Origin of the sequence: Gaetbulibacter sp. M235 (assembly GCF_043876835.1) — a bacterium.
GTDB lineage: Bacteria > Bacteroidota > Bacteroidia > Flavobacteriales > Flavobacteriaceae > Yeosuana.
Window position 1 is genome coordinate 1 of sequence record NZ_JBAWJZ010000005.1, and the last position, 115,343, is coordinate 115,343.

The following is a 115,343-nucleotide window of genomic DNA, read 5'->3' on the forward strand; positions in this document are numbered from 1 at the left end:
CCAGTAGCCTCACAAGAAGCATTGGCGCTGACAGTTACGTTAGCAGGACAAGTTATAGTTGGAGGCGTAGTATCGTTAGTTACAGTTACAATTCTAGTTTCAACATTAGTATAGCTATCATCAGAAACCTCAAAAGAAACCAAATAATCACCTGTTATTGTTGGGGTAAAACTAGAAGAAGATATATTTCCGGACTCGGTTGACGTTAATAATGTAGTAGCATCATTAGGATCTAGTATGCTCCACTGATAATTAATGGTTGTTCCAGAAATAGTTCCAGTATATGTACCTTCTAAAGAAACAAGAGAACAAGCTTCAATTGCAGAATTTGATGGTGGAGTTGTGATTTCAGCATTAATTGAACCTCCACTGGCAACTAATTCACCAAAAGAATAAGTGGTTGAACCACCACCAACACAAGTAGCATATTTGTCTGACCCAATAAAGATCTCATCATTATTAGTACAATCACCATTGATTGTGGATGAAGGCTCAATAATTAAGGCTGCATTACTTGGTAAGTTTAGTCTAACTTTTGGTCCATAAAATATAAGAGTTCCAATTTCAGGTGTTGTTGTTGCAATGGTAAGTTGTTGGGTATTTAAAGTTGTAATATGTTGGTTAGAAGTATTATCCCCTAAAATTAAAGTTCCATTAACAGTAACATTTCCCATAGCGGTTGTAGTTAGATTAGAACTTAGATTTAATGTTCCATTTATAACAAGGTCGCCAATAGAATTTATAGTTAAATTAGATGAAACAGAAATTGTATCACTAGCTTGAATAGTTACAGTATATGAACCAGAGAGTTCACCTGGATATGTTAATGGAATTATATCATATAAACCTGTAGCTGTGTTATATAATCTCCAGCTATTAGGATCATCCCAATTGCCATTTCCATTTGATTGATAATCACCAGTTGCTAATACAAAAGCAGCAGTAGATTTAGTAGAAGTTAATTTTAAAAAACTAACAATATCATTAGAACTTTTATCGTTAATAGTTTGTACACTATCGTGTGTTGAAAATAAATCAACAAAAAAAGATATAATTTTATACTGTAGATGTTGAGTAGGTAGGTTACGAGAAGAAATACTACTTGCGTGCAGATTGCAGCTAATCAGCAAAATGCAAAGTATTCTTAGCAATTTAACATTTTTCTTCATAATAAGTTAATATTTAGGGCGTTGCACAACCATAAAGCATCCATCAATGAATTAAATTATTCATAGATAAATGATTTTCAGTCTATTGTGCTATTAACCAATTTCTTGAGGGATTAGCAAAATTAGAACTAACAATAGCCAGATAACAAAAATACTCGTTGAAATACCTTTTTATTCTACAGTATGCTAGTTTCATTTTACTTAAGAATTAATTAATCTTTTTGTTCTGTAAAACAGTTTTTTAAATAAAAAAGAGCTTATATAAATTTGATAATTTTTATCTCAAGTTTTTTTACTTATACGAATATAATACAAAAAAAATAAAAACATCGATAAAAAGTTAAAAAAATCAGATTAAGTGTAAAAATTTTATAGTAAATCTTTTATTTATATATTATTTGTATGAAGATTTTTATATTTTTTTAGTTTACCAATACTTTTTTTGTAATTGTGCTACTTGAAGTTTTTAAATTTATAATATAGGCTCCTGGAATAAGACGGTTGGTTTTAAATTTCTGAATATTAATATTATTAACGTTATTAAATTCATAAACTGATTGTCCTAAAATATTTAATAATTGCACTGATTTTATTAGCTTTAAATTTGGGTTATACAAAATTAAGCTAGAGTCGTTATTGGAGTAAAAAATATTTAAAGTGTTGTTTTCTATCTCATCGGTTCCCAATGAAATTTCGGGAGTTATATCAAATTGAATTTCAAATCTATCAGTAAAAGTTCCGGGTGTTAGATATGCTTCATAATTGCTTTCTTTTAAATTGTGGATAATACCTAATTGATTATCATGAATATATATATTGAGGTTATTAGGGATATTTTCTAAACCATCAATTTTAATTGAAGCCAAACCTTGTTGATAAATTTTTACTCCCAGAGGTAATTTTTGTTCTTGATTAAAACTGTTTACTCCTTGAATAACAAGTTTTTGATTATTTACAACCCAAAACATATCCTCTTTATTATTTTCTATAAGAATGGCGTCATATCCTAAATCAATATCATTTGATGCTTTACTATCAACTCCAACAAGTAATTGTCTGTGATAGTGATAAGGTGAATCAAATCGCAATCTTATTTTTTCTCTGATGTCACCATTGTTGGAACTATTTTCTGCATCTTCCTTTATATTTGATGATTTCATAAAAACAGAAGAATCGCTAGATTCAGTTTTAAACACACGTTGACTGTTTTTAAAGCTAATATTTCCACCAGTATTGGCGGTTACAAAAAAGCCTTGACTTACTGGAATGTATCTCTGTGGTGTTTTAGTGCCTAATTCACCATTGTTATCTAATCTTGAGTCGTTTGAAATTGCTTTGGTGCCACCAATTAATGTATAAGTGCCATAGCCACCTCGATATTCTGCTAAAACATGTGTTGAACTCGCAAAATGCTCCCAGAAATATAAAGAACCATCTATAATGTCACTTGTTGCTCTACCACCAGAACTATTGATATTATCTAAAATGAATTCATTTGCGTCGATTGCCGAGGCATATGGGTTTCCAATTAAATAATCGTTTCCTGCTGATAATGTTAAGCTAATATCTCCATTATTTGGTTTACCGTTAAACACGTAATTTTGTTCTAAAGAAATAACTCCACTCGTGTTTTCTACACCTTTCATTGTAAAACCTTCTCCAGCTAATAAGGTTCCTGTACTTCTTACATGTTGCCAGGAAGGATAACTATTGCTAAGTTGATTAGAATATTTCCAAATCCAATAATCTGCAATGCTAATTGGAGTTACTCCAGGTGCTCCGGGAGCACCGTTATAACCAGATGTTAAAAATGTTATGTTTAAAGGAGATGCTGGAACCGAGCCGTCTTTCAAAACATTAGGAAGTTTATAGCTGTTGTTGTTTGTTGATGTATTACTTATTCCGACAGGAGAAGACCAATAGTTATAGGTGAATAAGTCTTTAGTGCCTTGTTGATCTCTTTCAATTTTTCCTGAACTTGTTACATCTAAAACACTATTAATGCTTTGAATTAATTGTGATTCATTATCTAAATCGATTAATCCATCTAGTTTTAAGTAGAAGCTATTGTACAAACCTTTATTGCCTTCAATAGAAAACTCTTTTCCGGAATCTACAATTAACCCTACCATACCTTGCGTATTATAAGAACCATCTAAATTGATATTGTTTTTTATATGAACAATAGAGGTATCGTCTGAATTGTTTTGTTTGGATGTAATATCCCATTCACTACCATATAACCAAGTAGCTGAATCTGTCCAATTTCCATCTGAAATGGTTTGATAAGGTAGAGGAGCTCTTTGAAAATAAATATCTTTTACGTTATAAATTTTAGCTCCAGCAACATCGATACTTGAGGTTTTTTTGTCATCTAATATGTCGTCTTGGTAACTATCCATTTTGTAGTATTTAATCAAACTGCTGCCTATGGATCCAGAAATATCTATAGGAACAATCTTCCCTCGATTAAAACTGTTGGATTCATCTAACTCTTGATATGCCATTTTTTTTACATCATCAATTGATAAGGCAGAATTGAATACTCTAACTTCATCAATTTCTCCTTTAAAATAATTGTTGTTTGAAGAACTACTTCCTATGAAAAAGTTGGAACTATCCGTAATTCCCCCTGAAGTATCACTAGTCTCTTGAATACCATTAATGTATAAAATAGTTTCCCCAGATTTAGTAGTAACTGTTACATGAGTCCAAATGCCATCTGTTAATATGGTTGTTGATATCAAAGAAACACCCTCGGCAACTGCAGTTACAGTATTATCTGAATTAACTTGTAAATATAAATTGTCTTGGCCGGCTATGATGCGGTCATTGTTGTTTGTATTTGTTCCACCAGATTTTATAAAAACCATAAGAGTTGCTTCTCCTGAACTTATTAAATTTCCGTCTTCAACATAATCATTCCTTCCATCAAAATAAAGACTATAACTAGCATCTAAATTTCTTGGAGAGCCATAAACTGAGTCATCACCATCACGTGATGCCATAACACCATCGCCATCAGCATCTGTAGTATCATCTAAAACACCGTTTGTATGAGGTAATGAAGCATAAATCTCAACAGTATCAATATCATAAATTCCAGTAATATCGTTATATATATCTCTATAATCAGGAATGCCATCATTATCAGAATCTAAAGCATAAAGAGGACCAGTTCCTTGGTTATTATTACCAAAAGAGTCTGCATAATTTGTGTTTCCTTCAAAAAAATCAAAGCAATCTAAAATGCCATCGCCAAAACCTTCTAAAATATCATCACCATCAGAGTCTTTCTCTCTAAAAGTTTCAGAGTCAATGCCATCTCCAACACCGTTTCCTGAAACATCACCATCACCGTTTTGAAATGAACTATCATTACTATTGATTGCACCGTATTCATCAACATCAAAAATGCCGTCATTATCACTATCTAAATCTAAATAATCAGGTATTCCATCAGAATCAGTGTCTATTGGTGTTTGTGATTCAAATAAATCATGCATGCCATTTGCATTGGCATCAACCCAAGAAGAGACATTAGTTAATGTTGCTTTACCTTCACTATAAATTCCTAAACCAGTTTCTATCACGTCTGGAATTCCATCGTTGTCTGAATCTAAATCAAATACATCTGAAATTCCATCATTATCATGATCACACAGAGTTTGCTTAATTTCTATGTCATCGATAGCTAGGTCATTTCCTGTTCCACCTAATTGGTTATTTGTAAAAATAACTTGAAATTCAGTTACGCCTAGATTTAAATCTGCTGTAAATTGATACCAATCTCCAGTTAAATTTCCAGCTGTTGTTGGAGCAATTTCACCTGTTGTGATTGATGTTATAAGATTATTACTCATGTCTCTAAATTCAACAAGTATGTCTGGTCTTAAGCGAGTCTCGATTCCAGGAGCGTCTGATCTGTCTAAATTTAATACCCAAAAACTATAAGTTATTGGAACGTTAGCAAAGGTTCCGATAATATGTGCTGTATAGAAAACTCCAGGGTCAATAGCGGCGTTAAACATAGCCATTCTACCATTTGTGTCTCCTTGTGTATGGTCTTCGCCTGTATACCAATATGCATCTGCCCAATTAGCAACTTCTTCAACTGGTGTTTGGTTTGTTCCATCACCATTTGCTGCTTTGTAATAAACTGTATATTCTCCATCATTTAAATCATTGCCTCCTAATGATGCGCAACTTGCTGTACCATCTTCATAGCAATAGGTTGTTATGGCATCATAGGTAATGTCAATTGTAGTACGTTCACCAGCTCCAAAAGTTTCTTCAAGAAATTTGTAAATTACTTCATTGGTTGAAGAAGAGTTTTTGCAACCAATTTGTTCATCAGAATCTAAAATACCATCATTGTCATCATCGATATCAACATCATCATAAATACTATCACCATCACTATCAAAAAATACTTTTGCACCAGTTGCAGTAATATTAATCTGATAAGAAGATTCGTTTGAATCATCAGAATTTATTGTTAATAAATCTGTTTGGATACCAATAGAAGATGTAGAAAACAAAACAACTATATTGGCTGTTCCTCCAGATGACACAATGGAACCTGGAGAAGGACTACTGTCTATTGTGAATTCAGTTAAACCGGATAATGAAATAGAACCTAATGTTAAGTCTCCAGAACCTGTATTTTCAATCACAAAAGTTTTGGTTATGGTTTGTGACGATATTTGTGCTGTACCAAAATCTGTGTTGTTTGAAAGCATAGGCGTGTTTGTGCCATCACCAACAATTGAGTTGCCTAAACCTTTTACATTTATTTCTGGTGTAGGGGGGTACCCTGTAATTGTAACATTATCAATGTAAACATCGTCAGATGAACTGCTAGCATCACATTGAAATCTAAACTTTGAATTGGCTGTAAAAGAGTTTATTGTAGAATCAAAAGTAACCGTAACATTGGTGTAGTTTGTATCATTATTAAAATCAGTTCCTCTAACAAAGGCTTTAACAGTTGTCCAAACAGACCCACCATCATTTGAAAACCTTACCCAAAAATCTTCTCCAGTACTAAAATTGCTTGTTCTGAAATCAAAAGACATTACAACCGAACCGTAGGTAGTCAAGTCAATACCATCAGTCGTCATGTTCGATGAAGAGGATTTACCTTGTATGTTGGCTGACTGTGTCAAGTTTAAAGGGGATACTAATACTAAAGAACAATCAGTTCCTCCATCATTCCATATACCCCAAGTCAAAAAGAAATTTTCAGAATTTATTACAGTTTGGGAATAAGAAATAAATGAGTAAAGTAGGCACGCAACAATATAACTAGTTTTTAAGATTATAAAAAGTTGCTTCATAAGTAGTTAATTCAGTTTGGGACTAATTAATCTATGAAACGAATATATATAAATTATCTATGAAATGCAAAAAAAATCGATAAAATGCAAAATACTTTTATTGTTAAAATAATTAAGCATTTGATTGTTAAGTATTTAATTGATTTATATTTATTTTCAAATTAGAAAAGTATTGCCTTATGCCTAAAATATAATTATATTAAAATCAGGGAATTAAAAAAAGGGTAAAATTAATTTTGCCCTTTTTTAAATCCATAAATGTTTTGACCTATAAAATCATGCGGAAATTTATCGTCCCCTTTAAAACCAATCTCAACAGTTCCACTATCTTCTGGTATGTAGTTGGTTTTAAAAATATAGTCCCAAAGGCTTAAACTGATACCATAATTTACCCCATATTTTCCTTTTGGTAAGGTATAAGCATGATGATATAAATGCATAACAGGGTTGTTAAAAATGTATTTTAACGGTCCCCAAGTAATTTTAATATTAGAATGATTAAAATGACCAATGGCAATAGTAATGAAATGAATAATATAAGCTTGATTTGGTTCAAAACCACCTATAATCATAACTCCAAATGTTTTTAAAGGTTTATACAAAACATTTTCCATCCAATGATATCTTAAATGAGCAGCAAATCCCATTTCTTTAACGCTATGATGCACTTTGTGGAATTTCCATAAAAAAGAATATTTATGTAATAATACATGAGTAAACCACTGAACGAAATCAAGAATGATGAAAAAAACCAGTAGTTGTAGCCACATAGCCCATTGCGAAATGTCGAAAATTGCAAAACTTTTAGAGGTGATATTCATTTCATTAAAAAGTAAGCCTATAATCTTGTAAAAACCACTGATTACTATTGAAAAAACGAAAAAATTAAAATACATATAGAAAGCATCCAACCAAAAATCTCTTCTTATAATTGATTGCTCTTTTCTCCATGGGAAAGCTATTTCTAAAAGCCAAACAAAAGCCGATATAGCTGTTAAACCCCAAAAATAATTGGTGTACCATGGTACATCAAAAATTATTGATTTCCATGTCCAATCTAATGTTCCATTAAAGGCATTAACAAATGCACTAATATACTTTTCCATGATTATTGTGTTTTAGTTTAGTTTTATAATATTATATTTTAATCTTTTAATTCGTACCAATCTATATTTGTTAAAATGTTTCGTCTTCCTTTATCAACAGGAGGATAGTTAGTTGCCAAATAATTTACGATTATTTCTTGATTTTTCCCTAAATCTGGTAAATTTTGTGTTTCCTGCATCCATTTAATGGTAGCATTCCAACGTTCAACATTCATTCGGTTTTGAAGTATTAATTTTGAAGAATGACAACCAGTACAATTTCTAACAACGGTCATTAAACCTTCTGCATCAACAAAACCTGTGCTTACATGAATACCATTTTCTATTCTGTCTGGATCCAATTCTTCAACTGCAACCTCAACTTCTAGTGTTTTTTTAAAACTAAAAAAAGAAGGATTTACCATATAATAAACAAGTAGCCCACCTGTAATGACAAACAAGCTAAAGAGTAATAGCAAAAACCTATATATCTTTTTAACCTGATTATAAAAATCTAATTCCTCTGACATTATTTAACTTTAATAGCTATTCTATGACAGGCATTATTTAAATATCCTTTTGGATTCCATCCTGGTAGTAGCATAGGTTGTGCTATCCCATTTGTATCTGTTGCTTTAGCCCAAACTTCGTAATACCCAGTATCGGGGAATTTTATTGAGGCTGTAAAATGTTGCCATGCCAATCTGTTTGTTGGTTTTTCAATCACACAGGTATTCCAGGTTGAACCATAATCAATAGAATATTCCATTTTGGCAACTTCCAATTCTCCTGCCCAAGCGTGTCCTCTAATATTTAATACTTTGCCCTTATTAATAATGGCACCAGACTTAGGATAAGTAATTAAAGACTTAACCGGCATAGATTCAATAATACACATATCTTCGTCTTTAACTTTTTCTCCTGGTTCTACAGGTTTACAAGGAACTCGGTAAGCATCACCAGTCATTTTGGTACCGTCATGAACTTTGTTTCTTATGCTGATTCTATTAATCCATTTACCGGAAACAGATGCAGGCCAACCACCAGCCACCAAACGCAACGGATAACCATGAATGAACGGGATATCTTCACCATTCATTTGAAAAGCTATTAAGGTTTCGTCTTGTAGCGCTTTACTCATAGGGCAACCTCTTGAAATTGGTTCATGTTTTGGGTCGCGACTTAAATGAATATCGGTCGCATGATAACCAATGTAAACAGCATCTTTTTTTATTCCAGCATCTTCTAAAACATCTTTCAAACGCACACCTGTCCAAGAGGCACAGTGTACAGCTCCAACAGTCCATTGGTTTCCTTTTGCAGGAGGGTTAAATTCACTTCTACCATTTCCTCCACATTCTATTGTTAATTGATAGGTGTAATGTTTAAATTTTGATTTTAACTCAGAAAGGGTATATGTTTTTTCTTTTACAACAGATTCTCCGTCAATTTTCAACACCCATTTTTTAGCATCAATATTTTCAGGAACTAATCCGTTGTTTCTAATGAACATGCAGGAATTAGGGGTGATTTTATCGTCTAGCAAGTGTGCTTGAGCTTCAATATTCCAAGGCTTATCATTTAAGACAATCATTTCTTTATGTTTATTGAACATTTTAAATGGATCGGGGTCTTGTAATGCCAATGGTATATAGCCTTCCATTATATTAGAACCAAAAACAATTTCTGCTCCAATAAGTGTAGCAAACGAACTTAGCGTAGCTTTTTTAACAAAAGATCTTCTTTTCAAAAGGGTTGAATTATAAGTTGATAAAACAAATTTTACTGAAATTACAATTTGTGAATTTATTATATGTAACTTATGTTACAAACATTATTTAAAGTCTTTATATATTGTTAATCAACTTAAACTAAACGACATGGAAAAAAATTTTGCAACAAAATTTACAGGTTGGTCATTTATAGTGGCAGCTGTATTATTATGGTGTGGTTGGGCTCTTTCTCCACATCACGTTGGTGAATATTTTAAAGCTTCAGACTTTTCTGAAATAGGAAAGGATGTATGGTATTGGATTTGGATGTACCGAGTTCATATTTTTGGGTGGGTAACAATGGCAATTGCAATTTTTGCTTTTGTTTCTATGACTGGAAAAAAACCTTATGGTGTTTTAATAGTTCCAGGAGCAGGTATGATTATAGTTGGAACATTTACTATAGCTATAGCAGCTGCTTATTATTATAATTATGGAGCTTGGGGAGTTGGCCAAACTATGGGTAAATCGCCTGCTGAAATTGAAGAATTTTTAGATGGCACACTTTTTACAAATCAATATGTAACTTGTTTTGTTCGTTTTGGAAGAATTTTCTCGGGGGTAGGATTAATATTATTTGGTGCTGGAATTTTAAAATGGAGAATTCTTGATAAATGGTTAGGATGGTTTACTGTTTTACTTGGTCTTACTGCCATGGGAATTATATTAGCAATCCCAGATAATTTTGAAATTTATAAGCCTGTTTTCCATGTTAAAGTGATTTGGTTGGCTACAATGGGTATTTTTATTTTACTTAAAGGAATTAATCTTTCTAAGAGTGACACTTGATAATATTATTTAAAATTTGATAGACTGGCTAAAAACTCTGCATTTAATAAAATGCAGAGTTTTTTATTTAATTCTTTTTTGAAAGCTACAAAACAAGAAATTTTGAATGGTGTTAAAAGGTGTTTTATGATCCTCTATTACACATGCAATTTAAATACTACGTATAAGTTTTTCTTCAATTACATAGAAGGTATTTATCATATCTATAATCATTATTGATGTAACGAGGTGTAACAATTGTTACACAGTAAACTGATTATGTATTAGCTAAAGTTGACAAAAGTCATGAAAATCGATAGGCTTGAGTTTTAATTTTATTCAAATTTAAATCTTAAGTATTATGAAAAAAACTAAACTTTTTTTTATTGCATTTTTTATAACATTAACCGCATCTTTTTATGGGAGATCAAGTGCGGTTAATCTATCAATAGTTAATCCGCCAGATGAATTTGAAACACTTTTAAATTATTTAGAAAGTAATTCTAGTTTCATGAAAGCTGAAGCATTACCAATTATTGATGCTGAAGAGGTTAAAAACAACCTCAAAAATCCCAAATACCATGTTATAGATATTAGAAGTGACTCTTGGTTTGAATATGGCCACATTAAAGGGGCTAAAAATTTAAAACCAGAAAATTTGCTTTCATATTTTGAAAGTGAAATTGTGCCAGCAGATTTCGATAAAATTGTTGTTGTATGTTATTCCGGGCAATCAGCATCTTACTTTGCAGGCCTTTTAAGAATTGCAGGCTATAATAATGTTTATAGTATGAAATGGGGTATGAGCTCTTGGAGAGAAGATTTTGCTAAAGACTCATGGCTTAAAAATGTAAACAATGATTATGCTTCAAAAGTGGAAACAACCAATAATGCTAAACCAGTTAGTAGCAATCACCCAGTTTTAAATACAGGGAAAAGTGATGCGAAGGATATTTTAAAAGCAAGATTGGTAGAACTTTTTAAAGTTCCATATAAAGAATTTATAATTAAGCCTGCAGATGTTTTTGAAAACACTAATAATTACTTTGTAGTAAACTTCACAGAAAAAGAAAACTACGATTTAGGTCACATAGCAGGAGCAATTAACTACTTGCCAGGCTCATCATTAACTTCTGAAACAGACTTACTAACATTGCCAACAGATAAAAAAATAGTGGTTTATGATGCAACTGGACATAAGTCAGCTTATTTAGTAGCATACTTAAATGTACTAGGTTACAATACAGGCAATTTGGCTTATGGAGCCAATGGTTTTATGAATGGTAATTTAAAAAATCAACATTTGGATGCTTTTTCTAAAAAAGACATAAACATGTACCCTGTTATCGAATAAAAACAAAACTAAACTTCACAATTAAATATTTACATCATGAAAAAAATATCATTTTTATTAATTGGATTATTATTGATTCCTAGTTTATTGTTCATATCATGTGACCGAGGAGATGACCTTGGTTCTGATGTTGTTGCAACTGCTAAGTTCACTCTGTTAAAGGATTATATGGTTCAAAATAATTTAGATATAGACCAAATCCTTACAAATTCAGATGGAGAAAAATTTGTTGTTGGCGCACCGGCCACAGCAGATTTAGTAGATGGCTTCTTGAGTAGTTACTACATAATGGACATAAGAAGTAGTAGTGATTTTGCAACAGCTCATGTAAATGGTGCAAAAAATGTAGCCTTCGCAAACATTTTAACAGATGCAGCAAATGCAACAAAACCTATCCTTGTTATTTGTTATACAGGTCAAACAGCATGTTATGCAACAGCGTTGTTGCGTATGTATGGTTATTCTCATACCCAAGCATTAAAATGGGGAATGTCTGGATGGAACTCAAGTACAGCTGGTCCTTGGAATAATGGAATAGGAAACGTGGCTGAAAATAATTCTAACTGGACAAATTCAGGAGCTCCAGCAAATATTGTTTATAAAGATCCAGAAATATCAAGTCTTTCTTCTGATGGCGCAACAATTCTTAAAGAACGCATTGAAGCAGTTGTAGCTTTAGGTTTTCAAGGCGTTTCCGGTTCTGATGTGTTAACATCTCCTGCAGATTATTTCACCAACAATTACTTTACTGAAACCGATTATTTAAGCTTCGGACATATTTCAAATGCCTATAGAATTAATCCTCTTAACTTATCCGATAACAGTTATTTAGGTATAGATTCTGGAACAAACGCTAAGGTGGTTACTTATTGCTATACCGGACAAACTTCTGCAATAGTTACTGCTTGTTTAAGGGTTTTGGGATATAATGCCTATAGTTTAAAATTTGGAATGAATGGATTGTATAATTCTAATCCTTCATGGACTTCAAATAAATGGAGTACTTCAGTTCCAAAATCTTATCCGCTTTTCGCTAATTAATAGTTTTAAAAAACTCATATGATGAATAGTAAAATATATATACTAATAGCATTTGTTTTTATGTTTTATGTTGATAAAACATTTGCACAAGGCTGTGACGGAGGTGATTTAACAGCATCTGATTCTACAAGTACCATTAATGTAAAAGTGTTTGGATATATTCAACCGCAGTATGATTACAACTTTACTGACGGAAATGAAAATTCCTTTAAGTTCAAAAGAGCCAGAATTGGTGTTAGAGGTAAAGTGCATGAAGACTTTTCATATTATTTTATGTTAGAAACCAGTCCATTTATTGGAAGTTCTGGTGATGCTTATTTAATGGATGCTTTTGTAACTTATGACAAATATAGTTGGGCAAGAGTTTCTGTCGGTTCTTTTAAACAACCATTTAGTTTAGATGTTTCAACACCTTGTAATGCTTTAACAACCATAGATAGATCGATAGTTGCTGATCAATTAGTTGCGCCTCAAAGAGATTTTGGTCTTATGGTTATAGGTGGTAATAATTATACTAAGTTTAACTATGCAGTGGCTTTAATGAATGGTCGTGGTTTAAAAGTGAAAGATGATAACACCAAAAAGGATATAATTGGTAGACTTACATATAGACTTACAAACTATTTAACAGTTGGTGGTAGTTTTAGATATGGTTATCCGGTACCTAATAATAATGATGATTCTAGGACTTCAGTTGGTGGAGAATTTGCTTTACATTTAGATAAATTACAAATTCAAGGAGAATATATTTATGATGAAGGAGCTTATTTTAGTGGAGCTTCTGGAGGTTGTGGATCCATACCTGTTGCTTTAGGAGAAAGAAGAGATGGTGCTTACATTATGGCATATTATAACGTAAATGAAAAATTGCAACCAGTTATTAAATATGAATTTTTTGATCCAGACCTTGATCTTAAAGATGATGGCAGTTATATGGAAAGATTGACTTTTGGTGCAAATTATTTCTTTAATGATAAGGTTAGATTACAAATAAACTATCAAGCAAATATTCAAACAGTTGTAAATGTTGATGATGATGCTTTATTAGCTCAAATTCAAGTTAAATTTTAAATAAAATAATTTTAAAAATAATAAGAGTCCCTGACATTTGTCAGGGACTCTTTGTTTTATATTCATTAAATTTATCGAAATCTTAATCTGTTTTAAAGTGTTTCATCAAGATATCAATTTAAAAGAAATTTTATTAGTTCATTATTCAGAAATATTTGAAGAAGATTTAATAGATGAGATAATTAAGGTAGGGTATTTCAATAAAATTGAAAATGGAAACCTTCTAGTTAATATAGGTGATTATTTAACCCATATTCCATTAATATTAAAAGGGATCGTAAAAATTATAAGGCAAGAGAAAGAAGGCGATGAATTGACTTTATATTATTTGGAACCGGGTGATACCTGTGCTATTTCCTTTGCAAACTGTATAAACAAAAAGAAAAGTATTTTTAGAGGGATTGCAGAATCAGACATTGAAGCAATTTTTATACCAGTTGAAATGGTTGATGAATGGCTAGTTAAGTACAAATCTTGGCGTCACTTTATAATTGATAGCTATCATTTTAGGTTATTAGAAATGGTTGAATCCATAGATTCTTTAGCATTCATGAAAATGAAAACCCGTATCTGGAAATATTTAACTAATAAAGTCAAAATGTCTAACGATATTGATTTAGAAGTCACCCATCAAGATATTGCTACCGATTTAAATTCTTCACGTGTAGTTATTACAAGAATAATAAAAACTTTGCATGATGAAGGCAAAATATTTTCTACCAGAAATAAAGTCAAAGTCTTAGAGTTATTGGAATAATTTTCCTCTGCATTTTATTCAAATGATAAATATCATAATTTACTAATCAGTTATTTCGTTATATTTGTATTGACATAACGAAATTAAAATGATTAGTATTGAAGAAGCTTTGCAAGCTGTTAATTTAAACAGCAAAGAAATTTCAAAAGAAATTAAAGTATCTATTGATAAAGCCGTTAATTCAACCTTATTCAAGGATGTTTATTCATCAATAAATATGCCCCCTTTCAGGCAATCGGCAATGGATGGTTATGCGCTTAATTTACATGACGATTTTACATACTCATTGATTGATGAAGTTAAAGCAGGAGATAATCATCAACCAAAATTAAAAAAGGGTGAAGCTGTTAGAATTTTTACAGGCGCAGCAGTTCCAGACTCTGCAAATGCTGTTATTATGCAGGAAAAAGTAACTGTAAAAGGCAATTATATTACTGTTGAAAGTAAGCTTCCAACAGAGCATAATATTCGTCAAATAGGTGAACAAGTCAAAAAAGGAGAATTAGCATTAAAAAAAAGGACAAAATTAATTCCTGCGGCTATTGGTTATTTAAGTTCATTGGGAATTCATGAAGTTTCGGTTTTCAAAAATCCTTCGATAGCAATTGTCACTACAGGTAACGAACTTGTTGAAGCAGGTGAACCTTTAACACATGGTAAAATATATGAAAGTAATTCCAAAATGCTTCAAAGTGCTTTAATTAATTTGGGTTTTACGGATATTTCGATTCATAAAATTAAAGATGATTACACTGATACTTATTCCAAATTGAATGATGTTATTATAGAGAATGATTTAGTAATCATTAGTGGTGGAATTTCAGTAGGTGATTATGATTTTGTAGGTAAAGCTTTGAATGAATTAAACGTTGAGGAAATTTTTTATAAAGTAAACCAAAAGCCAGGAAAGCCTTTGTTTTTTGGAAAAAAAGATAGCACTCTTTTATTTGCGCTTCCTGGTAATCCAGCAGCTGCTTTAACTTGTTTTTATATGTATGTTTTTGTGGCATTGCAAAAATTAACTGGGATTGAAGGTAAAGGATTGGTTAAGGTATTTGCAAAATCTGTTTCAAATTATGAAAAGATAGGAGATAGATCGTTGCTTTTAAAAGCGAGTTATAAAGATGGAGAAGTGACTATTTTAGAAGGGCAAAGTTCAGCAATGTTGCAAACATTTGCCGTTTCCAATGCTTTGGTTAAAATGTCTGATGGTTTGGATAAGATTCATGTTGATGACGTAATAGAAGTCATGTTGCTTCCAGTTTAAAAATTGTAGTATGAATTGTAAAATTAAAAGTAGAATTTGGATTGAGCTTGACGGCGAAGAGTTTTTAGGCGAAGGGAAAATACAGCTATTAAAAGCCATTGGAGAAACTGGTTCATTATCAAAAGCTGCAAAATCTATTCATATTTCATACAAAAAAGCATGGCATTTAATGGATGCTGTTAATAAAACATCAAAAAAACCAGTTACGATTAATACTATTGGAGGAAAAGGCGGAGGCGGCACAGAATTAACTCCTTATGGTAAATCTTTAATAAGTGCCTTTGATGATATGAACAAAAAATGTTGGGAGTTTTTAGATATTCAACTTGAAAAAATTAAGAGTTTATAAATTATGTTGCAGTTAGATAACATTTATCTGTTTTTAATCATACTACCTATTATATCCTTTCTGTATTCCAGTGTAGGACATGGAGGTGCCAGTGGTTATTTAGCGTTGATGGCATTATTTTCTTTTGCTCCAGAAACCATGAAACCAACAGCGTTATTGCTTAATCTATTTGTGGCTGGTATTTCATTTTACTATTACTATAAAGAAGGATTTTTTAATAAAAAATTATTTATATCATTTGCTATAAGTTCCATTCCATTAGCTTTTTTAGGAGGAACTATTGAAATTGATGCATCTATTTATAAAAAAATATTAGCTGTTTTATTGGTATTTGCAATTTTGAAAATGTTGAATGTTTTTGGAAAAGAAAGTGATTCTATAAAGCAAGTAAAACTTTGGCAAGGTTTAGTAGTTGGAGGAATTATTGGTTTTTTTTCAGGTTTAATAGGTATTGGTGGAGGTATTATATTAACGCCAGTTATTTTATTGCTCCATTGGGGAAAAATGAAAGAAGCAGCAGCTGTATCAGCTTTATTTATTTGGGTTAATTCAGCTTCTGGCTTGATAGGACAATTAAGCACAGGAATTAGTCTAAATATGGATTCTTTTATATTAGTTGCAATTGCTCTTATAGGAGGTGTGTTTGGTGGTTACTTGGGAAGTAAAAAAATAAACAATCAAAACCTACGATATATATTGGCCTTTGTACTTGTGATTGCTTGTGTAAAATTATTTTTCACTTAAAATGATTGATAAAAAAAACATAACAGGAATTATTTTAGCAGGCGGAAAAAGTTCTCGAATGGGAACTGATAAAGGTTTTTTGAAGCTAAATGGAAAATTATTTATTGAGTATATCATTGCTGCCATGAAGCCTTTAGTATCTCAAATAATGATTGTTTCAAATAATCCTGAGTATGATGTTTTTAAGTTAAAACGTGTTGAAGATGAAATAAAAGATTCTGGTCCGTTAGCAGGAATTTATTCTGGATTGCATCATTCAGAAACAGAATATAATTTGGTGTTGAGTTGTGATATTCCGTTAATAAAAACATCGGTTTTAGAAAAATTAATTGAGGCAAATGACGAAGTTTCAGGCATCATACAAATAGTGAGTGATAACAGGCAAATGCCTTTAATTGCATTATATAAAAAGACTTGTGAGGCCACATTCTATAAACTTTTGCAAAATGATGAACGCCGATTGCATGTTGCCATCAATCAATGTAAAGTAAAAAACGTCATTTTAAATTCAGAATTTGAAATTTTTACTGAAAACATTAATACGCCTGAAGAATTAGAAAATATAGTAAATGAAGATAAATATTAAATATTTTGGATTACTCTCTGAGGTGACTAATTGTAACGAAGAAATCATTGATTTTTCGGGAAATCATATCTCAGGGCTTTTGGAAATTCTTTACAGTAAATATCCTGCTTTAAAAAATAAAGATTTCCAAGTGGCTCAAAACCATGAATTAGTACCTTTTGAAACAAAATTAACAAGTAACGAAATCGTTTTATTGCCACCATTTTCTGGCGGATAAAAAATGAATAGATATAACAGACATATAATACTTTCTGAAATTGGTCAGGCTGGTCAAGATAAACTGTCTAAGGCTAAAGTTTTAGTAGTTGGCGCTGGCGGATTGGGTTGTCCCGTTTTGCAATATCTCACAGCGGCAGGTGTTGGTACTATTGGTATTATTGATTTTGATGTGGTTGAAGAATCCAATCTACAACGTCAAGTATTGTTTGGCACATCTTCTTTAGGAGAAAATAAAGCAATTGCTGCAAAAAGCAGATTACAGGATTTAAATAATACCATCACTATAAAATCTTATCCTGAAAAATTAACCTTTCAAAATGCTATTGCGTTATTTAATCAATATGATATTATTATTGATGGTACCGATAATTTTGAAACCCGCTATCTTATAAATGATACTTGTGTTATAACAGGTAAACCATTGGTTTTTGGCGCTATTTATAAGTTTCAAGGGCAAGTATCGGTTTTTAATTATAAAAATGGTCCAACTTATAGATGTGCATTTAGCAACAAACCAAATAAAGATGCAGTTCCAAACTGTTCGGAAATTGGGGTTTTAGGTGTTTTACCTGGCATTATTGGAACATTTCAGGCAAATGAAGTCCTTAAAATAATCTTAGAAATTGGTAATGTCCTTTCTGGTAAATTACTTTGTTATGATGCGCTTTCAAATCAGACTACAACATTAACTGTTAAAAAGAATGATGTTGAAATTGAGAAAGTATTATTGGATAGAGATAATTTTGAAAAGAAGCAATTTGAATCTTACTGTGAAGTTGATAAAGAAGTTTCAATAAAGGATATTTTAAATAAAAAAAATATTCAAATTATTGATGTTAGAGAGTTTCAAGAACAACCTAAAGTTGTAGATATAAGTGTTACAATGATCCCCTTAAATGAGTTAAAGCATAATCTTGATAAGATAAGAAACGATACAGAAAAAGCAATTTTTTGTCAATCTGGAATAAGAAGTAGGCAAGCAGTTTCTGTGCTAGAACAGCACAATATTTTTGATTGTTACAGTATAAAAGAAGGTGCTTCAGAGATTATAGATATATTAAAGAATTACAAAAACAAGTAACAAATGAGTGATAAAAAACCTAAAAGCGTTTTTAAGCAAGGAGCTATTTCTTCAGAATTTATAGGAGAGTCAATTGCTAAACATCAAACAAAAACAAGTATTGGTGCTCATAATATTTTTCTCGGCCAAGTAAGAGCTGATGTTATTGATAACAAAGTTATAAAAGCGATTGAATACACGGCTTATGAAGAAATGGCCAATGCAAAATTCCATGAAATTCGTGAAGCAGCATTTGAAAAATTTGAACTCACTTGTATGCATATTTACCATAGTTTAGGAACTGTAAATGCAGGTGAGATTTGTTTATTTGTTTTTGTGTCATCTCCAAGAAGAAAAGTTGTTTTTAAAGCTTTAGAATTTATTGTAGAGGAAATAAAAGCCAAAGCTCCGGTTTTTGGTAAAGAAATTTTTGAAGACAGTTCACATCAATGGAAAGTTAATAGTTAAGTTATGGTAGATATCACGCATAAAAGCACCACATTAAGAACAGCTGTTGCGCAGGCAATTGTAAAAGTTAGTAAGCAGGAAACTATTACTGCTATTCAAAATGATACGGTTCCAAAAGGAAATGTGTTTGCAATGAGTAAAGCAGCAGGATTATTAGGGGTAAAAAGAACGCCAGATATTTTGCCTGATTGCCATCCATTGCCTATTGAATTTACAAGTGTAGATTATGAAATAAACGGATTAGAAATAACAGTAATTTTTACGGTAAAAACTATTTATAAAACAGGTGTTGAGGTTGAAGCTATGCATGGAGCCAGTGTGGTTGCTTTAAATATGTATGATATGCTGAAGCCTATTGATAAAGGGATAGAAATCCATCAAATTAAACTGTTAAATAAAAAAGGTGGAAAATCAGATTTCAGAGATAAATTCAGAAAAGATTTAACAGCGGTCGTTATTGTGTGTTCTGATACTATTTCAGCAGGACAGAAGGAAGATAGGGCTGGAAAAGAAATCATTAAAAAACTTGAGGAATGCGATGTTAAAATAGCGGATTATATTATTATTCCAGACGAAAAAGATGTCATTCAAGAAAAAGCCAAAACATATCAAGCTCAAGGTGTCGATTTGATTATTTATACAGGTGGCACAGGACTGTCAAGCAGAGATGTTACACCAGAAGCCTTATCCCCAATTTTAGACAGAAGGATTCCCGGTATAGAAGAAGCCATTCGAAATTACGGACAAGACAGAACACCTTTTTCAATGCTATCAAGAAGTATTGCAGGAACCTTAAAGAGCACGTTGATTTTGGGATTACCAGGCTCAACAAACGGAGCCAAAGAATCCATGGATGCTATTTTTCCATCGGTTTTACACATATTTAGAATATTAAAAGGTGCTAGACACGATTAAATGACAAATAAAAAAAACATATTGCAAGATTCACACGGAAGAGATCATACGTATTTAAGAATATCTTTAGTGGAGCGTTGTAATTTGCGCTGTTTCTATTGCATGCCAGCAGAAGGAGTTCAATTAACTCCAAAGAGTCATATCATGACTTATGAGGAAATTTATGAGATAGCAAAAACCTTTGTAAATAATGGTGTTACCAAAATACGGTTAACTGGTGGCGAACCTTTGATAAGAAAGGATATTCCATTTATTTTAGAAAAATTAGCATCATTACCGGTAGAATTATCTATTACTACCAATGCTGTAATCATTCATAAATTTATTGATACCTTAAAGTTATATGGTGTTAATAATATCAATGTTAGTCTGGATTCTCTAGTAAAGGAAAAGTTTAATAAAATTACACTTAGGGATCATTTTGATATTGTTTATAGTAATATTTTACTTTTAGTCAATGAAGGGTTTAATGTAAAGATAAATGCAGTTTTAATGAAAGGTGTTAATGATGACGAAATTATCGATTTTATCAAACTGACTAAAGATTTACCTGTATGCATTCGTTTTATTGAATTTATGCCTTTTGACGGCAATAAATGGGATTTGAGTAAAATGGTTTCTTATAAAGAAGTTATGACTTATGTCAATAGGTCTTTTGCAGAAACAGACATTGAACGTTTGCAGGATGCGCCTAATGACACCTCTAAAAATTATAGAATTAAAAACTATAAAGGCAGTTTTGCAATTATAAGCTCAGTAACTAATCCGTTTTGTGATTCATGCAACAGGCTTCGTTTAACAGCCAATGGACAACTTAAGAACTGTTTGTTTTCTTCAACGGAATCAGATTTGTTAACCACTCTGCGCGAGGGAAAATCAATAGAACCCATTATTCAAAAAGCAGTACAAAGCAAGCTTAAAATTAGGGGTGGTATGGATACTTTAGAAAAACTACAAGAGCCAAAACTCCATACTCAAAATAGAAGTATGATTACTATTGGTGGTTAAATTTGTTTTCAAATAATATCCATTTACCAAATGATTATAATAAGAAACGCAAAACCGGAAGAGTTTGAGAGTATAGGTAAACTAATGGTTAATGTGTATTCGCAATTGGAAGGTTTTCCTAAAGAATCGGAATTTCCAGAATACTATAAAAAATTATTACATGTTGGTGACTTTACCAAAAAAGAGCATACAGAACTTATAGTAGCCATATCAAATGAGAAAAAAGTTGTAGGAGCTGTCGTCTATTTTAGTGATTTAAAACATTATGGTTCTCCAGGAACCATAACCACAATAAAGAATGCTTCTGCTTTTAGATTGTTAGCAGTTGATCCAGAAGAAGGGGGTAAAGGGATAGGAAAATTACTTATTTATGAATGTATAAACAGAGCAAAAAAGCACCATCACAAACAGCTTTTAATTCATTCTACAGAATATATGAAACTTGCTCGGAGTATGTATGAACGTTTAGGGTTTTCAAATTTAAATATTGACATCCAAGAGCAATTGTAGGTTCTAATTTAAGATCACTTAAAGGAAACAAAGCAAATAAAAAACCCCATAGAAGTATGGGGCTCTTTATTTCTTGATTTTTTATATAAAGATTATATGGCAACCTTCCTGGTCTGCGCGGCTATAAAAATCACCTATGGTTAATATTCCATCAATTTCATCAATTAAATCTTTTTCTTTTAAATGAAACATATCCACAGCAAGTTTACAAGCCCAAAGTTTGCATCCAGAATCCGATAGAATTTCCAAAAATTCACCAACATCTGGCATATCCAGTTTTTCCATTTCTTTTTTCATCATTTTTGTAGCCAAAGCTTCCATACCGGGCAATCCACCAATCATGGTAGGCATGTGCATAGCAGGATTACCTACTGTAGCAACATGTAAATGTTCTAATTTTTTCTTTTGAATGGCTTCCAATCCAAAAAAAGTAAAAAATATTTCAGATTCAATACCTTCCATTCGGGCTCCATTGGCCATAACAAATGCAGCATAAACATTTTCTATTGTTGCTTTTGAAAGAATAAAAAGCATTTTTTTTACTTTAGTACTCATAGTTTTATCATTTTACATTAACTTATTTAGCTTAAATACAACTTTTTGGTTTGGGTACCCCTGCTATTTTAGTAGACACTTTTAAGGGACCGCCTGGAAATAATGCATAAAATTCCTTGATATCTATAACACCACTTTTTTTGACACCTCTTATTGATAGTGCGACATCATTTTTTACCTGTTCTTGAAGCCAATAGATTATTTCCCAGTGTCTATCGGTTAATTCAATACCTAGTTCTTTAGCTATTTCAACTGCTATCTCTTCATTCCATTGGGATACATCGGTTAAATATCCCTCTTCTGTTACGTCTAATCTGATTCCTGCTACGTTTAAGTCCATAATTAATTATTTTTAATTTTATTATTATTTATTTGTCTGCTTTAATATCAAATACTTTGCCTTTAAAACTCATGTTTCTTGATACAAAAGGAATTGCAATTCCTTTTAATAACATGTTCCAATAAATCCATCTGAAAGCTAATTTTCCCCAATGATTGAATACACTTTCTTTTAACAGCTTAAGTGGGCCTATTTTAGAGAAAGGAAATGTGCCATGAACAGGTTCCTGTTCATAATTGAAATCGATGAGTAAAGCCTTATTGTCTCCAGTTTCGATAAAACAATTGGCATGACCATCAAATTCTTCTTTTAATTTATAGCCTTTTGTAAATAGAATAATATTATCGGCTAAGGTTTCTGCTTCAAAATGAGCTACAGATCCCGCTTTGGATGCTGGAACATTTGTAGCATCACCAATGACAAAAATATTGTCATGCTCTTTGGATTGTAACGTATGTTTATGGGTAGGGACAAAATTTAAATCGTCACCCAACCCAGACCTTTCAATAACTGCATCTCCCATATTGGTTGGAACAGTTACCAATAAATCAAAAGGAATCTCTTTATCGGCAAAATCTATTATGGTTTTCTTATCGTTATCAACACGTTCTATGGCAAAATCGGTTTCAATATTTATCTGTTTTTCTTCTAACAAATAATTTAGAGCTTTAGTACAAGTTGGTTTCGTGAAAGCTCCAGATAAAGGCGTTACATAAGTGATGTCCACTTTATCCCGTATTCCTTTTTTACGGAAATAGGAATCTGCCAAAAAAGTAAATTCTAAAGGAGCAACAGGGCATTTAATTGGCATTTCGGTTAAATGGACTACCAATTTTCCACCTTTCCATTCACGCAGTTTGTCGCGCAACGCTAAGGCACCCTCATAAGTATAAAAATCAAAAATATCCTTTCTCCAAAGAGGCCCTAATAGGCCTTCAGTCTCTTCAGGAGCAATTTTTGATCCGGTTGCAATTATTAAAATGTCATAAGCTAAGGTTTCATCTTCCAACTCTACTTTATTTCCTTCTGGAAGTATCTTGTCAATTTTTTTTTGAATATAATTAACACCTTTAGGAATAAACTTTTTCCCAGTTTTTTTGACTTGTTTGGTCGTATAAATATCAAACGGAAGGAAAAGAAACCCTGGCTGGTAATAATGGGTTTTATATTGATCAACAATTGTTATTTGCCATTCTTTTTTTGGTAGTTTGGAAACCAAATGGTTTGCCATCATTGTTCCTGATGTGCCAGCTCCTAAAATAACTAAGTTTTTCATTTTCTTTATATTTAAACCTCTGTAAACAAGTAAATTCACAATTCTAATATGTGTTAAAATTATGTGTTATGGCTTATAAAAAATATGATTAATGTCATGTAGTGGCCCTTATGTAACATATGTTACACAACAAGAAGTTTATAAGGAGATATTAAGAGTTTAAAGAACTAGATTTTGTGGGGAGTATTAAAACTACCAATTAGGTAAAATACAAGCTTTTGTTGTCTTTTTTAAGATAGGTTGTAAACCAAATTCCAAAGTTTGTTTCATCACTTTCGAATCTTCTTTATGACATTGAAGACAAGCACCTACTAAAAGCATCCTTTTTTGTTCACTTACATTAAAGGGTCTGAAATCGGTTCGTGTAGAGTTGATAACATTCTTGTCACTTTCTTCTAAAAATGGAATCCAAGCATCTTCAGGTAAATTATCATGACTGTTTAAAGCGTATTCAGGAGTGAAAATCCATTTACCTTTGCCATTTTTTATATCATAAACCAAAGACCCTTTTCCATATCCTAATGTAGCGGAATTTGAGTGACAAGATTTACAATCACGTACTTGTTTGGTTGTGGTGTGAGGCGAATTTGGTGCATATAATCTGTGGAATGAAATATCTGTACCAGTTTTACCAGAAAAACTTCCTTCATCAATAGTTAAAATCATCCCTGGTATAGCAGGTTCAAAAACTTTTTCGCCTTTATGCTCTCTAACGCCCATTGCTGGTTGGGATGATGAAAATTCGGCAACATATTCTTTCCATTGTCCTTTTACATATTTTTTATCCAATAAATCAAAAGCTCTGGTTTCTTTGTCATCATATTGATTGTGGCAACCAATACAACGTGGAGTCCATGATGAATGGCACGCACTGCAGCTTACATTTTCATGCGCATTATCTCTTGCACAAACTTTGGATTGAGGTTTTAAATCGTGAATTTTGCCATTATTTTTTCCAATTAAAAAAGCATTTTCCAACGAGTCTACATAGGTATTGACCAAAGGATGTCCATCTTTTTTTACAGCAATTATTTCCTTATCAGTATGTGAATATTTGCGGTGCAAAAACACTAAAAGGCTTTCATTATCTAATGAATCGTAAGGAATTGTATTGGGGTTTTCTTTAAAATGACAATCGGCACATTGCAAAGAAACAGCATCTTCTTCATGAGTATATGATTTACCATTTCCCATGACTTCATGAGACGAATGACAATCTATGCACAACAAGCCTTTTGCGTGATGCACATCTTCTTCCATATGTTTATAAACACGCTTATCTTCTAATACAGTGTAAAGATTTTTGTCGGCAATATCTTTCTCATCCAATAAAGTTTCTTGTAAGCCTTCGTAATTGGTTGAAATTCTGCTTGAACGACTATGACAACCAAAACAATGGGTATTATTGACAAAAATATTGGTTGAAGGATGAAATTTAGGCAGCACCGTTTTGTTTGAAGCTAAATAATCTTTTAAATCACTTTTAGCTTCGTTAGAATAATTTAAATGACAAGCGTTACAACCGCCGCCTCTGCTTTCTTGCGTAATAGCTCCAAAAGTTGTTTTTTCTGCACCAAGATGGCAATTAGCACATAAATCCCTGATATGTTTTTCTGATGCGGAATTTTTTATATCCTTTATATGAAACTGGTGATTAGGACTATTTGTTTCACCAAATATAAATTTATCAACAGCTATAATTCCACTATTGCTGGTCATTAAAGAGTTATTAATTCTATTTAATTCATTTTGGTGACACTTTCCACAAGTTTCTTTGGCATCTGATAAATTTCCCGGAATTAAAATCATGCCTTTATGAGCTTCATTTTTATCTAAGGAGGTAATATTTCCTAAATGGCAACTGGCACAACCAATAAGTTCTGGATTATGATAACTTGAGTAACCAGTTGTATTTTGATGGCATTGTAAACAAGATTCATTTTCAACTGTTTCAATGCTTGTATATTGGCTCTCATTAAAGAGCATATTGTTTGATAAAACGAACAAAATGGTTATCAGTAAAATAACCAAAATAAGGCCCAAAAAAATGTAATATTTTTTCTTCATTTTTTATACTTATTCAAAGTTACAATAATTTATAGAGTTAATTATTTAAAACTCTTTTCTATCAAATATTTTTAATCCTTATGTAACAATTGTTACATATAAAACACTGATTACATGACTTTTATCATAATATAAAAAGGGATTTAAAAATATCTTTACCCCAGAAAAATATTTATAATTATGACCACTTCAAGACGAAAATTTATTAAAATTTCTGCCTTAGGTTTAGGAGGTTTGGCAACAACTTCCAGTGCATTTAAAATGTTTGGAGTAAACTCATATTTGGATGCTGCTGTTAAAGAGAATGTTGCTGAAAAATTTATAAGATCTGCTACCTATTGCGAAGTATGCTTTTGGAAATGTGCAGCTTGGGCTTACACAGACGAAGAAGGCGATATTAAAAAGATTATAGGAAATGAAGATGACACACACTGTAATGGACGTTTATGTCCAAGAGGAACTGGTGGAGTTGGAATGTACAGTGATGAGGATAGACTAAAAACACCGTTAATTAGAACTACTGTAAACGGTGAAGAAACCTATAGAGAAGCAAGTTGGGAAGAAGCCCTCGATTTAATTGCTTCTAAATTTAAAGATGTTAAGGAAAAATATGGCCCAGAATCATTTGCGTTACTAAAACATGGCTCACCTGGAAGCCACTTAGAACATTTATTTAAAGCCTATGGATCTGATACGATTGCAGAACCTGCTTATGCACAATGTAGAGGTCCAAGGGAAACTGGATTTGGATTAACATTTGGTTCTTGGATTGGTTCACCCGAACCTACAGATATCAGGGACACAAAGTGTTTAGTGCTTATTGGTTCTCATATTGGAGAGAATATGCATAATTCCCAAGTTCAGGAAATGTCTGATGCTATTGATAATGGAGCAACAATTATCACAGTCGATCCAAGATTTTCAACTGCTGCAAGTAAATCAAAACATTGGTTGGCCATTAAACCTGCAACAGATATAGCTTTATTATTATCATGGATGAATGTATTAATTGAAGAAGGTTTATATAATAAAGATTATGTTGAAAAATATACGTCAGGATTTGATCAATTAAAAGCACATGTAAAACAATTTACACCTGAATGGGCTTATGGAATCACAACTATAAAGCCTGAAGAAATTAGAAAAACAGCGCGTGTAATGGCAGCTGCAGCTCCTTCAGTTATTGTGCATCCGGGAAGACATGTTGTTTGGTATGGTGACGATTCACAAAGAGAAAGAGCTATTGCTATATTAAATGGTCTATTAGGGTCATGGGGAAATCGAGGAGGTTTTTACTTTAAAGAAAGTTTAAAACTCCCAAAATATCCCCATCCAGAATATCCGGAACCAAAATGGGGTTGGAAACAAATAGGAGAGAAGTATCCATTTGCTGAAATGGGAATTACTTCTGAATTAATAAAAGCAACTCTTTCTAGTGACGATAATAAATATCCAATTAAAGCGTGGATGGTAGCTGGTACGAACTTAATTAATACGTTGCCACAAAGAGATAAAACCATTGAAGCAATTAACGCTGTAGAATTCTTGGTAGTGATTGATACTATGCCAATGGAAATTACTGGATATGCAGATGTAGTTCTTCCAGAATGTACTTACCTGGAACGTTATGATGATATACGATCTGCAACAAACAGAACACCTTCAATAGCAGTAAGAGTTCCAGCAGTTAAGCCTAAGTATGATTCTAAACCAGCTTGGTGGATAAGTAAACAAATAGGAGACCGTTTAGGTCTAGGTGACTATTTTAATTATAATGATTATGAAGAAGTTATTGAATGGCAACTTAATGAACTTGGGACTTCTTTAGATGAAATGAAAAAGATAGGAGTTAAAAATTTTGAAAGAAAATCAGGGCCATTATTCTTAGAAGAAGGACAAAACCATGTATTTGGAACACCTAGTGGTAAAATAGAGTTTTATTCACATCAATTAGCAGACAAAGGATTTGATGCTATGCCTGTCTATACGCCTCATCCTGAGCCACAACAAGGTTTTTATAGATTAAACTATGGTAGATCGCCAATGCATACCTTTAGTAGAACCATTAATAACCCAAATTTAAGTGACTTAAAAAGTGAAAATACGCTGTGGGTAAACCCAAAAGTAGCTAGAGTTTTAGGTTTGAAAAAGAATCAAGAAGTTTGGCTTAAAAACCAAGACGGTATTGTATCTACTTTTTCAATAAAAGTGAGAGTTACCGAGAGAGTTAGATGGGATTCGGTGTATATGTATCATGGTTTTGGGCATAATAACAAAAAACTATCCAGAGCTTTTGGTAAAGGTATTAGTGATACCGAATTAATATCACAAACAGTAGTAGATCCACTTATGGGTGGAACAGGACTTAGAGGTAATTTTGTTTCCATTTTAACAGAAGACCCACATAAAAATTCAGAGATATGAGATATGCAATGGTAATAGACACATTAAAATGTGTTGGATGCAGTGATTGCGTTGTGGCTTGTCAAACAGAGAATAACGTACCACATGGATATTGTAGAGATTGGATAACCGAAGCTGTGAGCGGCTCGTATCCAAACGTAGAACTGGAATTAAGATCAGAAAGATGCAATCATTGTGATAATGCACCTTGTGTAAGATGTTGCCCAACAGGAGCAAGTCATATTGTTGAAGGTGGTGTTGTATTGGTTACTGCAAATGAATGTATAGGTTGTGGTGCTTGTATAGAATCATGTCCTTATGATGCTCGTTATCAGCATCCAGATGGATATGTAGATAAATGTACATTTTGCCATCACAGACTTGAAAAAGGTCAGCTTCCTGCTTGTGTTTCTGTTTGTCCTACAAAATGTATGTATTTTGGAGATTTAGACAATCCGAACAGTGAAGTTTCACAATTATTAAAAAACAGAAATTATAAAACGTTGGCACCAGAAGCTGGAACTAACCCACACGTTTTTTACTTAATTTAAAGTATTCATATCATGCAAGAAGAATTATTTACTAGCGGAAGAAACATTCCTCATATAGATCCTTCATTACAAATCTGGCATTGGCCAATAGCACTCTATCTGTTTTTAGGTGGACTTGCTGCAGGGATATTGTTTTTTGCTGCCTTATTTTATGTTTTAGGTAAGGAAAAGGAATATCCAGGAGCTGTTAAAATAGCAACAATAGTGCCTCCAATTGCTTTATCAATTGGGTTGTTGGCACTAGTTTACGATTTAACACACCCATTATTCACATGGCAGTTATATACTACTTTTAGAATTGAGTCTCCAATGTCTTGGGGTGCATGGGTTTTATTAATAGTTACTCCATTATCATTTCTTTGGGCGTTCAGTTATTACAGAGAATCATATGCGAAAATAGAGTCTAAATTAAACTTGTTTGGACGGCTTAAATTCTTAAATAAGTTTGAGAAATTCATTCAAACAAACAGAATTTATATTGCTTATGCATTAATTCCTTTATCTGTGATTTTAGGAGTTTATACAGGAATATTATTGTCGGCTTTCAATGCGAGACCATTATGGAACAATGCCATTCTTGGGCCACTGTTTTTAACATCAGGGTTGTCAACAGGTGCAGCAGCTATTATTTTACTTTCAAAAAGCATTAAGGAAAGGCATTTGTTTGGCAAAATAGATTTAGGATTAATCATCATTGAATTAGCATTGATTATTCATATGATTATGGGTTATTATGCAGGTTCACAAGTGCAACTTGAGGCAATGGAATTGATCGTTGGTGGAGAATTTACCTTAATGTTTTTCGGTTTTGTAGTATTGCTAGGTCTGTTGGTTCCAGCAACATTAGAATTAATAGAACTAATAGGGTATAAAGTTCCTGTAATAGTTCCTGCTCTTTTAGTTATTATTGGCGGTTTGATTTTTAGATTTATTATGATAGAAGCCGGCCAATTAACAAGATATCTTTATTAAAATTATTAATCATGAAAAAAGATAAAAAAACAAATAGTCACGTGTATTGGAACCCATATTATGGAGGGTTTTTACTTGGGATTATAATTATTTTCACCTTTTACTTAACAGGAAGAGGATTGGGTGCAAGTGGTGCTATGAAAAGTAGTGTAGTTACCATAGTAGATAAAGTAGCGCCAACTCACGCTGAAAGCAATGCTTATTACAGCAAATTTATTAGTAAAGACGATTCACCAATGAATACTTGGTTGGTTTTTGAAGCTTTAGGAGTTTTAATTGGGGCATTTATTTCCGGTGGATTAAATGGAAGAATTAGATGGAGAGTTCAACATTCCCCAAAAATTTCAAGTAAAAGAAGACTTGTTTTTGCATTATTAGGCGGAATACTATTCGGATTGGGCGCTCAAATTGCAAGAGGATGTACAAGTGGAGCAGCTTTAAGTGGAATGGCGGTACTATCATCAGGTGGTTTTTTAACTATGTTGGCCATTTTCGGTTCAGCTTATGCAACTGCTTACTTTTTTAGAAAAAATTGGATTTAATAAATAAAAATAAATAATTATGGGACCTTTAATTCCTAACGGCATAATTCCTATTGAATGGGATAGTATAATAGCCATTTTCATTGGTATTGTTTTTGGCTTTGTTTTAGAATCTTCTGGATTTTCATCTTCAAGAAAACTTGCAGGAGTATTTTATGGCTATGATTTTGCCGTTTTAAAAGTATTTTTTACCGCAGCTGCAGTATCTGTAATAGGACTTTATTACATGGATTATCTAGGTTATTTGGATATCAGTCAATTATATGTGCATCCTACATACTTGTGGGGAGCAATTATAGGAGGTGTTATTATGGGTGTTGGTTTTGTTTCTGGTGGTTTTTGTCCGGGAACAAGTTTATGTGCAGTAGCGATAGGCAAGTTAGATGCTTGGATCTATGTAGCTGGAATTATGATTGGAGTTTTTCTGTTTTCAGAGCTTTATTCATTCTTTGATCCAATTTATAATGGATATTTCCTTGGAAACATAACCTTGATTGATTCATTTGGATGGAATCCTTACTGGGTAATATTTATTTTTTCTATCATAGCAATAGTTGCATTTGCAGTTTCTGATATGGTTAGAAAAAAAGTTAAAAAAGTGTTTTACTAATAAAACGAAAATACAATGGATAAAAAAAAGATAGCCAAAGTAGCTGCTTTCAGGTATAAAATATTAGCAATAATTTTTTTAGTACTTGCAGGAGGCTTGGTTTTACTGCCAAAATATCAAAAGCAGGAAGGCATAAAATCTGAAGCATTATTAAGTCATGCCAATAGCCCTGAGAGATATATTTCTACAGATCAAATTGCTAATAAAATAATCAATCAAGACCCTTCTTTTATACTGGTTGATGTTAGAGATGAGGATAATTATAATAAATACTCACTTCCAAATGCTGTTAGCATTCCTCTTAAAAAAATATTTGATGAAGAATCTATAGCTTATTTAAATCAAAATCAGTTTGATGTTGTTTTCTTTTCAAATGATAATTTTTATGCTGATCAAGCTTGGATGCTTTGTGATAGATTAGGGTTTAAAAACCTAAGAGTTTTGAATGGAGGTTTAAATAAATGGTTTACTACTATAATTAATCCTACGAAGCCAAATGAAGACATGCCTGCTGAAGAATTTGAATTGTATTCAACTCGAAAAGCAGCTAGTATGTTTTTTGGAGTTGTATATCCAGATCAGGTTAAGGCAGAGGATTCAAATGTAAAAACTGAAGCTCCAAAGCAAGTAATAACTGTTCAAAAGAAAAAGAAAAAAGTAGCTGAAGGAGGTTGCTGATTTTTAAACTTTATTAGAATTTCTATTATGAAAGAATTAGAAAAAGTAAAACGTATATCAATTGCTTCAACACTTTTTATACTAGCTGTATTAATAGGTGTTTTGACTTTTGAAAGACCAAAAAACATGTATGCAATGAACACCAAAACAGCTTTGGAAAAGTTGAATACGAATGATTATGTAGTTTCATTAAAAGACATAACGTTAGAGGCAATATTGATAGATATTAGAAGCCAGTATGAATACGATAAAGGGCATCTTGAAAATGCTATTAATATTTCTGTCCCTGATATTTTAAGTGAAGAAAACCAGGGGCTTTTTATGGAGCTTAAGGATTCAAATAAAACAGTGGTTTTATACGGAAAAAGTCCGCAAGAAGCCAATATTCCTTTTATGCTTTTGTATCAATTAGGTTTTGATAATATTAAATTATTGTCTGTAGATAATAATTATTTGCAAAATAAATTGGTCACAAACCAAAGTGACATTGAAAAGCCAGTGGCAGATATCAAAGCTTTTATTGATGAATCCGTTAAGAATTCAAATGTTTCAAACATTGAAACAGAAAAACCAGAACCTGTTAAAAAGGTAGTTACTGTTCAAAAGAAAAAGAAAAAAGTAGCGGAAGGAGGTTGTTAATCTATTCTATTATTGAATAGTATTTTAGGCTTAAAAATCATTTTTATTTTAATTAAAAATAATTTTAGACATCATAAAGTTGAATAATAAAGAATCAATACTAAAAGAAAAATTCATTAACTATTATTCTGATGTTTTTGAAGAAAAACTTATTAAGGAAATAATAAAGGTAGGTCATTTCGAAACTCTTGCAGCAGGAGATCTTTTGATAGATGTTGGAGATGATTTAACACACATTCCTTTAATTATTGAAGGTACTGTTAAAATTATAAGACATATAAATGAAGACGGTGAATTAGCCTTATATTATTTAAAACCAGGTGAAACATGCGCTATTTCATTTATCAATTGCATAGAAACTAAAAAAAGTGTTTTTGAGGGTATTGTAGAAACAGATTTTGAAGCTGTTTTTATTCCAGTTGATAAAATTGATGAATGGTTGGTTATTTATAAATCTTGGAGACGGTACATAATAGATAGTTATCATTTTAGATTAATGGAAATGCTGGAGTCTATAGATGGTCTGGCTTTTAATAATTTGAATGAGCGTTTATTTAAATATCTAAAAGATATGTCTAAACGATATAATAAAAAAGTTTTACCGGTTACACATCAGGAAATTGCGAATGATATGAATACTTCAAGGGTTGTAATTTCCAGAATAATAAAACAGTTGCAAGAAGAAGGAAAAATAATTTCTACCAGAAATAAAATTAAAGTTTTAGATTTTAAATAGAAGTTTGAATTATTGATTTTAAGGATAGAAAAAGCCTGTCAATTAAATTGACAGGCTTTTTCACTTTGAGGTATTAAAAAAGTTTGTTTGTCTTACTTTTTAAATTTATAGCTAAAACCTAGCATAACCATATCGGTAGTCATATCGTATGAAACATTACTGCCTGGAATTGCTCCATATGGTGGATAAGCTTGAGCAAACGCTGGGTTTAATATTTTTCCAGATGTTTTACCATCGCTAGCTCCATGATGATATACAGCATCTATAGTGAATTTTTCACTAAATTCATAGCTAAATCCAAACTGAAATGCGTCTTTAATGATTGCGGTTGCAGGAATATTAAAGAAAGCAACATCACTATCAATTGGGTTAGAACTGTATGTGTAACCTACGCGTAATGGCAATTTCTTAATTCCTTTGTATTGTAATCCAGCAGATAAAATGCTAATGTTTTTCCAGCCAAAACCAACAACTGATGCTTTTTGAGTCCATCCTGTATTCATAAAACCAGCTGTATTTTCATAATCTACTCTTCTAAAGTCGAAAGCAAAATCAAAATCGCTAGTTGAATATCCTAACCCAAGAGAGAAGATTCCAGGATAATCCATTTGAAACTCATTTTTAGAAGTACCATTATCTAAATAAGTATTATCGAATTTGAATTTTAAGAAGGTTTGAGGCATTTTATAAGAAGCTCCAAGTTTTATACCGTTACCTGAATCATAGAAAACACCAAATTGAGCTCCAAATCCTATAGCTACTGTGCTTTCTGTAGAAGGATATCCGGCTGCTGTTGGGTAAGCTGTTGGGTTTGGAGTTAATTCAAGAGAAGAATAGTTTATTGTTGGTTGAACACCAATTGAAAACTTTTCTGTTAATTGATAAGCCCAAGTTGCTCCAACTTGCAATAACATATAGTCTGATTCAATACGACCAAAACCACCCATACTTTGTGGCATGTTAATTGGATTGGTCATGCTTTCTGGGAAAGTAACACCAAAACCACTGATACCAAAAGCAGAAACACCAAAAGTGTGTTTGCTACCTTCTTTTCCCCATACCATTGCTAAAGCTGGCATGGGTGAAACTCCTCTATCGTCTTTAGTTGTTCCACTGTAAAAATTTCCAGTTGGTTGTCCATATTGATTGAATTCTGGAACAGTAGAGTAAAGCTGAGGTGAAGAGAAAAATGCTCCAATATCAAATTTTAATATTTTTTCGTCAAAAACTGATATTGCTGCAGGATTCCATTGTAAGGCTCCCGAAATATCCAATGGTTGTGCTGTAGAAGCACCACCCATAGACATGTTAACAGCACCTACACCTTGCATAATGTGTCCTGCTTGTGAAAACATCATAGCAGAAAAAGTTAATAAAAAGATTGGTAAAATTAAAGATTTCATAGTTTCATGATTTGTATGACATTTTAAAACAACCTCTTTTTTTAATACTTAAAAGTTATTTTAATATGTTTATTATTAATAATAGTTTATACAAATTTACACTTTGAAATTCTAGATAATCATGACTTTTGTCACCCTTTTTAATAATTAATTCGCCACAGTTATTTTTTGCCTTGCATGTTTTTTTTCTGATTGAATTATAGCAATTGTTGTTTTCCTAAAATTTCGTTTACCTTAATTCTGTAAACTATTGGAATATTTCCTGTATTTAATTTACTTGAAAAGAAATTTATGGATTCTGGGTTTTTGGTTTCTTTCTTTGCGATTAGACTTTTTACGTTTTGAGCAAACTTATGAAGTTGCATTTTAGCTTCACTGCCTTTAAGCTCTTCAAATTCACCAACTATTAAAACAGATTTCCAATTATTTATGGAATTAATTTCTTCTAACTGAAATGCTACAAAAGGGTTTAATCTCATAGCACTAATTTTATGACCTTCATCAGAATAGCTTATTATTATATTTTCTTTTTGATCATAATAATAAGTAATTGGAGTTATGAAGGGAACATTATTAAAAATATATCCTAAGTGGGCTATATAATTGTCATTAAGTACTTGAATACAATCTTTCTTTACCATGTCTTCACTCATATTTATTCAAATTTTAATAAATTAATAAATAGAACAGAATCTTAAAAAGATAAGAAGCTTAGTGAAATTAGGAATAAATTTGTTTTTACAACATGACTTAAGTCATGTTGTGAGTATTATAGATTAGACTTTATTATTGAAACAATATGGTTTTTATCCATAACACCAGATTGTTTCCAAAGCTGATTGCCTTTTTTAAAAAGTATCATGGTTGGTACACCACGTACTTGATATTTAGCTGACAATTCTTGGTTTTTATCAACATCAATTTTGATAATTTTTATTAAGTCACCAAGCTCAGCTTTAACGTCTTTAAGAATTGGAGCTAAAGTTTTACATGGGCCACACCATTCTGCAAAAAAATCTACAAGTATAAGCGTTTCAGAATTAATAATATTATTGAATGATTGTTTCATTTTTTATATTATTTTTTTATAATTACTTGTTTATTAACACAATAAAATTAGTGTTTTTATAATAAAATAAGCTGAGTTAAATTTAACTAAAATAATTGCTATTTTTTAACATTTTTGAGCCATTCTTATGTTTAATGTCTTTATTTTTTTTTCGTACTTTTAAGCTTTAAAATTTTCAAACCAATAAATAAATGTTTCAGAGAGATCAGGATGTTTTTAATTTACTTTTTGAAGCTGTTTCTGAAGGCGTAATAGTTGTTGATGAAACTCAAACTATTGTAGCAACAAATATTTCTGTAGAACAAATGTTTGGTTATGAAAATAAAGAACTAATAGGTAAGCCTCTAAATATTTTAATTCCAAAAAATTATCATTCAGGTCATGTTGGACATTTTAATGGCTTTATAAAGCAAAAAGTTAGCCGTAAAATGGGTAATGGCAGAGGTCTTAATGGCATTAGGAAAGATTCAACTATTTTCCCTTTAGAGATTGGTCTTAATCCCTTTGAAGCCTATGGAGAAACATTTGTTATGGCTTTAGTTATTGATGTTTCTGTAAGAAAAAAGCATGAGCAAGAAATTGTTGATTTAAACATGCAATTAGAGGATAAAGTTTTAAGACGTACACAAGAATTAAGTAATGCCATAAACGAACTTAAAGCGCTTAATAGTAGGTTAGAAGCAGAAAACAAAAAACGTATTGAGGCAGAAAAGAAGACTAAAATTGCCTTAAAAAAAGAAATAGAACTTAACGAATTAAAAACAAAATTTTTATCTTTAGTTTCGCATGAGTTCAAAACACCGTTAAGTGGTATTTTAACATCAACAATGCTGTTAGGTAAGTATAAGCTAACAGAACAACAGGATAATAGAGATAAACATATAAAAACCATTACAGATAGAGTTCATTACTTGAATAATATACTCAATGATTTTTTATCTATTGATAAGCTTGAAACAGGAAAAATAAAATATAATTTTAACGACTTTAAACTTAGTAAAGTTATTAATGAAGTAGTATATAATTGTAATTTGTTATTAAAAGAAGGGCAAAGAATAAAATATCCAGATAATATTGATGATATATCATTATATCAGGACGAAAAAATTGTTGAATTAACATTATCTAATTTGGTTCATAACGCATTAAAATATTCGCCAGAAAACACTATAATAGATATTGATGTAAGACACGATTACGAGAAAACTACCTTTATTGTAAAAGATAAAGGGATTGGTATTCCTGAGAACGATCAGAAAAATATATTTAATCGTTATTTTAGAGCAGAAAACGCGTTGCTTTCACAAGGAACAGGAATAGGGTTGAATATTGTAAAAACACATTTAGAAAATTTAGGTGGTAAAATTAAATTTGTGAGTGAAGAAAATAAAGGAACAACATTTACTGTTACTATACCAAATAAAGCTTTATAATGAAAAAAATATTACTAATAGAAGACGATGTAGTTTTAAGAGAAAACACAGCTGAACTTTTAGAATTATCAGGATATCAGGTAGAAACTGCATCAAATGGAAGAGCTGGAGTTGAGGTTGCAAAAAAATATGTCCCCAACATTATAATTTGTGATATTATGATGCCTGAACTTGATGGCTACGGAGTTTTAGAAAATTTATCAAAAAACGATATCACTAAATATATTCCTTTTATTTTTTTGTCGGCAAAAACAGAAAGACATGATGTTAGGAAAGGTATGGATCTTGGAGCGGATGATTATATAACAAAACCCTTTAATGAAGATGAACTTATTAGTGCCATTGAAAGCAGAATAGCTAAAGCAGCAATTCTTCATGAAGAAAGAGAAGCAGAAGGCTATAAGCCCAATGAAAATGAATTTTATGATGATATAAGAACATTAAATGATTTAAAAAACTTTTTTGATGATAATGGTAAAACCTTTAAATTTTCAAAAGGTGATATTATTTACGAAGAAGGAAATAATTCAAACTATATTTTTTTAATAAGAAAAGGAGTTGTAAAAAATTTTAAGTTTGATCATGATGGAAAGGAACTTACTACAAATCTATTTCAAGAAGATGAATTGTTTGGATACACATCTTTTACACAAAACATTCCATATCAAGAATCAGCTACTGCAATAAAAGACACCGAATTAGTTGGAGTTTCAAAGCAAGAATTAAAAGAAGTTTTAGATAACAACCATAAAATAACACTTGAACTTATTCAATTATTAACAGATAATCTTTCTGGAGCCAGAGACCAATTATTAGAAATGGCATACAGTTCTGTAAATAAGAAAACTGCCATGACCATATTAAAATTTGCCGAAAAGCTAAATAACAAATCTGGTGAAGCCATACGAATTTCAAGAAACGATTTAGCTAGTGTTGCCGGAATAGCAACCGAAACTTTAATTAGAACTTTATCAAGCTTTAAAAAAGACGGTCTTATTGAAATTGAGGCCAGAAACATTAAAATATTAGACTTACAAAAACTGCAACAAGTCAATTAAAACACATTACCATATTTCATAATATGATTTATATCATTTTTTGCGATGATATAGGCTTCTATTTTTGTTTTTGATTAGAAGTAGATTGTAAATAATGAAAAACATATTAATACCAACTGATTTTTCTGAAAACGCGTGGAATGCAATTGAGTATGCCATTAATTTTTTTGAAGACTCATCTTGTAATTTTTATTTATTATATGTAAATCAAATTAATACGTTTGTTGTTGCAGATACTACTTATATACCATCACAAACGGTAATAGAAGAAACATTTATAAAGCCAACTAAAGCCAGATTAAATGAGGTGTTAAATCGTATTGCAAGTATTTCAAATAATGAGAAACACAAGTTTTTTGCATTAACAGATTATAATTATTTTATAGACTCTATACGAAAGCATATTGTAGATAAGAAAATAGATTTGATTGTAATGGGTACTAGAGGTGCATCAGGACTTAAAAAGCTTATTATTGGTAGCAATACAGGCGATGTAATTACCAGAGTTCATTGTTCTACGTTAGTTGTGCCAGAAAACGCAAAATATGTTAAACCAAGTGTAATTGCTTTTCCAACAGATTTTTCTTCGTTTTATTCTACAAATCTATTGTTTCCAATTATAGAAATACTTGATATATATAAAGCATCAATAAATGTGTTACATATAAACAAGAAAAAAGTAAATCTAAATTTAGACCAAGAAATTAATAAAGGGTATTTAGAAGATTATTTTAGTAATTACAATTATAATTTTTATAATCTAACAAACAATCATATTGAATCTGCTATACAAACCTTTGTTGAAAATAATAATGTCAACCTAATAACCATGGTTGCAAAAAACTTGAATTATTTTCAACGCATTTTATTTAATCCAACAGTTACGGAAATTAGCTATCATACAGATATTCCATTTTTGGTTCTGCATGAATAAATAAACCAAAGCTAACATTTGTCATAGTTTATTTTTAAAGAATAGGCTAATTTTAAGCAACTTAATGTTAACAGCAATTTTTTAAAGGACAGGGGACGATTTAGGAAGGATATTGTCAACTGTCCTTTTTTTCTTAACACTATAAAGTCATGAGAAATATCCTAATTCCAACAGACTTTTCAGATAACGCTACAAATGCTATTAACTTTGGATTAAATCTTTTTAAATACGATATCTGTGTTTTTTACTTTTTGCATACTTATCAAGATGAATTGTATTCTGAAGAAAACCAAATAAACAGAGAAAATTTTAAAGAAGTTGAAAAAAGAATAAGTGATAAATCTTTAATGCAATTACAAGATTTAATAGCTAATTTAAAAAAAACATATCCAAACCCAAAGTTTAGTTATCGCATCATATCAGCTAATTCTCTATTAGTTGATGAGATTGATAAAATAGTGGAAGAAGAAGATATTGATATTATTGTAATGGGTACCCAAGGTAAAACAAATAATAAAATGATAACCTTTGGCAGTAACACATTACAAGTGTTAAAATATGTGAGTTGCCCTGTTTTGGCCATACCAGAACATTATACATACAATAAACCTAAACATATATTGTTTCCAACAAATTACTTAATTCCTTACAAAAGAAGAGAGTTAAAACTTTTATGTGAAATGGCTTGTCCGTATCGAGCAAAAATTGATATGTTATATGTTTCAAACAGCAATAAATTATCATTAAGACAAGAGGATAACAAGTTGTTTATAAAAGATACACTGTGTAAAAACGAAACCAACTTTTTAATAATCAACAGTAACAATATAACAGAAACCATAAACACATTTGTAAACCAGAATAAAATTGACATGTTGGTTATGGTAAACACAAGGCATTCTCATTTAGAGAATATATTATTTCAATCTAAACTAGACGAAATTAGTTTGAATTCTAAAATTCCTTTATTGGCCTTTCAAAATATTGAAAGAGAAATTCACTAAACTTTAATACTCATAACAATGAAAAGGATTTTGTTACCTACTGATTTTTCAGATAATTCATGGAGTGCTGCAGTTTATGCTTTAAAACTTTATATCGATGAAGTTTGTATGTTCTATTTTTTACATGCAACACATAAAAAAAGCTTAAAAAGTGAAGCTTTCAAATCCCTTTTGCAATTAAAGGAACAAGCAGAAGAATCAAATGCAAATGCAAATCATAGTTTTGATGTTATTTTAAGTACTCAAAATTTAAAAACAGCGATAAAAAAAGCTGTAAAAAAACATAAAATTGATGTAACTGTTATGGGGACCAAAGTTTCCACAATGGCCAATAAGTTTTTCTTTGTAAGCAACACTTTAAAGATTGTTAAAAGAATAAAAACCAGTCCTTTTTTAATTATTCCAGAAGAATATGATTTTGTAATACCTAAACAAGTGGCATTTCCAACTGACTATAATAGATTTTATAGTTATTTAGAGTTAGATGTTCTGAAAGATTTTGTATCTCTATATAACTCAAAAATAAGGATTGTCCATATTAATGTTGAAGAAAAGCTAAATGACATTCAAGAATATAATATAGAATCCCTAAAAAATTATTTAGAAGATTATGAATACAGTCTTCATTGGATGCCAAAATACACAAACAAGGCAAAAGAAATTAATGCTTTTATCGAAGACTTAAATATTGATATTCTTATCATGATAAAAAACAAACACAGTTTTTTCGAAAAAATAATTAAAGAAGACTTGGTTAAAAAATTAGTTTTAAACTCAAAAGTGCCTTTCTTAATTATACCGAATTGCAACATTAAATAGAGTGAACTATTTTAATATTACACTTAAAAATGGAAACATTTGATATTGATATAATTAAATCGTCTGGAGAAAAAGTTCAGTTTTCTATAGAAAAACTTAAGAAATCTCTTGAACATACCGGAGCCACAAATAATATTGTAACAAAAATACTGGATACTGTAAAAGATGAATTATATCCAGGTATTTCTACAAAGGAAATTTATAATAGAGCTTTTGCATTATTAAAAAAAAATAAAAGCTATTTCGCTTCAAAATATAAACTTAAAAAGGCGATTTATGAATTAGGCCCTACAGGATTTCCTTTTGAACGATTTGTAGGGGCTATATTAAAATATTCTGGTTACAATATAAAAATCGATACCATTGTAGAAGGTCATTGTGTAAAACATGAAGTAGATGTGTTGGCAGAAAAGAATAATGAAGTATTATTAATAGAGTGTAAATTCCATAATGAAGAAGGTATAAATTGTAATGTTAAAGTGCCTTTATATATTAACTCAAGATATCGAGATATAAAATCTGTTTGGGACGCATCGTCAAGAGGAAACATTAAACTTAAAAGTGGTTGGGTAGTAACTAATACTAGATTTACTGAAGATGCTTTGCAATATGGAAATTGCATGGGTTTATATTTATTAAGCTGGGATTATCCTAAAGATAACGGCTTAAAAGACAGAATAGACAGATTAGGATTGTACCCAATAACAGTATCTACATTACTTACCAATAGGGAAAAACAATTTTTATTGAACAGAAATATTGTATTGTGTAGGGAATTAGTAAAAGATAAATTTTATTTAGACCATTTAGGGGTTTCAAAAATTAGAAAGGACAAAATTTTAAATGAAATAGAACATCTCAGTAGAATTTAATATTTATAAATACCATGTTAAATAATGCGACAATTCAATTTTTAGGTGCGGCAGGAAGTGTAACTGGCTCAAAGTTTTTAATTGATGCATTTGGAAATAAAATTCTAATTGATTGTGGCATGTTTCAGGGTATTAAAGAACTGCGTGAACTTAACTGGGTAAACCTTCCTGTAAATGCTTTTGAAATTGATATTGTGTTGCTAACACATGGGCATTTAGATCATGTGGGTTATTTGCCTAGGCTGGTTAAACAAGGTTTTAAAGGAAAAATTATTGGTACGGCTCCAACACTTGCTATCGCAAAAATCATATTAACTGACTCGGCCAAAATACAAGAAGAAGAGGCAGAAAAGGCTAATAAAGAAAAATTCACAAAGCACAATCCGGCGTTACCATTTTATACTTTAAAAGAAGTTGAGAAAACCATAGAATTGTTTCAAGTTGAAATGGAAAATAAATGGATTACTTTTTCAGATTATATTTCATATAGATTTCAATTTAACGGACATATTTTAGGCGCTACATTTATTGAATTGGATATTAATAGTAAAAGATTTGTATTTTCTGGTGATATTGGTAGAGAGAATGATTATTTACTGGAGAGTCCAAAAAAGCCTGAATGGGCAGATTATTTGTTTTTAGAAAGTACTTATGGCGATAAATTGCATTTTAACGAAAATGTAGAAAGTATAATTTCAAACTTAGTTCATGAAACTATTAATAAAAAAGGAAATTTAATTATTCCAAGTTTTGCTGTTGAAAGGTTGCAAGCCATAATTTATCTGCTTTGGAAATTATATAAAAAAAACAAGATCCCCAACATTCCTATTTTTATAGATAGCCCAATGGGGAAAAATGTTTTAGAGGTATTTAAACACTTTTCAAAGTGGCACAAACTTTCAGATTCAGAATATAATGCAATGTGCAATCATGTAAATATTATTGAATCATTTAAAGAAACATGGGAAACCATTGATAATAAAAGTTCCAAAATCATTATTGCAGGAAGCGGAATGGTTACCGGCGGAAGAGTATTAACATATCTTCATCAATTAATAGATGAACCGACAACAACGGTTCTGTTAGTAGGTTATCAGGCTGAAGGCACTCGTGGCAGGCAACTATTAGATGGTGCTAATGAAATTAAGTTTTTTGGAAAATATTATCAAGTAAAAGCTGCTATAAAAAGCCTTGAAAGTTTATCGGCACATGCAGATCAAAAGGAGATTTTGAATTGGTTGGGCAAAATTAAAAACATTCCTGAACAAGTTTTTTTAATTCATGGAGAACCAAAAGCATCAGATGCCTTACGCACAAAAATCAAAGATGTTTATGGCTGGCAAGTAAATATTCCTAAACTTTATGAGATAAAAAAACTCCTACTTTAAGTTGTAAAACTTTCTTAAAAATTGTAATTGCTAACATTTATCATTGTTTAAATGTTAATTTATCACTAACTTAAGAACACTTTAATTTTTAATTATATCTAAAGTTTTAAGTTCATTAAATCTTGTTGTCATGAAAGTAATTGAAACATCACCAAAATACATTGAATGGTTAAATGCAGAATTAATGCATGAAGAATCTACCAGATGGTTATCAGAATTGCGTTTTATAAAAGATGAAGAACATTTTTTTGAAGACTTAATTAAGCTGTTTACTTTACAATTGATTGATTCAAAAAACTTCGAGGGCAGTAAAGAAATAGTATCCCAGATAAAATCTCTCAGAACTAAAAACGCTGAACTTATTAATGCGGTTATAATTCACGAAAAAGAACTTAAAATTATGGTCGATGGTAAAGATCAACCAAAAGAAGAAGCTCTTTATAAAGAAAAACACAGAAGTCTTTTAATATTGGTTAAAAAATATTTTAAAGAGTACAGAAAGCTTAAAAGTCAGGTTTTTAAGACCATAAAAAACGCTATGAAAATTGAAAAACAAAAACGTTTATTAGATTAAATTTTTGTGGAAATAATAACAATTTTGTTTGATTCTAAATCGGTAGTAAAAAACAAATACAAATCGCCACCATCTTTTATAACTAACTTTTTTCTGATGTGTTCCACACTTTCAGGGAAATTTCTTGTAGTTATGTTTGCTTTTTTTAAGCCTAACTTTTTTAAAGCTTTTGGGTTATAGGGCAAAATGGAATCTATTTTAAATTGTCTTCCGGGAAAATCTACAAATCTATTACTTGTATATAAATGGGAATGTTTTTGTAATTTAAATACATTTAACTGATTTGAAATGGAGTGAAATGCACCGGATTTTAAAATAGCTGAATTGGGTTCGTATAAATAGGTGAGTGGTTTGGAATATAACGATTCCAAGTTTTTTTCTTCTTCTAAAGAAAAGTCAAAATGTAATTCTGAATTTTTAGTAATATTTACTGTTTTAACTTCTGGTTCACCAATAAATCCACGTTCTAAAATCCAGAGAAGCTCTTTTACTTCATTGTTTACGGCAACTACATGAATCGTTTTTACAAACTTCAATTCATTAATGCCAATTGAAATATCAAGCAACGGAGACATTTTAATCATGATATTTTTAGTGCATTTAAAAAGATCATTTAAGTTTTCTGGAATGTTTGGAAGGCAATCATTTAAAAAGAATACTTTTCCTTTACTATCATGTCTTCTTGATGGATCTGTATAAATCCAGTCGAAAGATTTATCATTTGTATTTAAAAATTCAATGCCATCAATATTTTTTGTTTCAATATTATTAATGTTTAACTGTTTGTAATTGTAATTAACAAGTTCAGACAGTTTTGAATCTATTTCACAGTGAATAACTTGTTTAAACTGTTTTGAAAAATAGTAGCAATCTACCCCAAATCCACCAGTTAAGTCGATAATGTTCCCACCATTAATTAGTTTGGATTTATAAGAAGCAGTAATTTCAGAAGAAGTCTGTTCTATATTTAATTTATTTGAATAGTATATGTTTTTAGTATGAAACCAGGTTGGTAGTTTATGTTCGCACTTTTTTTTGGCTTCTATTTGCTCAATAATTTCTTTTGTGTCTACAGAAGTGAAAGGTGTTCCTTTTAATAAAATAGAAGTAATATTTTTATCTAAATTATTATTTATAAAATCCTGAATATCAGTATTTAAAATATTTGTATTCAAACTAAAACTATAAATCTTTGGTGAGTTTTTTTACAATCTGGTTTTCAGACAAAAACTCCTTTAAAATAACTTTAATTGCTGTGTATGCAGGAACTGCAACAATAAGACCAACTACACCAAATAAAATGCCTGCAATTAAAATAATTAAAAAGATTTCTAATGGATGGGATTTTACACTTTTAGAAAATATAAAAGGCTGGCTGAAAAAATTATCAATTAATTGTCCAATAATGAAAACCACAAACACCCATAAAGTCTTTGTAAAAACAATATCAACAAAACCTTGATCAAGATTACTTGTCATAGTTAATGTTAGCATTAAAAAACAACCTATTAAAGGGCCAACATAAGGAATAAGGTTAAGTAATGCACACAAAAAGGCAATCACTACAGCATTTTCAACACCTACAATAAGCAAACCTATAGTGTAAATTATAAAGATGATTAAAATTTGAAAAATGAGTCCAACAAAATATCTTGATAGCAAATCTTTAATTTTATTTAATGAGTTTGTTAAGCGTGTTTCTTTAGAGTCAGGAATAAAAATCAACAAGCCATTTTCAAATAGTTTGCTGTCTTTTAAAAAGAAAAAAGAAATAAAGAGCACAGAAAATAAACCTATACTAAAACTACCCAGACCGCTAATAATAGAGTTTAAAAAATCAGGAATAATGGAATAATCTATTTTTGAAAGTAAACTGGAATCTTTAAAAGATTGCTCAATGTTTATGTTGTTTACTTTGAAATATGAAATAACCTGTTGGTACAAATTTTCAATATTGGTTTGTAATTTATCAATGTCCAATAATGATAAATTATGCCCTTGTTTAATGATTAAAGGAATAAAAAGAAGCACTAAACCAACGAATAAACTTATAAGCAGTAGCATGGTAACTATGACTGCGATGGTGTTCTTAAATTTCAATCGTTTTTCAAGAAACAAAACAATTGGTCTACCAATTAACGAAATGACCACTGCAATTGTTAGATAGATGATTACCGACTCAATTTTATAGAAAAAATAGAGTAATAAAGCTATGGCTAGCATAATTCCAAAAGCTCTTAAAATGCCGTTTGCTATATCTTTTGAGTTCATTTAGTAAATATAAGAAAACCTATCACAAAAGTTGCCTGGTGATTTCGTATAAAGCAATATTGGTTGCTTGAACGACATTCATACTGCTATTTTGACCAAACATATCAATATGGATAATATGATTTGAAATATTGAGAATCAATTCAGAAATCCCAAAATTTTCATCACCAATAATAAGCGCGATTGGTTTTTCTTTTGAAAAATTAAATGTGTGAATTGGTTTGCTTTGGGTTGTAATCTCTAAAGCTATAATTTGATAATCTTGATTTTTTAAATATTGAACCACCTCAAAAGCAGAATTGCAAACCTCATGATTAACAACTTTTTCTGTAGCTCTAGATGTTTTAGCCGATTTTCTGCCTAAAGAAATATTCTCTCCGCAAAGAAATAATTTTTCAATGCCGAAGGCATCGGCAATTCTAAACAAACTTCCAATATTGGGTGCATTAGTAACATTTTCAGACACTAAAACAATCGAGAATGTTTGTTTTTTAAAGTTGGTATTGTAATGAGTAAGTTGCAAGGTTTATTAGCCGATTAGTTGTCAAAAACATATTTGATGATATTAGCTCCCATTTTTAAAGCCTTCTCCCTAACTTCAAAAGGATCATTATGTACTTCTTCATCTTCCCAACCATCGCCTAAATCGCATTCATAAGTAAATAATAAAACTAATCTGTCTTCATAAAATATTCCAAAAGCTTGAGCGCGTTTGCCATCATGTTCATGTATTTTTGGTAATCCATTAGGGAATTTATAAACAATACTAAAAATTGGGTGATTTGCAGGAAGTTCTACCAATTCTTTATCTGGAAAAACCTTTTTTAGTTCTTTATCAAGATATGGCTGCATACCGTAATTATCATCAATATGTAAAAATCCTCCAGAAATTAAATAATTTCTAAGATTTTCTGCTTCATCATCCGTGAAAAAAACATTGCCATGACCTGTCATGTGCAGAAACGGAAACTCAAAAATATCATTGCTTCCAACTTCAACAGTTTGTGGTTTAGGATTTATTTTTGTGTTTATATTGGCATTGCAAAATTTAATTAAATTGGGTAACGATGTAGGGTTGGCATACCAATCTCCGCCACCTTTATACTTTAAGAGTGCAATTTCTTGTGCAGATAAAGTAAAAAGTGAAAAGTAAAAAGTTAAAAGGATGATTACCTTTTTCATATTATTCGTTTATAAATGCCACACTATGACAAGCCACAATGGCTGCTGTTTCAGTTCGTAACCTGGTTTCTCCCAAAGTTACTGGAATAAAAGCCTTTAAAATAGCCATTTCAATTTCTTTAACACTAAAATCTCCTTCAGGACCAATTAAAATAGTGATGTCTTCATTTCTTTTAATGACCTTTTTAAGTGACTTTTTATCTGTCTCTTCACAATGAGCTATTAATAACTGCCCTTCAAATTTTTGACTCATAAAGTCTTTAAATGTCACAGCATCATTAAGTTTTGGTAAATAACAACTTAAAGATTGTTTCATGGCAGATTGTATAATTTTATCAAATCTGTCTAATTTAATGACTTTTCGTTCACTATGGTCACAAATAATAGGAGTTATGGTGTCAATGCCAATTTCAGTAGCTTTCTCCAAAAACCATTCATAGCGGTCATTCATTTTTGTTGGAGCTACAGCCAAATGCAAATTGTAAGGATGTTTTTTCTTTAATTCTTTAGAAATGATTGTTGCAATGCAGTTTTTTATATCTGGAATCGTAATTTCTGCAGTAAATAACCAGCCATTCCCATTTGTAATATATAAGATATCACCACTTGTTTTACGTAAAACTTTTACAATATGTTTGCTTTCTTCCTTATCAAAAGAAAATTGTTTGGTATGTTCTGATATGTCTGGGTTATAAAAAAGCTGCATATTATATTTTCAATCTAGCTGATGCTGTAATATCTTGTTTTGAAAAATTACCTTCTAAAAATTTTAAATAACCAACAATTGCAATCATGGCAGCGTTATCGGTTGTAAACTCAAATTTTGGAACATAGGTTGTCCAACCAAATTTGTGTTCGCCATCTTTTAAAGCTTGCCTAATACCAGAATTTGCAGAAACACCACCGCCAATGGCAATGTGTTTTATGCCAGTTTGTTTAGATGCTAATTTTAATTTATCAATTAAAATTTCAATGATTGTGTGTTGAATAGAAGCGCAAATATCATTTAAATTTTCTTCAATAAAACTAGGATTTGCTTTAGTTTCACTTTGAATAAAATATAAAATGGCAGTTTTTAAACCAGAGAAACTAAAATTCAATCCATCAACTTTAGGCTTTGTGAATTTAAACGCTTTTGGGTTTCCTAATTTTGCTAACTTATCAATAACTGGTCCTGCAGGATAACCCAAACCGAGTATTTTTCCACTTTTATCGAAAGCTTCTCCAACAGCATCATCAATGGTTTCTCCAATAACTTTCATATCAAAATAACTAGAAACCTTAACAATTTGTGTATGTCCTCCAGAAATAGTCATACCTAAAAATGGAAATGGAGGTTTATTAAATCCTTCTTCGTCTATAAAATGTGCCAGAATATGTGCTTGCATATGGTTTACATCTATTAAAGGGATATTTAAACCATAAGCTAATGATTTAGCAAACGATGTACCCACTAATAATGAACCCATTAAACCAGGACCTCTTGTAAAAGCAATCGCATGAAGCTGATTCTTGTTAATATTTGCTCTTGAAAGTGCTTGAGAAACCACCGGAACAATATTTTGTTGATGTGCTCTTGAAGCTAATTCAGGCACAACACCACCATATTCTTCATGTATTTTTTGATTAGCAATTACATTGCTTAAAATTTTACCGTTATGTATTACTGCAGCAGCAGTATCGTCACATGATGATTCAATTCCAAGGATATAAATATTTTGTTCAGACATTAATTAGAATTAGGCACAATAATTGTTAATTTTGAGCATAAATAAAAGTCTTTTTTTATTCTTTTATTCGTAAATGCAAAACTACTTAATTATTTTTTTAAAAATTGTGTTAGTAGTTTCCATTTGATAAAAATATAAAATAGACAATTACTATCGAAAAGTAGATTTTTCTTAATTAAATTATAACTTTAACAGGTATCAAAAAGTTTCTAAAAATATTATCAAAGATAGCAGGGATTTTACTGTTGTTATTCATCATTTTGGTGTTGATATTATCTATTCCTTCAATTCAAACGGGTATTGGCAATTATGTCACTAAAAAAATAAATGATGATTTTGGTACACATATTAATATAGATAAAGTTGGTTTGCAGTTTAATGGTGATGTTGAACTTAAGAATATTTATATTGAAGATTTCAAACAAGACACTTTAATTAGCATTACAGAACTAAACACTTCTATTTTAAGTGTTAGAAACTTAATTAAGGGCAAATTGGTTTTTGGTGACATTGATATTTATGGTTTATTGTTTAATGTTAAAACATATAAAGGTGAAACAGATACCAATCTCGATGTTTTTGTGGCCAAGTTTGATGATGATAACCCAAGAAAAGAGAAAAGCAGTTTTTTATTGTCATCCAGTGATGTTTCCATTTATGATGGTGTTTTTAAACTTTCAGACGAAAATAGAGAGAACGTAAAAATTTTAGATTTTGAAGATTTAAATATTAATGCAACCAATTTTTTAATTAATGGAAGTGATGTTGGTGCCAGAATTAATACACTGGCGCTTAAAGATAGTAGAGGTGTTGTTATAAAAAACATGATGACAGATTTTTTATATACACTTCAGGATATGACGTTTGCTAACTTAGAAATTAGAACAACAAATTCTATTTTAAAAGGAGACTTGAAATTTTCGTACAATAGAGAAGATTTTAAAAATTTTGAAGATAAAGTTAAATTAAAGGCAAAGTTTACAGATTCAAACATTCTTCTAAACGAGTTAAACACATTTTATAATGAATTTGGCGAAAATCAGCATGCCAAATTTAGTGTAGATTTATCAGGTACATTAAATAATTTACAAGCCAATAATTTGAATTTAGATACAAGTGCTAATTCAAAAATCATAGGAAGTTTTAATTTTAAAAACCTTTTCAATAAAGAAGAAAACAATTTTTATATGTTCGCTAAGTTTAGCAACTTAACTTCTATCTATAAAGATTTGAAAGCACTTTTGCCTAATGTTTTGGGTGAATCCATACCATCTTCATTTGACCGATTAGGAAAATTTACTTTAATAGGACAAACAGAATTAACACCTTCTACAATTTTAGCCGATTTAAGTATAGAAACAGAACTTGGTTTTGTTGATTCTAATTTGAGTATGACCAGAATTGATAATATTGATAATGCTTCTTATAAGGGTAGGGTTATGTTTAATGACTTTGATTTTGGAGCTTTAGTAAATGACCCCAATTTTGGACATATTAGTTTAGATGTTGATGTAAATGGAACTGGTTTTGTTGCAGAAACCATTGATACACAAGTTAAAGGAGATGTGTTTCAAATTGAATTTAATAAATACAATTATCAAAACATTAAAGTAGCCGGAAATGTGAGAAACCGCATTTTTGATGGAAATTTTAATGTTAATGATAATAATTTAAAACTAAACTTTAATGGCCTTGCAGATTTTTCAGAAAAAATAAAAAAGTATGATTTTGAAGCAAACGTGTTTTATGCAGATTTAAAAAAATTGAACTTTGTTAAAAATGATAGTATCTCAATTTTTCAAAGTAATGTAAAAATGAACATGAATGCAAGCGATTTAGACGACGCTTATGGTCAAGTAGCATTTAAAAATACATCATACAAAAATCAGAATGATACTTATTATTTTAAGGAGTTTGCCATATCATCACGTTTCGAGGATAAAACAAGATTCATTCAAATTAACTCACCAGATATTATTGAAGGAACAATGAGTGGTCAATTTGTTTTTAATGATATTGCAAAATTGTTTCAAAATGCAATTGGAAGTATTTATACAAATTATATACCATTCAAGGTAAAACAAAACCAGTCAATCAATTTTAATTTTAAAATTTATAACAAAATAATTGAAGTGTTTTATCCTGAAATTAAGCTGGGAAAAAACACATTTATAAAAGGGCAAGTAGAAAGTAATGAGAAAGGGTTTCAACTAACTTTTAAATCGCCAGAAATAAAATACTTAGATTATTTTGCAAATAATATTGAGCTGCAAGTTGATAATAACAACCCACTTTTTAACACCTACATTGAGGTTGATAGCATTAAAACCAAATATTATAATATTTCAAAATTCAATCTTATTAATGTAACGGTTAATGATACATTGTTTATGCGTTCTGAATTTAATGGTGGAAATAAAAATAATGACAGTTATAACTTAAGTTTTTATCATACAATTAATGAAGAAAACAAATCGGTAATTGGTTTTAAACAGTCTGATATAACCATTAAAGATAATGTTTGGTTTATAAATGAAAAGAAAGATAATTTTAATAAAATTTCATTTGATAAAAATTTAACTTCATTTAATATTGATAATATTAGAATAAACCATAAAAATGAGGAAATTCAATTATCGGGAATTTTAAAAGATTCTACACAAAAAGATATTCATCTCAAATTTAAAAATGTCGATCTCGCGAAAATAATACCAGATGTTGATAGTTTGTCATTTGCCGGTAATGTAAATGGAAAACTGGATATACTTCAAAAGAATGGTAGTTATTTACCCAATTCCACCATTACTATTGATGATTTTAAAGTTAATGATTTTGAACTTGGTTCTTTCAATGCAAGTGTTGAAGGGAATGATGATTTAACGAATTATTTGGTAGATATTACAATAAAAGACGATGAATCAAAGTCTTTTAGTGCCTATGGAAACATAAATGTAGCTAGTAGGAGTTCAAATATTGATGTCGATCTTACATTCAATAAATTCAATTTAGCGCCTTTAAATCCATTATTGCAAGATGTTTTAAGTAATATAAGAGGAACCGTTACTGGTAAAACAAATGTTTCGGGTAATTTAAAACGTCCAGAAATAAATGGTGAACTAGTAGCCAATAATGCCGGATTTAAAATACCATACCTAAACGTTGATTATGATATTGCAAATAACACAGTTATAGCTTTAAAGAACCAAAGTTTTATTTTTAATAAATTACAATTAACAGACACTAAATTTAAATCCAAAGGACAGCTTAATGGGTCATTAAGCCATGTAAATTTATCCGATTGGAGTTTAAACTTTGATTTGAATACACCAAGATTATTAATTTTAAATACTTCTGAAACCGAAGACGCCTTGTATTATGGTACCGGATTTGTTGGAGGTAATGCTTCTATAAAAGGACCAACAGACCAACTAGTTATAAGTGTTATTGGAGAAACAAAATCAGGTACAGTATTTAAAATTCCGTTAAGTGACACAGAATCTTTTGGAGATAATTCATACATACATTTTTTAAGTCCTGAAGAAAAATTGGCAAGAAAAAATGGGGTTGATTTTAAATTTAATGAAATTAAAGGTTTGGAACTTGATTTTGATTTAGATATTACAGAAGATGCAGAAATAGAAATTATCATAAATAAAGATACAGGACACGGACTTAAAGGTAGAGGAAATGGAGGTATGCTAGTTGAAATAAACACAAATGGAAAATTTAATATTTATGGTGACTTTTCTGTGTTTGAAGGTGTTTATAACTTTGCTTATGGAGGATTAATAGGTAAGAAGTTTACAGTTGTACCAGGAGGTACTCTTGCATGGGATGGTGACCCTCTAAAGGCACGTATAAATATAGAAGCTATATATAAAACACAAGCTAATCCTTCTCCATTACTTGATAACCCAATCAATAGAAGTATTCCAGTTGAATTAAATATTAATTTAACAGGCGAATTAGAGCAACCAGAACCAAGTTTTGAATTTGAATTCCCTAATGTAAATTCAACATTAAAATCTGAATTACAATACAGGTTGGAATCAAATGGAGACAGGCAAAATCAAGCACTTTACCTTTTATCAACAGGAGCTTTTTCTAGAGGTTTAAGCGAGCTTAATTTTTCAGGCACCATTGCTGAACGTTTAAATGGTATTGTAAACAGTATTTTTTCTAGCGATGACAGTAAATTTAATGTAGGTATAAATTATGAAGTTGGTGAGAATAGACCAGATTACAAAACCGATGATCGTTTTGACTTAACCTTGCAAACCCAAATAAGCGATAGAGTATTAATTAATGGCAAGGTTGGTGTTCCAGTTGGAGGCGAGACACAAACAGTTGTTGCTGGTGATGTTCAAATTGAATTTTTGTTAAATGAAGATGGTACACTAAGAGCTAAAGTATTTAACAGAGAAAATAGTATACGTAATTTTGGTGAAGAAATTGGCTATACTCAAGGTGTTGGTATTTCATATAATGTAGATTTTGATACCTTTAAAGAATTACTTCAAAAACTATTCACAAATTCCAAGAAAAGAGGAGAAATCTCTAATAAAGAAACTGATGTCGAAACCAAAGGTTCACTGCCAGATTTTGTTGGCATCAAAAATTCTGAAAAAAAATAAAATTGATAAAAATTACCTGTTTCAAATAATGATTTAATAAAAAATAATGTTTTTTATTAACTAAAACGTTGTAGTTTTGGCGCTTGCGTAAAAAAAACAAAATGCTATTAGTTATCTAATTTTTTGTTTAGTAATTTTACTTTATAATTAAATAAAAATGTCAAAAACAATAAAAAAAATAGGTGTTTTAACATCAGGGGGCGATGCTCCTGGTATGAATGCAGCAATTAGATCTGTTGTTAGAACATGTGCTTATCATAATATAGAATGTGTTGGTGTTTACCGTGGGTATGAGGGTTTGATGGAAGGAGATTTTAAAGAAATGAATGCTAGAAGTGTTAAGGATATCATTAATAGAGGAGGTACTATATTAAAGTCTGCAAGATCTATGGCCTTTAGAACCAAAGAAGGAAGGGTATTAGCCCATAGTCAATTAAAACAAGCCGATATAGATGCGTTAGTTCTAATTGGAGGAGATGGAACTTTTACTGGAGGAATGATTTTTAATCAAGAGTTTGGTTATCCGGTAATTGGAATTCCTGGAACTATAGATAATGATATTTACGGAACTTCACATACATTAGGTTTTGATACAGCTTTAAATACAGTTGTTGATGCCATTGATAAAATTAGAGATACTGCCAGTTCACATAATAGATTATTTTTTATTGAGGTAATGGGAAGAGATGTAGGTCACATTGCTTTAAATGTTGGTGTTGGTGCTGGCGCAGAAGAAATCTTAATACCTGAAGAAGATCTTGGTTTAGATAGATTAGTTGAATCATTAAGAAGAAGCAGACAATCAGGAAAATCATCAAGTATCGTTATAGTTGCAGAAGGTGATAAAATAGGTAAAAGTGTCTTTGAATTGAAAGACTATGTTGACGAAAATATGGAGGGTTATGATGTACGTGTTTCTGTACTTGGGCATATGCAACGAGGAGGTTCACCATCATGTTTCGATCGTGTTTTAGCAAGTAGAATGGGTGTGAAAGCAGTTGAATCGTTAATGGCTGGAAAAACCAATTATATGGTTGGCTTAATCAATAACGAAATGGAGTTAACACCTTTAGAAAGTGCAATTAAAGGAAAATCAAAAATAAATTTAGAATTATTGCGTGTGTCTGAAATCATGGCCACTTAACAAGTTAAAGTAGATAAAAAATGTCAAAATTAAAATTAGGAATTAACGGATTTGGTAGAATTGGAAGAATAGCTTTTAGAGTAGCTGCTTCAAGACCTGATATTGAAATAGTAGGAATTAATGATCTTTTAGATGTAGAACATTTAGCTTACTTATTAAAATACGATTCAGTTCATGGAAAATTTAACGGAACTGTTGAAGTAAAAAATGGAAACTTAGTAGTAAACGGAAATGAAATAAGAATTACAGCTGAGCGTAATCCAGAAGATTTAAAATGGGACGCTGTAGGTGCTGAAGTTGTTTTAGATTGTACAGGTATTTTTACATCTTTAGAAGGTGCACAAAAGCATATTACTGCAGGTGCTAAAAAAGTAGCTATTTCTGCTCCATCTGCAGACGCACCAATGTTTGTTATGGGAGTTAACCATAAAGAAATTACTGCTGCTCATACAATTGTATCTAACGCTTCATGTACCACAAACTGTTTGGCCCCTTTAGCTAAAGTTATAAATGATAACTTCGGAATTGTTGAAGGTTTAATGACAACTGTTCATGCAACAACAGCAACTCAATTAACTGTTGATGGACCATCAAGAAAAGATTGGAGAGGAGGAAGAAGTGCTTTAGCTAACATTATACCTTCTTCAACTGGAGCTGCAAAAGCCGTTGGAAAAGTTATTCCAGAATTAAATGGAAAATTAACAGGGATGTCGTTTAGAGTACCTACTCCAGATGTTTCAGTAGTTGATTTAACTGTTAGAACTGAAAAATCTGCAACTTGGGCTGAAGTAAAAGCTGCATTAAAGAAAGCTTCAGAAACTGAATTAAAAGGTATTTTGGGGTATACTGAAGAAGCTGTAGTTTCTCAGGATTTCGTTTCAGAATCAATGACAAGTGTTTTTGATGCTGATGCAAGTATTGCTTTAAATGATAATTTCTTTAAATTAGTATCTTGGTATGATAACGAATTTGGTTATTCTACTAAATTAGTTGACCTTGCTCAACACATCAGTAAAATATAATTTCAAATAAAATAATTATTAATGACTCCATAAATTTATTGTGAATTAACAGTAGTTTATGGAGTTTTTATTTAAAACTAGCTTATGATTTTAATTGTTGATAGCGGTTCTACCAAGTGTGATTGGATTGCAATAGATAAAAACGGAGACCAATTAATGGAGAAAATGCGTACCAAAGGTCTCAATCCTGAAATTTTAACTGAAAAAAAACTGAAAAAAACAATTAAGAAAAATAGCGATTTAAAGGCTAATAGAAATATTGTTACTCATGTGTTTTTTTACGGTGCTGGTTGTGGAACAGATCGTGGGAAAGAGATTGTGGCAAGTGTATTAAAAGAAGTTTTTGTTAATGCAGTTGTTAAAGTTGAAGAAGATACCATGGCAGCTATTTATGCAACGATTAATCACGATAAAGAAGCTGCTGTAGTTTGTATTATGGGAACTGGTTCAAATTGTAGCTATTATGATGGCAATAAACTTCATCAAAAAGTTCAATCTTTGGGTTATATTTTAATGGATGACGCTTCTGGAAATTATTATGGAAAGCAATTAATCAGGGATTATTATTTTAATCATATGCCAGATAAAATTAAAGTTGCTTTTTCTTCTAAATATAATTTAGAGGCTGATTATATTAAGTATAATATTTATAAACAACCAAATCCAAATGCATATTTAGCAAGTTTTGCTGAATTTATGTTTTTAAATAAAGACTCAGATTATATTAGAGAAGTTATTAAAGATGGAATTAGACTTTTCGTGAAAAATTTTATTATGCAGTATAAGGAAGAAGTTAAAACAGTTCCAGTACATTTTGCTGGTTCAATAGCTTATTTTTCCCAACAAGAAATAAAAGAAGTTAGTGAAGAAATGGGCTTTAAAGTTGGAAATTTTGAAAGAAGACCTATAGAAGGTTTAGTTGCTTTTCACACTAAAAATCTTAAATAAACATTTTTATAATTAAGATAAAAAAAGATGGGCAGCCATCTTTTTTTTTGTTTTAATATGTATAAGGTCTAATATCAACAGCTACTTCATTTTATTTTTCCTGTACTATTGGGTTTGTTGCTGTGAATGATTAATAAGTATCTAAAATTGATAATGACGTTTCATATAATAAATCATTAAATGTCACTTTTATATTATAATGAAAGCATCAATGTTCTACTATTGTTATCTCATTTTTGATAAAAGTATTCTTTAAAATGGAGCTAATAGATTCATCCATAATCGGTTTAAATCCAATTAGTAAGAAAAAATTATTCTGTATAGATTCTGTTTTCTTGTTCAGCTACTCTTATAAAAGTGGTTCGTTTGGTAAGTTCTTTTAAACGTTGAGCACCAACGTAGGTACAAGTGCTACGTAAACCGCCTAAAATATCTTGTAAGGTAGATTCAACATTTCCCCTGTAAGGAACTTCAACAGTTTTGCCTTCGCTAGCTCTATATTCAGCAACGCCACCAACATGTTTTTCCATGGCGGTAGAAGAACTCATGCCATAAAATTTTCTATATGGTTTTCCATTGCGTTCAATGATTTCTCCACCACTTTGATCATGTCCTGCCAGCATCCCTCCAAGCATAACAAAATCTGCTCCAGCACCAAATGCTTTGGCAACATCGCCAGGAGTTGTGCAACCACCGTCGCTAATAATTTGCCCGCCTAAACCATGAGCAGCATCTGCACATTCAATAATTGCAGACAATTGTGGGTAACCTACTCCTGTTTTTACTCTTGTTGTACAAACAGAACCTGGTCCAATGCCTACTTTAACAATATCGGCTCCTGACAGTAATAATTCTTCAACCATTTCTCCAGTTACTACATTTCCAGCAATAATGACTTTATCTGGGTATTGCTCTCTTGTTTTTTTTACAAAATTTGCGAAATGCTCTGAATATCCATTTGCTACATCAATGCAAATAAATTTTAATTGAGGATTATAACTAAAAGTTTCAGCCAATCTTTCAGAATCTTTTTTACCAGTTCCTGTACTTATGGCTATGAAGTCTTCAATTCCTTTTGGTGAATTTATAAAAAATTCATTCCACTCATTAATTGAATAGTGTTTGTGTATAGCAGTGAATAATTTTTTACTAGCTAAAACTTTAGCCATTTCAAAGGTACCAACAGTATCCATATTGGCTGCCATAACAGGAACTCCTTCCCAAGTAAACGGGCTATGTAAAAATTTAAATTCTCTATCTAAATTGACTTGCGATCTACTTTTTAAGGTAGATCGTTTAGGACGAATCATAACATCTTTAAAGCCTAATTTTAAATCATATTCTATGCGCATTTTCTATCAAATTAATGGATTTTCAAATGTATTATTTTTAAAGTTGAATATTAAAATAAAAAGTAATAAATTGATTAATTAAGTAGTTAATTTTTAGTATTATACTCAAGATGAATCAAATAGTTAAACGAATTAATTTTATTAAAATTTATAGTGTCATTTGTTTTGGGAATTACATCAATTATAAATAAGTTTGTTGAAAAGCAATTAAAGATGGCATTTCTTTTTCAGTCAATGAATTCCTTTAAAGTAAGGATAACATTGATTTTTTTTACTTTTATTTTGGCTCTAATGCTACTTTTTATTGGGTATTCTCATGTTCAAAAACGAAATAAATATTTAGACACTTTAGTTACTGATCTTCAGGAAATCAAGTTTGATATTGCTCAAAGCGCACTTAATTTTCAGTTATTATTAGACGAAAAACAAGAATTGTATGATGCTGATTATTTCAAAACATTTAATACAGATATTAACAGTAGTAAAATAAAATTAGAAGCTATTAATAATGATTTCAAAAGTCATTCTATTAATTATGATAGTGAATTTAATGGTATAATAAATGACATTAATTCAATTAATGAAACTTCTGTTAAAAAAAGCAGTGAAAACATTTTAAATGTTACGGTTAAGTTAACTTCTCTAAAAAGCAAAATTCATCAAACAATACAAAACAAATGGAATGCATTTCAGCGAAATGCGCTCATGTTATTTGTTTTAATTGCTGTTCTATTTTTAACGCTTGCTTATTTTTTAGCTTACCGAATGACAAGAGATTTAAACAAGCTAAACAAGAAAGCAAACAATTTAAGCAACTTTAAGCAAGAAACTTTAGTTTCAAATATTGTAGATATAACTGATTTGGATAAAACTTTAGAGGCTCTTAAATCTAAATTGAGAAGGTTAGAAACTGATTTAGATGAAGCTGTTAAATCTTCTGATTATAAATCCGTTTTTCTGGCAAATATGAGTTATGAAATCCGTACACCTTTGAATTCAGTTTTAGGCATGATAAATATGCTAAAGCAAAGCGAGTTGACCACAGAACAACAGATTCAGCTTGAAATTGCAGAATATTCCTCTGAACATGTTTTGCAATTGGTCAACATGATTTTAGATAACTCGAAAGTTGAAGGCGGAAAAGTTGAATTGGAATTATCTGCCATTGATTTGAAATCTGATTTAGCAAAACTTATAAAAGTATTTGAATATGAAGCTTGGGATAGTGGTTTGGAATTTGAATTCAAGTTTTTATCTGATGAAAACCAGAAATTTTTATTGCTTGGAGATATTAAAAGGATTAAGCAGATTTTAACCAACTTATTAAGCAACGCCATCAAATTTACAAACGCAGGTAAGGTATCATTAACTATAGATCAAACAGTTGGGCCAGATGATTATCAAATAGTTACTTTTTATGTTAAAGACACTGGTATTGGAATTTCACCTGAAAAGGCAAAACGCATTATGAGTGATTCACAGAGAAATCATTTGTCGATTGTTGATTATTATGGTGGTACTGGTTTAGGTTTAACGGCCTCTTGCCAGCTATTAAATTTAATGGGTGGAGAACTTAAACTTGAAAGTAAAGAGAATGAAGGTTCCATATTTTATTTTAGTATTCAACTCCAAAAAACACTTAATTTTGAGAGAGAACAAATTGAACCAACACCAATTTTATTAAACAGATTTGACTATAAATTTACAGTTCTTGTAGCCGAAGATAATGTGATGAACCAAAAGGTTATTAAGTTTCTTTTAGAACAACAAGGGGCAGATTGTACGTTTGTGAAAAACGGTTCTGATGCTGTTAAGCTATTTAATATTTTAGATTTTGATATGGTGTTTATGGATATTTTTATGCCAGAAATGGATGGATATGAAGCTACAAAATTAATTAAAGCCAGCCATAAATATAAAGAACATAAAATTCCTATAATTGCAGTTTCTGCTAGTGCTTTTGAAGAAGATATAAAAAATGCTAAAAAAGCAGGGATTGACGATTTTTTAGCCAAACCAATCGAAACAGAAAAGCTAAAAGAACTATTAGTCAAATATGCTCCAAATAGTATTGAAAGTTAAGATATTTACAATTACTTAATAGCAATCATACTTATTTCAACATGAACATTTTTGGGTAGTTTTGCCACTTGAACAGTTTCTCTGGCTGGTGCATTTTCTTCATCAAGATAGCTGCCGTAGACTTCATTTATTTGTCCAAAATCATTCATATCAGAAATGAAAATCGTGGTTTTAACAACATCATCAAAGGTCATATCAGCCGCTTTTAAAACAGCTTTCAAATTTTCCATGACTTGTTTTGTTTCAGTTTTTATATCATTTAAAACCAACTCGCCACTTTCAGGATTTATTGCTATTTGACCAGATGTATATAACGTGTTTCCTTTTAAAATCGCTTGATTGTAAGGGCCAATAGGAGCAGGAGCATTTGGTGTAATGATAATTTTTTTCATTGTAATTTTTAGATTTTAAAGCTGAATATCTGGTTGGTTTCTCTTATCGTATTTAAGGTCTTTCAAGATATTTGATTTTATGCCAATAAAAAAGTACCAAGAGGCTCTTGAACTAAATGGAACCCAACTAAAATTCATTCGCCAACTTAATAAATCCCTTTCAAAACGTAATTGCGTATAAGTAAAACCTTGGTTTTTTAAATCGTAACCAGAAGAAGCACCCACAGACCATTTTGGTGACAAATCAATATCACCGGAAAACATTAGTGAATGGGAAGATATTTCATTTTGTCTTCTTGAATTATTATAATTTACAGCATATGCAACACGAGCACTCCATGGAATTTTAAAATTGTAAAATTGACTAACTTTTTCTTCATCTCCACCTTTTTTCTCATCATCATCAAATCGGCCAGTTGTCTGTCCATCTGGAAGGCCAAACAAATCATCGTCACGACCACCGCTATTTAAGTTTTCTTGTATGCCTGATTTATTTTTGTCTTTATCATCTTTTTTACTTGAAAACGAGTAATTTAAAGTTAGGTTTGCACTTGTCAATCTAAAAAGGCTTCCGCCATTATCAATATTAAATTTATCAATCTTGTTATTGTTGTTATCAAGCGCATAAGGATCTAGAGTTGCACCAAAATTGATACTCATTTTATTTTTAAAAAGTTGTGTGCCACCACTTACTCTTACGGGACTCCACTGCAAAGAATCACCTGCAAAATTATATGAAGTAGAGAAATTTAAGTTGTTAAGCAGAATAATCTTTTTAGGTTCTGTAGCTGTAGTGTCTCTATCTTTAACTTTGGCTTCAAAATTATTGGATAATGAAATACCCATAGAGCTTGAAAAATTTTTATTGGGAGAACCAAAAATACCTTGCTCAAAACGAGAATAATCTACTTCGCTTGTTGTTAAACCATCTGCACTAATAACTTCATAAGAATCATAATATTTATCAAAAGCAGGGTTTATGTTGTAGCTTATCGATGGTCTCATAACATGCCTAATAGCTTGGATTTTGGGGTCTTTTCCTTCCTTTCGAAAATCAAACATTCCATAAATAGTGGTTCCTAAACTTGTGCTGAAGTTATAAGTTCTAAACGTGTCAAAACCATTAATTGTTTCCGTAACGGCAGTTCTTTGAATCTGGTCGTAAGACTTTTTAATTGTTTTAAAAGTCCAGACTTCGTTGTAATTAGTACTAGCGCTTAGACTAAAATATTTAAAGACTTTAAAATTAGTGCTTAAAGGGATGGAATGTTGAAATCCAGCTTTAGCATCTCTAAACATTTCTTTTTTAAAGAATAAAGAGTCTGTTGTTTGAATTCTATTTTCTCCTCTAATGTTATATTGCAGGTTTATATTTTCAATGATACCTTTTTTAGAACCTGTTTTTGGAGCGAACGGAAAAATACGTCCTACACTACCTTGAAACGTAGGTAATGTCATATTAATTTGTTCTGTATTAGTGTTTTGAGAATGCGTAGCGGTTAAACTTATATTAACTTGAGGTTCTCCTTGAAACGTTTTTGAGTAAGATACAGATGATGAAAGTGTATTGTTTAAGAAGCTTCCTGTATTAACCTGATTTAATGATGTTTTATAATAGGTACTACTACCTAAGTTAACAGAAGCTGAGAAACGAGAATTTGGACTAGACTTTCCGTCCTTACTATGCGACCAACGCAAGTTGTAAACAGTAGATTTTGAATAATCTGGGAAACCTCGTTCGCTATTTATTAAATTTTCATAACGAAATCCAAAATTCCCTCTAAACTTATAACGTAGCGCATAATTGCTTTCTGCTCTAAAACCATAACTACCATTAGTATAATAATCGCCTAAAACGGCTAAATCTACATAATCGCTAATTGCAAAATAATAACCTCCATTTTGTAAAAAATATCCTCGACTATTTTGTTCTCCAAAGGTTGGAAATAAAATCCCAGAGGTTTGCTTTTCAGATTGAGGAAAAAAACCAAATGGTAAACCTAAAGGAGTTGGTACATCATAAATAAATAAATTAGCTAAACCAGTTACAATTTTTTTACCCGGTACAACTTTCGCTTTTCTAAGCAAGATATAATATTCTGGGTCGTCTAAATCTTGTGCTGTAGTATACTTGCCTCGAGCAATAAAATAAACAGAATCATTTTCTTTTTTGGTAATTTCGGCTATTACGGTTCCTCCTGATTGCTCGGTTTTTGAATTATAAATAAGCGCTTTTTGTGTTTTTGTATTAAATAAAATAGAGTCTGGCTCTACTACATTTGACCCTTGTGTAAAAACAGGAGCTTGAGAGTATTCACCAATAGAGTCTTTTATTCCTTTGGCATACACTTCATTTTTACTATAATCAATAATAATATTACCAGCTTTTATATTCATGTCGCCGTATGTTATTTCGGCTTGATTATATAAATATAGCTTTTGTTGTTTTTGATTGAATGATGTGTAATCTGTAGCTTTATAATCAACAATATGTTCTAAAAGCTCTTTCTTTTTAGGTTTTAATGTGTCTTTATAAGTAGTGTCTTGTTTTTTTTCTGAAACTTCAGTTTTTGGTAAATCCTTTCTGTCAAGAATGATACTGTCTTTAACAGTTGGCTGTATTGAATTTGTTTTTTTGGGAATATCTTGAGCAAAGCTAAACATGTTTATAAACACTGTAAAACTTAATGCAAAAAGTAGTTTAAAGTTGTTTGTATGCAATGCTTTTAAATGTATTTTTGTAAAAGTATGGCTCGGTTTTTGAAAAGCCAAAATTACATATATTTTTTTTGTGATTATTTCTTTATCAAATAAAAAATTAAAATAAAATAAACCTAGGTTTTAAGTCGTTAAAATACATATGAAAACGCACAAACTATTACTTTTCGTATCTTTTATATTAGTATTAACATTTTCATCTTTTGTTTCTGGAGATGATGGTAAATCACATCAGTTTGTTGTTGTTCTTGATGCAGGCCATGGTGGAAATGATCCAGGAAACGTTGGAAATGGCTATAAAGAGAAAGATATTGCTTTAAAAATTGTTCTGGAAGTTGGTAAACAACTTGAAAAGAACCCTAATATAAAGGTTATATATACCAGAGATAAAGACGTTTTTATTGATTTATTTGTAAGAGGGCAAATTGCAAATAAGGCCAATGCCGATTTATTTGTATCGGTACATTGTAATTCTCATAATTCTGATGCGCATGGTACAGAAACCTTTGTTTTGGGAACCCACAGAAACCAAACAAATTTTGAAGTTGCCAAAAAAGAGAACTCTGTAATTTTTCTAGAAAATGATTATGAGAGTAAATATGGAGGTTTTAACCCAAATTCTCCCGAATCTGTCATTGGTTTAACCTTAGCTCAGGAAGAATATCTGGACCAAAGTATTCAGCTTGCAAGTTATATTCAAAATAAGTTTACAAACAAATTAAACCGTAAAAACAGAGGTGTTAAACAAGCAGGATTTATAGTATTGCATCAAACGGTAATGCCAAGTGTATTGGTTGAAATAGGCTTCTTAACATATAAAGAAGAAGGCAGATATTTAAATTCAGATAATGGACAAAAAGAAATATCAACAGCTATTACAAATGCCATTTTTGAATATAAGCATAATATTGATGGAAATGTTGGTGAGTACAATTATCAGGAAAATCCAAGTTCAAATCAAATTGCAGAAAGTAGCAAAGAAGAATTAAAACCAGTTGATTCAGATATTATTTTTAAAGTTCAAATAGCTGCTGGTTCAAGAAAAATTGAACCAAAACCATATAATTTCAAAAAACTTGAAGATATTTCGTTTGATTTTGAAAGTAACCTGTACAAGTATTATACGGGCTCAACTCCAAGTTATAATGAAGCGAAATTATTAGAGGAAAAGGCAAAATCAAAAGGCTATAAATCTAGTTTTATTGTTGCTTTTAAAGATGGAAATAGAATTCCTTTGGCAGATGCTTTAAAAACAAGTACTAATTAAGCACTTTCTTTTTAAATTTATTTTAAATTTGTTTTCACTAAAAAAAAACAAAGCTTTGAAGATATCTAAAGAAGTTAAAACTGCCGTTCTTGTATTATTGGGAATCATCCTTTTTATTTTTGGTTATAATTATTTGAAAGGGATAAATTTGTTTGAACCAGATAATATATACTACACAGAGTTCGATTATAATGCATTAAACAGTTCTTCAGTAGTTACTGTTAAAGGTAATACCGTTGGGAAAGTCCAAGATATTATTTATGATTATAAAACAGGAAAAACAAGAATTGCATTTTCTGTAAGTGAACAGTTAAAATTCTCTAAAAACAGTACTATTCGTTTATATGAAACAGGTTTAATGGGTGGTAATGCTATTTCCATTGTTTTGGCTTATGATGATGACATTGCAAAACCAGGTGATGTTTTAAAATCTGAAGTAGAAGTAGGTCTTATTAGAAGTCTTTCAAAAAACTTTTCTGGGTTAAGTGAAAATTTAGATTCAACTTTAAAATCAACTGATTCGCTTTTAGGTAATATTAATAAAATTGTAATTGATGAATCAGATGCAGGTTTAAAAAAGACCATTAAAGAGCTTAATGCTACATTAACTGCTTATAAAAATTTGGCATATTCTATTAATGGAGTGGTTTCAGAAAATGATAAAAACATTACTACAATTCTTGAGAATTTTAAAACCACAAGTACCGAGTTATCACAAATAACAGCACAATTAAAAGAAGCAAATCTGGGTAATACAGTAGAATCTTTAAACACAACATTAACAAATGTAAATACGCTTCTTTCTAGTTTAAATAATGGTGAAGGTTCTATGGGTAAATTACTTAAAGATGAAGCATTATATAAAAATCTTGAAGGAGCTTCAAAAGAAATTGAAGAGTTGTTAAGAGATATTAAGTTGCATCCAAAACGTTATTTTAGAGTTTTGTCAAAAAAGGAAATTCCTTATTCAGAAGTTGAAACCAAATAAAAAACAATGAATTATTTACCAAATGTTCTTTTTGCAATAGCACTTATTGTTGGCATTGGTTATTTTACATTGAATGTAAAAAAGCTAATCCGAAATATTAAATTAGGTAATGATGTTGATGTAAGCGATAATAAATCCCAACGTTGGAAGAACATGGTTATGATTGCTTTAGGACAAAGTAAAATGGTGCGTCGTCCTGTAGCAGGTTTTTTGCATATTATAGTTTATGTTGGATTTGTAATTATCAACATAGAAGTTTTAGAGATTATTATTGACGGACTGCTCGGTACGCACAGAATTTTTTCTTCTATTGGTTCTTTATACGGAATACTAATCGGTTCTTTTGAAATTTTGGCAGTTCTGGTTTTTGTTTCAGTCATTGTTTTTTGGATTAGAAGAAACGTTATAAGACTAAATCGATTCTGGAAAAGTGAAATGACCAGTTGGCCAAAAAACGATGCCAACAACATTTTATATTTTGAAATGGTTTTAATGACGTTGTTTTTGGTCATGAATGCTACCGATGTTCATTTTCAAGCCATGAATTCAGGAAACATAATCAGTCATTCAATGGCGCCTTTATTTAATGGCTTTTCTGAATCTGGATTACATACTATAGAAAGAACAGCATGGTGGTTTCATATTATTGGCATTTTAGTGTTCTTAAATTATCTATATTTTTCAAAACATTTGCATATTCTTTTAGCTTTTCCAAACACGTTTTATGCTAGTTTAAAGCCTAAAGGACAATTTAATAATCTTGAAGCTGTAACCAAAGAAGTGAAGATGATGATGGATCCAAATATTGACCCATTTGCAGCACCAGCTGAAGGCGCAGAAATGCCAGCAAAATTTGGTGCCAGCGATGTGCAGGACTTAAACTGGGTTCAGTTATTAAATGCTTACACGTGTACAGAATGCGGACGATGTACAAGTGAATGTCCTGCAAATCTAACAGGTAAAAAATTATCGCCTCGAAAGATTATGATGGATACCAGAGACCGTTTAGAAGAAGTAGGAAAAAATATTGACACAAATAAAGGAACCTTTGTTGAAGATGGCAAACAGTTGTTGGACAACTATATTACAAGAGAAGAAATTTGGGCTTGCACCTCATGTAATGCCTGTGTTGAAGCTTGTCCTGTAAGTATAAATCCACTGTCAATCATTTTAGATATGCGACGTTTTCTTGTAATGGAACAATCAGCCGCACCGGTAGAATTAAATAATATGATGACCAACATAGAGAATAACGGTGCACCATGGCCATACAATCAAATGGATAGATTAAACTGGAAAAACGAATAAAATAACAATGGCGTTACCACAAGGGTCGGGCTTTTCGCTATATCTTTTGCCTTGGCAAAAGGATGCCGCTACAATCCCTAACGCATATAAAAACAATGTAAACCTAAAGAAATGAGCGAATTACTTAATGTGCCAACCATGGCCGACTTTATGGCTCAAGGCAAACAACCCGAAGTATTGTTTTGGGTTGGTTGTGCAGGAAGTTTTGACGATAGAGCAAAAAAAATAACCAAAGCTTTTGTAAAACTTTTAAATAAAGCTCAAGTAGAATTTGCTGTTTTAGGAACAGAAGAAAGCTGTACTGGTGATCCGGCTAAAAGAGCTGGAAACGAATTTTTATTTCAAATGCAGGCTGTTACTAATATAGAAGTGATGAATGCATATGAAATCAAAAAAATTGTAACAGCATGCCCACATTGCTTTAATACATTAAAAAATGAGTATCCTCAACTTGGTGGAAATTATGAGGTTATGCATCATACAGAATTTTTAAAGAGTTTATTAAGCGAAGGAAGATTAACTGTTGAAGGTGGAAAATTTAAAGGTAAGCGCATCACATTTCACGATCCTTGCTATTTAGGAAGAGCTAATAATGTTTACGAAGCACCTAGAGATTTAATTTCAAAGTTAGAATCAGAGCTTATTGAAATGAAAAATTGTAAAAAAACAGGTTTATGTTGTGGAGCTGGTGGTGCACAAATGTTTAAAGATGCCGAAAAGGGAGATAAAGAAATTAATGTTGAACGCACAGAACAAGCTTTAGAAATTCAACCAGAAATCATTGCTACAGGTTGTCCTTTTTGTAATACTATGATGACCGATGGTATTAAAGCCAAAGAAAAAGAAGGTCAAGTTACAGTATTGGATATTGCCGAACTTATTGCTAATGCTCAAGATTTATAATTATTGTTTTATATGAATACGAATCACGCTATTTTATTATTCTTTTTTATTTTAAGTATAAATGTGTTTTCTCAATCTAATGAAGAAGCCAAAGAAAATCTTTTAAATACTATTTCTATTGAAACCTGCGATTGCATTGCAAAAAAGAATTTAGACTTTAAATCGCATGATAGTAATAAGCTTCAATTAGAATTTGGTCTTTGTATTTTAGAAGGTTATAGTAACAATAAAGCAGAAGCCGATAAATATCTGAATATATCTTTTGATGATCAGAGATCTTTAGAATTACTTGGAGAGCAGGTAGCAATGAAAATGTTTACTAATTGTCCAGATTATATTTTAGCTTTGACTCAAGATACTCAAACTGATGAATATTTACCAGACAGCAATAATTTTGTTATTACTGGTAAAATAAGTGGCATTGAGAAAAATCAATTTAATATCATCGAATTTAAAGACGATACCAATCGAGTACATAAGCTGCTTTGGTTAGAATATTTTGATGGAGAACATTTACTTCATTCTGATTCCGACTTCAAAAACCTAAACCTAGAAGTTACATATTACGAATCAGAAATGTTTGATCCAGTGATTATGGAATACAGAAATTTTAAAGTTATAACTAAACTTTCAGCTATATAAAATGTTAGTAGATTTTAACACCTTACCAGACGAATCAAGAGTTTGGATTTACCAAGCCAATCGTTCATTTACTGACCAAGAGATTGAAGAAATTCAATCTAGATTAACTGAATTCATCCAAAATTGGACAGCTCATGGTGGTGATTTAGAATCTGGGTATTGTATTAAATATAAGCGTTTTATAATTATTGGTTTAAATCAGGAATTAAACCATGCAACAGGTTGTTCTATAGATGCTTCTGTGAATTTTATTCAGCAATTGGAGAAAGATTTTTCAGTTGATTTATTAGATAAAATGAACGTGTCTTATAAGCAAGGAGAGTTTGTTGCTTACAAATCTCTTACAGATTTCAGAAAAATGGCAAAAGAAAAAGCCGTATCAAAAAACACCATTGTTTTTAATAATTTGGTTAACAACATAGCTGAATTTAAAGAAAATTGGGAAGTTCCTGCAAGTGAAAGTTGGCACAATAGGTTTTTAAATTAACAATTATTTAATACTTCTTAATACAATAGTTGTTTTCAAGTGGCGTTTCAATCTTGTTTATAAATTAATATCTTATAAATGAAATTTAAGCTTATTATTATTTTAACATTATTGATGTCTTGTCATGTTTTTTCTCAAGAATGGCAAACAAATTTTGAGAAGGCTAAAGAATTAGCTTCTAAAAACAATCATAATATAATTTTAGTTTTTCAAGGTTCAGATTGGTGTGGACCTTGTATTAAACTTGATAAAGAGGTTTGGAGTACTTCTGAGTTTCAAGACCTTTCAAAGAATCATTTTATTATGTTGAAAGCTGATTTTCCAAGGAAAAAAGCCAACAAATTATCGGATGAAATGACTGCCCAAAATGCTAAACTAGCCGAAATGTATAATAACCAAGGGTTTTTTCCATTAGTCGTTGTTTTAGATAAAAAGGGTAAAGTTCTAGGAAAAACTGGTTATGAAAAGTTAAGTCCTAATGCTTATTTTAAAAAGCTGACCTCATTTGAAACCACACTTTGAAAAACAGTTTCATAGTAATATTATTTTTATTTAGCACGCTTTCATTTTCTCAAACGGTTTACACAAAAACCTTAAAGCTTATGGGTAGTCGATTTGATATTTCTGTAGTAGCAGAAAGTCAGGTTGAAGCCGATGGTTATATCGATATAGCTGTAAACGAAATTTCAAGAATTGAAAAACTAATTTCTTCTTGGGATCCATTATCCCAAACGTCATCTATAAATAACAATTCAGGAATAAAGCCTGTTGTGGTCGATTTAGAACTTTTTAATTTAATACAAAGAGCCATAAAAATTTCAAAATTAACAGAAGGCGCTTTTGATATCAGTTATGCTTCTATGGATAAGGTTTGGAAATTTGATGGAAGTATGAAAGAGATGCCTAGTGAAGATGCTATAAGAAATTCGGTTTCTAAGGTAGGCTATCAAAATATAATTTTAGATGAAGCTAATCATTCTGTTTTTTTAGGATTAAAAGGAATGAAGATTGGTTTTGGTGGAATAGGCAAAGGATATGCTGCCGATAAAGCCAAAGCATTACTTCAACAAAAAGGTGTAAAAGCGGGCATTATTAATGCCTCGGGCGATTTAAATACTTGGGGAAAACAACCGGATGGTAAAGATTGGATGGTAGCAATTGTGAATCCTATAAATAAAGAGAAGGTTTTTTCATGGTTACCTGTAAGTAATAGTGCAGTAGTTACGTCTGGTAATTATGAAAAATATGTAAAGCTTAATGATGTGTTATATACACATATTATCGACCCAAGAACAGGATATCCAAGTACAGGGATTTTGAGCGCATCTATATTTACAGCAAACGCAGAATTGGCAGATGCTTTGGCCACTTCGCTTTTTGTTATGGGTGTTGATGTTGGTTTGGATTTTATTAATCAATTAAAAGGTGTTGAGTGCATTATTGTCGATAAGGATAATAAAGTTCATACATCAAAAAATATAAATTTAAAACAGTTGAATTAATTATGAAGAAACTGATTATAGTAGTTTTTGCAGCTATTTCTTTCACATCTTGCATGGCCGTAAAGGAATATGACAAAGTAAATCTGAATGATCCTGATATGGCATTGGTAAGAAAAAAATCTGATAGATTTGAAACCAATTTTCAGGTGTATAGAGAAGGAGCATCAGGGGCTAATGGAGGAAAATCTGGTGGTGGTTGTGGATGTAATTAATCAATATAAATTGTTACGATTTCAAATGAAAACAATATTTAAAGTATTCCTGTTATTTTTGATGTTTACATCATATACTTTTGCACAAGAAAATAAACCCGAAACTTATAAAAAAAGAGTTTTAGAAACTGCTGAAGTAGATTTTCTAACCAGTTATTATACTCAAGATGGTAATAATGCATCTGTTACTGGAGGAATAGGTGATGAGCATTTAACCGATTTTACACCAACAGTAGTTGTTAGTGTACCATTAAATGATGATGATGTATTAACAGTTGATGCAGGATTTTCTGCTTATTCTTCTGCTTCATCAAGTAATTTAAATCCATTTAATTTTGGTGGAGAAGGAGAAAACAATTCTCAATCTGTACCTTCTAATATTACAGGAAGTCCATGGTTAGCTTCATCTGGCGCCTCTAAGTCTGATATTTGGGCAAACTTAAATGCAGATTATTCACATAGCTCTGATGATAGAAATACCATTTGGAATGCAGATGTTTCTTTTGCAAGCGAGTTTGATTATACTTCTATTGGATTTGGTGGAGGTTTAACTAAATTGTTTAACGACAAAAACACAACACTTGGTTTAAGTACTAAAATATATTTAGATACTTGGAAGCCAAGATATCCTATTGAATTGGATTGGTATTCAGCAGTAAACGGAAATTTAAATGCCGGACTTTTACGTAATGTTCCAATTTTAGATGAATTAGGTAATGCAATTGATAGGTCTGGAAATTCCACTCCTGTTTGGAACCCAAATAATTATGAAGGAATTACGGATAAATCAAGGAATTCATATTCCATCTCATTTAGTTTTTCACAGATATTAAGTAAAAATGCTCAATTCTCCTTGTTTTTTGATGTAGTAAAACAACAAGGTTGGTTGTCAAATCCTATGCAACGTGTTTATTTTTCAGATGTTGCTAATTACTATATCGGGAACGCCAATAGTATTCCAAATTATACATCGCGTTCAAATAAAGACGTATTTCAGTTAGCTGATGATATTGAGCGTATGCCTAGTAGTCGTTTGAAGTTTCCAATTGGAATGACTTTTAATTATTATTTAAATGAAACTTTTGTTTTAAGAGCTTATTACAGGTATTATACAGATGATTGGGGAATTAAATCGCATACAGCTAGTATAGAATTGCCAATTAAAATCAGTTCAAAATTCACATTATATCCATCTTACAGATATTATAATCAAACGGCTGCAGATTATTTTGCTCCATATGAGCAAAATCTGTCCACAAGCGATTATTACACCTCTGATTATGATTTATCTAAATTCAATGCTAATCAATATGGTTTTGGAGTTGGTTATACAGATATTTTTACAAAATGGCATATCTGGAAATTGGGCCTAAAAAGTATCGATTTAAAGTATAATAATTATAAAAGGAATACAGGATTAAAAGCAAATATTATTTCTGCAGGATTTAATTTTACTATGGATTAGGTGTTTACAACCATATTATAAATCTATCATAAAGTCTTTTATTGTTCCTGCTAAAAGTAGTATTTTGGCACAGTTTTATATGTTAACTCTTGTTAGCAAAATAACAATGATTAATACATACCTATGCCTTATTTCAAACATTCTATATTTTTATTTTTTATTGTCAATCTTACATTCTCTCAAAACTCAAAAGATCCTTTATTAGGTTTAAATGAGAAAGCGCAAGAAGTGTGGGTTGATAGTCTTTATAATACATTAACACTTAAGGAAAAAGTTGGACAGTTATATACGGTTCAGGTGTATTCTAATCAGGATGAAAAGGCAAAAAATACTCTAGTTGAATTAATTAAAGATTACAATATTGGAGGTGTTATTTTTTCAAAAGGAGATCCAGTTAGCCAAGCAAAATTGGATAATGAATTGCAAAGCCTATCAAAAATTCCTTTGTTGGTAAGTATGGATGCAGAATGGGGTTTAAGTATGCGACTAGACTCCACATTTACGTTTCCTTGGAATATGACGTTAGGTGCTGTAAAAAACAATAAACTTATAGAGCAAACAGGGAGACAAATTGGTGAGCATTGCAAACGTTTAGGTGTACATTTAAATTTTGCTCCTGTTGTTGATATTAACACAAATCCTAAAAATCCTATTATTGGAAATCGCTCATTTGGTGAAGATAAAAACAATGTAACAGAGAAAGCTTTGGCTTTTATGAAAGGGATGCAAAGTGCTGGTGTTTTGGCAAATGCTAAGCATTTTCCGGGCCATGGAGACACAGAAACCGATTCGCATAAAACATTACCGACGATAGATTTTGATTCAAAACGAATTGATTCTGTTGAAATGTATCCTTATAAAAAACTAATTAAAGAAGGGCTTTCAAGCATAATGGTTGCTCATTTAAATGTGCCGAGTTTAGAAACCAGAAATGATTATCCATCATCGTTATCGAATCATATTGTTACCGATATTTTAAAGGATTCATTAGGGTTTAAAGGTCTTATTATTTCAGATGCCTTAACCATGAAAGGAGCCGCAAATTTTGACGAATCTGGGCAAATTGATTTAGCCGCTTTTTTAGCGGGTAATGACATTCTATTGATGTCTGAAGATCCAAAAATTGGAATTACAAAAATTATGGATGCTTACTATGAAGGTACCATTAGTGAAGAACGTTTGAAATATTCAGTAAAGAAAATTTTGAAAGCAAAATTCAAAGTAGGATTAAATCATTATAAACCTATTGAATTGAATCATTTAGTAGAAGATTTAAATAGAATAAAGGATGATGTTCTATATGAAGACATTATAGAAGATGCGTTAACGATTGTAAAAAACAAGTCAAATTTATTGCCTTTAAAACGGTTGGAAACTAAAACCATAGCTTATATAAAAATGGGGGATGATAATGGTTCAGTGTTTTTTGATGAATTAAAAAAGTACACTAAGGTTCATGAAGTTAAAGCTGATAAATTGGATGAATTATTAACTTTATTAAAGCCATACAATACAGTTATTATTGGATTTCATAGGTCAAATCAAAGTCCTTGGAAAGGTTATGAATTTTCAGATCAAGAATTGGTTTGGTTATATGAAATTGCAAGAACCCATACTATTATTTTAGATATTTTTGTAAAACCTTATGTGCTTTCAGATTTGAAAACTATTGAAAACATTGAAAGCATAGTTGTTAGTTATCAAAACAGTAAAATAGCCCAACAAAAGTCAGCGCAATTAATTTTTGGAGCAATACCTTCAAAAGGTAGTTTACCAGTTTCTGTTGGAGAATTTTTTAAAGTTGGTGATGGGATTTTTAACAATTCTATAAAGAGATTAAGTTATACAATACCTGAGCGTGTTGGAATGAGTTCTAAAAAATTAGAGAAAATAGACTCTGTAGCTCAATACGCAATAGATAATAAAATGACACCAGGTATTCAATTATTAATAGCCAGAAAAGGAAAGGTAATTTATAATAAAAATTTTGGTAAGCATACTTATGAAGGAAAAGAGCCTGTAACATCAAATGATATTTATGATGTTGCTTCTTTAACAAAAATATTAGGAACCCTACCCTTACTAATGGAATTAGAGGAACAAGGCATAGTATCTTTAAACAGTAAATTATCAGAGTTGTTACCAGAATATAAAAATTCAAATAAAAAAGATATTACTATAAAGCAAATGATGTCTCATTATGCCAGATTATCTCCTTGGATTCCATTCTATAAAGCGACTCTTGATTCTATTACCAAAAAACCAAGCGAAAAATATTATAGAAGCGAACTTATTGGAAAGTTTAATGTTCAGGTAGCTAATGATTTATATTTAAGGTCTGATTATCAAGATACTATACAAAAAATTATTAGAGACAGTAAATTGTTAAACAGGTTGCAATATAAGTATAGTGATTTGCCTTATTTCATTTTAAAGAAATTTATTGAAACTCATTACGACAAACCTTTGGATGAATTAGTGCAAGATCATTTTTATGAATCTTTAGGAGCAAATTTAACTATGTATAATCCGTATCATAAAATAAGTAATAAAAATATTGTGCCTACTGAAATTGATGATTATTTCAGATATCAAGAAATACATGGTTATGTCCATGATATGGGAGCCGCTATGCTAAATGGAGTTGGTGGTCATGCAGGTATATTTAGTAATGCCAATGATGTTGCCAAAATTATGCAGATGTATTTACAAAAAGGTTTTTATGGTGGAAAACGTTATTTAAAACCAGAAACTATTGATAAATTTAATACCTGTTATTATTGCAATAGAGATGTAAGAAGAGGAATTGGTTTTGATAAACCACAATTAGGTAAAGATGGTCCAACTTGTGGATGTGTTTCCCTGACCAGTTTTGGGCACTCAGGTTTTACTGGAACGTATGCATGGGCTGACCCAGAACAGGAAATTGTTTATGTGTTTTTGGCTAATAGAACGTATCCTAAAGCAGATCAAAATTTATTGCTTAAAGAAGGTATTAGAACAGAAATTCAACGTTTAATTTATGAAGCGATTGAAGATTAAAAAGTAATTAGTTTAAAATTTATAGTATTTTACAATATCAAAATTAAAAATTATGAAAATAGGAATTGTTTGTTATCCAACATTTGGTGGTAGTGGAGTAGTTGCCACAGAATTGGGTTTAGAACTTTCAAAGCGTGGACATGAAATTCATTTTATAACTTATAATCAGCCGGTTAGATTAGAATTATTAAGTAATAATGTGCATTATCATGAGGTAACAGTTCCAGAATATCCATTATTTCATTATCAACCCTATGAATTAGCTCTGTCAAGCAAATTAGTGGATATGGTAAAACTTCATAGAATTGAAATATTGCACGTTCATTATGCCATTCCTCATGCTTACGCAGCTTATATGGCAAAGAAAATGTTACAAGAAGAAGGCATTTATGTGCCAATTGTAACAACGCTCCATGGAACAGATATCACTTTAGTTGGTAGCCATCCTTTTTACAAACCAGCAGTAACATTTAGCATTAATAAGTCTGATGCTGTTACAGCAGTTTCTCAAAGTTTAAAAGATGATACGTTGCGTTTATTCGATATAAAAAATGATATATATGTAGTTCCAAATTTTATAGATCTAGATAAATATAGCAATCAGTTTTCTGGATGCAATCGTGTAATGATGGCTAAAGATGAAGAGCGCATAATTACTCATATAAGTAATTTAAGACCAGTAAAACGGGTAAAAGACGTTATTTCTGTTTTTTATAATATTCAAAAAGAAATACCTGCAAAATTAATGCTGGTTGGAGAAGGGCCAGAACGTGAGAATATTGAATTACAATGCCAAAAGTTAGGGATATTAGATAAGGTCATTTTCTTTGGAAAAAGTAACGAAATAGATAAAATACTTTGTTATAGTGACTTGTTTTTGTTGCCTTCTGAAACAGAGAGTTTCGGATTGGCAGCTTTAGAAGCCATGGCATCAAGTGTTGCAGTTATTTCGAGCAATACAGGAGGAATTCCTGAAGTTAATATTCATGGGGTCTCTGGATTTTTAAGCAATGTTGGAGACGTTGAAGACATGACAAAAAATGCTCTTTACATTTTAAAGGATAAAAATCGTCTTGAAACTTTTAAAGAAAATGCGCGAAAAGAGTCTCTAAAGTTTGATCTCCATCAAATTGTGCCTCAATACGAAGCTATTTATGAAGATACTTTATCTAAATGCTTAGTGCTATAATTTTTTATCAGGATTTATTTTAAATGTTAATTATATAATATATAATTATAAACATGTAATAAAGTGTAATTTTTTATGGTGTATATTTATTATTAGTTAATAACTAATAATTTAAATAATAACAACATGAAAAAAACAACCTTTTATTTACTAATAGTAATGTTATTAAGTGTATTGCCCAATACAGTTATGGCATCTGAGAAAAGCCCTGCACCAATAGATAAACCAATAACTGAAATTCCTGCTGAGATTAAAACAATGCTAAATAGGTTAGATGAAATTAAAGAAATGGATAAATCCAATTTAAAATCTTCAGAACGTAGAGAACTTAGGAAAGAAGTAAGAGAAATTAAAAAAGAAATAAAAGCAAAAGGCGGAGGCTTATATATATCTGCGGGTGCCATAATCATTATTTTGTTAATTCTATTGATTTTATAATTTATTTAAATAATTGATTATCATAAATTTAGACTAAATAATTAAGCATATTTAATACACATATAAAAAAACCATTCCTTTTTTAACGGAATGGTTTTTTATGTATAATAGTTAACGGTTTCTAATGTCTAAAAGTTTCTTTTGCTTTTTTTGAACCAAAGGGGAAGGACCATTTGTAAATATCTATTAATCATCTGTAGGCCGCTCCAAAGTTACTTTTATAATTTGTGGTAAAGTGGTATATCCATTTGGATTTGCCACCTCCATAATGGGATTGGACTCTTCCACTGGAGTTCCTCCAAATGCAGCCTGATTTACTCCAGCACCTGGAAATTCGTTCACGCCAGTACCGTCGTCAAACAGTCCAATGGTTGAAGAAATATCTCCAACGCGCAAGGCGTTCACATCTTGGCCTTTTGTGGCAAAAAACCAATCGTTTGACAAACCATACATTGTGGCAATGGCTATTTTACTGCCTCCCGTAACCCATAGTTCCTGTGACACTTTACTTCCAGGATTCCCGTCTATTCTTGGAAGTAGCGGCCCGCCATTTGCATCTAATATATAGACATCCTGCACTTCGGGTTTTTCCATTAGGTTGGCTGCTAGAATTGAGGCATCTCCGAATTGAGCTATGTTTTTTAATCCATTGTCCCAATCGTATTCGCCAACTTTGTAGAATGGATTAGAGTCACCTTTGTAAACAACTACCAATATTGGGGATAATGGCGTAAATATGCCAGTTTCACTTTGGATGTATTCATTCATAACAGTAATATTACCAGCCTCAGCAATATTAGTCAAGCCCTCGGTAGTCCAATCTTGGTAAATAGGTTCCGGCATTAATAAATTGCCACCTGGTGCGTAAGATATGGTCCAAACACCTGGACTGAAAGGGGTTGGGTTACTTGTGTTGTTAGAATCGTTCATAATGGTAATGGTAAATGTGGAATCGTCATTGTAAGTTAACCATACCTTCATCATATCAGAAGCAGCCGGATAGGTATTACCGTAATCGTCCATTCCATTTACCTCTGAGATTTGTTTTACAGGATCCTCAAGAGTTCCAGGATGCATTACATCCATACCCGGTACTTGATTTTCTCTGGTACCGTTATCCCAAAGTTTGACTTCCCAAGAAACATCGCCTTCAATAGGCATACCGTCGTCGTCGTACAACTTGATACCGGGGTTTTCTGGAGCGAAAAAAAGATCGTTGCTCCATCCATACATAGTGGCAAAACTTAAATATTGGCCTTTTCCTGCAGAAAAATTAAATGATATTTCTTGACCAGGGAAAATTACTGGAGGTGTGCCTGCTCCTTGAAATGTACCTGATTCAACCAATGGTTTTGCATCTAATACATTTTCAATTGTTATTGTTTGAGAATGAACCTTAGCTGACTTTAGTGATAAAGTACTCGAGGCTGATAGATTTACCTCTTCTTGTTGATCTTGTTGACAAGCACTCAAAATTGAGATGGCAGCAACTAAAATGGAAAATTTACTTAAAATTGTGATTTTCATAGTTTCTTGTATTTTTAATTTATACAAATGAAAATATGTGGTATCACAAAGAAGTTCTAGAATTATAACAAAAGTATCACAACACTAAAAAAATCAAATTTATTTAGCAAATTTGTAATATATGGAAAGTAATACAGTACTAATAATTGAAGACGATACACATATTGTGGAATTGTTGACCATACACCTACAAGACTTGGACTGCAAGATTATTTCAGCACATGATGGCAAGCAGGGATTGGAGCTAGCTATGAACGGGCAATACGATCTTATTATATTAGATCTCATGTTGCCTAAACTTAATGGTATTGAAATTTGTAGAAGGATTAGGCAGAATAATTTCCATACACCCATATTAATGCTCACGGCAAAATCTGAGGAAATAGATAAAGTGCTTGGGTTGGAAACTGGTGCTGATGATTATATAACCAAACCGTTTAGTATAAGAGAGTTCATTGCAAGAGTTAAGGTTATTTTCCGTAGAAAGGAAAATAATGCCCATTTGAAAGATAATTTGTCTACATCTTCTATCATTAGTTTTGGGAATTTACTGGTAGATATCGATAAACGTAAAGTAATGGTAAATGATTCCAGAATTGAACTTTCTCCTATGGAATTTGATTTGTTGGTTTTATTGATTTCAAACCCTGGCAAAAGTTTTAGTCGTAAAAGATTGTTAAAGCTTGTGTGGGGTTATGATTTTGAAGGGTATGAGCACACGGTAAATAGCCACATAAACCGATTGCGTGGTAAAATTGAAGAAGATGCTTCAAATCCAAAATATATTTTAACTACATGGGGCGTTGGTTATAGGTTTAATGAAGAATTATAAATATGTTACTATCTAAAATAAAGGGGAATTTATTATTCTGGAAAATTACAGCAGTATTTACTACATTACTTATAGTGCTTGGTATTGTCTTCCTAATGATTGCTTCTCAACTATCAAAATCATATTATACAACGGCACATCAAAAGTTATATGGTGATCTTGCAGGCCATTTGGCCTCTTTTACCCAGCCTTTTAAAAACGGAAAACCAGATATTGCAGTTACACATGATATCATACACTCTACAATGGTTGCAAATCCAAGTGTTGAAATCTATTTGTTAGATACTATTGGAACTATTGTAGATTATGTTGTGCCAGACACTACCGTGCAAATGCACAAGGTAAATATGGAAAAGGTTAAACAATGGTTGAAAAGTGATGACATGAATCGACCAATGGGTGATAATCCTAAGCAACCAAATGAATCCAGTATATTTTCTGTTGCACCAGTTTATGAAACCGGACGATTAAGCGGCTATGTATATGCTGTACTTGCCAGCGAAAAACAAAAAGAAATACTTGAGTCATTGAACAACCAATTCTATGTAAGATTAGGTAGTTACATTTTTTTTAGTGCCTTGCTGATAGCATTTCTGATAGGAGTTGTCATTTTCTTTATAATGACCAATAGTATATCAAGAATAACCACTACCGTCAAACGATTTAAGGAAGGTGATTATTCAGCAAGGATCAATGAGCAGGATAAAGGAGATTTGGGAACGCTTAGTTCTACTTTTAATGATATGGCTGATGTAATAGTCGACAATTTTGATAAAATTACAGCAACCGACAAATATAGACAAGAACTAATAGCGAACATTTCACATGATTTGAGAACGCCACTTTCAATAATACAAGGATATTTGGAAACCTTAATGATAAAAAGGGATGATCTCTCTGAAGAAGACAAGAATAAATATCTCTCGATTATGCATGATAAAACCAAAAAACTTTCAGTTTTGGTTGATCAGCTATTTCAATATGCAAAATTAGAGGCTAATCTTGTTAAACCTGAAAAAGAACCTTTTCTTATCAATGAATTGGCCTCTGATATTTTAATGGCTTACAGATTTAAAGCCGATGAGAAGTCCATTGAATTAAACTTAGATTCACCTAGAAAATTACCAGCAGTATTTGCTGATATTGCTCTTACGGAAAGAGTTTTTCAAAATCTATTGGACAATGCTTTTAAATTTACACCTAATGGAGGTAGCATAACTATTAAATTGATGGAAACCAAAACCCATATTAAAATTCAGGTATCTGATACCGGTATAGGAATAGCTCCAGAAGAGATTACTCATATTTTTGAGAGACATAAACAGCTTGGTACGGAAAGTATTGCCAAAAAAGGAATGGGAATTGGCTTGGCCATTGTAAAAAAGATTTTAGAGTTACACCAAACACAAATTGATGTGTCAAGTAAACTTGGTGAAGGTACTATTTTTTGGTTTGACTTGCCCATTAGAGCCAGTATTGAAGCATAGGGTGTAATCAAAATAAAAAAAGCGCCTATGGCGCTTTTTATGTATAATTAATTCTTTTTTTTAGAACTGATAACGAATACCTAAGGCAATATCAAAGTCTAAATCATCATTATTTAAATTATCATTTCCAAAACCAAGTTCAGGTCTAAAATCTAAAGATAACATTAATGGAATATCAAAGTTGTATTCTATACCGATATCACCAGCTGCAAAGAAAAAGGTATCATTAATACCATCTAATGCTTTTTTCCCATCAAAAGAACCTAGTCCACCACCAGCACCAACATACCAATTGAAGTTGCCATCTAATGGAAACATCCATTGATATAAACCAGTAAGTTTAAATCCGTCATAGTCATTTCCATTTCTCCAACCTAAGTCTATTTCTAATCTGTTGACACTTCCCAAAGCGTGTTGGTATGATATTTCAGCACCATAACCATTACTGTCTCCAAGGCGTAAACCAATAGCGTTGTTAGAAATTTCTTGTGCATTTGATACTGTAGTAAAGCCAATAAAACCAATGGCTATTAAAAATAATTTTCTCATAAATTAAAATTTTTGTTTCTTGTTTATATACGAGATATTTTAAATAAAAGATTATTTTAAAAAAATATCTTAATCTCGTTAAACAAAAATAACACCAAAAATTAATTTTTATTTAAGTTTCAAACATATTTATAAACATTCTTTTTTCCTTATTTTGTTAATTGCTCATTTACAGTAATTAATAAGCTTTCTTAATCAAAAATAATCACAATTTTTAAGTATTTAGTAAATAACAATTTTTGTTTCTCTAATAATAGATTTACATTAGCAAAAAAATGTAATTTATGGCTGGAAATTCTTTTGGCAAACTATTTACTCTAACAACATACGGAGAATCTCACGGTCCTGCTTTAGGAGGCGTTATTGATGGTTGTCCTTCAGGAATTGAGTTAGATATTGAAGCTATCCAACATGATTTAGATAGAAGAAAACCAGGGCAATCTTCTATTGTAACACAACGTAAAGAACCAGATACTGTAAAATTTCACTCAGGTATTTTTGAAGGAAAAACAACAGGAATGTCCATCGGCTTTGTAATTGAAAACACCAACCAGAAGTCTCACGATTATTCACATATAAAAGATAGTTATAGACCAAGTCATGCAGATTATACCTATGATAAAAAATATGGTATTAGAGATTATCGAGGTGGTGGTAGAAGTTCTGCCAGAGAAACTGCCTGTAGAGTAGTTGCTGGAGCTATAGCAAAACAAATGCTGAAAGGAATTGAAATCAATGCATACGTTTCTGCAGTTGGTAACATGAAGCTTAATAAACCTTATACAGAACTTGATTTAACTCAAACAGAATCTAATATTGTAAGATGTCCTGATGCAAAAATGGCTTCAAAAATGGAAGCTTATATAAAAGAAGTTAGAAGCAAAGGAGATACAGTTGGTGGAATTGTTAGCTGTGTTATCAAAAATGTGCCGGTAGGTTTAGGGGAGCCGGTGTTTGATAAATTACATGCCGAATTAGGCAAAGCAATGCTATCAATCAATGCTGTAAAGGGCTTTGAGTATGGTAGCGGTTTTGAAGGAAGTACCATGTTTGGTAGCCAGCACAATGATGCCTTCAATTCAGATGGCACAACAAAAACAAACTATTCTGGTGGTATTCAAGGTGGTATAAGTAATGGTATGGATATTTATTTTAATGTAGCTTTTAAACCAGTGGCAACGCTAATCCAAAAATATGAAACCATCGATAAAGCTGGAAATATAGTAGAAATGCAAGGTAAAGGACGTCATGATCCGTGTGTGGTTCCTAGAGCGGTACCAATAGTTGAAGCCATGGCAGCATTGGTTATTGCAGATTTTTGGTTGCAAAATAAAGTAGCTCATTTGTAGCTATTTCCTGCTTTTCGCTATATCTTTTGCATAAATGCAAAAGGATGCCGCTGCAATCAGGGCTATAATAAAATTCAAAATAAAGTATATGAAGAAGCTTGCACTACATTGGAAAATATTATTAGGTATGGTTTTAGGGGTCATTCTAGGTTTTGTAATGACTTATTTTGATGGAGGTAAAGACATCATTCAAGATTGGATAAAACCTTTTGGGAATATTTTCATCAACTCACTTAAACTTATAGCAGTACCATTAATATTAGCATCACTGATAAAAGGTGTTTCAGATTTAAAGGATATATCTAAGCTCTCAAAAATGGGAGGAAGAACCATTGGAATTTATATTTTAACAACCGTGATAGCTGTTTCTATTGGACTAGTAATTGTAAATTTAGTTCAACCAGGCAAATCTATTTCAGAAGAAACCAGAATACAGTTGGTTTCAAGTTATGAAAGTGAAGCAGGCTCGAAAATTGCTGCTGCCGAAAAACAAAAAGAAGCAGGGCCATTACAAGCCTTGGAAGATTTAGTTCCAAGCAACATATTTAATGCTGCAAGTGATAATGGTAATATGTTACAAGTTATTTTCTTTGCCATATTTTTTGGTATTGGACTGATTTTAATCCCTGAAGAAAAATCTAAACCGGTAAAAGATTTTTTTGATGGCTTTAATGAAGTTATTTTAAAACTTATAGATATTATTATGTTGGCTGCTCCCTATGGAGTTTTTGCATTATTAGCAGCTTTGGTAGTAGAATCTCCGAGTACAGATTTGTTCAAAGCGCTAGGCTGGTATGCCTTTTGTGTTATTTTAGGTTTATTACTTATGATGGCAATTTATGGAGCTCTTGTTTATGTTTTTACAAAAAAAACTCCAAAATTTTTCTTTAATGGTATTGCACCAGCTCAATTATTAGCATTTTCTACCAGCAGTAGTGCAGCAACATTACCTGTTACAATGGAACGAGTTGAAGAACATTTAGGAGTAGATGAAGAAGTAACTAGTTTTGTATTGCCAATAGGTGCCACTATAAACATGGATGGTACAAGCTTATATCAAGCTGTAGCCGCGGTATTTATTGCTCAAGCATTTGGGTTGGATTTAAGTTTTAGTGTGCAATTAGGTATTATTGTTACAGCAACCTTGGCATCAATTGGAAGTGCTGCTGTACCTGGAGCGGGTATGGTAATGCTTGTAATTGTGTTGGCACAGGCCGGAATTCCTGAAGCTGGATTAGCTCTTATTTTTGCTATTGATAGACCTTTAGATATGTGCCGAACTACTGTAAATGTTACTGGAGATGCTGCAGTTTCAATGATTGTTGCTAAATCTGTTGGTAAGCTTGGAGAACCCAAAGTTAAAAACTGGGACGATAATCTTTAATTGAATATATTTTTATGGCACATTTGTCTATAAACGTACCTTTAGTTTCTGTAGAATGGCTTCATTCAAATTTAAACTCAGATAACCTTATTATCTTAGATGCTACTATAAAAAAAGTTGTAGGTGGAGATGATTCAAAATCAGAAGTTCAGATTCCTAATATACGTTTTTTTGATTTAAAGGAAGCTTTTAGTGATGCTTCTGCACCATTTCCAACTACGTTTCCATCTGAACAACAATTTACAAATTCAGCTCGAATACTTGGAATTAATAAAGACAGTGCTATTGTGGTTTATGATGATCAAGGTATTTATTCAAGTGCGAGAGTTTGGTGGTTATTTAAAGCGATGGGGCATGAGAATGTTGCGGTTTTAAATGGGGGTTTGCCAGATTGGATTAATTCAGGATTTGAAACAGAATCTAAAAATGAAAAGAAACTAAGTTCAGGAAATTTTGAAGCACATTACAAGCCAGAACTGATGAAATATTTTGATGATGTAAAAAAGGCATCTTCAGAAAAATCGCATATCATCATTGATGCACGTTCTGAAGCTAGATTTAAAAGTTTAGAAGCTGAACCTAGAAAAGGATTACGAAGTGGCACAATTCCAAATTCTGTGAACTTGCCTTTTGAAGATTTGTTGGATGGAAACCAATTACTGTCAAAAGAATCTATTGAAGCTAAATTTATAAAGCTGGCTAAAAAAGAAGATACTATTATTTTCTCTTGCGGTTCTGGAATTACCGCTTGTGTTTTGGCTTTAGGAGCAGACATTTCAGGATATAAAAATATTTCTGTTTATGATGGTTCCTGGACAGAATGGGGTAGTTTGGTTCCAGAATAATCTAATCTAAAAACTTACTTTTTAATTCAGGAGTTGGAATCATACATGATTCTTTTTTACCAAACCATATATATCTGTTTTTAGCAATATAGCCGTAAACCCAGTTACGAATAAAAGAAGGAACAATTAAAAACACACTTATTAAATTATTAGGAAAACCTAAATAATACGCAATTTTTAAGGCAGCCGTAGATTTATAATCAATACCATTTTCTTCAGTATAAAGCAATATAGAATCTGTTTTTTCAGTATTAACACCATACTTTTCAATTAAATTCTGTCCAAATTCACTTTGAATTGGAGCAAACCTGAACTTATCTTTTTTATCATTTTTAATAACATATAGAACTGATGAATTACAGAGATTACAGATACCATCAAATAATATAAGCTTTTTATCTTTTTCTAAACTTATCATTTCTTAGCTTCAACCAATTCCAACTGTTCTATACTTACATTGGTTGTAAACATGCCATAATTTACAACAGCTTTGTTTTTTTCTATTTTATCAATACTTCCAATAGCACGTCCATCTTCCATTCGCACACGATCGCCAACCTTTAATACAGGTTTTTGTTTTGGTAATTCAATTTTTTTCTCTTTGGCTTCTTTTTTCTTTTGCCTAATAACGGTAACAACTTTTTCTGCTTCTTGTTTAACTTGTTCTTCTTTGGCTTTTACAACTTTTTTCTCTTTAGCAGATACTTTTTTACGTTTGGAGTTTTCAATTTGGACTATTTTAAATAACTCAGACATAAGTTCACGTTTTTGCTTGTTTTCAAAATATTTTTCAGCAATATCATTTACTTTTTGCCCTAAATAAATAAGACGTTGATTACTATCATACAATTCTTGATAGCTTTCCAGTTTTTTCTGAATTTTAGCATTAATTTCTTCTAGTTTATCGGCTTCTTGAATTTTCTTCTTTTCATTTAATTTTAAAGATTCACCTGTTTTTTCAAGTTTTGAGCGTTCTTTTTGAAGTTTTGCAATGGTTTCATCAAAACGTACTTTACTGCGTTCAATCTTCTTTTTAGCACGATTTATTAAGCTAAAAGGTATGCCGTTTTTTTGAGCAACTTCAAATGTAAAAGAACTACCAGCTTGACCGATAACCAACTTGTATAGCGGTTCTAATGTTTTTTCATCAAAAAGCATATTGGCATTTACCATGTATGGCAGCTCATTGGCCAAAATTTTTAAGTTGGAATAATGTGTGGTGATAATTCCGAAAGCTTCACGATGATAAAATTCCTCCAGAAAGGTTTCCGCTAAGGCACCACCAAGTTCAGGATCACTTCCGGTTCCAAATTCATCAATTAAAAACAAGGTGTTTTTATTGCATTTCTTCAGAAAGTAATTCATTTGTTTTAATCGGTAACTATAGGTACTTAAATGATTTTCAATTGACTGGTTATCGCCAATATCACTTAAAATCCTATCGAATATGCACACTTTACTACGCTCATGAACTGGAATTAACAAACCACTTTGCAGCATGACTTGTAATAAACCTATTGTTTTTAGTGTGATACTTTTTCCTCCTGCATTAGGACCAGAAATTACAATAACACGTTTATCCTGGTTAAAATCAATGGATTGTGGAAATGTTGTTTTTTTGTTTTTTAAATTATTTAAATAGAGCAAAGGATGGTAGGCATCCCGAAGGAACATGTTTTTATCGTCAGAAATTTCCGGAAGAATTGCATGCATTGATTTTGCATATTTTGCCTTAGCCGCAATGATATCAATATCAATTAAAAAAGATTGTGAATCTGTTAACAAAGGAGAGAAAGGACGAATAAAATTGGTCAGTTCTTTTAAAATTCGAATAACTTCTTCTTTTTCTTCATACTCCAAATTATTAAGTTCGCGAGTAAACTGTAAAGTAGTTTCTGGTTCAATATAAACAATGCTTCCAGTTTTGCTTCCACCCATAATGGCACCTTTTACTTTACGTCTGTACATGGCTTTTACAGCCAGAACACGCTTGTTATCTACCACGGATTCCCTTATATCATCTAAATATTCAAGTTGGTGATAAGCATTTAATGCAGTCGCAAAGCTCTGATTTATCTTACCTTTTATTTTATTAATGGATTGCCTTAATTCAAGCAAAAGATTAGAAGCATCATCTTTTATATCTCCAAATCTATCAACAATAGTATCTGTTTTTTCAATGATTGCTTTTGAAACTTCAATATGAGAAGCAAATTGATTTAGTACTGGATAATACTCTTTAAATTTCTCCAGAAAAATAACAATCTCATTAGTTGTTAGCGAAATAGATACAATTTTTTTTAAGCTATGGACTTCAAGATAGGTGTTTTCAATCCGTAAGAGTTGAAGCTCTTTGGTAATAGCATCAAAACCATGATTGGGAATTCTATTGTTATTGTGAAAAGATGATAAATATTCATTGGTTAACTGCAAAGCAATCAATAGCTCTTCTTTAGTTTTAAAAGGAATTATTTGAAGTGCTTTTTCATTTCCTAAAACCGTAATACAATGCTCACTAACCTGATGTAAAACGGTAGAAAATTCTAAGTCCTGTAATGTTTTTTCGTGAATGTTTATCATTCGTTTTTTACAATCTTAATTTTAAGAATGTAAAGTTACATATTAAGTTATAAAAGTTAATATTTAAGAAAGAAAGTCTTAATCTTTTAGTTCATCAAGCATTAAATTATAATCGTATTGCAAGTCTTCATGAAGTGTTGAAACAATTTTTTTAATGAGAAGTATTTGTCTTTCAAAAATATTGGTAAGCGTTATGTTATTTTTTATTGAAGGTTTGAAGGTTTTTAGTTTTAAACAGAAATAAAGCAATAATTCAACTTCTGTTTCCTTTTTAAGAGAATAACGAGCGTATTTTTTTATGTTTCTTAATATTTTTCGAACACTTTTTTTAATGTAGAAATAGCTATTAATATTAATTAGTTCAAATTGTTCGTCAATTTCTTGTTGAACAGATTCAATATAACCGGTTTCGTCATGAGATTCAAAAAGTAAATAGGTGAGAAGCTCTTTATTTTCTTTTTTAAATTTTGATAATCGTAAGCATAAATCGGTTAGTTCTTCAGGAGAAAGTTGTTGCAATTCTTTTTTTATGGCTGCTACTGAAACTGCTTTCATTTAGTGCTTTAAAGTTTTTAATGCTTCCTTAAAATTCCTCAAACAATTATATATTTTTGCAATGAGACGTTATTAGGTATTATTCTTGCCATCTACAGAATATTTACCTGGGCCAGCAAGCAAAATGGCAACAAAAACCAACAAGAATAATAAAGCATGCTCTTTAGTGCCCAAATCATCTTTTGCATGTATTACAAAAGCAGCAACAGCCATAGTGATTGCCGATGGAATTGCAGCCCATTTAGTTTTAAAACCAATGATGATGAATATGGGGGCAACTACTTCTCCTATAAGAGTTAAAATTAAGGTAGCTGTATCTCCAATACCAAAGGGATCGGTAAACTTTACTGGGGTTTCAAACAACGTTTCAATTTTAGGTATACCATGTGTGAGCATAAAACCTCCAAAACCTAGGCGTAGTATTAATAAGGCTAAATTGTTAAAGTTATTTTTCATGGCTAGATAGCTTTAATTAGCAATTATTTAGTGAAAATGTATTATCTCAATTTAGGAAAATCGTTAGGACTCAATTCGTGCATTACACTGTAAACAGCTTCAAAAACATCTTCAACAGAAGGTTTTGAAAAATAATCGCCATCTGTTCCATAAGCTGGTCTATGAGCTTTTGCAGTTAATGTTTTTGGTTGGCTATCTAAAAACTCATAAGCATTTTGAGTATTTAAAATTTCATTTAAAATATAGGCTGAAGCTCCACCAGGCACATCTTCATCAATAACCATTACTCGATTTGTTTTAGCAATACTTTTTGCAATGTCATGATTGATATCAAAAGGAAGCAAGGATTGAATATCTATAACTTCAGCATCAATATCTACCAATTGCAATTCTTTTGCAGCTTGTTCAACAATTCGTAATGTAGAACCATAAGAAACCAATGTTATATCAGTACCTTGTTTAACGGTTTCTACAACACCAATAGGGGTTTTAAACTCACCAATATTACTAGGCATTTTTTCTTTAAGCCTATAACCGTTTAAGCATTCAATAACTAAAGCTGGTTCATCACCTTTTAAAAGTGTATTGTAGAAACCTGCCGCTTTAGCCATGTTTCTAGGTACTAATACATGAATGCCACGAACTAAATTTAGAATACCGCCTAATTGTGAACCAGAATGCCAAATACCTTCTAGTCGATGACCACGAGTTCTTATAATAAGTGGCGCTTTTTGCCGACCTTTGGTTCTATAATGTAAAGTAGCCAAATCATCACTAATTATTTGAAGAGCATACATTAAATAATCTAAATATTGAATTTCGGCAATTGGTCTTAAACCTCTCATAGCCATTCCAATACCTTGACCTATAATAGTTGCTTCTCGAATCCCAGTGTCTGAAACTCTCAAATCACCATATTTTTCTTGTAAACCTTCCAATCCTTGGTTTACATCGCCTATATAACCAGTGTCTTCTCCAAATATTAAGGCTTCTGGATAGTTGTTAAAAATATAATCAAAGTTATCTCTAATAATAATTCTTCCATCAACTAAAGTAGCATCTACATCATAAATTGGTTTTACCTCATTGATTTTAACAGCAGATTTATCTGATTCAGAATATAAATGAGAACTAAATTTTTCTTGTACTTCTTTAGAATTTTTGTTTATCCAATTGATAAGATTTTGTTTTTCAATTGAATTGTCTGAAATGTTATGATGTAAAATTCTTCTAGCAGTTGACAAGACATCTTTTCTAGTTGGTTCTTCAAGAGCTAGTAAACTATTTTTTGCTTTTAGTATAGATTCAGAATTTGGACAGTTTGTTGCTAAGCGAGTTAAAATTGCTGCAAGTTCTATTCTGTCTTTAAGTATAGGAGCTAAAAAAGCGTCCCAAGCCCTTTTTTTACCATCTCTAACCTCTCTTTTAATAGTTCTTTCTATTTCAGATAAAGCTTCATTACTGGCAATACCAGTTTCTATCATCCATGAACGCATTTTAAGGTTGCAATCATGATCAAGCTCCCAATTTAAGCGATTCTTATTTTTATAACGTTCATGAGAACCAGAAGTTGAATGCCCTTGAGGTTGTGTTAATTCTGTAACATGAATTAAAACAGGCACATGCTCTTCGCGAGCTATTGAAGCAGCTTCTTGGTAGGTTTCGATTAAATTAGCATAATCCCATCCTTTTACTCGAAGTATTTCGTATCCATTACCATTGCTATCGCGTTGAAATCCTTTTAATATTTCAGAGATATTTTCTTTTGACGTTTGATGTCTCGCATGTACAGAAATTCCATATTCATCATCCCAAACACTTATAATCATAGGTACTTGCAATACACCAGCAGCGTTAATTGTTTCAAAAAATAAACCTTCACTAGTACTTGCATTTCCAATAGTTCCCCACGCAACTTCATTACCATTTATTGAAAAATTTGTAGTATCAATTCCTTGTACATTTCTGAAAATTTTTGAAGCCTGTGCCAAACCAAGTAACCTTGGCATTTGACCAGCAGTAGGAGAGATGTCAGAACTAGAATTATATTGTTTAGTTAAGTCTTTCCAATTCCCATTTTCATCTAAACTGTGTGTGGTGAAATGACCTCCCATTTGACGACCAGCCGACATAGGCTCTTTAGTTAAGTCTGTATCTGCATATAAACCTGCGAAAAATTGTTCAATGGTTAATTCACCCAAAGCCATCATGAAAGTTTGATCGCGATAATAACCAGAACGAAAATCACCTTTTAAAAAGGCTTTAGCCATAGCTAATTGAGGAACTTCTTTACCATCGCCAAAAATACCAAATTTTGCTTTTCCTGTTAAAACTTCACGTCTTCCTAATAAACTACATTCACGGCTTGTTACCGCAATTTTATAGTCGTTTAAAACTTCAGTTTTAAAATCCTCAAATGACATGTTATTTTTCAAATCTGGTAGTGGTTGCATGCAAATTAGCTTTCAGGTTCGACAAATTTAGTTAAAGTTTACGGTTCTCGCAATAATAATGAACCATTGGGTTTGAAGAATTCTTATTTCTTCAATTTTTTTATTAATTTTTATTGATAATTATCTAATAATATTTAAAATACTTAATAAAAACCTTAAAAAATTAACATAATTAATACCAACGTCTTCTAAACAATCCAAATAAAGATTTTGGGTCTACTGTAAATTTAAACCTTATTTTTTGGTCATAATTTGGTTGACCTATTTCCCATCCAAGATTTGAGTAAATTGGAAAATAAATTTCAAAATAATCTGTTACTAAGTTAATTCGAATACCAGAATCATACACAAATTTTGCGTTGCTATATTTGTTTTTTACTAAACCAATGTCTGTATAAGCTAAAACATACTTCCATAAAGTGGTGCTTGTGTTAATGCTAGATATCCATTGATTTGCAAAAGCTGGTTGCAATTTTGATTTAAATCCGCCTTCTGCATCAATATATTGTTGACTAAAAATACCAGTAGATTCTGAGCGTCCTAAATATGCGTAATCAAACAAATAATCGGTTGGTCTATCTAAAGCATAACTAAAATAATCTGAGTCGGCATTGTTTGTGTTGCTTAAAAAAGCTCCTGTAAAAAGTCTTAAATTTAATTGTCTGTTATTTTCGTATAAGCGTCTAAACTCATAATCAAAAGAGAGTTTTGTGAATGTTTTTCCAACTTGAAAATCGGCATACCAACTATTAAATTTTATTAAATTATCATTGGAATCTACATACCTTATATTAAAAACACTATAATTAGGTTCTGAAGTGTTTAAGACATTTAAATCTTTATCACGGTTTATATCCAAATATCTTAAAAATAAGGCTTCTTTTTTATTAGAACGAAAATCGTCATCTTGTCTAAAGAAAAAAGAAAGGTATGGGGTTATTTGTCTAACAAATAAGCCTGGAGCATATGATTCATAACTTGATCTCAATCCATAATCAATAGAATATAGATTGCTGTTTTCAATATCATGGATATTAAAAATGTTTACTCTACCTGTTATTGATTTAGATTTTAGAGAGTATTTAGGTTCAATTTTGTAATTAAAATGTTTCCTTAAAAGGGTTTTGTTATATGTTTTAATTCCTAAAGTTAAACCATCATAAATATTATTATACTCAATTATTGGCATAAAAAATACTTGGTTATAATTAGGGTCTTCAAAGTCCTTAAACAATCTAAATTGCAAAGGTTTGTTATTAAAAAAGAAGCCTTTTAAAGATTTCCAATTGTCTCTTAAATTAGTCTCAGGTATTATGTTTTCATAATTAAGAACTAATTTATTGGCATCATTTTTTGGGATTGTTATGGTTTTGCTTTTTGATACATTTTCAATCCATGTTTTTGATACAATTTCATCATTATTTAAAGCATATAATGATATTGGCATATTATTATTTACTTTATTTTTAATGGTAAGTGTAACAGAATCTTCGCTTTTTATAACATTCTTAATTTTAAAATCTATTTTTTTTCTTGTTGTTAAATAATCATCGAAAAACCAATCTAAATCTTTATTGGTTTTAGTTTTTAAAAAGGTTTCAAAGCTTTCTGCTTTGGTTATTTTAATTTTATTTTCAGATAAATAAGATTTTATGGTGTTTTCTAAAATATTTGAATTAATAAAATCATCAAGGTATTTTAAACCAATACCAGCTTTGTATTTATTGGCAATACTTTTATTGAATTTTAATAAAGAATCCTTGGCCATTGTAAGTGGTTGATCTCTATTTGTTCTTGCCATGAGCATATATGCAAGAATGTACTTGTCGTTAAAATCTAAATCGGCGGCATGAAAAGAACGAATTCCCCAAACATCAGCTATATTGCCCAAAAACTTCATGTTTGGATAATTTATTTCGACATACTTCATTAAAAAATAAATTTGTAAACCATCAAGAAGCCATTGTTCTTTTCTTGGGTTTACTAAAAGTGTATTTTCTAAATAATTATATAAAGCAATTTTTAAAAGTTTTAATTCATATTGAAAATTTTCAGGGTACGGATGAATAAATTTTGGTAAAAAATTTAATCCGTAAATAGGGTCTTTTAAATAATCAATGTTCGTTAGTAAAAGTTTTTCGTGAGGATAGTCTCCAAGGTTTTCAAAAATAAATTTTGTTATTTTTTCTGTTATTAGAACTTTGTCAATAACTGCTAAATTGGCATCATCAATATTAGAAATAAGAGAAAAATTATCAGCTTCAATGGTGTTGAAATCTGGAGCTTTACTTAAAAATAATTTATTATTAACTCTATTGTTTCCTGTTAATGTAATAGTTTGATTAATAGAATTTTGAACCACATTACTTGTATTTAATTCTGAAGTAACTGTATATTCTTTTGGGCACACTATTTCTAAAGATATATTGGCATTAGGTATGTATAAATCATCTAAATCTTTATTGCTGTAATATTGCCATTCTCCATCATAAACTGCTGGGGTAATGTACCAATATCTTAAATTAATATCGCCAGTTGGACTAATACCATAACTTGTAAATTTATCATTTGGGATTTGTACTATATATGAAAGATTAATCTTGTATGATTCATTAGGTTGCAAAGGAGTTTTTAACTCTACTTTAATAACATCTAATTGACCGGGAAGTGTTTCATAAAATAAATCTTCTTGATTTTGTTTTATTGATGTAACAACAGAATATCCTCTGTCTTCATTTTTTGCAAGATGAAATTCATTTTTGTATTCATCGGCCATTCTAGTAGCCAAAGGTGTTTTTTTTGTTGAATAGCTATTACTCCAATCATTTAAATAGATTGTCTTTAACACATCGTTAGAGGTGTTTTTATACTCAATACTTTGAGATATAGCAATTTGCTTTTTTTCAATATTAAATACAGCCCTTAGGTCAATTTTGTTTTGACCGAACATACTAAAGCATAAAAAGCTTAATAGCGAAAAGCTTAATAATTTGAATTTCAATTTATTTAATAAACATTAAGGTTAATAGCTTTGGTAGGTTGGTTCGTCAATATAGTAAATTTATAATTTGTTTATGTAACATTTAAAAAGGAATAAATACTAAAAATTTGGACTAAAATCTGATTCTTTATAAAATGCATCTAAAATCTCAATCACTTCATTTTCAGTGTCTACTATGTGGATTAAATCTAAATCTTTCTCACTTATATTACCAAATTCTTTTAAAAGTTTTTGTTTAACCCAATCAAAAAGACCTTCCCAAAATTCTTTACCGACCAAAATAATGGGAAATTTTTCAATTTTATGAGTTTGTATTAGTGTGATGGCTTCAAATAATTCATCAAGAGTTCCAAAACCTCCTGGCATTACAACAAAGCCTTGTGAATATTTAACAAACATAACTTTTCTAACGAAGAAATAATCAAAATCAAGACTTTTATCACTATCAATATAAGGATTGTCATGTTGTTCAAAAGGTAATTCAATATTTAAACCTACTGATGTTCCTCCACCCAAATGAGCTCCTTTATTACCAGCTTCCATGATACCTGGACCGCCACCGGTTATTACACCATAACCAGATTCTACAATTTTTTTAGCTATTTTTTCTGCTAATTGATAATACTTGTTATCAGGTTTGGTTCTTGCTGATCCAAAAATTGATACACAAGGACCAATTTTACTCATTTTTTCAAACCCACTTACAAACTCGCCCATGATTTTAAAAATAGCCCATGAGTCGTTTGTTTTTATTTCATTCCATCCTTTTGGATGTAGTTCTTGTCTCATATAAAAATTATTTAAAACTTGCTAATTTAATTCTTTTTTAAGGAACTGTGCTGTATAGCTTTTTTTGTGCTTAATTACTTCTTCTGGAGTGCCTTCTACAATAATTTGTCCGCCACCTTTTCCGCCTTCATATCCAATATCAATAATATGGTCAACGGTTTTTATAACATCTAAATTGTGTTCAATAATTAAAACGGTATTTCCTTTGTCAACCAATTTATTTAATACATGCATTAACACTCTAATATCTTCAAAATGTAAACCTGTAGTAGGTTCATCTAAAATATAAAAGGTATTTCCTGTGTCTCGTTTACTTAACTCTGTGGCTAACTTGATTCGTTGCGCTTCTCCACCAGAAAGGGTAGTACTTTGTTGACCTAATGTAATATACCCTAAACCAACATCTTCTATAGTTTTTAGTTTATTATGTATTTTAGGAATATGCTCGAAAAATTCAACGGCATCACTAATAGTCATGTCTAAAACGTCGCTGATAGATTTTCCTTTGTAGCGAATTTCAAGGGTTTCTCTATTAAATCTTTTGCCTTGGCATGTTTCACATTCCACATAAACATCCGGAAGGAAATTCATTTCTATCACTCGTAAACCTCCTCCTTGACATGTTTCACAACGTCCTCCAGCTACATTAAAACTAAATCTACCGGCTTTATAACCACGAATCATGGCCTCAGGTATTTTAGCAAACAGACTTCTTATTTCACTAAATGTTCCGGTGTAAGTTACAGGATTACTTCTTGGAGTTCTTCCAATTGGGGATTGGTTTACATCAATAACTTTATCGATATGTTTTAAACCGTCAATACTTTTATAAGGCATTGGTTTTTTTACACCATTAAAATAATGGGCATTTAAAATAGGATAAAGGGTTTCGTTTATTAAAGTGGATTTACCACTTCCAGACACGCCTGTTACTCCAATCATTTTTCCTAAAGGAAAAGATACGGATACATTTTTTAAATTATTCCCGGTGCAACCTTTTAGAGAGATGGCATTTCCATTTCCTTTTCTGCGTTTTTTTGGGATTTCTATTTTTTTAGTTCCGTTTAGGTAATCTGCTGTTAGTGTGTGATGTGTTTTTAACTCATCTGGTGTACCAATACTAATAATTTCACCTCCATGTTTTCCTGCTTTCGGGCCAATATCAATTACATAATCTGCACGCTCAATCATGTCTTTGTCGTGCTCTACAACGATGACAGAATTGCCAATATCCCTTAAAGAAATAAGTGAATCGATAAGTTTTTCATTATCGCGCTGATGCAATCCAATGCTTGGTTCATCTAAAATATAGAGTACACCAACCAGTTGAGAACCAATTTGAGTTGCCAAACGAATGCGTTGTGCTTCACCGCCAGACAATGATTTTGAACTTCTGTTTAAGGTTAAGTAGTTTAATCCAACATCTAATAAAAACTTCAATCTCGCATTAATCTCTTTAATGATTTCTTCTGAAATTTTGAACTGTTTTTCAGATAGATGGTTATGTAAATCATGAAACCATTTAGAGAGTTCAATAATATCTGTGTTAGCTAAATCAGCAATATTTTTATCATTAACTTTAAAATATAATGATTCTTTTTTAAGTCTTGAACCATTGCATTCTGGACAAATAATTTTATCCATATAATCTTTGGCCCATCTTTTTAAAGAAGTCGATTCGGCTGTTTTGTATTGGTTTTCAATAAAATTAGCAACGCCTTCAAAATCAATTTTATAATCTCTGGTTACACCTAAAATTTTACTTTCAACTGAAAATTTTTCGTTGCCACCATATAAAATCATATGTTTAGCTTCTTGTGGAATACTTTTATAAGAGTCGGTTAATTTAAAATTAAAGCGTTGTGCTATAATTTCAAGTTGTTTAAATATCCAGCTATTTTTTTCTGGTCCATGTGGTGCTAAAGCACCATTTTTTATAGATAACGAATCGTCTGGAACAATTTTTCTTTCATTCACTTGATGCAAGGAACCAATACCATTACAATTTGGGCAAGCACCTTTTGGGGAGTTAAACGAAAAATTATTTGGTTCGGGATTAGGGTAAGAAATACCAGAAGAAGGACACATTAAATTCCTGCTAAAATACCTTGTTTCCTTAGAGTCTTGATCTATAACCATTAAAACATCTTCACCATGATACATGGCCGTATTGATAGACTCATTTAAACGTTTGTCATTTTCATTCGAGTCATCAATAACTAATCTGTCAATTACAATTTCAATGTCATGTGTTTTGTACCTGTCTAGTTTCATGCCCTTGGTGAGATCATGAATTTCTCCATCGGTTCTAACTTTTACAAAACCTTGTTTTGCAATTTGCTCAAATAACTCTCTGTAATGTCCTTTTCGTGAACGAACTACTGGAGCCAATATGTTAATACGTTTGCCTTTAAAATTGCTTATAATAAGCTCTTTAATTTGAGCATCATTATAACTTACCATCTTTTCGCCCGTATTATAGCTATAAGCATCAGATGCACGAGCATATAATAAACGTAAAAAGTCGTATATTTCTGTAATGGTACCAACTGTAGAACGCGGTGATTTACTGGTTGTTTTTTGCTCAATAGCAATTACTGGCGAAAGGCCATCAATTTTATCGACATCTGGTCGCTCTAAACCCCCTAAAAATTGTCTGGCATACGCAGAAAAGGTTTCAATATAACGTCGCTGTCCTTCAGCATAAATGGTATCAAAAGCCAATGATGATTTGCCACTTCCAGATAAGCCAGTAATAACAACCAGCTTTTCTCTTGGAATTGTAACATCAATATTTTTAAGGTTGTGTACACGTGCACCTTGTACCTCAATACAATCATCAAATTGGCTCATAAATTCGCAAAAGTGCAAAGTTACAATTTTAGTGCTAATTTTTAATTGTCAATACTGTTAGATTTATTATAATTGTTATGTGAAATTAATTAAAGGTAAATATGAAACTACTAGGAATAGGTTCTCGAATTAATCATTCAGAATATGGAAAAGGAGTAATCACAAATGTATCTTCTAAGCATTATTGGGTGACTTTTATTGAAAACGGATTAGAAACCATTGATTTAGACAGTGAGTTTGAAATTATTGAATCTGCTGAAAATGAAGTTGATACCGTTAGTTTTTTTGATGTAGAAAGAAGTCTTACAGAAATATTGAAAAAATGGAGTGATGTGACTGAAATTGTTCCAATTGCTGATAAATGGAAAGGAGGGAAGTTAATTCTCGAACCTGGAGATACCAGCTTAAAGGCAAGTGAAATTCCAATTGACACTTTTTTTCATAAAATTACTATGGTGCGTGACCGTTTGAGAGTAATGGAACAAAAAATAAACTCGAGTAATTTAGATGAACAGGAAAAGATAGATTTGCAACAATACATTACTAGAAGTTATGGTAGTTTAACAACCTTTAATGTGTTGTTCAAATTAAAAACACAGCAATTTGTTGGGCAAAAATCAAGTTAAACTATCTATTGTTAGTCATGTCGAACATGATGGGACATCACATAGGTAGTTAACTTTTACTGTGTTTATGCATTAATGTTAATAAACTTATTTAGTAGCTTTAATATTAGTAATTTCAATTCCTAATGCTATATAATTATTTCGTTTATATTTTAACTAATGAATAACAAACTTAAGCTGTATATTGGCGTTACAAATAATATTCAAAAAAGATTATCACAACATTATTTTGACAGTCAAAATGAAAAAAATCTTTTGCAGGAAAATATAACTGCATTTTTTTAGTGTATTATGAAGGTTTTCAATATCCCAAAGAAGCTATAGAAAGAGAAAAGGGTCTCAAAAAGTGGAGAAGGGAAAAGAAAAACAAACTGATTTCAGAATTTAATCCTAAATGGGAAACATTAAAAAACCAAGTAGTTTAGCCTTAGTCATGTCGAATGAAATGAGACATCACACAGTGAACTCAAAAAAAACATGCATCCATTATAATGCGACCTCTCACATGCGTTCGAGGTGACTATAGAATAATATTTTGGCAAGGGATGACTTCAATTAGTTCCTTTAATATTAGTAATTTCAATTCCTAAGAATAATATTTTATGGAAAGTGGGTAGTTTTAATCCACTTTCTGTAGTAGTCCAATTTGACCATGAAGATTCTAGCCCTTGAATAGGAAGTACTGAAGTAAACATTTTAAAACTTACGGGAAAACCATTTTCATCAAGAATCCATAAATAGGAATCACCTGGAGTTGTACCATCTTTTGTAAATGTTACCAGTAATCCTTTACTGCCATCTTCAAGTGTAACTAAGCGCCTTTCAGTTCCATAATCAAATACTTTATATGGGGCAACCAGCCAAAAAGAGTCATTGTTAAAATAAGATATGGCTTTTTTTATGAGATTTTCACCTATGTCTCCTTCAACCTTAAACCCGTGTAAGTAAGCTTTATTTAATGAACTATTGTTTAGGTTTAAATCAACTTTATTGTCTTCCCAAAAAACAGAGCATGTATTACTGGATTTTTTCCATTTATAATGATGGAGTTTTTTAAAGGTCCATTCAATATAATTGGTGTTTTTATAAGCATCATAATCTAAAGCATCAAGCATTTTATGAGCTAAATTTTCGGCTTCTTGTCCTTGAACTCCAATTGGAAAATCTTCGTTGTATTTAAAAAATATGAAACCAAAAAATAATATGCTGGGTAATGTTAAAAATACAATAACACCAGTAATTATTTTGAAAATCTTTTTGGTTTTCATGAAATAGGTTAACAGAGAATTATGGGTAATAATCTAAAAATCAAGGCTAAATTATTAAATAGAATTGATTAGATAGAATAAAAACCTTAAAAACCGACAGCCGTATCATCACCTCGATGATCCGCACCACCTTCTAACGTTTTATCGGTTAAAACCATGATTCCGTCTACCTTACCAATTACTGGTGAATCTTTTTCATTGATGATATAACCTTTATTTTGAAGTTGGATAATTAGATTTTTGTCAAAGGAATTTGGCTCCATTTGAATAACATCTGGCAACCATTGATGATGAAATCTAGGAGCATCAACAGCTTCTTGCATAGACATGTTATACTCATGAACATTTAATATGGTTTGAAGCACCGATGTAATAATTGTTGAACCGCCAGGCGTTCCAACAGACATAAATAATTTTCCTTTTTTTTCAACAATGGTTGGTGTCATTGAACTTAACATACGTTTTTCTGGAGCAATGCTATTAGCTTCAGCACCAATCAGCCCAAACATATTAGGGACTCCTGGTTTGCTGCTAAAATCATCCATTTCATTGTTTAAGAAAAAGCCAAGTTCTGAGCAATATAATTTTGATCCATAAGCTCCATTTAATGTAGTTGTTACTGAAACAGCATTTCCAAATTGATCGACAATTGAATAATGAGTTGTTTCATTACTTTCAACAACTTCTATATTCCCATGAGAAACATCTGCTGATGATGTTGCTTTTTCAAAAGAGAAATCAGACATTCTTGATTTTAAATAAGTATTGCTTATAAGTTCATCGGTTGGAATTGAAACAAAATCAGGGTCACCTAAATAATAGCTTCTGTCGGCATAGGCTCTTCTTTCAGCTTCAGTGATTACCTGAATCGATTTTAATGAATTTGCGCCATATTTTGATAGATCATATGGTTCTATCATTTTCATAATTTGGGCTAAACAAATACCACCGCTTGAAGGAGGAGCCATGGAAATAATTTTTAAATTGTCGTAATTAAAAGCAATTGGTGTTCGCCATTTTGCTGTGTAGTTTGCTAAATCCTCTTCAGTTATAATACCTCCATTTTCTTGTAAAAATTTAACCAATATTTTAGCGGTTTTCCCTTTATAAAATTCATCCTTACCATTTTTTAAAATACGTTCTAAAGTTTTTGCTAAAGCGGGGTATTTAATGGTGTCATTTTCTTTCCAAACCTTGTAAAACAATAAAGAATCTTTATTCACTAAACGAAACTGATTTTGATAATTATTAAATCTATTTGCTTGATTTTTAGTAACAACTACACCTTTAGAAGCAAGTGCAATTACAGGTTCAAGAATATCTTTCATTGGTAAGTTTCCAAATCTTTCATGCACTTCAAAAATTCCTGCAATGCTCCCTGGAACTCCAACAGCTAAAGAACCTAATGTGCTTTTATTAGGGATAACTTCACCGTTTTCATCTAAATACATGTTTTTTGTTGCTGTTAAAGGGGCTTTTTCTCTATAATCAATACCACCAATATCACCATTAGCTTTTCTGTAAACCATAAACCCACCACCACCAAGATTTCCAGCAAACGGATATGCTACAGCTAAAGCTAATCCAGTTGCAGCCATAGCGTCGAAAGCATTGCCCCCTTTTTTTAAAATATCTACTCCAATTTGTGAAGCTTCAACCCGAGCAGAAACTACCATACCATGATTTGAAATTAAACCTCTTTTATTGATTTTTTTAACTTCAGTTTTGGTTGTGTTACAAGAAAGGCATAATAATATTAGTAATAATACATTAAAAGTGTTTTTCATTAGTGGTTGATTTTACATTCTATTTCTTTTAATTTATCTTTTGAAAATTCAATAAGTTCATCAAAAAAGTGAGTGAATTCATTTTCAAAATCATCATAAAATTCTTCAAGTTCGTTTACAGCTTCATTCATACTTGATTTGTTTTTTGTTCTCCTGTTCATGCCTTCTAATGCTCTAGTTATTCCATCAATTGACGCATAACTCACCAACCAGTTATCGGTTAACATATAAGGCATCATTTTTTGAATTCGCATTGGCAAAACTTCATAATGGGTTTCTAAGGAATAATAAAATGATTCAGCATATGCTTCTAAAGGGATATCACAGTATTTACTCCAGTTTTTGGCCAAAAAATGATCGTAAAGCATATCAACAATAATCCCTGAATAATGACTGTATTTTTCATGCAATCGTTTGGTACTTTTTCTAACAGTTTTATGTGCATCAGTAAACGTATCAATATTTCTGTGCAATAAAATACCTATTTGAATTTCTTTAGGATAATATTCATAATCTTTTCCTTTAATTCCATCTGCAATAAAATTGCCAATGGTAACAAGGTCATTATCTCCTGAAAGATATATGTGAGCTAAGTAATTCATTTGCGAAATTTACAAATTCAAATGGATGTTTTGTACTTTAACTTTAAATTATTCGTTTAAATATTTTTTATTAAATATTAAAATGTAAGCTAGAAAAAATATGTAGGTTTGTTAAAAATAACATTCAAATATGACACTAATAAAATCAATTTCAGGAATTAGAGGTACCATTGGAGGGCAAGTAGGTGATAATTTAACACCTATTGATGCAGTTAAATTTGCATCGGCTTATGGGGTTTGGATCAAGCAGCAACGCGACAAAGAAGACTATAAAGTCGTTGTGGGTAGAGATGCCAGAATTTCTGGAGAAATGATTCAGAATTTGGTTATGAATACCTTAGTTGGACTTGGAATTCACGTGGTTGATTTAGGGCTTTCCACTACGCCAACAGTTGAATTAGCGGTTCCAATGGAACATGCAGATGGAGGTATTATACTTACAGCAAGTCATAATCCAAAACAATGGAATGCTTTAAAGCTTTTAAATGCTAAGGGAGAGTTTTTAGACGATGTTGAAGGTGCAAAAATTTTAGAAATTGCAGAAAGTGATAACATGTTATTTGCAGATGTAGATAGTTTAGGAAAGATTACAAAAAACAAAGCCTATATAGATTTGCATATTATTGAAGTTTTGGATTTGCAACTTGTTAATGTTAAAGCTATTGAAGAGGCTAGATTTAAAGTGGTCGTAGATGGTGTGAATTCTACCGGAGGAATTGCTATTCCATTGCTTTTAGACCGTTTAGGAGTTCATGTTGTGAAATTATATTGTGAACCAAATGGTCAGTTTCCTCATAATCCAGAACCTTTAAAAGAGCATTTAACAGACTTATCGGAAAAAGTGGTAAAAGAACATGCTGATTTTGGAATTGTTGTAGATCCAGATGTAGATAGATTGGCTTTTATGGATGAAAATGGAGAAATGTTTGGAGAAGAATATACATTGGTTGCCTGTGCTGATTATGTTTTGAGTAGAACACCTGGAAATACAGTTAGCAATATGAGTTCAACAAGAGCTTTAAGAGATGTTACCGAAAAATACGGAGGAACTTATGAAGCAAGCGCTGTTGGTGAAGTGAATGTAGTTAAATTAATGAAGAAAAATAAAGTTGTGATTGGAGGAGAAGGAAATGGGGGAATTATATATCCAGAATCTCATTATGGTAGGGATGCTCTTGTTGGTGTAGCTTTGTTTTTAAGTTTGTTGGCTGATAAGCAAATGAAAGTGAGTGAACTTAGAAAAACCTATCCTAACTATTTTATGAGTAAAAAGAAAATAGAATTGACTCCTAATTTAGATGTTGATGCTATTTTAAAAGCAATGGAAAACCGTTATCAAAACGAACAATTAACAACCATTGATGGCGTTAAAATTGATTTTTATGAAAGTTGGGTTCACCTTCGTAAAAGCAATACAGAACCTATTATTAGAATTTATACCGAAGCAAAATCGCAACAAGAAGCGGATAGTTTAGCTGATAAGTTTATTTCGGAGATTGGTGTGATTGCTAATGAAAATTAAGATAAAATAACGTGAGTTCGATATAAATTCCAATAAAATATTTTCATGTAAAATTCTGATATTTAATTATTTGTCATGTCGACAGAGTGAAGCATGAGCGACGAGACATCTCAGTAGAATGAGATTTCTCCTCATTCTTCGTTCGAAATGACAAAATTCGCTAAAAAAAAAGATGTAATCATCTGATTTGCAACTTTCAATAAATCGAACTCACTTTAAAATAGCAAGACTATGAATAAAACAAAGGAATTGTCAACAGAACAAAAAACAAGACTATTAGAAGTATTAAAGTCTCGCTTTGAGAACAACATGAATAGGCATGAAGGTCTTAAATGGGCTGAAGTTAAAATGAAGATAGAAGGGGACACCGAAAAATTTTGGTCACTAAACGAAATGGAAAAAACGGGCGGTGAACCAGATGTTATTGGTTTTGATAAGAATACAAGCGAATATGTATTTTGTGATTGCTCCACGGAAAGCCCTAAAGAACGAAGAAGTGTTTGTTACGATCGTGAAGCATTAGAAGCAAGAAAACAATTTAAACCAAAAAATAATGCCATTGATATGGCTGCTGGTATGGGCATTGAAATTTTAAATGAAGAGCAATACAGGCAACTACAGACACTTGGTGATTTTGATACTAAAACATCCAGTTGGTTAAAAACGCCTTCGGATATAAGAAAACAAGGTGGTGCTGTTTTTGCAGATTTCCGTTATGGAAATGTTTTTATTTATCACAATGGCGCAGAATCTTATTATGCTGCTAGGGGGTTTCGAGGTTCTTTAAAGGTTTAATTTTTAATGGAATAAACAGAATGCTTGAGATTTTCATTGATAATCAGTTTATTGTTTAGCAAGTTTTTCACGATGTTTCCAACGTTTATGCGTCCAAAAATAATATTCAGGAGCTTCATAAATTTGTTTTTCAACTTCACGTAGAAATATATCTGTTAATTTGTAATCAGGATATTCTAAAGAGTTTTCTGCAAGTGTTATAACTTCTGCTTCATAGAATCCACGTTTTACTTTTGTTACTTTTAAATAAGCGGTAGTAAAATCTAATTTTTTTGCTAATCGTTCTGCTCCAGTAAAACACGGCACATGTATTCCCATAAAATCATTCCAATATACATCGGCTGAAACTTTTGGAGATTGGTCACTTATAAATCCCGTAATACTTTTTATACCATTGCTTTCTAGATTATTAATATAAGATATAGTTTCTTTGGTACTAATAAGTGAAGTGTTGAATTTCGACCTAATTGCTCGCACTAATTTATCAAAATACGGGTTTGCAAGCTTTTTGTATACTGCCAACCCTTTAAAATTAATATAGTTTTGAATAACAATAGACCATTCCCAACTCGCGTAATGCCCAAATATGAGAATGATGCTTTTATTTAATGATTCTAAACGTTTAAACTCTTCTGGATTAATAATTTTAAATCGTCTTTTTAATTCATTTTCAGAAATGCTCATAGTCTTAGCCATTTCTAAAAACATATCACATAAATGATGATAGAATTTTTTTCTAATTTGAACAATTTCAGTTTCTGTTTTATCAGGAAATACAAGTCTAAGATTATCATCAACTGTTTTTCTTCTATACCCAATAACATAATACATCAATACATATATGCAGTCTGAAAAAAGATACAATAATCTAAAAGAAAGAATTGAAATAATCCACAAAAAAGGATAAACTAGAATGTAAACAAGAAATTGCATTAATTAATTTTAAATTTGCAACAACAAATATATGTTATAAATTATTTAAACGTTTAAACCACATGAGCAAATTAGATTTAGTTACCATAATTATTATTGCTGCCAATGTTATAATATCTTATAAAGGATTTAGTGATTTTGGTTTTTTTGAAAAATATAAATTCAATGTTGGTGCTATTAGAAGAGGTGAACAGTTTAGAATATTTAGTTCGGGGTTTTTACATGCAGATAATGCCCACTTGTTTTTTAATATGTTTTCATTATACTTTTTTGCAAGTGTTGTTATTGGTGACTTAGGTGTTTTAAGTTTTGTAATTATTTATGTCGGTAGTTTAATATTAGGTAGTTTACTGTCATTATACTTTCATAAAGATGAATATCATTATAGTGCTGTTGGTGCCAGTGGTGCAGTAATGGGAATTATTTACTCAGCCATTTTATTGCAACCAGGAATGAGTTTGTACATCTTTTTTATACCAATTCCAATACCTGCTTATGTTTTTGGAATAGGATATTTATTATACTCGATTTACGGAATGAAAAATAGAATCGGCAATATTGGGCACGATGCTCATTTTGGTGGTGCCATTGGAGGTTATATTATAACTTTAATTTTAGCTTCTTGGTTATTTAAAGAAAATTTATTGATGATTATTTTATTGGCAATCCCAATTGTTCTGCTTTTTGTTTTGAAGAAAGTAGGGAAGATGTAAAATTAAAAAGGGCTAATTTATATTTTAAATCAGCCCTTTTTAATGGATTTGTTTCTGTAATTATTCGTAGAAAAATTCTATGGTTTCAATATCTTCATATCCATTACCATATTGAGATGTATATATACAAGTTTTTGGATAATTTTTTTCGTTATAAGTGTACTCATATTTATCATTATAGTTGCCACTAATACTAGTATCACTTTCTACATAACTAACAATATTATTGGTGTTTCCATAAATATAGGCCCCAAATTCATTTTCACTTAAGATATTAAGTACTTCAATGGCATGAATGTTTTTAAACATGCCATTTTTGTCATCATACCCATATGATATTTTATAACCTTCATCATCAGCTATTTCTGCAATATTTTTTCCGTTTAGAGTAATTGTTTCAGTCCAGCCTAATTCAAAATCAGAATTAGAATAACTCACATAAACTTTATTGGTTAAAGTACCGTCATTGTTATAAGTGAAAACGCTTTTATATTTACGATCACCTAATCCAGAAGACTCAAGAAAAGTTTCAGTATATGTAGCAATTTTATTTTCGGAATTATACTCTAATACGACAGAAGCTATATGTCCGTCTGCATCAAAATAATCGTCTTTAATTAAATTGTCATTATCGTCATAGGTATAAACATTTTTCCATTCTTCACTACCATCAGTTCCAACAACACTTATTAATTTGTTGCCATTATAGTTATAAGTCTCTGAATATTCGTCAACTGTTCCTTTGTTGTAAATTATTTTCTTCAATAAAGTATTATCAGCTGGGTTTTCTTCTTCTGGAGTATCTGTAGATTCAGTACTACAAGCAAAAAAGGTTAAACATAACGTAAAAAGTAGGAATTGATTTAATTTCATCATAGTGCTTTTAAGATTAATATTACAAATATAAAACTATATATTGTAAGATTTACCGTATAATCCAATTTTTTATTATTTCATATTTGAGTATGGCATAGCTATTGAAATTATTAGATGAAAGAATATCTAAAATACATATTAAATATTTGATATTCAATAATTTATTATTTTTAATAAAAAAAACAAAATAGTATCAATAGAGTTTTAATGACATATTGACCTGAAAACATATATGAAGAAATCTAATTTTATAAGTCTTGACAGTTTGTCATTCCAAGAGTTTGATGAGAATTCAGAATTAATTCCTTTGATGACACCCGAAGATGAAGAAGAAATAAATAAAGAAGTTTTGCCCGAGATTTTACCAATATTGCCTTTAAGAAATACGGTGCTTTTTCCTGGAGTAGTTATTCCAATTACAGCTGGAAGAGATAAGTCAATTAAACTGATAAACGATGCCAATAAAGGAAACAAGGTTATCGGTGTAGTGGCTCAAAAAGACGAATCTATTGAAGATCCAACTGCTAAAGATATTCATGAAACTGGTACAGTAGCAAGAATTTTACGTGTTTTAAAAATGCCCGATGGAAACGTAACAGTTATTATTCAAGGTAAAAAGCGCTTTAAAGTTGCTGAAGTTATTACTGAAGAGCCTTACATGAATGCTACAATCAGAGAAATTCCTGAGGCAAGACCTGCAATGAGCAATAAAGAGTTTGTTGCTATCATTGATTCTATAAAAGACTTGGCGCTTCAAATTATAAAAGACAGTCCAAATATTCCAAGTGAAGCTTCTTTTGCTATAAAAAACATAGAAAGCAATTCATTTTTGATAAATTTTGTTTCGTCAAACATGAATCTTTCAGTTGCAGAAAAACAAAGTCTTTTAGAAATAAACGACTTAAAAAAACGTGCTTTAGAAACTCTTAAATTTATGAATGTTGAGTTTCAGAAATTGGAACTTAAAAATGATATCCAGTCCAAAGTTCAAATGGATATGAGTCAACAACAGCGCGAATATTTTCTTCATCAACAAATGAAAACCATTCAAGAAGAACTTGGTGGTGTAAGTCATGACGAGGAAATTGAGGAAATGCGTATCCGTTCCAAAACTAAAAAATGGAATGAAAAAGTTGAATCTCATTTTGAAAAGGAGTTAGCTAAAATGCAGCGAATGAATCCTCAGGTTGCAGAATATTCCATTCAAAGAAATTATCTAGATCTGTTTTTAGATTTGCCTTGGGATGAGTTTAGCAAAGATAAATTTGATTTAAAACGAGCTAGAAGAATTCTGGATAGAGATCATTTTGGTTTGGAAGATGTTAAGAAAAGAATCATAGAACATCTGGCAGTTTTAAAATTGAGAAATGACATGAAATCTCCAATTCTGTGTTTATATGGCCCTCCGGGTGTTGGTAAAACATCTTTAGGAAAGTCTATTGCAGAAGCTTTAGGGAGAGAATATGTGCGAATGTCGTTAGGTGGTTTACGTGATGAAGCAGAGATAAGAGGTCATAGAAAAACCTATATTGGTGCTATGCCAGGTCGTATTGTACAGAGTATTAAAAAGGCTGGAAAATCCAATCCGGTTTTTGTTTTAGATGAAATTGATAAACTTTCAAATTCACATCAAGGCGATCCATCTTCTGCGATGTTAGAAGTGCTTGATCCAGAACAAAATAATGAGTTTTATGATAACTTTTTGGAAATGGGTTACGACCTATCTAAAGTTATGTTCATAGCAACATGTAATAGTTTGTCAACTATTCAGCCAGCATTGTTAGACAGAATGGAAATAATCAATGTTACAGGCTATACCATTGAAGAAAAGGTGGAAATTGCCAAACGTCATTTACTTCCAAAGCAATTAAAAGAGCATGGTTTAAGTGAAGATGATTTAAAAATAGCAAAGTCTCAATTAGAAAAAATTGTTGAAGGCTATACACGAGAATCTGGTGTTAGAAGCTTAGAAAAGCAAATAGCAAAAATGGTTAGATATGCTGCAAAAAATATAGCCATGGAAGAAACCTATAATGTCAAAATATCAAATGAAGACATTGTTGAGGTTTTAGGTGGACCAAAGTTAGAACGCGATAAATATGAAAATAATAACGTTGCCGGTGTGGTTACAGGTTTAGCTTGGACGCGTGTTGGTGGTGATATTTTATTCATTGAATCAATTTTGTCAAAAGGAAAAGGGACCATGACAATAACAGGAAACCTTGGAACTGTCATGAAAGAATCTGCCACCATAGCTATGGAATATATAAAATCAAATGCAGAAGATTTTGGAATTAATCCAACGGTATTTGATTCTTATAACGTGCATATTCACGTACCAGAAGGAGCTACACCAAAAGATGGACCAAGTGCAGGTGTAACCATGTTAACATCTTTAGTGTCTTTATTTACCCAAAGAAAAGTAAAGAAAAGCCTAGCTATGACTGGTGAGATTACTTTACGTGGAAAAGTGCTTCCTGTTGGAGGAATAAAAGAAAAGATTTTGGCAGCAAAACGTGCCAGAATTAAAGAGATTTTACTTTGTGAAGATAACCGAAGCGATATTGAAGAAATTAAGCCTGAGTATTTAAAAGGATTAACGTTTCATTATGTAACAGATATGAGTGATGTTATTAAAATAGCACTCACCAATCAAAAGGTTCAAAACGCTAAGACATTATAATTTTTAAACCTCGATTTACTTCGAGGTTTTTTATGATTTAAAATATTTACAAGCTGCTTTCGTTCTAAGATAGATTTAGTTACTTTGCGCTCTATATGTTGAAGAGAATTATCACTTTTTTTTGTTTGTTAATTAGTGTTGCAACCAATGCCCAAGTTGGAGGTGAATCTACCTATCAATTTTTAAATTTGGTTTCATCACCTCGTCAGGCAGCACTTGGTGGTAAAGTTCTCACTAATGTAGATTACGATGTTGCTCAAGGACTCTATAATCCAGCAACTATAAATCCTGATATGGATAATCAGTTGGCATTAAATTACACAAGTTATTTAGGTGGTATTAGTTATGGTACGGCTTCATACGCATATACTGTTGATAGAAGAACACAAACTTTTCATGCTGGAATAACTTATATAAATTATGGAACTTTTGATGGATATGATGAAAATGGAGTTTCTACAGGTACTTTTACAGGAAATGAAGCAGCATTGTCATTTGGTTATGCATTGCAAATAGGGCATAGTGATTTTTATTTTGGAGCTAATTTAAAATTTATTACTTCAAAATTAGAGCAATATAATTCATTAGGAGTTGCAACAGATTTAGGCTTGCTTTATATCAATGAAGATTTAGATTTTCGTGCAGCTTTGGTTTTGAGAAATCTTGGAACTCAAATAACGACCTATGCTGGATTAAATGAACCTTTACCATTTGAAATTGATTTTGGAATGTCTCAACGCTTAGAAAATGTACCAATTCGTTGGCATATTACTCTTGAGAATTTACAGGAATGGCCAATAGCAGTTTCAAATCCTGCACGTGTAACTTCAGATTTGTCAGGCAACCAAACACCAGAAAAAGTTGGTTTTTTAGGAAAAGTGATAAGACATGCCATTTTAGGAGCAGAATTGTTTCCTGAAGGAGGCTTTAATATTCGTTTAGGATATAATTTTAGAAGAGCAGAAGAATTGCGTATTGTGGATCAACGTAATTTTTCAGGGTTATCTGCAGGTTTTTCAATAAAACTTAATAAAATGCGATTTAGTTATACGCATGCTAAATATACAAGCGCAGCCAATTCAAACTTTTTTGGATTGCAAATAGATTTACAATAAATATGAGTCATAAAAAAATAACAATTGCCATAGATGGGTTTTCTTCAACAGGAAAAAGTACAGTAGCTAAACAACTTGCTAAACATTTAGGGTATGTTTATATTGATTCTGGAGCTATGTATAGAGCTGTTACTTATTTTGCAATGAGTAATGGGTTGATTGACGAAAACAATTTTAATGTAGAAGAACTTATATCAAAGCTAGATAATGTCTCTGTGAGTTTTAAATTCAATAAGGATTTAGGCTTTGCCGAAGTTTATTTAAATGGAATTAACGTTGAAAAAGAAATTAGAACTTTAGAAGTCTCAAATTATGTTAGTAAAGTTTCTGCCATTCCTCAAGTAAGACAACAATTAGTTAGGCAGCAACATAAAATGGGAGAAGAAAAAGGTATTGTAATGGATGGACGCGATATTGGTACTGTTGTTTTCCCGGATGCTGAATTAAAATTATTTATGACAGCTTCTGCTGAAACTAGAGCTTTAAGAAGATATAATGAGCTGAAAGCTAAAGGTGAGAATGTGACTTATCAAGACGTTCTTCAAAATGTTCAGGAACGCGATTATTTAGATTCTACAAGAGAAGATTCTCCATTATACAAAGCGAATGATGCCATTGAAATTGATAATTCTAATATGTCGTTAGATGAGCAATTCAAGACCATTCTCGATTTGGTTAATGCTGTGCTGAAAAGATAATAAACAAAAAAGGCAATCGTTTAGATTGCCTTTTTTGTTTGAATATAATGTGTAAATGTTTATTCTAAAACTATTTTAGAGTTATATTTTCTTCCATCTGCATCAATTTCTAAAATATATAATCCAGAAGCTACATTAGATCTGTCCCATGTTTCAATAAAACTACCAACAGATTTTTTTTCATTTAAAATTGTTTTTACAGCTTTACCATTAATGTTGTATATACTCATTTTAACTTTGGCAGCTTCTTTTAGGCTGTAACTTATGTTAATATATTTTGAAGATGGATTAGGATAAATGTTTACTAAACCGTTAAAGCTAAAACTATCTGCTGATAAAGCCATATCTGTTTTAGTCATCTCAATAGCACCTAAATAGTAAAAACCAGTTGCATTTACATTATTCAATCCTTTTCTCACATCAATAATGATTTCACCATTGATATCAGGTTGTACATTATATATGGCTGCCACATTTGAAGTATTTCCCGATGGGTTTAAAGTTGCTGTTTGGTCGCCAGAATTACCTGTAATAGTATATAATGTTTCTCTATTTTCACTAACTCCCGCTCTAGACGCAAAAATTTTAAAAGAATAATATTTCCCAGCTTCCAGACCAGACAAGGTAAATCCTCCTGTTGGTTCGGTACTTAGTGTTCCAGCATTAAAAGGTTGATCTTCTCCAAAGAAAAAATCTATTGTTGAAGAACTAGGAAAAGGTAAGCTTCCATCGGGAGATGTTGTGCCTAATTCACCCGGATCATCGTCAAATGCATCTGTAATTGTGAGTGTTTCACCGGTAAAGGTTCCTTGGTCATCAATTAAAACATTAGAACCAGTTAAAGTAGCATCGGTAATATTGTTCCAATTACCTGCTGTTAGGTAAGTATTAGAACCAAAATCAAAAAGTGTAACTTCTTGTGAATAAGTTAAAAAACTTAAAGTTGTAAATAAAAATAATAGTGTAGTTTTTTTCATGATAAAAAGGTTATTTAAATAAAATATTAATTCATTTATTATTAAGTAAATCTGGTCGGCTTATCAAATATATTTTATTTAAATTTAAATAACACCTTTTTGAATGATTTTTAGTTAAAAGCCATTAATTATCAGATTAACTTTACAATACCCGTTGTGCGTTTTGTTTTATTGAACACGATTGAATGTCATTTCTCATAAAACAAAACTAAGTATTCTTTAATTTTGTCCTCGAATTAGTTAACATTTACAGAGGTGACAAATTTTATTCAAAATGCACAATGGGTTAGTATCTTTAATTTTAAATTAAAATGAAACAAAAAAAGCAATCAAAATGATTGCCTTTTTAAGTTTAAAAATCTAATTATAATGTTATAGATTAGGAATAATTAATTCTTGACCCAGATGGATTAAATCAGGATTCTTTAAAATATTAGTATTAGCTTCAAATATTTCTTTGTATTTAGCAGCATTTTTGTAATAATGCTTAGCTATTTTACCTAAAGTTTCACCGCTTTTCACAGTATGCTTGTGGTATAAACTTGTATCTGCGACTGTAATGTTAGCCAAAATATCAGATGGTTTTTCACCACCAATTTCTTTTATTTTATCCCAAAGCAAATCTTTTTCATACTGTGTTTGAGTCATTCCTTTAACTTTTAACACACCGTTTTCTTCGGTAACATTACCATCTTTAATACTTAAGGTTTCACCTAAATCTAAAACTGCTTGGTACTTTGCTTTCATTGTCATAATTTTTACTTTTTTAAGTGTTAATTTAGTTATACTAAGTTAATAATTTTCTTAATTATAATTGTTAATCAATAGTTAAGTTTGATTTTTAAAAATTTTTGACACAAAAAGGTATTTAAAGTCACATTAATTTATTCATTCATTATTAGGTAATTAAGCTAAGAATATATATTTTTGCACTCCTTTTAGCGAATTGATGGAAAGAGAAAAGGAATGAAACTAAAAAATAACAACACTTCTGTGTGTTTATCGCTTAAATCTTCCGTAACATACAGAATACAAAAATTTAATCAGCACATGGCTGAAAAAGCAAAACAAGCTGAAGTTGAGGCTGTTGAAGCAGCAACTGTAGAAGTTCCAGTAGTATCTGAAGCTCAAGCAAATCCCGAAAAATTCTTAAAAGATTTTAACTGGCACAATTACCAAGAAGGTATTGATGAAGTTGATGACAAACAGCTTAAAGAATTTGAAAAATTAGTAGCAGAAAATTTCGTTGACACTCTTAATGATGAAGTTGTTATTGGAAAAGTAGTTCACATTACAGATCGTGATGCTATTATTGACATTAACGCAAAATCTGAAGGTGTAATCTCTTTAAACGAATTTCGTTACAATCCTAACTTAAAAGTTGGGGACAAAGTAGAAGTATTAATTGACGTACGTGAAGATGCAACTGGACAGTTAGTATTATCTCACAGAAAAGCTAGAGTAATTAAAGCATGGGATCGTGTTAATGCGGCTCATGAATCTGGTGAAATCGTTAATGGTTTTGTTAAATGTAGAACTAAAGGTGGTATGATTGTAGATGTATTCGGCATCGAAGCATTCTTACCAGGTTCTCAAATTGATGTGAAACCAATTAGAGATTACGATCAATTTGTAAATAAAACTATGGAGTTTAAAGTTGTGAAAATTAACCACGAATTCAAAAACGTAGTAGTTTCTCATAAAGCTTTAATTGAAGCTGATATTGAAGAACAAAAGAAAGAAATCATTGGTCAATTAGAAAAGGGTCAAGTACTAGAAGGAGTTGTTAAAAACGTAACTTCTTATGGTGTATTTATTGATCTTGGTGGTGTTGATGGTTTAATTCACATTACAGACTTATCTTGGTCTAGAATCAATCATCCAAATGAAATCGTTGAACTTGATCAAAAACTTAATGTTGTAATTCTTGATTTTGATGAAAACAAATCTAGAATCCAATTAGGATTAAAACAATTAAGCAAACATCCTTGGGAAGCTTTAGCCGATACTGTAAAAGTTGGAGATAAAGTAAAAGGAAAAGTGGTTGTTATCGCAGATTACGGTGCATTTATTGAAGTTGCTGATGGTGTTGAAGGTTTAATTCACGTATCAGAAATGTCATGGTCAACTCACTTACGTTCAGCACAAGATTTCGTTTCTGTTGGAGACGAAGTTGAAGCAATCATCTTAACTTTAGATAGAGAAGAGCGTAAAATGTCACTTGGTATCAAACAAATTACTCCAGATCCATGGACAGATATTACTGGTAAATATCCAGTAGGTTCTAAACATGTTGGTGTGGTTCGTAACTTTACAAACTTTGGTGTGTTTGTTGAATTAGAAGAAGGTATTGACGGATTAATTTATATTTCTGATTTATCTTGGACTAAGAAGATTAAGCATCCAAGTGAATTTTGTGCTGTTGGCGACAAATTAGATGTTGTTGTATTAGAATTAGATGTTGAAGGACGTAAATTAAGCTTAGGTCACAAACAAACCACTGAAAATCCTTGGGATGTTTATGAAACAGACTTCGCTTTGGATACAGTTCATACAGCTGAAATCACTGATATCGTTGATAAAGGTGCAACAGTTGAATTTAACGAAGATATTGTAGCATTTGTTCCTACTCGTCACCTTGAAAAAGAAGACGGTAAAAAACTTAAAAAAGGAGAATCTGCTGAATTTAAAATCATTGAATTCAATAAAGAGTTTAAACGTGTAGTAGCTTCTCATACAGCAATATTTAAAGCTGAAGAAATAGCTAATGTTAAAGCTGCTGCTAAAAAAGTAGCTGATCAAGCTGCTGAAGCTAAACCAACTATTGGTGATGCTAACGAAGCTTTACAAGCTCTTAAAGATAAAATGGATGGGAAAAAAACTAAAAAATAATTTGATTATTTTTTAATTCTCAATCTTTATAAATTAGAAGCCTTCAAGAAATTGAAGGCTTTTTTTATTTAACCAGTTTTTAAACTAATATTTAACCTAATATTTTTAAATTTTTACATTACATTTGTATTCCAGATACGTTTGGATAGTATATGAGTCAAAAAGTTTTACTTAACGAAAAAGAGGTAAACATCATTCTTCACCGATTGGCTTGTCAACTTATTGAAAAACATAACGACTTTTCAAATACCGTTTTAATCGGATTGCAGCCTCGTGGCGTTTTTTTAGCGAATAGAATTGCTAAAATTTTAAAAGACGATTATAAAGTTAAAGACATACAGTTAGGGTTTTTAGATATCACTTTCTTTAGAGATGATTTTAGAAGAGGAGATAAGCCTTTAGAAGCCAATTCAACCCTTATAAACTTCATTGTAGAAAATAAAACTGTTGTATTTATTGACGATGTACTTTATACAGGAAGAAGTATTAGAGCAGCATTAACTGCGATACAATCATTTGGAAGGCCAAATGAAATAGAGCTATTAACACTAATTGACAGACGTTTTAGCAGGCATTTACCTATTCAACCAGATTACAGAGGCAGGCAGGTAGATGTAATAAATGATGAAAAAGTAAAAGTAAATTGGGTTGAAAATGACGGAGAGGACTCGGTTTACTTAATAAATAAATAATGACCCATGAGCGAGTTAAGTGTGAATCACTTATTAGGAATCAAATATCTTAACAAACAAGATATTCAACTTATTTTTGAAACTGCCGACCACTTTAAAGAAGTGATCAATAGACCGATTAAAAAAGTTCCTTCACTCAGAGATATTACAATTGCCAATTTATTTTTTGAAAATTCTACCA

The 115,343-nt window shown here is 31.1% G+C and carries 104 protein-coding genes (1 of these 104 running past the window's edge); 66 read left to right on the plus strand and 38 right to left on the minus strand.

The window, feature by feature from the left end:
- The 5 genes from V8G69_RS09260 to V8G69_RS09280 form a co-directional block, all read right to left on the minus strand.
- Positions 1–1,169, minus strand: a 1,169-nt coding sequence (locus tag V8G69_RS09260; protein WP_394881549.1) for a hypothetical protein, incomplete at its 3' end; no start/stop codon positions are given.
- A 422-nt stretch (positions 1,170–1,591) separates the two neighbouring features.
- Positions 1,592–6,508, minus strand: a complete 4,917-nt coding sequence (locus tag V8G69_RS09265) for a LamG-like jellyroll fold domain-containing protein (protein WP_394881550.1) — start codon at positions 6,506–6,508, stop codon at positions 1,592–1,594.
- Between the two features lie 230 nt (positions 6,509–6,738).
- Entirely contained in the window at positions 6,739–7,614 is an 876-nt protein-coding gene (locus V8G69_RS09270) for a sterol desaturase family protein (RefSeq protein WP_394881551.1), read from the minus strand.
- Between the two features lie 38 nt (positions 7,615–7,652).
- On the minus strand, positions 7,653–8,123 hold the full coding sequence (locus V8G69_RS09275; protein ID WP_394881553.1) for a monoheme cytochrome C: 471 nt from the start codon (positions 8,121–8,123) through the stop codon (positions 7,653–7,655).
- Positions 8,123–9,343: a sulfite oxidase gene (locus V8G69_RS09280; protein ID WP_394881554.1), complete on the minus strand. Its 1,221-nt coding sequence runs from the start codon at positions 9,341–9,343 to the stop codon at positions 8,123–8,125. The genes V8G69_RS09275 and V8G69_RS09280 overlap by 1 nt, the downstream gene beginning before the upstream one ends.
- A gap of 130 nt (positions 9,344–9,473) precedes the next feature.
- Between V8G69_RS09280 and V8G69_RS09285 the strand changes: the two genes are divergently transcribed.
- The 15 genes from V8G69_RS09285 (at position 9,474) to V8G69_RS09355 (ending at position 21,482) form a co-directional block, all read left to right on the plus strand.
- The gene (locus tag V8G69_RS09285; RefSeq protein WP_394881556.1) at positions 9,474–10,154 is read left to right on the plus strand and encodes a hypothetical protein; all 681 of its coding nucleotides are present in this window, start codon (positions 9,474–9,476) and stop codon (positions 10,152–10,154) included.
- Between the two features lie 340 nt (positions 10,155–10,494).
- The gene (locus tag V8G69_RS09290; protein ID WP_394881558.1) at positions 10,495–11,487 is read left to right on the plus strand and encodes a rhodanese-like domain-containing protein; all 993 of its coding nucleotides are present in this window, start codon (positions 10,495–10,497) and stop codon (positions 11,485–11,487) included.
- 36 nt (positions 11,488–11,523) lie between these two features.
- Positions 11,524–12,528 (plus strand): rhodanese-like domain-containing protein, encoded by a 1,005-nt coding sequence (locus tag V8G69_RS09295; protein WP_394881560.1) that lies wholly within the window; start codon positions 11,524–11,526, stop codon positions 12,526–12,528.
- Between the two features lie 21 nt (positions 12,529–12,549).
- Positions 12,550–13,599 (plus strand): porin, encoded by a 1,050-nt coding sequence (locus V8G69_RS09300; protein ID WP_394881561.1) that lies wholly within the window; start codon positions 12,550–12,552, stop codon positions 13,597–13,599.
- Between the two features lie 97 nt (positions 13,600–13,696).
- Entirely contained in the window at positions 13,697–14,356 is a 660-nt protein-coding gene (locus tag V8G69_RS09305) for a Crp/Fnr family transcriptional regulator (protein ID WP_394881563.1), read from the plus strand.
- An 88-nt stretch (positions 14,357–14,444) separates the two neighbouring features.
- On the plus strand, positions 14,445–15,623 hold the full coding sequence (locus tag V8G69_RS09310) for a molybdopterin molybdotransferase MoeA (RefSeq protein ID WP_394881565.1): 1,179 nt from the start codon (positions 14,445–14,447) through the stop codon (positions 15,621–15,623).
- Between the two features lie 10 nt (positions 15,624–15,633).
- Positions 15,634–15,972 carry a winged helix-turn-helix domain-containing protein gene (locus tag V8G69_RS09315; RefSeq protein WP_394881566.1) on the plus strand — a complete coding sequence of 113 codons (339 nt, stop codon included), beginning with the start codon at positions 15,634–15,636 and terminating at the stop codon, positions 15,970–15,972.
- A 3-nt stretch (positions 15,973–15,975) separates the two neighbouring features.
- Positions 15,976–16,716, plus strand: coding sequence for a sulfite exporter TauE/SafE family protein (locus V8G69_RS09320; protein WP_394881567.1), 741 nt, complete (start codon positions 15,976–15,978; stop codon positions 16,714–16,716).
- Position 16,717: 1 nt separating this feature from the next.
- On the plus strand, positions 16,718–17,302 hold the full coding sequence (locus V8G69_RS09325) for a molybdenum cofactor guanylyltransferase (RefSeq protein ID WP_394881568.1): 585 nt from the start codon (positions 16,718–16,720) through the stop codon (positions 17,300–17,302).
- Positions 17,286–17,519: a MoaD/ThiS family protein gene (locus V8G69_RS09330; protein ID WP_394881569.1), complete on the plus strand. Its 234-nt coding sequence runs from the start codon at positions 17,286–17,288 to the stop codon at positions 17,517–17,519. The genes V8G69_RS09325 and V8G69_RS09330 overlap by 17 nt, the downstream gene beginning before the upstream one ends.
- Before the next feature lie 3 nt (positions 17,520–17,522).
- Complete coding sequence (moeB, locus tag V8G69_RS09335) at positions 17,523–18,602, plus strand: molybdopterin-synthase adenylyltransferase MoeB (protein ID WP_394881571.1); 1,080 nt, start codon at positions 17,523–17,525, stop codon at positions 18,600–18,602.
- 3 nt (positions 18,603–18,605) lie between these two features.
- Positions 18,606–19,049, plus strand: a complete 444-nt coding sequence (locus tag V8G69_RS09340) for a molybdenum cofactor biosynthesis protein MoaE (protein ID WP_394881572.1) — start codon at positions 18,606–18,608, stop codon at positions 19,047–19,049.
- A gap of 3 nt (positions 19,050–19,052) precedes the next feature.
- Positions 19,053–19,964 (plus strand): bifunctional molybdenum cofactor biosynthesis protein MoaC/MoaB, encoded by a 912-nt coding sequence (gene moaCB, locus V8G69_RS09345; RefSeq protein WP_394881573.1) that lies wholly within the window; start codon positions 19,053–19,055, stop codon positions 19,962–19,964.
- Positions 19,965–20,972, plus strand: a complete 1,008-nt coding sequence (moaA, locus tag V8G69_RS09350) for a GTP 3',8-cyclase MoaA (RefSeq protein ID WP_394881575.1) — start codon at positions 19,965–19,967, stop codon at positions 20,970–20,972.
- Positions 20,973–21,002: 30 nt separating this feature from the next.
- Positions 21,003–21,482 carry a GNAT family N-acetyltransferase gene (locus tag V8G69_RS09355; protein WP_394881576.1) on the plus strand — a complete coding sequence of 160 codons (480 nt, stop codon included), beginning with the start codon at positions 21,003–21,005 and terminating at the stop codon, positions 21,480–21,482.
- A gap of 81 nt (positions 21,483–21,563) precedes the next feature.
- Here the strand turns inward: V8G69_RS09355 and V8G69_RS09360 are convergent, their stop codons facing one another.
- The 4 genes from V8G69_RS09360 to V8G69_RS09375 form a co-directional block, all read right to left on the minus strand.
- Complete coding sequence (locus V8G69_RS09360; RefSeq protein ID WP_394881577.1) at positions 21,564–22,037, minus strand: DsrE/DsrF/DrsH-like family protein; 474 nt, start codon at positions 22,035–22,037, stop codon at positions 21,564–21,566.
- Positions 22,038–22,068: 31 nt separating this feature from the next.
- On the minus strand, positions 22,069–22,377 hold the full coding sequence (locus tag V8G69_RS09365; protein ID WP_394881578.1) for a TusE/DsrC/DsvC family sulfur relay protein: 309 nt from the start codon (positions 22,375–22,377) through the stop codon (positions 22,069–22,071).
- 28 nt (positions 22,378–22,405) lie between these two features.
- A complete protein-coding gene (locus tag V8G69_RS09370) occupies positions 22,406–23,653 on the minus strand; it encodes an NAD(P)/FAD-dependent oxidoreductase (protein ID WP_394881580.1) in 1,248 nt (415 codons plus the stop codon).
- A gap of 192 nt (positions 23,654–23,845) precedes the next feature.
- Positions 23,846–25,720, minus strand: a complete 1,875-nt coding sequence (locus V8G69_RS09375; protein ID WP_394881582.1) for a hypothetical protein — start codon at positions 25,718–25,720, stop codon at positions 23,846–23,848.
- Positions 25,721–25,900: 180 nt separating this feature from the next.
- Here V8G69_RS09375 and V8G69_RS09380 point away from each other — a divergent pair, with 180 nt between their 5' ends.
- The 8 genes from V8G69_RS09380 (at position 25,901) to V8G69_RS09415 (ending at position 32,851) form a co-directional block, all read left to right on the plus strand.
- Positions 25,901–28,144 (plus strand): molybdopterin-dependent oxidoreductase, encoded by a 2,244-nt coding sequence (locus tag V8G69_RS09380; protein ID WP_394881583.1) that lies wholly within the window; start codon positions 25,901–25,903, stop codon positions 28,142–28,144.
- The gene (locus V8G69_RS09385) at positions 28,141–28,674 is read left to right on the plus strand and encodes a 4Fe-4S dicluster domain-containing protein (protein WP_394881584.1); all 534 of its coding nucleotides are present in this window, start codon (positions 28,141–28,143) and stop codon (positions 28,672–28,674) included. Before V8G69_RS09380 ends, V8G69_RS09385 begins: the two co-directional genes overlap by 4 nt.
- Before the next feature lie 12 nt (positions 28,675–28,686).
- Entirely contained in the window at positions 28,687–29,646 is a 960-nt protein-coding gene (gene nrfD, locus V8G69_RS09390) for an NrfD/PsrC family molybdoenzyme membrane anchor subunit (RefSeq protein WP_394881585.1), read from the plus strand.
- A gap of 11 nt (positions 29,647–29,657) precedes the next feature.
- Positions 29,658–30,188 carry a YeeE/YedE thiosulfate transporter family protein gene (locus V8G69_RS09395; protein WP_394881587.1) on the plus strand — a complete coding sequence of 177 codons (531 nt, stop codon included), beginning with the start codon at positions 29,658–29,660 and terminating at the stop codon, positions 30,186–30,188.
- A gap of 19 nt (positions 30,189–30,207) precedes the next feature.
- Positions 30,208–30,798 (plus strand): YeeE/YedE thiosulfate transporter family protein, encoded by a 591-nt coding sequence (locus V8G69_RS09400; RefSeq protein WP_394881589.1) that lies wholly within the window; start codon positions 30,208–30,210, stop codon positions 30,796–30,798.
- Positions 30,799–30,813: 15 nt separating this feature from the next.
- On the plus strand, positions 30,814–31,476 hold the full coding sequence (locus V8G69_RS09405) for a rhodanese-like domain-containing protein (protein WP_394881590.1): 663 nt from the start codon (positions 30,814–30,816) through the stop codon (positions 31,474–31,476).
- A 27-nt stretch (positions 31,477–31,503) separates the two neighbouring features.
- Positions 31,504–32,115, plus strand: a complete 612-nt coding sequence (locus V8G69_RS09410; protein WP_394881592.1) for a rhodanese-like domain-containing protein — start codon at positions 31,504–31,506, stop codon at positions 32,113–32,115.
- Positions 32,116–32,194: 79 nt separating this feature from the next.
- The gene (locus V8G69_RS09415; RefSeq protein WP_394881594.1) at positions 32,195–32,851 is read left to right on the plus strand and encodes a Crp/Fnr family transcriptional regulator; all 657 of its coding nucleotides are present in this window, start codon (positions 32,195–32,197) and stop codon (positions 32,849–32,851) included.
- 92 nt (positions 32,852–32,943) lie between these two features.
- Here the strand turns inward: V8G69_RS09415 and V8G69_RS09420 are convergent, their stop codons facing one another.
- The 3 genes from V8G69_RS09420 to trxA form a co-directional block, all read right to left on the minus strand.
- Entirely contained in the window at positions 32,944–34,254 is a 1,311-nt protein-coding gene (locus V8G69_RS09420) for an OmpP1/FadL family transporter (RefSeq protein WP_394881595.1), read from the minus strand.
- A 197-nt stretch (positions 34,255–34,451) separates the two neighbouring features.
- Entirely contained in the window at positions 34,452–34,907 is a 456-nt protein-coding gene (locus V8G69_RS09425; RefSeq protein WP_394881596.1) for a pyridoxamine 5'-phosphate oxidase family protein, read from the minus strand.
- 116 nt (positions 34,908–35,023) lie between these two features.
- A complete protein-coding gene (gene trxA, locus V8G69_RS09430; RefSeq protein WP_394881597.1) occupies positions 35,024–35,323 on the minus strand; it encodes a thioredoxin in 300 nt (99 codons plus the stop codon).
- Between the two features lie 191 nt (positions 35,324–35,514).
- Here trxA and V8G69_RS09435 point away from each other — a divergent pair, with 191 nt between their 5' ends.
- The 8 genes from V8G69_RS09435 to V8G69_RS09470 all read left to right on the plus strand — a co-directional run bounded on the left by V8G69_RS09435 (position 35,515) and on the right by V8G69_RS09470 (position 43,405).
- Complete coding sequence (locus tag V8G69_RS09435) at positions 35,515–36,756, plus strand: ATP-binding protein (protein ID WP_394881599.1); 1,242 nt, start codon at positions 35,515–35,517, stop codon at positions 36,754–36,756.
- Positions 36,756–37,814: a response regulator gene (locus tag V8G69_RS09440; protein WP_394881600.1), complete on the plus strand. Its 1,059-nt coding sequence runs from the start codon at positions 36,756–36,758 to the stop codon at positions 37,812–37,814. The genes V8G69_RS09435 and V8G69_RS09440 overlap by 1 nt, the downstream gene beginning before the upstream one ends.
- Positions 37,815–37,908: 94 nt before the next feature.
- Positions 37,909–38,748, plus strand: a complete 840-nt coding sequence (locus tag V8G69_RS09445) for a universal stress protein (RefSeq protein ID WP_394881601.1) — start codon at positions 37,909–37,911, stop codon at positions 38,746–38,748.
- A gap of 149 nt (positions 38,749–38,897) precedes the next feature.
- A complete protein-coding gene (locus V8G69_RS09450; protein WP_394881602.1) occupies positions 38,898–39,752 on the plus strand; it encodes a universal stress protein in 855 nt (284 codons plus the stop codon).
- An 18-nt stretch (positions 39,753–39,770) separates the two neighbouring features.
- The gene (locus V8G69_RS09455) at positions 39,771–40,571 is read left to right on the plus strand and encodes a universal stress protein (protein ID WP_394881603.1); all 801 of its coding nucleotides are present in this window, start codon (positions 39,771–39,773) and stop codon (positions 40,569–40,571) included.
- Between the two features lie 29 nt (positions 40,572–40,600).
- Positions 40,601–41,443 carry an ATP cone domain-containing protein gene (locus V8G69_RS09460; RefSeq protein WP_394881604.1) on the plus strand — a complete coding sequence of 281 codons (843 nt, stop codon included), beginning with the start codon at positions 40,601–40,603 and terminating at the stop codon, positions 41,441–41,443.
- A gap of 14 nt (positions 41,444–41,457) precedes the next feature.
- On the plus strand, positions 41,458–42,831 hold the full coding sequence (locus tag V8G69_RS09465; protein ID WP_394881605.1) for an MBL fold metallo-hydrolase RNA specificity domain-containing protein: 1,374 nt from the start codon (positions 41,458–41,460) through the stop codon (positions 42,829–42,831).
- Positions 42,832–42,961: 130 nt separating this feature from the next.
- Complete coding sequence (locus V8G69_RS09470; RefSeq protein WP_394881607.1) at positions 42,962–43,405, plus strand: hypothetical protein; 444 nt, start codon at positions 42,962–42,964, stop codon at positions 43,403–43,405.
- Here V8G69_RS09470 and V8G69_RS09475 read toward each other — a convergent pair.
- From V8G69_RS09475 to tsaD, 6 genes are read right to left on the minus strand one after another with little or no spacing between them, the layout of a single operon-like run.
- The gene (locus V8G69_RS09475; RefSeq protein WP_394881609.1) at positions 43,402–44,580 is read right to left on the minus strand and encodes a class I SAM-dependent methyltransferase; all 1,179 of its coding nucleotides are present in this window, start codon (positions 44,578–44,580) and stop codon (positions 43,402–43,404) included. The two genes, V8G69_RS09470 and V8G69_RS09475, sit on opposite strands and share 4 nt — an antisense overlap.
- Before the next feature lie 7 nt (positions 44,581–44,587).
- Positions 44,588–45,676: an AI-2E family transporter gene (locus tag V8G69_RS09480; RefSeq protein ID WP_394881611.1), complete on the minus strand. Its 1,089-nt coding sequence runs from the start codon at positions 45,674–45,676 to the stop codon at positions 44,588–44,590.
- Positions 45,677–45,698: 22 nt separating this feature from the next.
- Positions 45,699–46,199 (minus strand): TrmH family RNA methyltransferase, encoded by a 501-nt coding sequence (locus tag V8G69_RS09485; protein ID WP_394881612.1) that lies wholly within the window; start codon positions 46,197–46,199, stop codon positions 45,699–45,701.
- A gap of 14 nt (positions 46,200–46,213) precedes the next feature.
- Positions 46,214–46,858: a DUF4159 domain-containing protein gene (locus V8G69_RS09490; protein WP_394881614.1), complete on the minus strand. Its 645-nt coding sequence runs from the start codon at positions 46,856–46,858 to the stop codon at positions 46,214–46,216.
- 1 nt (position 46,859) lies between these two features.
- Complete coding sequence (locus V8G69_RS09495) at positions 46,860–47,564, minus strand: 16S rRNA (uracil(1498)-N(3))-methyltransferase (protein ID WP_394881616.1); 705 nt, start codon at positions 47,562–47,564, stop codon at positions 46,860–46,862.
- Position 47,565: 1 nt separating this feature from the next.
- The gene (gene tsaD / locus V8G69_RS09500; RefSeq protein ID WP_394881618.1) at positions 47,566–48,588 is read right to left on the minus strand and encodes a tRNA (adenosine(37)-N6)-threonylcarbamoyltransferase complex transferase subunit TsaD; all 1,023 of its coding nucleotides are present in this window, start codon (positions 48,586–48,588) and stop codon (positions 47,566–47,568) included.
- Between the two features lie 245 nt (positions 48,589–48,833).
- On the opposite strand from tsaD, the gene V8G69_RS09505 reads away from it, so the two are divergent.
- The 4 genes from V8G69_RS09505 to V8G69_RS09520 all read left to right on the plus strand — a co-directional run bounded on the left by V8G69_RS09505 (position 48,834) and on the right by V8G69_RS09520 (position 56,336).
- The gene (locus V8G69_RS09505) at positions 48,834–53,222 is read left to right on the plus strand and encodes a translocation/assembly module TamB domain-containing protein (protein ID WP_394881619.1); all 4,389 of its coding nucleotides are present in this window, start codon (positions 48,834–48,836) and stop codon (positions 53,220–53,222) included.
- 157 nt (positions 53,223–53,379) lie between these two features.
- The gene (gene pfkA / locus V8G69_RS09510; protein WP_394881621.1) at positions 53,380–54,366 is read left to right on the plus strand and encodes a 6-phosphofructokinase; all 987 of its coding nucleotides are present in this window, start codon (positions 53,380–53,382) and stop codon (positions 54,364–54,366) included.
- Positions 54,367–54,386: 20 nt separating this feature from the next.
- Positions 54,387–55,388, plus strand: coding sequence for a type I glyceraldehyde-3-phosphate dehydrogenase (gap, locus tag V8G69_RS09515; protein WP_394881622.1), 1,002 nt, complete (start codon positions 54,387–54,389; stop codon positions 55,386–55,388).
- 84 nt (positions 55,389–55,472) lie between these two features.
- Entirely contained in the window at positions 55,473–56,336 is an 864-nt protein-coding gene (locus tag V8G69_RS09520; RefSeq protein ID WP_394881623.1) for a BadF/BadG/BcrA/BcrD ATPase family protein, read from the plus strand.
- A 311-nt stretch (positions 56,337–56,647) separates the two neighbouring features.
- Here V8G69_RS09520 and V8G69_RS09525 read toward each other — a convergent pair whose 3' ends face one another.
- Positions 56,648–57,688 (minus strand): GMP reductase, encoded by a 1,041-nt coding sequence (locus V8G69_RS09525; protein ID WP_394881625.1) that lies wholly within the window; start codon positions 57,686–57,688, stop codon positions 56,648–56,650.
- A 291-nt stretch (positions 57,689–57,979) separates the two neighbouring features.
- On the opposite strand from V8G69_RS09525, the gene V8G69_RS09530 reads away from it, so the two are divergent.
- Positions 57,980–59,770: a response regulator gene (locus V8G69_RS09530; RefSeq protein ID WP_394881626.1), complete on the plus strand. Its 1,791-nt coding sequence runs from the start codon at positions 57,980–57,982 to the stop codon at positions 59,768–59,770.
- Between the two features lie 11 nt (positions 59,771–59,781).
- Here V8G69_RS09530 and V8G69_RS09535 read toward each other — a convergent pair whose 3' ends face one another.
- Complete coding sequence (locus V8G69_RS09535) at positions 59,782–60,162, minus strand: RidA family protein (protein WP_394881627.1); 381 nt, start codon at positions 60,160–60,162, stop codon at positions 59,782–59,784.
- 15 nt (positions 60,163–60,177) lie between these two features.
- Positions 60,178–62,934 (minus strand): putative LPS assembly protein LptD, encoded by a 2,757-nt coding sequence (locus V8G69_RS09540; protein WP_394881628.1) that lies wholly within the window; start codon positions 62,932–62,934, stop codon positions 60,178–60,180.
- Between the two features lie 88 nt (positions 62,935–63,022).
- Here V8G69_RS09540 and V8G69_RS09545 point away from each other — a divergent pair, with 88 nt between their 5' ends.
- The 13 genes from V8G69_RS09545 to V8G69_RS09605 all read left to right on the plus strand — a co-directional run bounded on the left by V8G69_RS09545 (position 63,023) and on the right by V8G69_RS09605 (position 76,323).
- Complete coding sequence (locus V8G69_RS09545; RefSeq protein ID WP_394881629.1) at positions 63,023–64,147, plus strand: N-acetylmuramoyl-L-alanine amidase; 1,125 nt, start codon at positions 63,023–63,025, stop codon at positions 64,145–64,147.
- Between the two features lie 55 nt (positions 64,148–64,202).
- Positions 64,203–65,135 carry an MlaD family protein gene (locus V8G69_RS09550; protein ID WP_394881631.1) on the plus strand — a complete coding sequence of 311 codons (933 nt, stop codon included), beginning with the start codon at positions 64,203–64,205 and terminating at the stop codon, positions 65,133–65,135.
- 6 nt (positions 65,136–65,141) lie between these two features.
- Positions 65,142–66,443 (plus strand): 4Fe-4S dicluster domain-containing protein, encoded by a 1,302-nt coding sequence (locus tag V8G69_RS09555; RefSeq protein ID WP_394881632.1) that lies wholly within the window; start codon positions 65,142–65,144, stop codon positions 66,441–66,443.
- Between the two features lie 111 nt (positions 66,444–66,554).
- Positions 66,555–67,346 carry a (Fe-S)-binding protein gene (locus V8G69_RS09560; RefSeq protein ID WP_394881633.1) on the plus strand — a complete coding sequence of 264 codons (792 nt, stop codon included), beginning with the start codon at positions 66,555–66,557 and terminating at the stop codon, positions 67,344–67,346.
- Positions 67,347–67,358: 12 nt separating this feature from the next.
- Entirely contained in the window at positions 67,359–67,988 is a 630-nt protein-coding gene (locus V8G69_RS09565; RefSeq protein ID WP_394881635.1) for a hypothetical protein, read from the plus strand.
- 1 nt (position 67,989) lies between these two features.
- Positions 67,990–68,475, plus strand: coding sequence for an ABC transporter ATPase (locus tag V8G69_RS09570; protein ID WP_394881637.1), 486 nt, complete (start codon positions 67,990–67,992; stop codon positions 68,473–68,475).
- Between the two features lie 78 nt (positions 68,476–68,553).
- Positions 68,554–68,997, plus strand: a complete 444-nt coding sequence (locus V8G69_RS09575) for a thioredoxin family protein (RefSeq protein ID WP_394881638.1) — start codon at positions 68,554–68,556, stop codon at positions 68,995–68,997.
- Positions 68,998–69,077: 80 nt separating this feature from the next.
- Positions 69,078–69,977 carry an FAD:protein FMN transferase gene (locus tag V8G69_RS09580; protein WP_394881639.1) on the plus strand — a complete coding sequence of 300 codons (900 nt, stop codon included), beginning with the start codon at positions 69,078–69,080 and terminating at the stop codon, positions 69,975–69,977.
- A gap of 2 nt (positions 69,978–69,979) precedes the next feature.
- On the plus strand, positions 69,980–70,189 hold the full coding sequence (locus tag V8G69_RS09585; protein ID WP_394881640.1) for a DUF4266 domain-containing protein: 210 nt from the start codon (positions 69,980–69,982) through the stop codon (positions 70,187–70,189).
- A gap of 25 nt (positions 70,190–70,214) precedes the next feature.
- A complete protein-coding gene (locus V8G69_RS09590; protein WP_394881641.1) occupies positions 70,215–71,654 on the plus strand; it encodes a DUF3570 domain-containing protein in 1,440 nt (479 codons plus the stop codon).
- Positions 71,655–71,777: 123 nt separating this feature from the next.
- Positions 71,778–74,696, plus strand: a complete 2,919-nt coding sequence (locus tag V8G69_RS09595) for a glycoside hydrolase family 3 N-terminal domain-containing protein (protein WP_394881642.1) — start codon at positions 71,778–71,780, stop codon at positions 74,694–74,696.
- A 52-nt stretch (positions 74,697–74,748) separates the two neighbouring features.
- A complete protein-coding gene (bshA, locus tag V8G69_RS09600) occupies positions 74,749–75,885 on the plus strand; it encodes an N-acetyl-alpha-D-glucosaminyl L-malate synthase BshA (protein WP_394881643.1) in 1,137 nt (378 codons plus the stop codon).
- Positions 75,886–76,011: 126 nt separating this feature from the next.
- Positions 76,012–76,323, plus strand: coding sequence for a hypothetical protein (locus V8G69_RS09605; RefSeq protein WP_394881645.1), 312 nt, complete (start codon positions 76,012–76,014; stop codon positions 76,321–76,323).
- A gap of 186 nt (positions 76,324–76,509) precedes the next feature.
- Here the strand turns inward: V8G69_RS09605 and V8G69_RS09610 are convergent, their stop codons facing one another.
- Positions 76,510–77,850: a spondin domain-containing protein gene (locus V8G69_RS09610; RefSeq protein ID WP_394881646.1), complete on the minus strand. Its 1,341-nt coding sequence runs from the start codon at positions 77,848–77,850 to the stop codon at positions 76,510–76,512.
- 121 nt (positions 77,851–77,971) lie between these two features.
- On the opposite strand from V8G69_RS09610, the gene V8G69_RS09615 reads away from it, so the two are divergent.
- Both V8G69_RS09615 and V8G69_RS09620 read left to right on the plus strand, forming a co-directional pair.
- Positions 77,972–78,682 (plus strand): response regulator transcription factor, encoded by a 711-nt coding sequence (locus tag V8G69_RS09615; protein ID WP_394881647.1) that lies wholly within the window; start codon positions 77,972–77,974, stop codon positions 78,680–78,682.
- Between the two features lie 2 nt (positions 78,683–78,684).
- Positions 78,685–80,169 (plus strand): ATP-binding protein, encoded by a 1,485-nt coding sequence (locus tag V8G69_RS09620; RefSeq protein WP_394881649.1) that lies wholly within the window; start codon positions 78,685–78,687, stop codon positions 80,167–80,169.
- Positions 80,170–80,229: 60 nt separating this feature from the next.
- Here the strand turns inward: V8G69_RS09620 and V8G69_RS09625 are convergent, their stop codons facing one another.
- Complete coding sequence (locus V8G69_RS09625) at positions 80,230–80,718, minus strand: hypothetical protein (protein ID WP_394881650.1); 489 nt, start codon at positions 80,716–80,718, stop codon at positions 80,230–80,232.
- Between the two features lie 284 nt (positions 80,719–81,002).
- Between V8G69_RS09625 and aroC the strand changes: the two genes are divergently transcribed.
- From aroC to V8G69_RS09640, 3 genes are all read left to right on the plus strand, one after another.
- Positions 81,003–82,067 (plus strand): chorismate synthase, encoded by a 1,065-nt coding sequence (aroC, locus tag V8G69_RS09630; RefSeq protein ID WP_394881652.1) that lies wholly within the window; start codon positions 81,003–81,005, stop codon positions 82,065–82,067.
- A gap of 88 nt (positions 82,068–82,155) precedes the next feature.
- Positions 82,156–83,451 carry a dicarboxylate/amino acid:cation symporter gene (locus V8G69_RS09635; protein ID WP_394881653.1) on the plus strand — a complete coding sequence of 432 codons (1,296 nt, stop codon included), beginning with the start codon at positions 82,156–82,158 and terminating at the stop codon, positions 83,449–83,451.
- A gap of 14 nt (positions 83,452–83,465) precedes the next feature.
- Positions 83,466–84,296 (plus strand): sulfurtransferase, encoded by an 831-nt coding sequence (locus V8G69_RS09640; RefSeq protein ID WP_394881654.1) that lies wholly within the window; start codon positions 83,466–83,468, stop codon positions 84,294–84,296.
- Position 84,297: 1 nt separating this feature from the next.
- Here the strand turns inward: V8G69_RS09640 and V8G69_RS09645 are convergent, their stop codons facing one another.
- The 8 genes from V8G69_RS09645 to uvrA form a co-directional block, all read right to left on the minus strand.
- Positions 84,298–84,714, minus strand: a complete 417-nt coding sequence (locus V8G69_RS09645) for a thiol-disulfide oxidoreductase DCC family protein (protein ID WP_394881655.1) — start codon at positions 84,712–84,714, stop codon at positions 84,298–84,300.
- Entirely contained in the window at positions 84,711–86,876 is a 2,166-nt protein-coding gene (locus V8G69_RS09650) for a DNA mismatch repair protein MutS (protein ID WP_394881656.1), read from the minus strand. Before V8G69_RS09650 ends, V8G69_RS09645 begins: the two co-directional genes overlap by 4 nt.
- A gap of 78 nt (positions 86,877–86,954) precedes the next feature.
- Complete coding sequence (locus V8G69_RS09655; protein WP_394881657.1) at positions 86,955–87,431, minus strand: hypothetical protein; 477 nt, start codon at positions 87,429–87,431, stop codon at positions 86,955–86,957.
- Positions 87,432–87,503: 72 nt separating this feature from the next.
- Positions 87,504–87,887, minus strand: a complete 384-nt coding sequence (locus V8G69_RS09660) for a DoxX family protein (protein ID WP_394881658.1) — start codon at positions 87,885–87,887, stop codon at positions 87,504–87,506.
- A 41-nt stretch (positions 87,888–87,928) separates the two neighbouring features.
- Positions 87,929–90,340: a thiamine pyrophosphate-dependent enzyme gene (locus V8G69_RS09665; protein ID WP_394881659.1), complete on the minus strand. Its 2,412-nt coding sequence runs from the start codon at positions 90,338–90,340 to the stop codon at positions 87,929–87,931.
- A gap of 172 nt (positions 90,341–90,512) precedes the next feature.
- On the minus strand, positions 90,513–93,290 hold the full coding sequence (locus V8G69_RS09670; protein WP_394881660.1) for a metalloprotease: 2,778 nt from the start codon (positions 93,288–93,290) through the stop codon (positions 90,513–90,515).
- A 150-nt stretch (positions 93,291–93,440) separates the two neighbouring features.
- Entirely contained in the window at positions 93,441–94,130 is a 690-nt protein-coding gene (locus V8G69_RS09675) for a TIGR00730 family Rossman fold protein (protein ID WP_394881661.1), read from the minus strand.
- Between the two features lie 21 nt (positions 94,131–94,151).
- The gene (uvrA, locus tag V8G69_RS09680; RefSeq protein WP_394881663.1) at positions 94,152–96,983 is read right to left on the minus strand and encodes an excinuclease ABC subunit UvrA; all 2,832 of its coding nucleotides are present in this window, start codon (positions 96,981–96,983) and stop codon (positions 94,152–94,154) included.
- A 101-nt stretch (positions 96,984–97,084) separates the two neighbouring features.
- Between uvrA and V8G69_RS09685 the strand changes: the two genes are divergently transcribed.
- From V8G69_RS09685 to V8G69_RS09695, 3 genes are all read left to right on the plus strand, one after another.
- Positions 97,085–97,609, plus strand: coding sequence for a hypothetical protein (locus tag V8G69_RS09685; RefSeq protein WP_394881664.1), 525 nt, complete (start codon positions 97,085–97,087; stop codon positions 97,607–97,609).
- A gap of 159 nt (positions 97,610–97,768) precedes the next feature.
- Positions 97,769–97,894 carry a GIY-YIG nuclease family protein gene (locus V8G69_RS09690; RefSeq protein WP_394881665.1) on the plus strand — a complete coding sequence of 42 codons (126 nt, stop codon included), beginning with the start codon at positions 97,769–97,771 and terminating at the stop codon, positions 97,892–97,894.
- Positions 97,885–98,034: a hypothetical protein gene (locus V8G69_RS09695; protein ID WP_394881887.1), complete on the plus strand. Its 150-nt coding sequence runs from the start codon at positions 97,885–97,887 to the stop codon at positions 98,032–98,034. Before V8G69_RS09690 ends, V8G69_RS09695 begins: the two co-directional genes overlap by 10 nt.
- Positions 98,035–98,160: 126 nt before the next feature.
- On the opposite strand, the gene V8G69_RS09700 is transcribed toward V8G69_RS09695, so the two are convergent.
- From V8G69_RS09700 to V8G69_RS09710, 3 genes are all read right to left on the minus strand, one after another.
- Positions 98,161–98,877, minus strand: coding sequence for a hypothetical protein (locus V8G69_RS09700; RefSeq protein ID WP_394881666.1), 717 nt, complete (start codon positions 98,875–98,877; stop codon positions 98,161–98,163).
- A gap of 86 nt (positions 98,878–98,963) precedes the next feature.
- Complete coding sequence (ggt, locus tag V8G69_RS09705) at positions 98,964–100,664, minus strand: gamma-glutamyltransferase (RefSeq protein ID WP_394881667.1); 1,701 nt, start codon at positions 100,662–100,664, stop codon at positions 98,964–98,966.
- Positions 100,664–101,266 (minus strand): ACP phosphodiesterase, encoded by a 603-nt coding sequence (locus V8G69_RS09710; RefSeq protein ID WP_394881668.1) that lies wholly within the window; start codon positions 101,264–101,266, stop codon positions 100,664–100,666. Before V8G69_RS09710 ends, ggt begins: the two co-directional genes overlap by 1 nt.
- Before the next feature lie 130 nt (positions 101,267–101,396).
- On the opposite strand from V8G69_RS09710, the gene glmM reads away from it, so the two are divergent.
- Both glmM and V8G69_RS09720 read left to right on the plus strand, forming a co-directional pair.
- Positions 101,397–102,788, plus strand: coding sequence for a phosphoglucosamine mutase (gene glmM / locus V8G69_RS09715; protein WP_394881669.1), 1,392 nt, complete (start codon positions 101,397–101,399; stop codon positions 102,786–102,788).
- 231 nt (positions 102,789–103,019) lie between these two features.
- Entirely contained in the window at positions 103,020–103,583 is a 564-nt protein-coding gene (locus V8G69_RS09720) for a DUF4256 domain-containing protein (protein ID WP_394881671.1), read from the plus strand.
- Between the two features lie 48 nt (positions 103,584–103,631).
- Here V8G69_RS09720 and V8G69_RS09725 read toward each other — a convergent pair whose 3' ends face one another.
- Positions 103,632–104,516, minus strand: a complete 885-nt coding sequence (locus V8G69_RS09725; protein WP_394881672.1) for a lysophospholipid acyltransferase family protein — start codon at positions 104,514–104,516, stop codon at positions 103,632–103,634.
- Positions 104,517–104,578: 62 nt separating this feature from the next.
- On the opposite strand from V8G69_RS09725, the gene V8G69_RS09730 reads away from it, so the two are divergent.
- The gene (locus V8G69_RS09730; protein ID WP_394881673.1) at positions 104,579–105,229 is read left to right on the plus strand and encodes a rhomboid family intramembrane serine protease; all 651 of its coding nucleotides are present in this window, start codon (positions 104,579–104,581) and stop codon (positions 105,227–105,229) included.
- 60 nt (positions 105,230–105,289) lie between these two features.
- Here the strand turns inward: V8G69_RS09730 and V8G69_RS09735 are convergent, their stop codons facing one another.
- Positions 105,290–106,102 (minus strand): hypothetical protein, encoded by an 813-nt coding sequence (locus tag V8G69_RS09735; RefSeq protein WP_394881674.1) that lies wholly within the window; start codon positions 106,100–106,102, stop codon positions 105,290–105,292.
- Positions 106,103–106,337: 235 nt separating this feature from the next.
- On the opposite strand from V8G69_RS09735, the gene lon reads away from it, so the two are divergent.
- From lon to cmk, 3 genes are all read left to right on the plus strand, one after another.
- Positions 106,338–108,788 carry an endopeptidase La gene (lon, locus tag V8G69_RS09740; RefSeq protein ID WP_394881675.1) on the plus strand — a complete coding sequence of 817 codons (2,451 nt, stop codon included), beginning with the start codon at positions 106,338–106,340 and terminating at the stop codon, positions 108,786–108,788.
- A gap of 95 nt (positions 108,789–108,883) precedes the next feature.
- Positions 108,884–109,903 carry a type IX secretion system protein PorQ gene (gene porQ, locus V8G69_RS09745; protein WP_394881677.1) on the plus strand — a complete coding sequence of 340 codons (1,020 nt, stop codon included), beginning with the start codon at positions 108,884–108,886 and terminating at the stop codon, positions 109,901–109,903.
- Positions 109,904–109,905: 2 nt separating this feature from the next.
- Positions 109,906–110,601: a (d)CMP kinase gene (gene cmk / locus V8G69_RS09750; protein WP_394881678.1), complete on the plus strand. Its 696-nt coding sequence runs from the start codon at positions 109,906–109,908 to the stop codon at positions 110,599–110,601.
- Between the two features lie 59 nt (positions 110,602–110,660).
- Here the strand turns inward: cmk and V8G69_RS09755 are convergent, their stop codons facing one another.
- Positions 110,661–111,578, minus strand: a complete 918-nt coding sequence (locus V8G69_RS09755; RefSeq protein ID WP_394881679.1) for a T9SS type A sorting domain-containing protein — start codon at positions 111,576–111,578, stop codon at positions 110,661–110,663.
- Between the two features lie 372 nt (positions 111,579–111,950).
- Complete coding sequence (locus V8G69_RS09760; protein WP_394881681.1) at positions 111,951–112,331, minus strand: LysM peptidoglycan-binding domain-containing protein; 381 nt, start codon at positions 112,329–112,331, stop codon at positions 111,951–111,953.
- A gap of 297 nt (positions 112,332–112,628) precedes the next feature.
- Between V8G69_RS09760 and rpsA the strand changes: the two genes are divergently transcribed.
- From rpsA to V8G69_RS09775, 3 genes are all read left to right on the plus strand, one after another.
- Positions 112,629–114,470, plus strand: coding sequence for a 30S ribosomal protein S1 (gene rpsA / locus V8G69_RS09765; protein WP_394881888.1), 1,842 nt, complete (start codon positions 112,629–112,631; stop codon positions 114,468–114,470).
- Between the two features lie 152 nt (positions 114,471–114,622).
- On the plus strand, positions 114,623–115,162 hold the full coding sequence (gene pyrR, locus V8G69_RS09770; RefSeq protein ID WP_394881682.1) for a bifunctional pyr operon transcriptional regulator/uracil phosphoribosyltransferase PyrR: 540 nt from the start codon (positions 114,623–114,625) through the stop codon (positions 115,160–115,162).
- A gap of 6 nt (positions 115,163–115,168) precedes the next feature.
- On the plus strand, positions 115,169–115,343 hold the start of the coding sequence (locus tag V8G69_RS09775) for an aspartate carbamoyltransferase catalytic subunit (protein WP_394881683.1). Its footprint extends 755 nt past the window's final position; the window shows 175 of its 930 coding nt (coding positions 1–175); its start codon is at positions 115,169–115,171; its stop codon lies off the right edge, out of view.

Bases quoted from the DNA above. Each gene is read 5' to 3' on its own strand.
- V8G69_RS09265 (WP_394881550.1), bottom strand. From the start codon at position 6,508: ATGAAGCAACTTTTTATAATCTTAAAAACTAGTTATATTGTTGCGTGC.
- V8G69_RS09270 (WP_394881551.1), bottom strand. From the start codon at position 7,614: ATGGAAAAGTATATTAGTGCATTTGTTAATGCCTTTAATGGAACATTA.
- V8G69_RS09275 (WP_394881553.1), bottom strand. From the start codon at position 8,123: ATGTCAGAGGAATTAGATTTTTATAATCAGGTTAAAAAGATATATAGG.
- V8G69_RS09285 (WP_394881556.1), top strand. From the start codon at position 9,474: ATGGAAAAAAATTTTGCAACAAAATTTACAGGTTGGTCATTTATAGTG.
- V8G69_RS09290 (WP_394881558.1), top strand. From the start codon at position 10,495: ATGAAAAAAACTAAACTTTTTTTTATTGCATTTTTTATAACATTAACC.
- V8G69_RS09295 (WP_394881560.1), top strand. From the start codon at position 11,524: ATGAAAAAAATATCATTTTTATTAATTGGATTATTATTGATTCCTAGT.
- V8G69_RS09300 (WP_394881561.1), top strand. From the start codon at position 12,550: ATGAATAGTAAAATATATATACTAATAGCATTTGTTTTTATGTTTTAT.
- V8G69_RS09310 (WP_394881565.1), top strand. From the start codon at position 14,445: ATGATTAGTATTGAAGAAGCTTTGCAAGCTGTTAATTTAAACAGCAAA.
- V8G69_RS09315 (WP_394881566.1), top strand. From the start codon at position 15,634: ATGAATTGTAAAATTAAAAGTAGAATTTGGATTGAGCTTGACGGCGAA.
- V8G69_RS09320 (WP_394881567.1), top strand. From the start codon at position 15,976: ATGTTGCAGTTAGATAACATTTATCTGTTTTTAATCATACTACCTATT.
- V8G69_RS09325 (WP_394881568.1), top strand. From the start codon at position 16,718: ATGATTGATAAAAAAAACATAACAGGAATTATTTTAGCAGGCGGAAAA.
- V8G69_RS09330 (WP_394881569.1), top strand. From the start codon at position 17,286: ATGAAGATAAATATTAAATATTTTGGATTACTCTCTGAGGTGACTAAT.
- moeB (WP_394881571.1), top strand. From the start codon at position 17,523: ATGAATAGATATAACAGACATATAATACTTTCTGAAATTGGTCAGGCT.
- V8G69_RS09340 (WP_394881572.1), top strand. From the start codon at position 18,606: ATGAGTGATAAAAAACCTAAAAGCGTTTTTAAGCAAGGAGCTATTTCT.
- moaCB (WP_394881573.1), top strand. From the start codon at position 19,053: ATGGTAGATATCACGCATAAAAGCACCACATTAAGAACAGCTGTTGCG.
- moaA (WP_394881575.1), top strand. From the start codon at position 19,965: ATGACAAATAAAAAAAACATATTGCAAGATTCACACGGAAGAGATCAT.
- V8G69_RS09355 (WP_394881576.1), top strand. From the start codon at position 21,003: ATGATTATAATAAGAAACGCAAAACCGGAAGAGTTTGAGAGTATAGGT.
- V8G69_RS09360 (WP_394881577.1), bottom strand. From the start codon at position 22,037: ATGAGTACTAAAGTAAAAAAAATGCTTTTTATTCTTTCAAAAGCAACA.
- V8G69_RS09365 (WP_394881578.1), bottom strand. From the start codon at position 22,377: ATGGACTTAAACGTAGCAGGAATCAGATTAGACGTAACAGAAGAGGGA.
- V8G69_RS09370 (WP_394881580.1), bottom strand. From the start codon at position 23,653: ATGAAAAACTTAGTTATTTTAGGAGCTGGCACATCAGGAACAATGATG.
- V8G69_RS09375 (WP_394881582.1), bottom strand. From the start codon at position 25,720: ATGAAGAAAAAATATTACATTTTTTTGGGCCTTATTTTGGTTATTTTA.
- V8G69_RS09380 (WP_394881583.1), top strand. From the start codon at position 25,901: ATGACCACTTCAAGACGAAAATTTATTAAAATTTCTGCCTTAGGTTTA.
- V8G69_RS09385 (WP_394881584.1), top strand. From the start codon at position 28,141: ATGAGATATGCAATGGTAATAGACACATTAAAATGTGTTGGATGCAGT.
- nrfD (WP_394881585.1), top strand. From the start codon at position 28,687: ATGCAAGAAGAATTATTTACTAGCGGAAGAAACATTCCTCATATAGAT.
- V8G69_RS09395 (WP_394881587.1), top strand. From the start codon at position 29,658: ATGAAAAAAGATAAAAAAACAAATAGTCACGTGTATTGGAACCCATAT.
- V8G69_RS09400 (WP_394881589.1), top strand. From the start codon at position 30,208: ATGGGACCTTTAATTCCTAACGGCATAATTCCTATTGAATGGGATAGT.
- V8G69_RS09405 (WP_394881590.1), top strand. From the start codon at position 30,814: ATGGATAAAAAAAAGATAGCCAAAGTAGCTGCTTTCAGGTATAAAATA.
- V8G69_RS09410 (WP_394881592.1), top strand. From the start codon at position 31,504: ATGAAAGAATTAGAAAAAGTAAAACGTATATCAATTGCTTCAACACTT.
- V8G69_RS09420 (WP_394881595.1), bottom strand. From the start codon at position 34,254: ATGAAATCTTTAATTTTACCAATCTTTTTATTAACTTTTTCTGCTATG.
- V8G69_RS09425 (WP_394881596.1), bottom strand. From the start codon at position 34,907: ATGAGTGAAGACATGGTAAAGAAAGATTGTATTCAAGTACTTAATGAC.
- trxA (WP_394881597.1), bottom strand. From the start codon at position 35,323: ATGAAACAATCATTCAATAATATTATTAATTCTGAAACGCTTATACTT.
- V8G69_RS09435 (WP_394881599.1), top strand. From the start codon at position 35,515: ATGTTTCAGAGAGATCAGGATGTTTTTAATTTACTTTTTGAAGCTGTT.
- V8G69_RS09440 (WP_394881600.1), top strand. From the start codon at position 36,756: ATGAAAAAAATATTACTAATAGAAGACGATGTAGTTTTAAGAGAAAAC.
- V8G69_RS09445 (WP_394881601.1), top strand. From the start codon at position 37,909: ATGAAAAACATATTAATACCAACTGATTTTTCTGAAAACGCGTGGAAT.
- V8G69_RS09450 (WP_394881602.1), top strand. From the start codon at position 38,898: ATGAGAAATATCCTAATTCCAACAGACTTTTCAGATAACGCTACAAAT.
- V8G69_RS09455 (WP_394881603.1), top strand. From the start codon at position 39,771: ATGAAAAGGATTTTGTTACCTACTGATTTTTCAGATAATTCATGGAGT.
- V8G69_RS09460 (WP_394881604.1), top strand. From the start codon at position 40,601: ATGGAAACATTTGATATTGATATAATTAAATCGTCTGGAGAAAAAGTT.
- V8G69_RS09465 (WP_394881605.1), top strand. From the start codon at position 41,458: ATGTTAAATAATGCGACAATTCAATTTTTAGGTGCGGCAGGAAGTGTA.
- V8G69_RS09470 (WP_394881607.1), top strand. From the start codon at position 42,962: ATGAAAGTAATTGAAACATCACCAAAATACATTGAATGGTTAAATGCA.
- V8G69_RS09480 (WP_394881611.1), bottom strand. From the start codon at position 45,676: ATGAACTCAAAAGATATAGCAAACGGCATTTTAAGAGCTTTTGGAATT.
- V8G69_RS09490 (WP_394881614.1), bottom strand. From the start codon at position 46,858: ATGAAAAAGGTAATCATCCTTTTAACTTTTTACTTTTCACTTTTTACT.
- V8G69_RS09495 (WP_394881616.1), bottom strand. From the start codon at position 47,564: ATGCAGCTTTTTTATAACCCAGACATATCAGAACATACCAAACAATTT.
- tsaD (WP_394881618.1), bottom strand. From the start codon at position 48,588: ATGTCTGAACAAAATATTTATATCCTTGGAATTGAATCATCATGTGAC.
- pfkA (WP_394881621.1), top strand. From the start codon at position 53,380: ATGTCAAAAACAATAAAAAAAATAGGTGTTTTAACATCAGGGGGCGAT.
- gap (WP_394881622.1), top strand. From the start codon at position 54,387: ATGTCAAAATTAAAATTAGGAATTAACGGATTTGGTAGAATTGGAAGA.
- V8G69_RS09520 (WP_394881623.1), top strand. From the start codon at position 55,473: ATGATTTTAATTGTTGATAGCGGTTCTACCAAGTGTGATTGGATTGCA.
- V8G69_RS09525 (WP_394881625.1), bottom strand. From the start codon at position 57,688: ATGCGCATAGAATATGATTTAAAATTAGGCTTTAAAGATGTTATGATT.
- V8G69_RS09530 (WP_394881626.1), top strand. From the start codon at position 57,980: ATGCTACTTTTTATTGGGTATTCTCATGTTCAAAAACGAAATAAATAT.
- V8G69_RS09535 (WP_394881627.1), bottom strand. From the start codon at position 60,162: ATGAAAAAAATTATCATTACACCAAATGCTCCTGCTCCTATTGGCCCT.
- V8G69_RS09545 (WP_394881629.1), top strand. From the start codon at position 63,023: ATGAAAACGCACAAACTATTACTTTTCGTATCTTTTATATTAGTATTA.
- V8G69_RS09555 (WP_394881632.1), top strand. From the start codon at position 65,142: ATGAATTATTTACCAAATGTTCTTTTTGCAATAGCACTTATTGTTGGC.
- V8G69_RS09560 (WP_394881633.1), top strand. From the start codon at position 66,555: ATGAGCGAATTACTTAATGTGCCAACCATGGCCGACTTTATGGCTCAA.
- V8G69_RS09565 (WP_394881635.1), top strand. From the start codon at position 67,359: ATGAATACGAATCACGCTATTTTATTATTCTTTTTTATTTTAAGTATA.
- V8G69_RS09570 (WP_394881637.1), top strand. From the start codon at position 67,990: ATGTTAGTAGATTTTAACACCTTACCAGACGAATCAAGAGTTTGGATT.
- V8G69_RS09575 (WP_394881638.1), top strand. From the start codon at position 68,554: ATGAAATTTAAGCTTATTATTATTTTAACATTATTGATGTCTTGTCAT.
- V8G69_RS09580 (WP_394881639.1), top strand. From the start codon at position 69,078: ATGGGTAGTCGATTTGATATTTCTGTAGTAGCAGAAAGTCAGGTTGAA.
- V8G69_RS09585 (WP_394881640.1), top strand. From the start codon at position 69,980: ATGAAGAAACTGATTATAGTAGTTTTTGCAGCTATTTCTTTCACATCT.
- V8G69_RS09590 (WP_394881641.1), top strand. From the start codon at position 70,215: ATGAAAACAATATTTAAAGTATTCCTGTTATTTTTGATGTTTACATCA.
- V8G69_RS09595 (WP_394881642.1), top strand. From the start codon at position 71,778: ATGCCTTATTTCAAACATTCTATATTTTTATTTTTTATTGTCAATCTT.
- bshA (WP_394881643.1), top strand. From the start codon at position 74,749: ATGAAAATAGGAATTGTTTGTTATCCAACATTTGGTGGTAGTGGAGTA.
- V8G69_RS09605 (WP_394881645.1), top strand. From the start codon at position 76,012: ATGAAAAAAACAACCTTTTATTTACTAATAGTAATGTTATTAAGTGTA.
- V8G69_RS09610 (WP_394881646.1), bottom strand. From the start codon at position 77,850: ATGAAAATCACAATTTTAAGTAAATTTTCCATTTTAGTTGCTGCCATC.
- V8G69_RS09615 (WP_394881647.1), top strand. From the start codon at position 77,972: ATGGAAAGTAATACAGTACTAATAATTGAAGACGATACACATATTGTG.
- V8G69_RS09620 (WP_394881649.1), top strand. From the start codon at position 78,685: ATGTTACTATCTAAAATAAAGGGGAATTTATTATTCTGGAAAATTACA.
- V8G69_RS09625 (WP_394881650.1), bottom strand. From the start codon at position 80,718: ATGAGAAAATTATTTTTAATAGCCATTGGTTTTATTGGCTTTACTACA.
- aroC (WP_394881652.1), top strand. From the start codon at position 81,003: ATGGCTGGAAATTCTTTTGGCAAACTATTTACTCTAACAACATACGGA.
- V8G69_RS09635 (WP_394881653.1), top strand. From the start codon at position 82,156: ATGAAGAAGCTTGCACTACATTGGAAAATATTATTAGGTATGGTTTTA.
- V8G69_RS09640 (WP_394881654.1), top strand. From the start codon at position 83,466: ATGGCACATTTGTCTATAAACGTACCTTTAGTTTCTGTAGAATGGCTT.
- V8G69_RS09645 (WP_394881655.1), bottom strand. From the start codon at position 84,714: ATGATAAGTTTAGAAAAAGATAAAAAGCTTATATTATTTGATGGTATC.
- V8G69_RS09650 (WP_394881656.1), bottom strand. From the start codon at position 86,876: ATGATAAACATTCACGAAAAAACATTACAGGACTTAGAATTTTCTACC.
- V8G69_RS09655 (WP_394881657.1), bottom strand. From the start codon at position 87,431: ATGAAAGCAGTTTCAGTAGCAGCCATAAAAAAAGAATTGCAACAACTT.
- V8G69_RS09660 (WP_394881658.1), bottom strand. From the start codon at position 87,887: ATGAAAAATAACTTTAACAATTTAGCCTTATTAATACTACGCCTAGGT.
- V8G69_RS09665 (WP_394881659.1), bottom strand. From the start codon at position 90,340: ATGCAACCACTACCAGATTTGAAAAATAACATGTCATTTGAGGATTTT.
- V8G69_RS09670 (WP_394881660.1), bottom strand. From the start codon at position 93,290: ATGTTCGGTCAAAACAAAATTGACCTAAGGGCTGTATTTAATATTGAA.
- V8G69_RS09675 (WP_394881661.1), bottom strand. From the start codon at position 94,130: ATGAGACAAGAACTACATCCAAAAGGATGGAATGAAATAAAAACAAAC.
- uvrA (WP_394881663.1), bottom strand. From the start codon at position 96,983: ATGAGCCAATTTGATGATTGTATTGAGGTACAAGGTGCACGTGTACAC.
- V8G69_RS09685 (WP_394881664.1), top strand. From the start codon at position 97,085: ATGAAACTACTAGGAATAGGTTCTCGAATTAATCATTCAGAATATGGA.
- V8G69_RS09690 (WP_394881665.1), top strand. From the start codon at position 97,769: ATGAATAACAAACTTAAGCTGTATATTGGCGTTACAAATAATATTCAA.
- V8G69_RS09700 (WP_394881666.1), bottom strand. From the start codon at position 98,877: ATGAAAACCAAAAAGATTTTCAAAATAATTACTGGTGTTATTGTATTT.
- ggt (WP_394881667.1), bottom strand. From the start codon at position 100,664: ATGAAAAACACTTTTAATGTATTATTACTAATATTATTATGCCTTTCT.
- V8G69_RS09710 (WP_394881668.1), bottom strand. From the start codon at position 101,266: ATGAATTACTTAGCTCACATATATCTTTCAGGAGATAATGACCTTGTT.
- glmM (WP_394881669.1), top strand. From the start codon at position 101,397: ATGACACTAATAAAATCAATTTCAGGAATTAGAGGTACCATTGGAGGG.
- V8G69_RS09720 (WP_394881671.1), top strand. From the start codon at position 103,020: ATGAATAAAACAAAGGAATTGTCAACAGAACAAAAAACAAGACTATTA.
- V8G69_RS09725 (WP_394881672.1), bottom strand. From the start codon at position 104,516: ATGCAATTTCTTGTTTACATTCTAGTTTATCCTTTTTTGTGGATTATT.
- V8G69_RS09730 (WP_394881673.1), top strand. From the start codon at position 104,579: ATGAGCAAATTAGATTTAGTTACCATAATTATTATTGCTGCCAATGTT.
- V8G69_RS09735 (WP_394881674.1), bottom strand. From the start codon at position 106,102: ATGAAATTAAATCAATTCCTACTTTTTACGTTATGTTTAACCTTTTTT.
- lon (WP_394881675.1), top strand. From the start codon at position 106,338: ATGAAGAAATCTAATTTTATAAGTCTTGACAGTTTGTCATTCCAAGAG.
- porQ (WP_394881677.1), top strand. From the start codon at position 108,884: ATGTTGAAGAGAATTATCACTTTTTTTTGTTTGTTAATTAGTGTTGCA.
- cmk (WP_394881678.1), top strand. From the start codon at position 109,906: ATGAGTCATAAAAAAATAACAATTGCCATAGATGGGTTTTCTTCAACA.
- V8G69_RS09755 (WP_394881679.1), bottom strand. From the start codon at position 111,578: ATGAAAAAAACTACACTATTATTTTTATTTACAACTTTAAGTTTTTTA.
- V8G69_RS09760 (WP_394881681.1), bottom strand. From the start codon at position 112,331: ATGACAATGAAAGCAAAGTACCAAGCAGTTTTAGATTTAGGTGAAACC.
- rpsA (WP_394881888.1), top strand. From the start codon at position 112,629: ATGGCTGAAAAAGCAAAACAAGCTGAAGTTGAGGCTGTTGAAGCAGCA.
- pyrR (WP_394881682.1), top strand. From the start codon at position 114,623: ATGAGTCAAAAAGTTTTACTTAACGAAAAAGAGGTAAACATCATTCTT.